Origin of the sequence: Gluconobacter cerevisiae (assembly GCF_015244675.1) — a bacterium.
In the GTDB taxonomy this organism is placed as follows: Bacteria; Pseudomonadota; Alphaproteobacteria; order Acetobacterales; family Acetobacteraceae; genus Gluconobacter; species Gluconobacter cerevisiae.
On record NZ_JABCQO010000001.1, the window covers coordinates 57,672 to 173,014 of the forward strand.

Consider the following 115,343-nt stretch of genomic DNA (forward strand, 5'->3'; position numbering starts at 1 on the left):
GCGCAATGACGAAACGCTTGTTCTCGAAGCTCAGGGAGCGGCCCAGATTCAGGACCAGCTTGGAACGACGGTACAGTTCCACAAGCTGCGACTTCTCAATCCGGGCATCGGAAAACCCGATCCCCAGTTCGCCCCAGCCCGGCCCAACGATCTTGATGTTCAGATCCCGCAGCGCTGGCAGAAGATTGCGAACGATATCCTTGCGGTTGGTAAACGCGACACCACAGAACAGAACATCAATTGTCTTTTCCGCGTGATCTTCGATTTCGCCGTAATGCAGCTTGGGGCAGGCTGCCAGCGGCAGATGGAACACCCTCTCGCGCTGGTAAAAATTATGGCCCCAGCGATCACAGGAGAAAATTACATCGAAATCGTCGGCAATGCGATAATTCGCATCCTGCTCGTAGGGGTCTTCCGTCGCCCAGAAGACCGTCACGGCGCCAATCTTCTTCGCCTCACGGCAGACCTCACCGAAGTACGTGCTTTCGGGAAGATAGGAGCCAATGGCAAAGACGATCGTCGGCTTCAGAACCCGGATGGAGCTGGCCGCAGCCGAAATATGAACGGCCGTGACGTTCTCTTCACCGAAACATTCCGCCCAGCCATCCATGATGGACTCACGGATCTGGGTGTTGGCCTGGCTTTCATACCGCCCCCCACTACAGACAAGCACGCGGCCGGTCATCCCGGCTGTTGCGCTGTCCAGCACACTGGCGTTTTCGATATCCACGACCGCGTCATTCACTGCGTCCATAACCTTCCCGCTCTCCCCAAACTTTTAAAACCGGTCGTATCCGGTCCGTCATGCCATGCAGCTCTGAACAATCTCTGACAATGTCTGTCGGAAATCGACCGGAGAACAGTCCCGCTCAACCGCCGCGAGGGCGCCGTTGCGGAGAGTCTCCCACAGTTCTTCGTCTCGATAAAGCTGCTCTACAGCCGCCGCGAAAGCCTGCGGATCGTTCGCCGGGGCCGCCAGAATTTCGACACCCTCAACCCAGCCGACCTGCTCCTGAAGCAGTGTCGTCACGACCTGCGGCAGACCATACGACGCCGCTTCGTGGACCTTGAAGGGAATTCCACCCGCAAAGCGCGTCGGCGCAACAAAAACCCTGTGCCGGTCGAACAGCTCTCTCGTGTCCCCGACAGGCCCCACGATCTCGACCCGCCTGTTCGTCGAAAAGACCGTCATGTCCACATCCGGCCCGACAAACCCCGCGATCGTAAAATGGACCTCCGGCGGCAGAACATTGTCCAGCAAGGGCAGAACACTGTCCACGAACCAGACAAGACTGTCATGGTTAGGGGCGCCCTCATCATGGATCGCACCGAAGAAAAGAATATTGTGGCGGCTCTCGAAGGGGGCAGGCGTCGGCTGGGGGTTCAGCTCATGCCCGAGTACCGAGACATTCACACAGCCTGCACGACGCGCCAGTTCAGCATCATGATCCGTGACCGTGATGACCTTCTGGCAGAATCGGGCACAGTCCAGTTCCTGCTGGAGCATCTCGTCAAAACTGATTTGCGGCGCCGGAAGCTCCAGAACCCGTATCCGTTCCAACGTCCGGGGCGTTGCGATCACTTCCGTATCGAGAATCGGTCCTGCAGCAGGCAGGTAGCGGCTCGACTCATTGAGCAGCGGCAGGAGGCGTTCCAGATTATGCGTACGGCCAATCCAGACCAGATCGTAATATCCGACCCGCTCCTGAATGAAGTCGGCAAAGCTGGAGAAATTCCGGTCAACGATCAGTTCTACCGTTTCAGGAAAATCTCCGAACAGATCAATGGATGTCTGATCCCGCGCCAGAACAGGAAAAACCGTAACCTGATAGCCCAGAGCCGTCATACCGCGGATGATGTCATTGGAGCGAACATAGCCCGATCCCAGACGACGCAGGGGCAAACGGTCCTCAATAAAAAGGATTTTCTTGCGCTGGCTAATGCGATGTTCGCGGCCAAGCACGGCATTGCGGATATGGGCTGGCTGCTGATGCCGCAGAAAATCCTGTTGCAGACGCGCGAAGGTTTTGAGGTTACCCCGGATCAGAGCGTGAGAGCCAGCCGCACCGGAACTTCCGAATTCCAGATGTTCGATGACCACGCTCGGATCATAGACGATCCGCATCCCGGCCTTGAGAATACGCACACACAGGTCGGCATCCTCGAAATAGGCTGGCATGTAACGCGGATCATATCCCCCAAGACGACGCAGCAGCGCCGTCCGCACCATCAGGAAAGCGGCTGAGCAGTAATCAACATCCCGGACGAAATTGGCACTCGTCAGGTTCGGATCGTCTTCACGCAGATAGCCGTAAGTCGCACCGTCCCGCCAGATGATGGACCCTGCTTCCTGAAGGAGCATGTTCGTGCGGATCAACTTGGCGCCGACAGCCCCAATATCCGTTTCCGCATGCAGACGCTTCAGAGCATGGAGAATGGCGTCAGGATACAGACGAACATCGTTGTTCAGATACAGGGTAAGCGGCGCTTCCGCTTTTTCCAGCGCAAGATTGCAGCCCTGAAGATATCCGATGTTATGCCGATACCGGAGGATCGTGGCACCACGCACCATCCGGCCAATATGGCGCGTCTGATCATGAGACCCGGAGTCCACAAGAATAAGCTGGATGCCCCCGCCATAATTGGCACGCAACGACGCCAGTGCCTGCGCCGTCAGGGCAACCCGGTCATATACCACCATCAGCACGCTGACTTCGGGCACACCATGAACCGTGAAATCCAGCGGATGCCGCACCAGCGATGGCAGAATAGCCTCGGCTTCCCGCTCGAACAGAATGCGGGATTGCTCCTCCGGAATTTTGGGGACGGCCGCAAGCGCCGCCATCCGCCCTTCGCCAAGCCCCGTCCGCCCTGCCACAAGATGAGCAAAGGCGCTGTCATACAGGCGATTACGCACATCATTGCGGACTTGCGCCTGCGACATATGAGCTGCAAGATCTACATCGGTCTGCGGAGTACGACCTTCCTGCGCACCATAACGGACGAAATGATCGTAACCGTTGCGAAAAAATCCATGCTCCAGGGAAGGAACAATGTCGGGGTGGGCCGTCCCGTACACCTGTTCTGAAAAAAATTCCTGGGGATCGAAAAGTCGTGGCGTTTCGTTCGTCAGGTAATGATGCAGGGCGCTCGAATAATGCCCGGCAGCGATATCCTGACGGACTTCGGGATATCGCGTCAGGTACCAGACTGGATCAAAATACCAGGAAACGCGGCCAGAATCGGCAACATGAGCAGGCAGACCAAGCCAGGACCCGAACAAGCCGATACGACTGTCGAAATGATCTGGAAATGTCAGCGCGAGATCTCGGCAAAGCTCATCGTCGAAAAAATGATGGCCCCGATAATAATGGCTTTCACCAATTTCAAGGAAATGGTCGTAACCGTTGCGAAATCCGTTTTCAGTCATGAAACGTTGCGTCAGTTCCGGATAACGACGGCGATAACCGGGCTCATCAAATAACCAGTGCGGCGAATGGGTTTTGTAACCCGTCGCGATATAATGCTCAAAACCCGAAGCCCATTCTTCCCGAATCAGGCCCTGACGCACATCCTTGTACGCATCGCGATACCATATCTCGTCAAAATACCGATTGGGAGAATGCCCGTAACGCTGACCGGTCTGCTGATAGAATACATACGGATCTTCCTGCCCTTCCTCCCGCATCCAGTCCCGAACCTCAGGATAGCGCAACAGATACCATTGCGTATCAAAGCGGGACCATCTGGGATCCCGCAGATCTGATAACGGAACTGAAATACTCTCGGCCATGGCGACAAGCCTCCCGCTCGCAGATCAGGAAACGATTTTTTCTGCGAGAAGACGTTCAGCCCGTTCGACATCATGCGAATGTACTTCGACATGTTCGACCGCCAAGACTGCCCCGTTGTCAAAAGTGACGGCAATATTCGTCATTCTTGATCCGTAAACATCCCCAACGACATTCACAAGAATGAAGCGATAGACACCGTCAAGCGGGAGCGCATAGCCTTCGCGCGGCATGAACGCCCCTCTGAACCCAACGAAAAGAGGCGCGTCACGGTGAATCTTGCCGACATCGGCACGAGCCACACGTTCCGTCGCAAAGAATGTGATCTCTTCCCGGCTTTCCGAAACCAATCCGCCATAGACCTGCCCTGCACGGGACAAATTACGGAAAAACACCCAGCCCTGAACCATAAGAGGGCTTGCCGGGTCAGAATCAATCGGGAGATCGCCAATCAGCCCACTGAACTGGTCAACAAAGTAATCCAGAACGCCGCCTGTGTACGGATGCATCTGGTGTTTGCCGACACCGGACAGCTTTACTCCCCGCATCAGACCATCACTATGAGAGACGCGACGGAAATCAGACAGGATAAGATCGTTGGACGGTGCGCTGCGGACGATGCTCTGAATCTGGCCCCCTTCAACCTCAATCTGGATCGGGGTTAACTGGAACGCTCCCTGACCATTGATCACATTGATCAGGCCAACCCGGAAACGCCCCTCACACCATTTCCCACGCAGGGCCACCTTCCCGGAAAAACCGGAACGGCGAGGTGCATCGACGAAGAGCTCCGCAATATCGCTTCTGATTTCGCGCTGACATTCCAGAAAGATCATTGGGCTGTCGGGATCTTCACCCACGAGAACCGTGAACATCTGCCCGGCAGAGCTCACGCCAGGAAGGATCATCCACCCCCGGATATGAAACTCAGGTGCGCCCTGAAAAGACTGCTCATCCAGATTGGAGAAGACATGATGGCAGATGTCGTCAATGTAGCATTCAGCACCCTGCACCGAAAACCAGTCCAAAATCATGACCGGCAATTCTACAGACAGATCACGAACAGTCGGTGGATCGAAAATGTGACGCGGCGGAGCCTGATGCCGCCAGGTGGCGTGAGGCAGCAAATGAACCTGCCCGACATCCAGACGCAGTTCCGATACGCCCATTTCGCGTCGAGGAGCCGTGTCATGATAAAGCGCCAGCAGTTCGTCGGCGTAGTCACGCGCATGCGTCCAAAGCGCAGGAGTAATATTCTGCATGATCTGGCGACGCAGAGGCTCGGAAGAGCGCAGTAACTCCAGACGTTCAAGAACCATGCTTGGGCGACTGATGGGAACTTTGAAGCCGTTGACGCCATCTTCAACACGATCGTGCAGAGCGCCAACATCCGTCACAATGGGGATAAGGCCGTTCTGCCAGGCTTCGGACAGGGAAATGCAATATGTTTCGGGCCAGATGGAAAGGTTCAAAGCAACATCCGCAACCTTCAGCGCCTCGATGTCCCCCATTTCATAACGGCCGTAAACCTTAACATTTGCACGAGGCACCGACGTCAGAACAGCTTCATATTCCGGGCTCAGATATCCGAAAATATGGAAAACGAAGTGGTCCGGATGAGCAATCTCAATCAGACTTAAAATCGTATCTGCACCCTTGGTCCGCAGGAAATTTCCTACGATGGCCACCCCAAGCGGGCGCTCCCCAAGAGGCTGATACGCTTTTCTCAGAACCGGAACCGTATTGTCAGGGCTGGGAATACCCATCACCAGACTACGCTTGCTATCGAGAACCGGATAAATCTCGTGCGTCAGATCCCGTGAATGAACCGTCCCGAACAGGATGGCATCGACTGAGTGCAACATCTTTGCCACGAAAGCACGACGGGTCTGTTCTCCACCATGATCCACATTCTCCGACGCCTTGAGCACGATATCGGCAGCAAGAACTGAACGGACCTCATCTTCCACATACCGCAATTCATGATTGAGCAGATTGTAGCGTGCGGACAGCAGCCAGAAATCATGGGCAGAGAAAATCACGCCCGTCCCGTTTGCCTTGGCAATGATTGGCAACGAGAGGGCATGGTGGCCCAGATGCTGGAAATGGACGAGATCAATATTGTACTGGCTGAGTACGCTGGAAAACGCCATTTCTTCCGGCGCATCACAAAGCGCGTCCTGCCAGCCTACTTCTGGAACATCAAAACGCTCCAGTTCATGACCATTGGCCGTCGTCAGGCGGCAAAAATTTCCACGACGCAGCCAATAGAAATACTCTACATCACGCGCCAGAAGCGTACAAAGCCCCTGCTGATAAACCTCAACACCACCCCAAGCCTGCTCGTGAATAGTGGAATGTGTGCACATCAGCACACGAAGGCGCCTGCGCCGCGGCATAGGAGCAATCGCATGGGTGCGGCGTCCAAAGTCAGCACCGGTAATGCTCCGGATCTTCTCAAGACGATGTTCGTACAGATGCTGCGACAGAACTGACTGCTGGGCAGCCATTGCAGCATCACGACGCGCCTCTGCCTGCTGAAGCAATATAGCAATCGCATCCACAACCTGATTGGCGTCTCTGGCCAGCGAGATGCCGTTCACCGTTTCAAAATGCGCCGCGTCCATGCTCTCCGGGGCTTCCACGACCTGTGCCGCACCGGCGAGGGCGAGCTCAAAGAAACGCGGACCAGGCGCCGTAGCCTGACTGACTTCGCCGTGACTTGCATAGTCACGGAACATGGTCAGGGTAACAGCGCTGACATTCGCAAAATCAATGAAAGCTTCATGACTGATGGGGCGCTGGATGGCAAGGGACGCCAGATCGCTCGGCAAAGGCGGCAGAAACTCGTTGGTGGGACAGACCAGCTTGAGCCGGGCATCGGGGAACGCTGCAATAACCTTGCGCAATGTGTGGACACGATTGGGCCACATCGTTCCTGCGAAGAAAATATCGTATTCCAGTTCGTCAGCGGAAAGAACGCTGCGTTCATGGATCGACGGACTGGCAGCCAGAGGAAGGTAATGACCCTTGCCATGATAGTGGTCTGCGCAGGACGGATCATTCGTGAAGACGAAGTCAAAAAGCTCGGCATTCTCGACATTGAAGTCCCGCATAAAAGGGTCTTCGAACGTCCAGAGGATCATGGTCTTGAAAGCCGGACGAACCCGGCGGATGAGCGGAAGATTGATACGTTGGGCATCAAGGCAGATCAGAACATCATGCTCACCAGAAGCAGCGATCCCTGCCAAACTCATATTGTCAGCAACGACAACCTGATCTTTGCCGAAGAGCACCTCTGCCGCCCGCTGTACGGCCAATGTCAAATAGGAATTGGGATTGTGGGTGTAATTCGTGTTGTAAATGACCGCCATCAATCTCCTGGGCGCTAACGCCCACCCCCATATTCAATATTGGCCAGTCGCCCGGATTTTAGCAGGGCATGCTCTCCGTTTACGACATTTTTGTCTCGACGCACCTTCTTGTGTAGCGGATGGCACGGCCAAGAAAAAGCCCACCAGAAAAGAATGAATTTTTAATAAAAAAAGGGCCGCCGAAGCGACCCTTTCTTATCCGACCGAAAGAGGAAACCCTCTCCGGTTCGCCAGAGCAGAGGCTCAGGCGTCCGTGTTACGACGACGGATGGCAGCACCCAGGATATCACCCAGGGACGCGCCGGAGTCAGAAGACCCGTACTCGTTGATGGCAGCCTTGTCTTCCTCGACCTCACGACCACGGATCGTCAGGGCCAGCTTGCGCGACGCACGGTCAACGGAGACGACCTTGGCGTCAACCTTCTCACCGACTGCGAAACGCTCCGGACGCTGCTCGGCCTTGTCACGGGCCAGTTCAGCGCGACGGATGAAGCCCTGCAGGACGTCATCGACCTTCACTTCGATCCCGTTGCTCTGAACAGCGGTCACGACGCAGGTCACGACAGCACCCTTCTGAACGCGGGACAGGGTGTCAGCTGCCGGATCTTCCTGAAGCTGCTTGATGCCCAGGGAGATACGCTCTTTCTCTGGGTCCACATCGAGAACCTTGGCCTTGACGATCTGGCCCTTCTCGTAGTGCGCCATAGCGGCTTCGCCGGCTTCGTCCCAGGAAAGATCGGACATGTGAACCATGCCGTCGATGTCTGCGGAAAGACCAACGAACAGACCGAATTCGGTGATGTTGCGGATCTCGCCTTCGATGATCGAACCGACCTTGTGCTCTTCCTCGAACTGCTCCCACGGGTTGCGCTGAACCTGCTTGAGACCGAGGGAGATGCGGCGCTTGGAGCTGTCCACATCCAGAACCATGACGTCGACTTCCTGCGAAGTGGCGACGATCTTGCCCGGATGGACGTTCTTCTTCGTCCAGGACATTTCGGAAACGTGCACCAGACCTTCGACGCCCGGCTCCAGCTCCACGAATGCACCGTAATCGGTGATGTTCGTGACGCGGCCCGTGAAGCGTGCTCCAGCCGGATACTTGATGGCGACGTTTTCCCACGGATCAGCTTCAAGCTGCTTCATGCCCAGGGAGATACGCTGCGTATCGGAGTTGAAGCGGATGACCTGCACGCGAACCGGCTGACCGATCTGCAGAGCTTCGGACGGGTGGTTGATACGCTTCCAGGCGATGTCCGTGACATGCAGGAGGCCATCAACGCCGCCGAGGTCAACGAACGCACCGTAATCGGTGATGTTCTTGACGACGCCGTCGAGAATCATGCCTTCCTTCAGGCCCTGGATCAGCTCGGAGCGCTGTTCCGCACGGGTCTCTTCGAGAACGGCACGACGCGAGACAACGATGTTGCCACGGGCGCGGTCCATCTTCAGGATCTGGAACGGCTGCGGCTGGCCCATCAGGGGTCCGACGTCACGAACCGGGCGGATGTCGACCTGGCTGCCCGGAAGGAACGCCATGGCGCCACCGAGGTCAACCGTGAAGCCGCCCTTGACGCGACCGTAGATCGTGCCGTTGACGCGCTGGTTGTTGCCGAATGCACGCTCCAGAGCGGTCCATGCCTCTTCGCGACGAGCCTTCTCGCGCGACAGGACGATGGAGCCGTCACGGTCTTCGTAACGCTCGACATAAAGTTCGACAACGTCGCCCGGCTTTACGTCCGGAGCTACGCCGGTCGGACCGAATTCCTTAAGGGAAACGCGGCCTTCGCTCTTGAGGCCGACATCAACGATGGCGAATTCGTCGGTCAGGCGGACAACGCGACCGGTGACGACGGAGCCGTCAAAGCCCGTGTCGCGGCCCAGGGTCTCGTCGAGGAGAGCTGCGAAATCTTCTTGAGCGCGCTCTGTCGTGTGGGTCTGAGTGGCTGAAGCCATGTAGATACGATATTCCCGGACGCCCGTTCCATTAGCGGAACGGATGTCCACGTCTGCGCCAGATCCAGCAACGGACCGGACGTCTCCCCGCCGCCGATGAACGGTCAGATCGGGTTAATTGGCTGTTGGACCTGCCCGCCAGACGCGGGACAGACCATCCCCCTCCCCTTCGGGGTGAGCGATACGGTGCACCAACACCCTGCGAGGGCGCGGTGTCAATAAAAAAAGCCGTTTTCCGGCTACCGTCGCGTCAGTTCAGCGGCGCGTGTGATGCAGGGCCACGATTTCGCCAGCCTTATCAAGAACCTCGGCAGCAGAAAGCCCGTCCGTCTCGATCAGGACAGCATCCGCAGCCTGAACCAGCGGCGCCGTCTCCCGCGATGAATCGCGCGCGTCCCGCGCCACAATCTCGGACACGGCCGCGTCGAGTGCGGAGCCTTCCAACGGAGTCTCGCCCGCAACCTGCCGGTGCCGACGCAGTGCGCGGGTGCGCGGAGACGCGGTGATGAAGAATTTCACGTCCGCATCCGGGAAAACGACAGTTCCGATATCGCGTCCGTCCACGACCGCTCCGGTTTCGGACGCGAAAACGCGCTGGCGGTCCAGCAAGGCAGCGCGAACGGCAGGCTGTGCCGCCACGAGAGACGCCCCACGATCGATCTCAGGAACACGCAGATCACTCCGGGCCAGATCCTGCTGTTGCAGAGCCTGCGCTTCAACCGATGCGTCCCCCGCCGGGTCCAGCCCGGCATTCACCATCCGGCGTGCGACGGCACGATACAACAGACCGGTGTCCAGATATGGCAGGCCCAGTTTTGCGGCCAGAGCCTTGGCGAGCGTGCCTTTGCCCGCAGCCGCAGGACCGTCAACAGCGATGACCAGCGGACGAGCCGTCACGCCGTCAGCCCTGCGCCAAGAGCGTTCATCAGGTCCACGAAACCCGGGAAGCTGGTTTCGATGAACGCCGTATCGTCCACGTTCACAGGCTTCTGTGCGGCAAGGCCAAGCACAACGGCGCTCATGGCCAAGCGATGATCCATATGGGTCTGGACCGTACCACCGCCGAGAAGGCCGTGATGGCCCTTCACAATGAGATCGTCGCCGATCACTTCGGTCTCGGCACCGTTCACGTTCAGCAGGGCGACGGTGGAAGCCAGACGGTCGCTTTCCTTTACGCGCAACTCTTCCAGCCCCCGCAAACGGGATGCCCCTTCCGCGAAAGCGCAGGCCACGGCAAGAACCGGGTATTCGTCGATCATGGATGGCGCACGCTCGGGCGGAACGTCCACACCTTTAAGCTGGCTGTGACGGATATGCAGATCGCCAACCGGCTCTCCACCCTCCACACGCTCGTTCTCGATGGAGAGGGACGCCCCCATCTCGATCAGCGTCGTGAACAGCCCTGTCCGCAGCGGGTTGAGACCCACGCCTTCGATCCAGATATCCGAACCCGGCACCAGCAGAGCCGCGACAATCGGGAAAGCTGCCGAAGACGGATCTCCCGGAACAGTCACATCCCGTGCAGTCATAACGACCGGCCCCGTCAGGGCGATTCGACGCCCCCCCGCCTCAAGACGAGAAACATCCACCTCAACCCCGAAATGCCGAAGCATGTTTTCCGTATGATCGCGCGTCGCGACGGGCTCTTCCACAACTGTGGTGCCATGCGCGTTCAGACCCGCCAGCAGAATGGCGGACTTGACCTGCGCAGATGCAACCGGAAGGCGGTATTCGATCGGTTTCGCCTCTCCTGTCCCGCGAACGGCCATCGGCAGGCGACCGCCTTCACGTGTCAGAAACTCCGCGCCATTGGCCGCCAGAGGCGCAGTTACGCGGCGCATGGGACGAGACCGCAGCGAGGCATCGCCGGTCATGACACTGTTGAACGCATGGGACGACAGAATCCCGGACAACAGGCGGGCCGCCGTGCCGGAATTGCCCATGTCCAGAACATCTGCCGGTTCCGTCAGGGCCCCCACGCCCCGGCCATCAATGATCCAGTCCGCGCCCTCACGCGTGATGGCCGCACCGAGCGCGCGCATGGCGTCAGCCGTCCGCAGCACATCCTCACCTTCGAGCAGGCCGGTGACACGGGTGCGGCCGGTGGCGAGGGCGGCGAGCATCAGCGAACGATGGCTGATGGATTTGTCACCCGGAACACGGGTGCGGCCGGAAAGTCCCTTAAGGGACGCGGAGACGGTCAGGGGGCGCGAGACTTGCATGAAGATGTTCTTGCTGGGGTGCCCCATACCTGTCAATCGCATCTTGAAGGTGCAGTCATGCGCCTGAAAACTGTCAGGAATCATGCGATGGGATTTGACAGGACGCGCACAAGCTGGCATGGCCGCGTTCCTTATTCGAGGCATCAGCAGGTTCCCGCACAATGGCAAAACCCGAACTCGGTCTGAAACGGACATGCGTTGAATGCAACGCCCGCTTCTATGACCTGAACCGCGTCCCCGCGGTGTGCCCGAAATGCGGCACGACCCAGCCGGACGATTCCCGTCTCAAGCGTAGCGAAATTCCGCTGCCGGAAGAGAAAGATCCGAAACCCCAGGCCAATGAGCATGAGGACGACGTGGATCTGGAAGTCGCCGATGACGAAGATGAGGACGATGTGATCGCCCCGGACGACGATCTGGACGATGACGACGACGATCTCAGCAACGACATCGAAGTTCCGAATGACAAGGACGACCGCGACGACAACTAAAGTTGTTGCAAAGCTCCTCTGTGCTGCTCTTCTGGCGGCACTGATGAACGGCTGCTCTGATCCGGAAGGCGTCTTCGCCCCGGATAGCGCAGCCGTTCGCGCATTCAGGGCCCGGCTCGACAGCCATCCCAGCGCAACAGCGGTGCTTCAGGCCCGCTGCCCGTCGCCGATCCGCGTGCTGCGCCTGAGCGTGGACCGGCCCGTGACGGAAGACATCCTGACACTGCTACAGGTTACGGAAACCCATCAGGTCAACACGCGACATGTCCGGCTGCTCTGTGGTGAGACCGTACTCTCGGATGCCTGGAACTGGTATGTGCCGGAACGGCTTTCCCCAGCCATGAACACACTGCTGGAACAGACCGACACACCGTTCGGACGCGTTGTGCAGCAGACAGCATTCCGGCGCGAGAGACTTGAAACACGTTTCCCGGGGGAAGCCTCAGGCATCATTCTGGAAAACCGGGCACTTCTTCGTCGGGGTACCGATGACGCACCGATTTCCCTCGTGGTGGAAGATTATCTTCCCGCAGCCCTCGGCCCCTGAACGTCAGGACGCCGGGAACCAGTTCAGATGCTGTCCGCCATCAAGCGCCAGCATCTGCCCGGTCACAGAAGGAAGCGCAAACAGCGCAAGTGCGGCCTGAGCGATTTCTTCCGGGGACGAGCCATGTTGCAGCGGCGTTCGGGCGCACATACTGTCAAAATGTTCCTGCGTCTGCCGCACAACAGGAAGGACTGGGCCGGGCCCGATGGCGTTCACCCGGACCCGGGGTGCGAGCGCCAGCGCCATGGTCTGCGTCAGGGTCCATAATCCCGTACGGGAAAGAGTATAGCTGACGAAATGCGGCGTCAGGTTCCACACACGCTGATCCAACATGTTCAGGATCAGGCCCTCGGCGCCTTCTGGAAGCGCCTGCGCCATAGCCTGAGACAGCACGAACGGCGCACGAAGATTGGTTTCGAGGTGCAGATCCCAGCTTTCGCGGGTAACACTGCCCATCTCGTCCCGGATAAAAGCGGAGGCGTTGTTGATGAGGACTCCAACAGGACCAAGAGCCGACTGCGCGCTAGGCAACAGCCCCTCAACCTCGTCTTCACGATGTAGATCCGCCTTTAGAACGCAGCCTTTACCACCAATCCGCTCCAGCAATTCTTCGGCCTCATGGGAACTGTCGCGACAATGGATAGCGACCGCAAACCCCTGCCCGGCTAGCATTTCCACCAACGCGGCACCAATACGCCGGGCACTGCCCGTCACAAGAGCGACACGGGGAACACGCGCAGAAATCTGAAACGGTATCATACTCAGAGAGACCGCCGGGCCGTAAGCGCCGCAGCAAGGGTGCCATCATCCAGCACATCCAGCGCACCGCCCATGGGCACACCATGCCCCACACGCGTGACACTCACGCCTGTGGGGAGCAGACGCTCCTGAAGCCAATGGGCGGTGGTCGCCCCCTCAACAGTGGCGCTCAGGGCAAGAATGACTTCCCTCACCCCACCCTCTTCAATCCGCTCGAACAACGGACGGACATTCAGATCGTCCGGCCCCAGCCCGGCCAATGCGGACAGGGTCCCGCCCAGAACCTGATAGACCCCGCGATGCACACCCGCACGCTCCAGCGCCCAGAGATCGCCCACGGTCTCGACCACACAGATCAGCCCCTGATCGCGTGCCGTATCCGTGCAGATATGGCACGGATCAACCGTATCAAGATTGCCGCACAAAACGCAGGTCTTCACGCTCGTAGCCGCACGCTCCATCAGATGGGCGAGCGGCAGCATCCGGCTTTCCGGCTGCCGCAGAAGCGCCAGCGCGGCCCGACGGGCCGAGCGTGGCCCCAGCCCCGGCAGACGCGCGAGCATGGTAATCAGTTGATCGATATCACCGTGGCCCATCATGGGCGTAATATCCCTGTCCGGATCAGAACGGCAGCTTCAGACCTGCCGGAAGATCGAGACCACCCGTCACATCGCGCATGGCTTCGGAGCTTGCAGCTTCGGCCTTGGTCTTGGCGTCCGTATAGGCGGCAACGATCAGGTCCTGAAGCGTTTCGATATCCGTCGGATCAGCAAGCTGTGGATCAATTTTCAGATCGCGCATTTCGCCCTTTCCCGTCAGCGTGATCTTCACCAGCCCGGCGCCCGCGGAACCCTCGACCACAAGAGACGCCAGGTTGCTCTGGGCGGCTTCCATCTTGGCCTGCATCTGGCTGGCCTGCTTCATCAGTCCGGCAAGGTTCTTCATCGGTATGTCCTTCAGTTCAGGTTCAGGTCGTCTTCATCAAGGAAATCGGCATCCAGAGGCGCGAATTCCAGATCAGGCGGCTCATCATCGGTCAACGGCACGGTGATTTCGGGCGGCAGACCGTATTCATCAAGAGAGTGATCCTGAACTTCCCCGATTTTCGCACCGGGAAAAGCTTTCAGGATGGCCTGTACCAGCGGATGTTCCTCCACCGAGGCCTGATTGATCGCCACGACCTCGGCACCCTGCTCGTCCAGCGTCGGATCGCCCGGAGCGCTTGAGGCGCTGATCCGCCACTGACCGGGATAGACACGGTCGAGCAGTTTCTGGAGCTGGCGTTCAAGACGGGCTTGCGGCTCTTCAGCGCGGATCTGCACATCAGGCGGGGAAAAACGCACGAGATGGACGGCATTGCGGAGCATACCGTGCAGAACGGGCTCCCGCTCCCGCGCCACCATCGCCACCATCTCGCGCCATGTCCGGGGCGCTGGCGGAAGTTCAGGTTCGGGTTCAGGGTCCGGGACCGCTTCGGCATAGCCGATGCCGGGCTCGAGAATCGTTCCACCATTCGCGACCAGTCGGACATGCGCCCGAGGTGCGGGGCCGCCTGAGCCTTCGCTGACATTGGTCGAAGCGATACCGCTCACCGCACCCGATTGCGGAGCCGAAGGCGCCCCACCCGTTTGCAGGTGAGGCGATACCGGAAGGGACAGATCCTGGCCCCCTTCCGTCAACTGACGAATCAGCCGGTCCGGTGTGGGCAGCAGGCTGGCATGACACAGACGGATCAGCACCATCTCCGCCGCCTGACGACGATCCGGAGCCGTCTCGATTTCCTGCACACCCTTCAGGAGGATCTGCCATGCGCGACCCAGAACAGCATTGGACAGACGATCGGCCAGAGCACCGCCGCGTGTGCGTTCGGCTTCCGGCAGATCCCGGCCTTCCCGCAGAGACGGAATGGCCTTGAGACGCGAAATCAGATGCAACAGATCCAGCAGATCCGCCAGCAGCACGCCCAGATCAGCGCCGCGGGCATAGGCCTGATCGGTCAGGTCCAGCGCATCGGCAGGCTTGCCCGCCATGAGCGCGTCCAGCAGATCGAACACCAGACCACGATCCGCCAGACCCAGCATATCGGCCACGGCGTCCGCATCGCTGGCCCCCTGCGCGATGGCCTGATCTAGCAGCGAAAGCCCGTCACGCACGGAGCCGTCCGCCGCGCGGGCGATCAGGGCCAGCGCGTCTTCCGAAAGGGTCGCCCCTTCCTTCAACGCGATGTTGTGGAAATGCCCGGCCAGAAGAGACTGCGGAACACGGCGCAGATCGAAACGCTGACAGCGGGACAGGACCGTGACCGGAACCTTGCGCAGTTCGGTCGTGGCGAAAATGAACGTGACCTGCGGCGGCGGCTCTTCAAGCGTCTTGAGCAGCGCATTGAAGGCATTGCGCGACAGCATGTGGACTTCATCGATGATGAAGACCTTCATGCGGGCCTGCATCGGACGAAAGCGCGTGGCTTCGATGATTTCGCGCACATCATCCACGCCCGTGCGGGACGCAGCATCCATTTCCAGCACGTCAGGATGACGGTCCGCCAGAATGGCTGTGCAGTTGGCGCAGACACCGCAGGGATCGGCGGTCGGGCCACCATTGCCGTCCGGACCGATGCAGTTCAGGGCACGCGCGATGATGCGGGCAGTCGTCGTCTTGCCGACACCCCGCACGCCGGTCAGCATGAAGGCATGAGCCACACGCTTGAGCTCGAACGCGCGGCGCAGGATGCGGACGAGCGAATCCTGCCCGATCAGATCATCGAAAGTCTGCGGCCGGTACTTGCGGGCCAAAACGCGATAAGGCGTGGCCTCGGCAGGTGGTGGCGCAGGGATGTCCTGCGCTGGTGCGTCTCCAAAAAAACCGCCACCAGTATCGGGCGGCAGAGGGAGATCGTCGTTTTCGTCAGTCATGGAAATGTCGAACCCTCAACACGGAGGATGGGACCGTCAGGAAACGGTCGGGACGCTGCACGAAACAGAGCGTCCGGTAACTGTGTGAGGTAGGAGGCCGGACATTCAACCCGGATAAAACTCACTGCGGCTGCTTCCTTCCGGACCTGACCGGGTTGGCAAGGTATCCGTCCAAAGCCGACCTCCCGGCGCTCTCCTAACACGGAGACAGGGGTATCTGACAACCCCCAATCATCAGAGAGCACCCTCATTTTCGCATCTTATTCGCCGACAGCCGCACCGCCCATGTGCCGCGGGTCAGCCGCGCCATAGATCAGGCCGTTTTTCGGAGCCGACAGGCTCGGATGCTCGGCCAGGATACCTTCAGCCGCACCCCAGGGCCGATGAGGTGACAGGGCGTAACCTTCAGCTTTGAGGGTTTGCATGGTCTCATCGGACAGCGCGCCTGGCTCAAGCTCAACAGCAGAAGGCTCCCACTGCTCATGAATTCGCGGCAGATCCACAGCCTGACGAATATCCAGACCGTAATCAATCACACCAATAATGGCGGACAGCGTGATCGTCGGGATACGTGAACCACCGGGACTCCCGATTACCATGACAGTCTTTCCATCACGCGATACGATTGTCGGCGACATTGAAGACAGCGGCGTCTTGCCCGGTGCAATCGCATTCGCTTCCGAACCGACAATACCAAACATGTTCGGCGCACCAGGCTTGGACGAGAAATCGTCCATCTCGTCGTTCATCCAGATACCGGTATGACCACCCATCACACCTGCACCAAACCAGCCGTTGAGCGTATAGGTTGCCGAAACGGCCGTTCCTTCGTGGTCGAGCACAGAAAACTGTGTCGTCTCGTGCTTTTCCTGCGTGTCAGGGGCAGCCTGTGCCACGGGAGCGGGAAGCGGTTCCCCTGCCCTGAGCGTGCTGGACGACAGGGCGTGATCCGTCGGAATACCCTGCCGGATCTGATAGGCGTAAGCCGGGTCGATCAGATGTTCGACAGGATTGTGGACGAAATCCGGATCGCCCAGATCGCGCCGGTCGGAATAGGCATGCCGCATGGCCTCGACCTCGCGCTGTACGGCAGGCGCCGTATGCAGGCCAAGGGCGTGCATGTCATAGCCGGAGAGAATGTTCAGGATTTCGCAAAGCGCAACGCCACCACCGCTCGGCGGCGGAGCCGTGTCGATCGTATAGCCCCGATACGTGCAGCGGATCGGGTCAAGATGACGGATATGATAGTTCTGGAAATCGGAAAGCTGAAGAATCCCGCCGCCTTCGGTACTGGCACGCACAATCTCTTTCGCGATCGGACCGTCATAGAACGCCTTCGGCCCCTCTTTCGCGATCAGTTCCAGCGAGGACGCCAGATCCTTCTGCACCAGACGGTCGCCCGTCTGAAGCGGCGTACCATCAGGGCGCAGATAGAACGCGCGGGCATAGGGATCATGCTGGAAATAGCGCGTCGAGGTGTGCAGAAGATCCGCATCGCCCTGATTCAGAACGAAGCCATCCCGGGCCAGTGCAATCGCTGGTGCCATAACCTGGGCGCGCGGCAGATGTCCCCATTTCTGCAGAATGGAATCCAGCCCGGCGACCGTGCCCGGAATGGCAACGGCTTTCCAACCTTCGGTGGACAGATTCGGAATGACTTTGCCTGAAGCGTCCTGATACATCGTAGCCGTAGCAGCAGCCGGTGCATGTTCACGGAAATCGACAAAAACCGTCTGGCCGGTTTTCAGGCGCAGGGTCATGAACCCGCCACCCCCGATATTTCCCGCTGCGGGATAGACCACCGCCAGAGCATAGCCTACGGCCACGGCCGCATCGACGGCATTACCACCCTGTGCGAGGATTTTCGCACCGGCATCGGACGCGAGATGCTGGGCCGAGACCACCATGCCATGACGACCCGAAGTCAGCACTCCGGCGCTCACCTGATCCGGCCCGAAGGCTAGCGGATCATGCGCCGAACTCAGCGCCTGCGGAGCCGCATTCGCGAGCGTCGTGCCGCTGATCAGGGCCGTAGCGAGAAGAAGCGAAAACGCTCTCATGCGGTCTCTCCATAAGGAGGCTTGGTGTAGCCTTTGGGGGACAGGGTGAAAATTTCGCAACCATCAGCCGTCACGCCGACCTGATGCTCGAACTGGGCAGACAGGGTGCGGTCACGGGTCACGGCTGTCCAGCCGTCATCAAGAATTTTCACGTCTGGACGACCGATATTCAGCATGGGCTCGATCGTGAAGACCATGCCCTCCACGAGCTTCACACCCTCACCGGGACGCCCATAATGGAGGACATTCGGCTCAGCATGAAAGTCGCGGCCAATGCCGTGACCGCAGAAATCACGCACAATGGAGAAGCGGTTGGCTTCCGCATATTCCTGAATGGCATGTCCGATATCGCCAAGCGTCTTACCGGGGCGCACCTGTGCGATGCCGCGCATCAGGGCCTCATAGGTCACATCGACCAGATTTTCGGCCTTCTTTGGCGCCTTGCCAACGACATACATGCGTGAACTGTCGCCGTACCAGCCGTCCAGAATGGAGGTGACGTCGATATTAACGATGTCACCGTTGGACAGCTTCTTCGGACCGGGAATACCATGACACACAACATGGTTGATCGAAATACAGCAGGATTTCGGATAGCCGCGATAATTCAACGGAGCCGGAGTGGCACCGTGAGCAAGCGTGAAATCATGGATAAGCTGGTTCAGCTCTTCCGTGGTCACGCCTGGCTGCACATGGGGAGTGATCATGTCCAGCGCCTCTGCCGTCAGACGGCCGACGCGATGCAGATGTTTGAAATCGTCCTGATCGTAAAGAACGATGCCCCGTGCGTTATCCATACCTGCTGCCCGATCCTTCAATCTTCAAAAAGCCCGGACAAAATGCGTCTGTCCGGGCTGGATCGCAAGGCGGCAGGTCAGATTTTCAGAATCAGCTGTGCCGGGAACGCTTTTTGCGAGCGACAACATGGCGCACGCTGACCATGTGTACGGCCGCCCCATGATGGGAAATCCGTCCATAACGGCGCGGAGACGTCGGCGCGTCAGCAACCTCCATAGGTCGCGAGGATGCCAGCAGGAAACCGCGATGGAAGCGACCACGACGGCTGGCAGAGGCCATCAGGATGCCAGACGGTGCAGCAGGATGGAGCAGTGGCTGGGGTGCAACGCCTTCATCCGCAAAGCCTTTATCCAGCAGTGCCACCATTTCCATGGAACGGCGCGCATTGCTCGAAGAGCCCATGACTACGCCGATCAGACGTACATTGCCGCGCTGGGCAGAGGTGATGAGATTGTGGCCAGCCAGATCGGTATAGCCCGTCTTGAGACCATCTGCTCCCGCATAGATTTTCAGCATCGGGTCATGATTCGGAACCATGCGCCGATGGAAATAGAAGGAAGGAACGTTGAAATAGTGATAATATTGCGGGAAATCCGCGATCAGGTGCTGCGAGAGCAGGGCCAGATCATGCGCTGTCGTGACCTGATCGGGATCAGGAAGACCGGACGCATTGCGGAAGGTCGTGTTAACCATTCCCAGAGCCCGAGCCTGCTGCGTCATAAGCTGGGCGAAGCGAACTTCATCCCCACCGCCAAGAAATTCGCCCAGAGCGCAGGCGGCGTCATTGGCAGATTTCGTCACCAGTCCAAGAATGCCCTGCTCCACCGTCAGCTTCGTTCCCGGAACGAGACCAAGCTTAGACGGCGCCTGAATGGAGGCGTGGATGGAGACCGGAACCTGTTCGTCCATCGTGATCTGATGGGCTTCAAGGGCGCGGAATGTCAGATAAAGCGTCATAAGTTTGGTCAGAGACGCCGGGTAACGTTGCAGCTCGGCGTCTGTCGCTGAAAGAACTGCACCGGTGCGAGCGTCCATTACAAAGCTTGAGACGTGCCCGGCATACTGTGCCTTGGCCGATCCCAGCCCCATGGCCGTCATAGCGCACAACAGAAAAGCTTTCTGGAACGGGAAACGCATTTACTGACAGCCTCTGAACGGAACGTCGTCTCGGGAAGAATTTCGGGCTCTGGAGCCACCTGTATGACAGGCAGTCTAGGCGCATTGAAAACTCCCCGTCCACCAGCTTTGGAGGACTTTCCTTAATTTTTCGTAAGCAGGGCGAAAAGAAGGCAGCATCGTGGCACCTGGCGCATAAAAACCTTATTTCAGGGGCTTGCAGCCCTTCTCAAGACCGAAATTCGCACCATATCATACCAGTCATGTCTTCTTGTGATCTTATCCCCTGTCTGAACGACCTCTCCGGTGTCGCTTTGTCGCGACCCCCATCTCGTATGGGGCCGGAGTCTCCCGAGTCCATTCCGCCTCACAGGCCGGACCAGAGAGACGGGGATCAGGACCTTGATGTCAGCGTAGTGGTGCGCCCCAGAACCCGGACGCGTAAACCCTCCATGTACAAGGTTCTGATGCTCAACGACGACTACACGCCCATGGAGTTCGTGGTGCATGTGCTGGAGCGTTTCTTCGCCAAAACCAGGGATGAGGCGACCTCCGTCATGCTTCAGGTTCATCAGCGCGGCGTCGGAGTCTGTGGGGTGTTCACCTATGAAGTGGCTGAAAGCAAGGTGACACAGGTGATGGATCTGGCACGCCAGAACCAGCACCCCCTTCAGTGCACGATCGAGAAAGACTGATCCGTCTGACAGGCAGAAAAGCCCGGGCGCAAGATAATTTCTTGTTTCCCTCTGCGTTTCTGACTGGCGTTACACGTTACTCCGCGACAAGATACCTTTCCTACGAGAGGTCGAGAGGAGCGCCATCACATGCTGTCCCGTACGCTCGAACAGACACTCCACCGCGCCCTGACATTCGCAGGTGACCGGCGTCACGAATATGCAACCCTCGAACATCTTCTGCTCGCGCTGACAGAAGACGATGATGCGCTGACGGTTTTCCGGGCCTGCGGCATCGATCTCGACAAGCTGCGTTCCGATCTGACGGACTTTCTGGACAAGGACCTGGCAGGACTGGCCGCGGAACGTCCAACGGAACCCAAGCCGACCGCAGCTTTCCAGCGCGTGATCCAGCGTGCGGCGATCCATGTTCAGAGCACGGGCCGCGACGAGGTCACGGGCGCGAACGTGCTTGTGGCTCTGTTCGCCGAGCGCGAAAGCCATGCCGTCTATTTCCTGCAATTGCAGGACATGACGCGGCTTGATGCGGTCAATTTCATTTCGCACGGCATTGCCAAAGCACCCGATCGTGGCGCTGGGCGTCGTCCGGCTGCGGCTTCCAAAGACACATCCGAACGTGAGGAGCGTAAGGAAACAGCCAAGGAAGGCGCACTCGCGACCTATTGCGTCGATCTGAACGAACGTGCGCGTGAAGGGCGGATCGATCCGCTCATCGGCCGTGATCAGGAGATCGAACGCACCATCCAGATCCTGTGCCGCCGCACGAAAAACAATCCGCTTTATGTGGGCGATCCGGGCGTCGGCAAGACGGCGATTGCCGAAGGTCTGGCCAAACGGATCGTGGAAGGCGAAGTACCGGACGTTCTGCTGAACAGCACGATCTACTCGCTGGACATGGGCTCTCTTCTGGCCGGAACGCGCTATCGCGGAGATTTCGAAGAGCGGCTGAAGGCCGTGGTGACGGAAATGGACCAGACCCCTGGCGCCATCCTTTTTATTGACGAAATCCACACCGTGATTGGCGCAGGTGCGACTTCGGGTGGGGCAATGGATGCGTCCAACCTGCTCAAGCCTGCTCTGGCTGCGGGGACGCTGCGCTGCATCGGCTCGACAACCTATAAAGAGTTCCGTCAGCATTTCGAGAAAGACCGGGCACTCGTCCGCCGCTTTCAGAAAATCGATGTGCCAGAGCCCTCGGTTGAAGACGCGATCAAAATTCTCCGCGGCTTGAAGGGCACATACGAAAAGCACCATAAGGTCCGCTACACGGAAGAAGCGCTTCGTGGTGCAGTCGAACTAGCGGCCAAGTACGTCCATGACCGCAAGCTGCCAGACAAGGCGATCGACGTGATCGACGAAGTTGGTGCTGCACGGATGCTTATCCCCGAGAACAAGCGCCGTAAAACCGTGACGCTGAAGGACGTGGAAGAGGCCATCGCCAAGATCGCCCGTATCCCGCCCAAGAGCGTTTCGGCCGATGACCGCGAGACCCTGCGCCATCTGGAGCGGGATCTGCGGAACATGGTCTTCGGGCAGGACAAGGCGATCGACGCACTGGCTGCGGCCATCAAGCTGTCGCGTGCCGGGCTGCGCGATGCGGAAAAGCCGATCGGTAACTATCTGTTCTCCGGCCCCACCGGCGTCGGCAAGACGGAAGTCGCCAAGCAGCTTTCCAACTCGCTCGGGATCGAACTGATCCGCTTTGACATGTCCGAATACATGGAGCGTCATTCGATCTCACGTCTGATCGGTGCGCCTCCGGGCTATGTCGGGTTCGATCAGGGCGGCCTGCTGACAGATGCGATCGACCAGCATCCGCACGCGGTTCTGTTGCTGGACGAAATCGAGAAAGCTCATCCGGACCTGTTCAATGTTCTGCTTCAGGTCATGGATCATGGTCGCCTGACGGATCATAACGGCAAGGTTGTCGATTTCCGCAATATGATCCTGATCATGACCACGAATGCGGGTGCAGCGGACCTGTCCAAGGAAGCGATCGGATTTGGACGGACGGTGCGGAGCGGCGAGGACGAAGAGGCTGTCAAACGCCTGTTCACGCCAGAATTCCGTAACCGTCTGGACGCGATCATTCCCTTCGCCAATCTGACGCCGGAGACCGTTGGGCGCGTGGTCGAGAAGTTCGTGCTTCAGCTCGAAGCCCAGCTTGCCGACCGCCATGTGACGATCGAGATTTCCTCGAGCGCCAAAGAATGGCTTGCGGAGCGTGGGTATGACCGGCTGTACGGCGCGCGCCCACTGGGACGCGTTATTCAGGAGTACATCAAGAAGCCTCTGGCCGAAGAACTGCTCTTCGGAAGACTGGCTCAGGGCGGTGCCGTCCGGATTGGTATGAAGAACGGCGCACTCGACTTCGATATTCTCGAAGGCGGAGAGGACGCCAAGGGCGAGGATGGCGCTTCGAAGAAAGACGAAGCGACAAGCTGAAGCCTTGCACTCAGGAGAAAGGCCCGGGAGACACTGTCTCGCCGGGCCTTTTTTGTTACTGGTAGCGGGTACCGTTCACCACGACATAGCCGGGCCAGGGCCATTTGCGGCCTGTGCCATGATGCGTCCAGTCCACGCCCTGACGACGCAGGCTGTCATAATAGTAGCGACCCTGCACCTCGACCTTATCGCCCTTGCTGACCCAGGGCCATTGTGGCGCATTCATCTGGTCCAGATCGGAGACGATCCGGATGGAGATCCCCTGCCCGACCGACAGATAGAAATAGCCGTGCCAGCCGCTGCGGGTGCGTTTTGCTCTGGGGGAGACCGCCAGCACCTGTCCGCACAGATGCGCGGGCAGGTCGATGCCAGTCGGGCCGCTCTGTTCCAGCCCCTGCTGGTCGGCGAGAAATCGGGCATTATCACACTGTGCTGGCATGCCATGCGTGTTGTGGGAGGCAACATTCTGGCCGAAAAAGCCCTGAGCGGACGCAGCCAACGGCGTGCACAGCAATGCCGCACCAAGCATGGAGAGCAGACGGGATGTCATGAAGGGATTTTCTCCTGTCGGGGTGGCCCTGTCTGTAGCTTGGCCGCCGTAAGGTCTGGGCCAGACACAAAAAAGCCCGTCCCGAAGAGGGGACGGGCCTTTATGCTGCTCCGCAATAACGGATCAGGGTGCTTCGCTGGGGCCTTCACCAGCCGCAGCCTCGGCCTTGGCGGCTTCGCTGACGGCCGGGCGTGCCGGTGCGCCATCCGTGATCATTTCGAGCTGGCCCGTGATCTGACCACCATCCTCGACCTGAAGACGACGGCACTTGACCTTGCCAATAAGGCGACCGGTCGCACGGATCGTGAGGCTGCCATTGACGGTCAGGGTGCCGTCGATCGTGCCCGCCAGTTCCGCGTCCTCAACCTCGACACCGCCCCGGAAAACACCGCCATGCGTGACTTGAAGCTCGGCAGCATGGATCATGCTGGACTCGACCGTGCCTTCAACGACGAGGCGCTCGGCGTCCTGCACGGAGCCCTGAACGCTGATGCCACGGCCTACAACCAGCGTACGACGCTCGGGACCGGTCTGGCGCGGTGCGCCCGGAACGGCGGCCACACCGGGGCGCGGTGCCCCTGCCGGCGTTACGCCCGTCGGAGAATTGGAAGACGGCGGTGCCGGGAAAGGGGTACGACCCATGGGCGCGGGGTCCTTCTGCTGGTTGGGCTGCTGGGCAGGTGGGGGACTGGAGGGCGATCCGGATCCTGACGCGGGAGCCGTCTGGCTGGGAGCGTCCGGCCGGTTGGGGAAAATGGGCTGACCTGCAAGTTTGCCGTTCTCGACAGGCTTGGAGTCATCTTCCGGTTTGCGTCTTCTGAACAAGGAAACCCCGCTGCGGATCTGGAAAAGAACACTCTAATTCTGTCTCGGACGTCTCCCCGACGATCCTTTGCGAGAGCAGGGCGCTCGCAGACAGAACATTCGGGAGCCGGTCTTTCGACAAGGCTACACGCTCACGACCCGGCGGGACAAGACGCGCATTTCCATAAATGTGACGAAATCTCACGGATGAAAACGGCATCGGGTGAACCGGGAGTTGGCGTGAACCCAGAGGGGACCTATGATCGTGTTGATTTAATGGCGCAGTCTGCCCGTTAAATGTTTTTTTCTGAAGTTTTCAGCGACCTGACCGGAGTTCCAATGTCTGCACCCCAGCATGACCTTCTGTGTATCGGCAATGCCATCGTCGACGTTCTCGCCCCAGTGGGCCAGGACCTGATCGACGGGCTTGGCGCTGCTGCCGGGAGCATGACCCTGATCGACGCTGCCACGGCGCATGCCATCGAAAGCCGCGTGGATATCGAAAACGTGACAGGCGGCGGGTCCGGCGCCAACACGGCCGTCGTGGCGGCCCGCATGGGCGCAAAAGTGGCCTATCTCGGCAAGGTGACGGCTGACGAAGCTGGCGACCATTTCACGCGCGATATGCGCGAGCAGGGTATTACTTTCCCGTCCGAGCCGCTTCCGGCCGCTGACGGTGTACCGACCGCACGCTGCATCGTTCTGGTGACGCCCGAAGGCCAGCGCACCATGTTTACCTATCTCGGCGCCTGCACGGAGTTCACGCCCGAGGACGTGCATGAATCCGTCGTGGCGGATGCGGCCATCACCTATCTGGAAGGTTATCTGTACGACAAGCCGCAAGCTCAGGAAGCGTTCGAACACGCTGCCCGCCTGGCCCGCAAGGCAGGCCGTCAGGTCGCTCTGACGCTGTCCGACACGTTCTGCGTGGAACGCCATCGCGCAGCCTTCCACGAGCTTGTAGCCGGCCATGTGGACATCCTGTTCGCCAACGAGGCCGAGCTTCTGGCCCTGTACGAAGTCACGGATTTCGAAGAAGCCATCACGCAGGTCTCCGCCGAAACAAAGCTGGCCGTCATCACACGTAGCGAAAAGGGTGCGGTCGTGATCGGCGAAGGTGAGCGCCATGACGTCCCGACCACGGAAGTGAAGGTCGTGGACACCACAGGCGCAGGCGATGCGTTCGCGGCTGGCTTCCTCGCCGGGCTGAGCAAGAAGCACGACCTCGTCACCTGTGCAAAGCTGGGCAATCAGGCTGCCGGTGAGATCATCACCCGTTACGGTGCCCGCCCGACCGAGACGTTCACGCTGACGGCCTGAAACGTGTCTCTGGGCTAGTCTTACAGATCGGCCCAGCCAATGCGGGTGACCCCAGACTCGTCGAATGTCTCCCGCACAGCCGGGTCCAGAAGCGCGGCCAGTTCGCCCTCCTGCTCATAACCCGGCATGAAGCGCTTCATCATGGCGTCCTGAGCCGTGGCGGGGTGAAAATAGATTTCGCTCGTGCCCACCGGCAGACGCGGAATGAGTCCGCGGATATGGTCCGGCGTCATATGGCCGGACCAGCGCAGCCCGAAACACCAGTCATTGGTTTTCAGCCCCGCCTTGCGGATCTGGTGACGCAGCACGCCGATCCAGTGACGCAGAGCGCGGTCTCCCAACGTATCGTTGGCTTCAACAGGCTCCGGCGGTTCAAAGGGGGAGCGGACAGCCCGCACCCCATGTTTCAGACCGGACTCGATCAAAAAGCGCCCCACCGTCGGATGCAGATGCATGTGTTTGTGAGCATTGGCATGATCGAGCGTCAGCCCACTTGCCGCAAAGGCCCGAAACTGGGCTTCGATTTCGCGACGCAGGGCGCTCCGGGCCTGCGGACTGAAGAAATACTCCACACCCAAACGCGGCTGGTTCCGTCCAAACCACCCCTGCTCGTCCGTAATGGCGGGCAGATCGAGCACGGACTTGCCCTCGATCGCCACAACATGCAGCCCGACCCTCAGAGCCGGCATCGTCTTCGCCCGGCGGATGGCATCTTCGGCGGCATCCCCGGCGACCATCAGACTGGCCGTGGACAGGATGCCGTTGCGATGGGCCTGTTCGATAGCCTCGTTGACTTCGAGACTCATACCGAAATCATCGGCGGAGACGATGGCGCGGCGCAGGGAGTTGGATGTCATGGCGGATCTCACAAAAAAGGGGCCATGACATGCGCCATGACCCCTGAAAAATAATACGTCAGGCGCGCGCCGTTCAGGCGGCGTGACGGTCCTTGAGGAACTGGAAGAACTCCACGCCTTCGCGCAGACGACGCTTCATCATCTGCGGGCTGCGGATCATCTCGTTGACGATGGAGGCGATCTTGGAGCCGCGGAAGTAGAACTTGCGGTAGAATTCCTCGACGCTCTCAAAGATTTCCGTATGCGACAGATGCGGATAATGCAGCGGTGCGATCTGCACGCCACTCTCATCGATCAGTTCGGCTTCCGCCTCGTTCAGCCAGCCGTTTTCCGTAGCCTGCTTGTGCAGGAACGTGCCGGGATACGGTGCGGCCAGAGAAACCTGCAGGGTGTGCGGGTTGATCTCTTTGGCGAACTGGATCGTCTCCTGAATGGTCTCCTTTGTCTCGCCCGGCAGGCCGACGATGAAGGTTCCGTGGATCTTGATGCCCAGTTTGTGGCAGTTGCGCGTGAATTCCTTGGCCGTCTCGACCAGCATGCCCTTCTTGATGTTGTGAAGGATCTGCTGGTTGCCGCTCTCGTAACCAACCAGCAGCAGGCGCAGGCCGTTTTCCTTGAGAACCTTCAAGGTGTCGTAAGGGACATTCGCCTTGGCATTGCAGGACCATGTCACGCCGAGCTTGCCCATTTCACGGGCAATGGCTTCGGCGCGGGGCAGGTCGTCCGTGAAGGTGTCATCATCGAACATGAATTCCTGCACTTCAGGGAAGTACTGCTTGGCCAGACGCACTTCGGCAGCCACGTGCTCTGGGCTGCGGGTCCGGTAGCGATGTCCGCCGACTGTCTGCGGCCACAGGCAGAACGTGCAGCGCGACTTGCAGCCACGGCCCGTATAGATCGAGATGTAGGGGTGTTTCAGATAGCCGATGAAGTAGTCGTTGATGTTGAGGTCACGCTTGTAGACCTCGGTCACGAACGGCAGGCTGTCCATGTCCTCGATCATCGCGCGCTCTTTGTTCGCGACGATCTCGCCCTTCTCGTTACGCCAGGTGATACCGTCCACTTCCGCGAGCGGCTTGCCTTCGGCGATTTCCTTGATGGTGAAATCGAATTCGTTGCGGGCCACGAAGTCGATCGGGGCGCCCTTCTCCATGCTTTCATTCGGCTGGACAGCAACCTTCGCGCCGACCATGCCGATCATGATCTTGGGATTGGCATCCTTGATCATCTGCGCAACGCGAACGTCGGAAGCGAAGGATGGCGTGGACGTATGGATGACGACGAGGTCGCGATTCTTCACGTCTTCGAGGATGGGGTCCATGCCCATCTTGGCCGGCGGGGCGTCAATCAGGCGCGATCCGGGAACGAGAGCAGCCGGCTGGGCCAGCCACGTCGGAAACCAGAAAGACTTGATCTCGCGCTTCGCCTGGTAGCGGGAGCCCGCGCCACCGTCGAAGCCGTCAAAGGAGGGAGGCTGGAGAAAAAGGGTTCTCATCATGATCGGACACTCTTTCGGGTGGCGCCGGCCTGGAGCGAGGGGGCGCAGGACACGGAATTACGTTTTCTTCGGGCGATATGGACCGTTCTGCCCCGCCATGCAACGCGCGATCCGCGGGCACTTCCCACCATAATGGCCGCAGAAAGCCAGTCACGAATGACCAGAAGCGGGATTACACTTGGAAGCGGACAGTTCGTGGCACGGTCCATGATGCGGCTTCCAATGGCGCGTAACAGCCATGTTAGAAGCAGCAGGAGCCATGTCCACCAGGCATTCGGGCGGAACAGTACGGCCGTTACCGCCCAGAACAGGGGAAGCTGGATGGACGACAGGCCATAGCCGACCGGAGCGACATTCTTGACGGTGCGTCCCCAACGCAGCTCATGAGCCAGCAGCTCACCAAGCGAATGTTCACCCACGGTCGTATGAGTCAGCGTGGGCGCAATGACGATGTTTTCGCCTCGCGCCCGGATGAGCTGTCCCAGCTCTGCGTCATCAGCCACATGATCGACCAGCGCCTCAAGGCCACCGATCTCTTCAAGGGTTTTACGCCGCAGGGCCATTGTGGCCCCCAGACAGTCCTGACGCCCCAGAAAACGGGACATCATCACGCCGGGCAGGAAATTATGATTGATCTGGCAGGCACCGAGTTGCTGAACAAGCGTCCCGACAGCAGGACGACCAGCATATAAAGTAGTGACCAGACCAGTCCCCTGCTCTTCCAGACTCGTCACGACATGACGAAGATAGCCGGGGCTCGCATGAATATCGGAGTCGGAAATCACGATAATGTCATGACGGACCTTCCCGTACATGTTCATCAAATTCCCGACCTTGCGGTTCGGACCATATTCGCGCGGATCGATCACCACGCTGACCGGAACCTGCGGATGACGCACCCGGAGTCGTTCGATAACGGCCAGTGCAGTGTCTTCCGCGTCCTGCACGCCAAAGACGATCTGGAAGTCTGGATAATCCTGCGTAAAGACGCTTTCCAGCGCATCTTCCAGCAACGGCTCATTACCGTGCAGGGGCTTCATGACCGTGACAAAAGGCCACGTCCGATCCGACAGACACAGCGCCTCATCGGCATGACGCTCCGTGCGACGGAACCGGGCGAGCAGGAGGGCGCCCGTCAGCGCCTGTAGATTTCCAGCGGCTGAAACAAGGGCACAGACGCTGGCTGCGATGGTAAGAGGTAAGGGCACGACGGTGTTCTAGCCTTCCCGAACGCTTTTGGGAAAGACTGCCGTCGCAGGACCGGACTCAGTCATGCAGGAAATGGGCAGTCTTGCTGTCCAGATGATCCGCCAGACCGTTGGCGCCGCCCTGACTCAGAGCCCCTCCGAAATCGGAACGCTGCGCAGCGACCTGACTGATATGAGCGTTCAGCAGAACGTCCGTAATCCGCCAACCCGATGCACTGTTCGTCATGATGTAGTCGATGGGCACGGCATTGCCCCCATCAGTGCCGCCGATCGTCGTATCGACAATCACGCCACCAGTCGGGTTCTGGCGCGTCTGTGGGGAAACGGTGAAGGCCGCCTGCGCCTGAGGCTTAAAGGACGCGGCATAGTGCGCGATCGTGAACTGACGGAACGAACCCAGCAGACGCGCACGGTCCGAGGGGCTCAGACTATTGTAACGCACGCCGACCGAACGGCGGAGAATCGCTTCCAGATCAAAGGCATGATCCACGGCAGGAGCGATCATCGCTGCACGCTGCTGGGCGGTTTTCCCGGTCTTCTGGGCAGCCTTCAGAGCGTCATACAGAGCTGCGACAGGCGCCACGGCAGCGGCGGAATCCGCTGGCATCTCCACATCCGTTGCATCAGCCAACGCTGCCGGGGAGAGAGCCGTCAATGCAACAGGCCCCGTCAGGAGGCAGGCAGACAGAAGAGGCAGAGTCATTTTCGGGGAAAAACGGCAAATCATGATCGTACTTTCGTCCTGGTAGACAATTCCGGGCATAGAGATCAGGTTCATGACACATTGTATCAAGTTCCCTGTATCAGGTTCTGGCATCCATAAAGCCATCTGTGCTCGATTAGCCACAGGGCCGGTACGAATTATGCCGTCTGACATTGAGGCGAACACGACAATGGGTCTATAGGCAGTCAATCTAATGCCCGATGGTTCTTCACGTTTTCCGGTTTTCAGAACCGGGACAGAAAATGAAGGCCACGGGCCATCCACGATGTGCAAGGCCCCGGGCGCCCTGATGGACGCATTTTCCGGAGGCTAGAACCAGAGGATTATAATGGCCGTTCCTTTGATGCAGGCTGTCCGAGTCGGACGGTACGTTGTCAAGCAGCACCTCACGGGCCGCAAGCGATATCCGCTGGTCCTGATGCTCGAACCGCTGTTCCGTTGCAATCTGGCATGCGCCGGTTGCGGCAAGATCGACTATCCCGCGCAGATCCTGAACCAGCGTCTCAGCCTTCAGGAATGCCTGGATGCCGACACGGAAGCCGGTGCCCCTGTCATTGCAATCGCCGGTGGTGAACCCCTCCTGCACAAGGAAATGCCCCAGATCGTCAAAGGTTTGATCGGGCGGAAAAAATACGTCTACCTGTGCACGAACGGCCTGCTGCTGGAGAAGAAACTCGACGATTACGAGCCCTCCCCGTTCTTCTCCTGGGACGTGCATCTTGATGGCGATCAGGTGATGCATGACTCGTCAGTATGTCAGGACGGCGTATACGACCGTGCCGTAGCAGCCATCCGCCTTGCGAAATCCCGCGGCTTCCGCGTCTCGATCAACTGCACTGTTTTTGACGGAGCCGTTCCCGAGCGTCTCGCAGCCTTCTTTGATGAAGTCATGGCTCTGGGCGTTGACGGCATCATGACGGCGCCGGGCTACGCCTATGAACGCGCCCCGGATCAGGAGCACTTCCTGAACCGACAGAAGACGAAGCAGCTTTTCCGCGACGTTTTCCGCCTCGGAAAAGGCAAGAAGTGGCGCTTCACGCAGTCCCCGCTGTTCCTGAACTTTCTGGCGGGCAATGAGAACTACCATTGCACGCCCTGGGGCAAGCCGCTGCGCACGGTCTTTGGTTGGCAGCGTCCCTGCTATCTGCTGGGCGAAGGCTATGCCAAGACCTTCAAGGAGCTGATGGACGACACGGCATGGGAGCAGTACGGCACAGGCGCATACGAGAAATGCGCCGACTGCATGGTGCATTCCGGTTACGAGTCCACCGCCGTCATGGATGCTGTCGCGCGTCCCTGGCATATCGCCAAGGTGGCTCTGTTCGGACCGGAAACCGAAAAGCCGATGGTTCCGGAGATCTCACTCGCCAACCAGCGCCCTGCCGAATACGGTTACGAAGAGCAGGTTCAGCAGCAGATGGAACGCATCTCAACAGGTGCCAAGCCAGCCCGTGGCCCGCGCGTCCGCGTTAATGGCCGCCCCGCAGCCAATACAGTTTCAGAAGCTGCCGACGCAGCAGACTGAGAACGGATCTTCTTTAAATCCGCATGAAAACCGGCTCCCTGTGAGCCGGTTTTTTTGTAACCACAGCTTCGCATCTACCGTGGCCGAATGAAGGGCATGGTATCCGTCAGTCGTCCTGTTATGATCGGGCTATTCATTATTCCGGCCGGACCATGCTGACCCCTATTCTTGTTATCTGCCTGCTCATTTTCCTCAATGCCGTGTTTGCCATGGGAGAAATGGCACTCATTTCAGCAAAACGGCCACGGCTTGAGGTTCTTGCCAAGCAGGGAGTCCGGGGCGCTACAACCGCTATCCGGCTGGCAGAAGATCCACACAGCTTTCTACCGACCGTCCAGGTCGGCATGACGCTTGTTTCGATTCTTGAAGGTACGTTTGGCGGCAGCCAGATGGAAGGTACCGTCACTCCCTGGATTGCGGACATTCCTTCGCTGCGTCCGATTGCCAGCGAAATCTCGATGGTTCTCGTCGTCGCAATCATCACCTTTGCCATGTTGGTTTTCGGTGAACTGATCCCCAAACAGATTGCACTGCAACGCCCGGAAGCCATTGCCTCACGTCTGGCGTGGCTTCTGGTCGGCGTCGCGCGTGTCGCACAGCCAATCGTCTGGCTGCTAAGCGGCACATCCTCGCTGGTGCTCCGCATGCTCCGGATCGGCCCTCTGACGCGCGCGGCTGTCACGGAAGAAGAGCTGAAAGCTGTTCTGGCCGAAGGCGCACGGGCTGGCGTGCTCGAAACCGACGAACAGGCCATGATCGAACGCCTCCTGCGTCTGGCGGACCGCCCGGTGAGAGCGATCATGACGCCGCGCAATGAGCTCTTCTGGATCGACAGGCATGCAGATCAGGAAACACTGGTCCGCAAATTGCGCCAGACTTCCTACGCCCGGATCGTGGTTTGTGAGGGAGATGTCGACCACCCTGTCGGCGTTATTCTCGCCAAAGACATCATGGATCGGCTGCTCCTGAAACTACCGGTTTCCGTGGATGCTGTCCTGCGTGAGCCTCCCGTTATTCCGGACAGCCTCAGCGCACAGGACATGATCGAGCGTATGCGCGGGGTCAATCTGGGGATTACGTTCGTTCTGGACGAATACGGTTCGTTTGAAGGAATCGTCACGCCGTCGGACGTTCTGGAAGCAATCGTTGGCGAAGAAAAAACGGAGTCGTCTTCGTCTGAACTACAGGCGGCCGAAGGCGAAGACGATTATGTCTTTGAAGGCTTCATGCCTGCGGATGAATTACGCTCGCGCCTCAACCTTCCGGAGCTTCCCGGCGCTGGAGGATACCACACCCTTGGCGGTGTTATGCTGGCGCTTCTCAGGCGCGTTCCTGCGCGGGGAGACAAGGTCGCGTTCGGCGGATGGCTGTTCGAAGTTCTGGAAATGGACCGCCGACGCGTTGGAAAGGTTAAGGTCAGCCGACAAATTCTTGCCGAGGACTGACCTGGCGGTTTTCAGGCCCGGCTTGTGAAAAGGGCCTGTCTTTCACTGACAGGCGCGTAGGTTCCCTGATTGCCGTAATTGTGCGGCAAAGTCGCCGCCGGAGTTGATGTTAACAGTTCGATCACACGCTTCTGTGCCGTAATCGCCCTTTGCAGAAGTTCACCGTTGCGATTGCCCAGTTCCGTCATCTGCTCCAGCAGATCGCGATAGGGAAATGCGGGCGGCTCTTGCTGAGCTGTATCTTCTTCATCATCCGGGCAGCAGGGGCAAAGATCCTTTTTACGGTCGTTGGCGACCGCAACTTCCTGTTCCAGCATCCTGGAAGCACTCTGCTTGTCGGGCAGGAGCGCCAGAGCATCGGGGATACGCGCTTCTTCCAATGCAGAGTTTTCAGCTTCCAGAATGGCAATCAGACGCTGCATGGCTGGAATAATGGATGCGCTCATTTCTGCTCCTGCATGGCCAGCATCTGGCGATTGATCGCATCCGTCATGCCGATACCACCATTGTTTTCCATCTGCTTGGCGATCTGCTCCACCAGCATGGGCCGGAACTGCTTTTCTCCTGCTCCCCCGCTGAACATGTTGTCGCTGTCGTCATCCGTTGCGAACATAGGCTGAAGCATCTGATTGATGGCCATGGATTCGAAATCCTGAGCAGACTTCAAGGTTTTGGCCGGGTCTGCCTTCTGCCCGTGTAACGGGAATCCCTGTGATATCGTGCTGCTGGTTGAGGATATGGTCATCAACGCATCTCCAGTTCTGCCTGCAGGGCACCATCAGCCTTGATGGCCTGCAGAATGCTGATCATGTCTCTTGGCCCCACACCCAGCGCATTCAGGCCCGCAACAAGCTCCCTGAGCGTTGTCCCTCCCGGCACAACCGCCAGATGCTGGTTCTTGCCCGTATCCACCTTGACGTTCGTACGCGGCACAACAGCCGTTTGACCATTGGAGAATGGACCAGGTTGAGAGACTTCGGGCGTTTCGGTCACCTGTACAGTCAAATTTCCCTGCGCCACAGCAACCGTGCTGATCCGGACATCCGCCCCCATGATGATGGTTCCACTGGCTTCATCCACCACCACCTTGGCAGGCGTATCGGGCGTCACCAGCAGATCACCGATCCGCGAAAGGGTTGGAACGGGATCGTGGCTGCTCAGATCCAGCAGGACCGTGCGCGGATCCTGAACATTCGCAATCGGCCCGAAGGTCCGATTGATGATCGCGGCAATCCGACTCGCTGTCGTGAAATCAGGATTCCGCAGACTCAAATGCAGATTGGCGCGATGGCTCAAGTCGAAAGGAACCTCCCTTTCGACAATGCCGCCATTCGCAATATGTCCGCTCGTTGGAACGTTGCGCGTGATGGATGCGGCCGCGCCTCGCGCAGAAAAAGCGTTTGTGGCAAGTGATCCCTGAGCCACGGCATAAACTTCCCCATCCGCCGCCATCAGGGGGGTGACCAGCAGTGTGCCGCCCGTGAGAGAAGATGCATCACCCGCAGCAGAGACCGTCACGTCAATGCGGTTCCCGCCATGCGCAAAAGCGGGGAGATCCGCTGTCACCATAACTGCAGCGACGTCATGCGTCTGAAGCTGCGTTTCCTGATCGCGAATGTTGACGCCCAAGCGATTCAGCATGGAAATCAGCGTTTCACGGGTGAAAATCGTATTCGTCAACCGGTCCCCGGTACCGTTCAACCCTACAACAAGGCCATAACCGATTAACTGGTTGCTCCGTACGCCTTCCATGTCGGTAATATCTTTGATGCGAACACTGGCTGCCAGGGTGAAACCAGGCAGGAGCAGCAGTCCGACGCAGACAAGCGCAACAAGCCGCTGCATCAGGACGCGAAAAGATAACGGAGATCGCTGAATAAAACGCATGGGCGACGGGGGGTATCCTGATGCCTGCAAGACAGGTCTGGGGGTCTCAGATGCTGAGGATGGCCTTACAGAGTAAAGAAACCCCTAACAGACACGCAGATTTCCGCGCTTTCCGACAGACCGTCAAAGCATGTTCGGGGTTGGCGGATGCCGCTGGGGTAGCTATAAGCCGCGCGTTATCGCCTGCGGCTGTTGGAAGCGGACGTCGGCGGATCAGCCAAGGATTGGATGCGCATGATTACGCTGCCGCCGGATTATAAGCCTTCCGACAACGAAGAATTCATGAGCCCGCTTCAGGTCGAGTACTTCAGGCAGAAACTTCTGCGCTGGCGTGTCGATCTTCTGAAAGAGGCCGATGGAACGCTTGCGAGTCTCTCGGAAGGGGGAATCCATGAATCCGACATCACTGATCGCGCCAGCGTGGAAACGGATCGGGCTTTCGAGCTTCGGACCCGTGATCGGGCGCGCAAACTGATCACCAAGATCAATATGGCGCTCGAACGTATCGAGGATGGGAGCTACGGCTTCTGCGAGGAAACGGAAGAACCGATCGGCTTGAAGCGGCTCGAAGCGCGCCCGATCGCTACCCTGTCCATTGACGCACAGGAGCGTCATGAAAAGATGGAAAAAGTCCACCGCGACGATTAGGACTTGCACTTGGCGCGCTGAACCGTTACCAAGCGCGCCAAGGCAACGGTATGCTGCTGTAGCTCAGTGGTAGAGCACTCCCTTGGTAAGGGAGAGGTCGACAGTTCAATCCTGTCCAGCAGCACCAGTATAACAGCCAATAATCGAAAATAACGTAGTTATTCTCTGTATCAGAATGGATCGAATATCCATTCTGGACATCAGCATATGCTGATGGGCTCACGAAGCCATCTGAGCTCTAATCTCTGTACCATGCTCGATGGTTATGGTTCTTCTCCCCGGCAAAATTAATGCGGTCTCGCAAGACCATGCCCAGTCTTCCGTTAAATCATGACGCTTTGATCCTACCGCATTATCAGGTCGAATGGCTCCTTCTGGACGAGGACCGATTCTATCCTGCTAAAAGCCTGCATTATGGACAGATCTGTACATGACTAGCGGCTTCGAACGCCCGCTCTTTTTTACTTTCGACCGTATTTCCAGATTCTCATCATAAAAAAAAGCCGCCCCTTCTTGTGAAAGGGCGGCTTTTTTACGTTTATACACCTCAAAAATCAGTCACGACGATCGCGTATTTTCACATAAGCAATCGCGGCATGTTCGGCACAATATGGCTTTCCAGACAGCGGGGTTGCTCCACAGAAATGAAAACCCGGAGTTCCGGGGTCGCCGATCGGCCAGCAGCAGGAGGGGCCACGCCGGGTGGGACGGTCAATTCCGGCTGTCGAAAAACGTGGTGGCAGGGCCGGACGCGATACAGGAGCGACACGGGGTTCCTGTTTAGGAGGCGTAACGGCGGCAGGCTCGCGATGGAGCGCAGCGGTCTCCTTCTGAGCCGCAGGTACGGCGCGCGCAGCAGCAGCAGCAGCAGCAGCAGCAGCAGCAGCAGGCTGAGGGGCCTTTGGAGCCTCAGGGGCAACAGACGGGACCTTACGAACGACTGCGGCAGGCTTTTCAGAAATCTTTTCTACACCGTCTGACACGGCCTTTACCGGAGACGCGTCTTTACCGTCGGCAAACAGGTCCGATCCGGCAGTCTCGGTAGCCTTTGCCTTTGAGGGGCTTTTGCGACGGGGTGCGGCTTCCGTTGTTCCTGTTTCACCGTCCGTAGTCTTACGATTACGGATAGGGGACGGACGGGGAGGCAGGCCCAGACGATGGGCCTTGCCGACAACGGCATTCTTGGTGATGGAGAGCTGGCGGCCGATTTCGGCGGTCGAAAGTCCCTGACTCCACAGATCGCGAAGTCTGGCGATCGTCTCGTCCGTCCACTCCATATGTTCGTTTCCCTGTTCCGCTTCGGTGCCTGACGTGGCCCGATATGCTGTTGATTTGCAGTCCCGGCCCACCGGACCCGAAACATCTTCGGGAGGCTTCTTACCAGAAACTCCCCGCCGCGTCGAAGGCGGTTCTTATGCGACTGTTTCCGCCACGTGCTGAAGCTCCACAAGACCATTCACGACTGCCAGCGCGATCTCGCCGCGCACCAGCGCCTGAGCATCCAGACCGAAGAGTTCGCGACGCCAGCCGCGCAGTGCGCCGACATCGGTTTCTCCAAGAGCAATCAGATCAAGATCTTCCGAAGAGGCGACCAGACGGGGCGCCACCTTGTGCTCTTCGCATTTGGCAGCCAGCAGCACCCGCAAAAGCGCCACCAGAGCGGCAGAAGGGCGCGCCCGTTCGGATTTCGACGGTGCTTTCGGGAGTTCGGATTCCGGGCATTCCTGAGCGGTGCAGATGGCCTCAAGAAGACCTTTGCCCATCTTGCCTTCAGCAAAACCACGGGTCACACCACGGATACGGGAAAGCGCCTCAACTGTATCCGGATGAACGGCTGCGATTTCAAGCAGGCTTTCATCGCGGATGACACGCTGCCGGGGAATATCGGCATTCTGCGCTTCCTGTTCGCGCCAGGCCGCCACTTCCCGCAGAATACCCAGCATCCGGCGGTTGCTGGTCCGGGCTTTCAGCTTTTCCCAGAGTCGACGCGGATCGGGGCGGAACGTTTTTTCTTCCGTCAGGACCGCTTGCTCGGAGTCGGCCCAGTGCAACCGGTCCTGCTCGGCGAGTTGTTTGCGCAGAGCGTCATAGACCGTACGCAGATGGGTCACATCAGCTGCAGCATAGGCAATCTGGGCGTTACTCAGCGGACGGGCCGACCAGTCGCTAAAGCGATGCGCCTTGTCGATGCTGCGCCCCGTAATTGCGCCCACAAGACTGTCATATCCAACCTGATCGCCGAAACCGGCCACCATGGCGGCAACCTGCGTATCGAAAACCGAGACCGGAAGACGGTCAAAAATATGAAGGAAGATTTCCAGATCCTGCCGGGCGGCATGGAAAACCTTGATACAATCCGGCTTGGCCAGAAGGTCGCCCAGCGGCGCAAGATCAATCCCGGGAGCGAGCGTGTCGATCAGGACAACGTCTTCGGTTCCGGCCAGCTGAACGAGGCAGAGCTCCGGCCAGTAGGTCTTTTCCCGGACGAACTCCGTATCGATGGTGACGAAAGGCTCGTGCTGCAGTTTTTCGCAGATACGGGCCACCTCCTCGCTGGAGGTCAGGAGAACAGGGGTCGGGAAGGTCGGAGCTTTCGAGCGCATGACACGATCCTACACAAAGCGCAGGATCGTGACCACGCCCCTCACGTCCTTCCCTCACCCGTTTTCCGGGCTGCTCAGGGGGAAAACGATCAGAGAGACTGGTCGATCCATGCCTTGAGCTGGCTCTTAGGCAGAGCGCCCATCTGCTGCGCGACCGGCTTGCCGTCCTTGAAGACGATCAGCGTCGGGATGCTGCGGACGCCATACTTCGTGGGCGCTTCAGGGTTGGAGTCGATGTTGACCTTCGCAACCTTCAGACGGCCTTGATACTCAGCACCGATTTCTTCAAGCGCCGGTGCGATCATCTTGCACGGGCCGCACCATTCCGCCCAGAAATCAACCAGAACCGGGCCTTCGGATTTCAGGACGTCTGCGTCGAAGCTGCTGTCGCTGACGGCAACGGTGTTTGCGCTCATGGGTCTATTCCTTGTGACGAATGAAGTTTCTGAAAAATGATATCGGCTGCCGTGCCCCTCACTGCAAGGGGGCTTTTGATCTGCATCAAACTCCAGACCGCACCTGATCCAGCAGAGTGGCCGGGAGTGTGACAACGGCTGGCCCTTCCGTCCAGACCAGCGAACAGTGAATGTCGTAGCCCGGATGAAGTTGCGCCAGCACGGCACGATAGGCCGCCATCTGACGCAGATAGATGACGGGCGTCCGATCAGCGCGAAGCTGCGGATTGCGGTTCGTCTTGTAGTCGCAGATCCAGATTTCTCCGTCTCCGATCCGCAGACGATCGACCTGCCCGAGCACCACGCGCCCGTCACTGACGCCCGAAATCGGCTGCTCGGCACGACTGCCGGGCGCAAAGAGCGGTGCGAGATCCGGATGGGAGAGAACGCCCAGAACCTGTCCGGCCAGACGTTGGATCTCCGTTTCCGTCAGACCCAGCGCCCGGCGGGACAGCCAGCGCAAGGCCACGGCCTCGCGCTCTGCCACCGGGGTTTCGGGCAAAAGCTGGAGCAGACGATGGATCATGGTGCCGCGCCGCATGGCCTGCTCGCGGACCGGCGTGGAACGACCGGCCAGAAGCTCCAGCGGGGAACGGGCAGCGGGGAGTTCACCAAACTCGGCCCCATCCGGACGGCTAGGCGCGAGCGGACGCGTCATGGCATCTTCGCGCTGGGCAATGAAGGGCTTCCAGTCCGGAGCGCGCCCCATCCAGTCTGGCAGCGTCGCACAGGGCGGTTCGGCATCTTCGGCCCGGAAAGCGACGGGCGCGAGTGTGCGCTCCTCTTCCAGCACAAGCCGTTCGCCTTCCCAACCGAGGTCCAGAGATTCGGAACGGGCATTGGCCAGTTGACGGAACCCGGCCTCACACTGTCGGTACCAGCTTGTCTCGACAGGCTCGCGCTTGCCCGCCGCGCCACAGATCACCAGCCAGTCACTGGCGCGGGTGAGTGCGACATAAAGCAGGCGGTTGCTTTCAGCACGCGCCTTCTCAGCATCCCGTTCGGACAGAGTAGCCGTGATATCCGTGCCCATGTCCTTTTTCGGGACCCAGAGCGGAAGCTCTAACGCGCCTGCTTCTTCCCACAGAAAATCGCTGCCGGGTGGCGGCTTGGACAACGTATCCGGCATGACGACCAGACGCGCCTGAAGCCCCTTGGAGCCATGCACGGTCATGACCCGGACGGCTCCCAGATCGCTCTCGGCCTCGCGCTTGCTGGTGATCTCGCTGGCTTCGAGCCAGTGCAGGAAGCCCTGAAGTGACGGCGGATGCAGCCCTTCATAACGCAGGGCCGCCGTCAGCAGTTCGTCCACCGGTTCAGCCGCTTCCGGCCCCAGACGGCGCAGCAGCCGCGTGCGGCCACCATGCTGGCCCAGCGTTTCCGCCAACAGACGATAAGGAGAGGCATAATCGACGCGCGCATAAAGCGTGGACAGCATTTCCCACGCCGCCCGCCAGTCGGCGCGTTCCCGATGCCGTTCGCGCAAAACGGTCCAGAGCGGCTGACCTTTCGGGCCGAGGGCATGGGTCGTGCCATTGCGGGTCGCGAGCGCCATCAGCGAGTCGTCCGTCAGGCCGCCGAGCGGGGATGTGAGAACGGACGCGAGCGTCAGGTCATCCTGTGGCAGAAGCAGCGCCGCACAGAGCGTCATAAGATCGCGGACCGCGACCTGCTGCGTCAGCCCGACCCGCACCAGCGTCGCGACCGGCACATTGCGCGATTTCAGCGCCCGGATGAGCGAGCGCAGGAATGGCGAGCGTCGGGGCACGAGGATCAGCACGTCCCCTGCCGTCAGAGGCGCTTGCCCCGGCTGCGGGGGACGCCCGATCTGCTGATCAATCCATTCTGCAAGAGCTTCGGCAAGACGCTGCGGTGCGCTGCGCTGCCCGGTATTGGCAGAAGGCGCACGCCAGGGCGTCAAACCCTCGTCATCGTCCTCGCCCTGAACGACGGGAACGAGCGGCCACAGTTCCACACGTCCCCCCTGCCCCGGACGGGCCGAGACATGCGGGCGGAGCGTCTTTTCGCCTTCCTGCAACAGGCCATGCGCGGCAAGAGGCTGGGAAAACACCGCGTCCACGAACGACAGGACAGGCGGGACCGAACGGAAAGACACGTTCAATTCCGGATCACGCCACAGCAGCCCGGCATTGCGGACCCTGTCCGCGAACTCGTTCCGCCAGTGATGGAACTCTTCCGGCTGGGCACCCTGAAACCCGTAAATCGACTGTTTGTAGTCGCCAACCGCAAAGATCGTGCGCGGACGCGGCCCCATCTCCCAAGCCCCCTCGCCCGCAAAGAACTCGGAGGTCAGCGCACCGGCGATTTCCCATTGCAGGCCGGAATTGTCCTGCACCTCGTCCAGCAGCAGATGGTCGATGCCGCCATCGAGTTTGTAGAGCACCCAGGCCGCACCCGGATCGCGCAGAAGGTTGCGGGTTTCCTGAATGAGATCATTGTAATCCACCAGACCACGGGCGGACTTGCCCTCCTGAAACGACGTCAGCATCGGCGCGGCCAGACCGAGAAGGGCACGGTTCAGAAGCACCAGACGCAGGCTTTTGAGGCGCGTCTGAAGATCAAGAAGGCGCTGCGCCTCATCTTCCAGAAGCGCTGCAATCCACGGGACAGCGGCCTGCGAGGCCTTGCCGACGATGCCGTTCACCTTGCGCGGGCCACCATCTTTCGTCAGCAGGCATTGCGTCCACAGTGTCAGCAAGCGCTCGGCTGGTTCCGTCCCAAGCCATGCCAACATCTGTTCAATGAAAACGCGACCGGACACCGTCGCGCTCCCAAGCGCATCGCGCAGACCGGCCCGCAGATCGTCTTCCTTCGGCGGACGACAGGCGAGGTTTTCAAGATCCTCAATGCCCTCCTGCCCCGCTTTCAGAGCCTTGCGATAGGCGCTGACCACACTGTCCGGCAAAATCCCCCAGCGTTCCAGCAGCGGCCGGGCGCGACTTTCCTCCATGTTCAGTGTGCGGATGCGCTTGAAGAAATCGTCCAGCCCTACCGTTCCGGCCACATTGGCCGCAAGCTCCGGCGCACGGGCCAAACCATCTTCCATCGCCTCGCGCAGGGCCAGCGTCGTATCCGTCTCTTCCATCAGCGTGAAATGCGGATCGACCGACGCCTCCAGCGGAAAACGCCGCAAGAGCGACTGACAGAACGCATGGATCGTCTCGATCCGCAGCCCACCCGGCAGATCCAGCACGCACAGGAACAGGGCGCGCGCCCGGGCCCGGGTCTCGTCCGTGTTCGGAACGTCAAGACTTTCGAGTTCCGCGCCCAGCGTCGCATCCGGCAGCGAGACCCAGCTTCCCAGCTTCTGCTGAAGGCGGTTGGCCATCTCGGCAGCGGCGGCCTTGGTGTAGGTCAGACACAGGATACGCGACGGATGCGCGCCATCGGCCAGAATGGTGTCGCCGTCTTCGGTCTGGACGTAAAGCGGCAGCATGAGCCGCAGCAGACGGTCGATCAGCAGCTTGGTCTTGCCCGACCCCGCCGAGGCCGAGACGAACACCGAAGCGCGCGGATCAGACGCCTGACGCTGTGTGCGGTCGGCGGCGGCAATGACTTCGTCGCGAGTGATGGGACGGAAAACGGGAGGCATGTCGTTCATTCGCCCTCTCCTTCCGCATAGGCCGCACGCCATTCATCCACGCGGGCAAGCTGCGCGTAATCCGTATAGCGCGGCACATGTCCGGCCCAGGGCTGGGAACGGTAGGGCTGATCGGGGTTATCGTATTCGTCTACGAGGGCCCGGAGTTTGTCCATCGCCCCGGCAATCAGGGTCGGCGCATCCGTGTAAGAGCGTGCACCCGGCACTTCGCTTTCCTTACCCGCCTCATCGCCACCGGTCAGATGCCAATAGAGCAGTTTCTTCGTATCCACCGCCGGAACATCCCTGAACGCACCTTTCGCCAACAACGCACCTTCGAGCACAAGCTGGACGGACCAGCCTTCCGCGACATTTTTGCCGCTTGGCGGCTGGCCGGTTTTGTAATCGAAGACCGTCGCCAGACCATCGGGCCCGATATCGATCCGGTCCGCACGCCCCCGCAGCTCGAATGGCGCGAAAGCGGCTTCAAGACGGAAAGACGCCGTCACTTCCACAAACCGCCCCTGCGACAGACCACTGTCTTCCATGTCCCGCCGGTAAGCGGCTTCCTTCTCCGCCACCCAGTCCGCAATCCGGGCCAGACGCGGCCCCCACCAGTTCACGAGGGCCGGACGCATATTGGCCTTGCCCAGTTCCTCGGCAAACACACGTCGCAGAATAATGCTCGCATTGGCGGGCCAGCGCTCCGGGAAATCGCGCAGAACGCGTTCCATCGCCTCATGCACGATCATGCCGAAATCGGCGTGTTCCGCGCCTTCCTCCAGCGGCTTGAGCGCCCGGAGTTTCAGGACGTGCTTGGCATAGATCGCGTACGGGTCCTGCATCCACGTCTCGATTTCGGTAATGCTGAGCCCCCGTGGCCGCAGAGCAACGGGCGGCCGGGGTTCGGGCGGCGCAACCGCTTCGGCACCTGCCAGCGGCTGATCCAGACAGCGCTGCCAGTCCAAGGCGGGATGCACCGGCAGGCTCTGCGACCGGCCGCCGAGAAACGCCTCCATCCGCACCATCCAGCGTGCCGGAACGCCTGGTGCACCCTCACGTCGGGCCGAACTCGCGAACACGGCCTCCTTCGACGCCAGAATGGTCGAGACGAAATCATGCGCGCTCACACCCGTCTGCCGCTCCGGCGAAGGCAGACCAACCCGCACCCGCATCGGGCGACTCAGCCACGGTCCCGGATCGGTCGCAGGCGGCCAGACGCCCTCGTTCAGCCCTCCCAGCACTACGACATCGAACGCCAGAAGCCGCGCTTCCAACACGCCGAGAATCGAGACGCGCGGATGCGCCAGTTCCACACCGCCGCGATGCGCGCGCAGACCCGTCAGCATCTGCCCGGCCATGGACGTGTTGAGAAACGAATCCAGATGCGTCAGACGCTGCGGCGGCAGAATGCCGGTATTGACGATCAGCGCCGCCAAATGCCGCGACAGCGCCTCACCATCCTCACCAAGCCACAAACGCGCGCCCGGATGACGTGGCTCCTCCTCCTCCGGAGCGTCCAGTTCTTCCGCCGTGGCCGCCAGAGCCTCCGCCGTGTGGATCAGGCATTCGAGCAGTTCCGGCAGCGGAATGGCCCCCTCAATAGACAAAAGCGGATCAAAGGCCCGCTCGATCCGCGCGATGAAGGCGGCAGGGCCTTCCGGCTCGTCCGGGGCATCCGCGCTGGCGCCGTGGTCGGGGGCGTGTTTCTTCTGCGTATAGTCGTGCAGCGCGGCTTTCAGTCCGGCGATACCGGGCGCAGGAGCAGGTCCACGCAACAGGAGCCGTTCCAGCCGCCGGGCGGAAGCGTGACAATCCCCCGGCGTGCGCCCCAGAGCGGCGAGCGGATGTTTCAGAACGGAAAGCAGCGCAACGGGAGAAAGCTGCGCTTCGGCAGCGGTCGCGATCAGACGCAGAAACACAGCCGCTGGCGTCTGGGACAGGGACTCGCCCGCGCTGTCATCAGCATGGATGCCGAAACGCAGAAGCTCGGTCCCCACACGCTGCGCCAGCGCCCGATCCGGCGTGACGAGGGCGCAGGTCTTCCCGGCTTCGGACACGACATCGCGCAGGATCAGCGCAATAGCCTGCGCCTCCTGCTGCTGGTCCTGCGCGGGAAGGATGGACAGCCTGTCGATATCGCGCGGGCGGCTGTCCTGCCCCCAATGCGCGATCCCCTGCTCCGGCAGCAGCACTTCGCGTAACATCAGTTCACGCCCGCGATCCCGGCCGCCATCCCAGTCCGTCAGTTCTTCCCGGGCCAGCCCCAGATCCGTCAGGATTTCCTTCAGACCCGCCTGTGGGTGCGACGGCGGCAAAGCAGCCCAGATGTCGTCCGCCATGCCCAGATCCACGCCCGGCAGGATCACAAGCCCGGCAGGAAGCCGCGCCACCACGGCCAGCACATCCGATACCGCCGCAGACCCGTCCGCAAATCCCACGCCCCAGACGGGCGTGAGCGGCGGCTTTTCTTCCCAGGCGCGGGCCTGCGCCTTTAGCCGTGCGATCTGCCGCGCCACCGGGTTGCACAACCCTTCCTCTTCCAGCCATTTCGGCCAGACGGCTGTGACGATTTCCAGAAATTTCAGCGTCTGCTGCCAGTGGTCGGAAAACCGCTCCTCCACCGCATCCGGGAGACTCTCGGCCAGATCGACACCGCTGCGCTCGGCCTCGTCCATCAGGTCCGCCAGCGCCTTGGCAAGCGGCCAGGCCCGGTCGATCCCCTTGGTGCTGTCCACACCGACACTCACGAGCGGCGTCTGAAGGATCAGCATCGACAGCACGGCCAGACGCCGCTGCGGCTCCACGGCCGGAGGCAACAGGACGTCGATCCCGATAGAGGCCAGAGCGTCCTCATCCACGTCATTGATGGCGACGATACGCGGCAGAAGTGCCGCCTGCGTGTCCAGAACCCGCAGGAAGGCTTCCATCAGCGCACGGCCCGCGCGACGGCTGGGAACGAGGATCAGGCCCGGACCATCTGTTCCAGCAGCCGGATCACGCTCCAGCCATTCCTGCGCCACACGATCCAGAAACGGCTCCGTGCCCGCAATGGTGACGACGCCGCTCATGGGTTCAGTCCTGTCAGACGGTCAGCAGGCCAGCCCGTCAGTTCCACGAGGCGGGAGTCCTCGGTATTTCCGGGAGAAAATGTGAGATGCAGCGCCCCTTCCGGCAGCAGGTCTTCCGCCCGCTCCGGCCATTCGACCAGCATGATCCCTTCGCACGCCTCGTCCCACGCCAGTTCATGCAACGCATCCGGCCCGTTCAGTCGCCACAGGTCATAATGATGAACCGTTCCTTTGGGCGTCTCGTAAGGCTGAACAAGCGCGAAACTGGGGCTCGGCACCTCCATCTGTGGGTCCTGCGCCAGATGGCGCAGGAAGGCGCGGGAGAACGTGCTTTTCCCGGCCCCGAGACCGCCTGAAAGGGCAAGGCAGTCTCCGGGGCCACAACGGTCGGCAATCAGGGCCGCCAGAGTTTCGGTCGCAAGCTGGTCATCGAGGCGTATCTGCATGGCGCCAATGTGGACCCGACGCCCCTGTGCCAGCAAGAGCGTTCGAGAGCCGGTCAGCGACTGCCGTTCTGGAGAAGCTCCATCCAGCGTGCCATGACGGGACCTTCCTGAAACGCCGCGGCCCGCAGCCGGGCCGCCTCCGACATGGCCTGACGTCGTTCGGGTGCGCGCATCAGCTCCAGCAGGGCAACGGCCAAAGCTTCCGGCTCTTCCGGCGGGACCAGCAACCCGGTCTCGCCGTCGCGCACGATCTCCGCAGGCCCCGTCTCACAATCGAACGCCACGACCGGCACCCCCGCCGACAGGGCCTCAAGCAGGACCATCGGCAACCCTTCATAACGCGAAGAGGCCACGAACAGGGCAGCGCGGGCATAATCGGCGTCGATGCCTCCGATAGCTGGCGCAATCGTCACGCGATGCAATCCTTCCGCCTGTTGCAGCAGGGCATCACGATCCGGCCCATCCCCCCGGATCAGAAGATCCCAGCCCATGCTCGCCGGGTCCTGCTCCACGATCCGCCAGGCCCGCAGCAGCAGGTCATAGCCCTTCTGCTCCGTCAGACGTCCCGCCGCCAGCACCAGCCGGGACTCTGATGGATAGAGGCGCTCCGTCACAGGAGGCGCCATGTTCGGAATGGCGGTCAGCCGGGCACGGACCGTCGTCCCCTCGCGCCACAACGCTATGTCCCGCTGCGTCAGGACAACCACATCATCGGCCCAACGCGCGGCGATCTGCCGCCCCCAGACCCGTTTGCGACGATCAAGCGTCACGTTGAAATTGAAATGCTCCCACACCACGCAGCGCACACCCGCCAGCTTCGCGGCCGCCACGCCATAGAGCGCATGGGTGGACTCCACGACCACCAGCGTGTCGATCTTCTCCCGTTTCAGGAAACGCGACAAACGCCAGACGATGCGAAACCACGAATTGAAAATCTTTACCGGCTGGTCGAACAGCGCGGTCAGGGGAATGTCAGGCGACAGGGGAAAGGCCGGAGCGCCCGCGCCGACCAGTTCCACGAGCCGCACGTCGCAGCCCTGGCGCACCAGCCCGTTCATGACAGCACAGGCCGAACGTTCCGTCCCGCCGAGGCCCTTCAGGTCCTGAATTACAAACGTATATCGTACGTTCAATGCCCTACCCCAAGCCCTTCAAACCGATTATGAAACAGATCATGACGACTGCACCCCACACCCTCAACACCGATGTCGCAATTGTCGGCGCCGGTCCGACCGCCCTCTTCGCCGCGTTCGAATGTGGCATGCTCAAACTGTCCTGCGTCCTGATCGACGCCCTCGACAGTGTCGGCGGACAATGTGCGGCGCTCTATCCGGAAAAACCGATCTACGACATTCCGGCCCATCCCGCCATCGAAGGCGGCGCGCTGATCGAGGCCCTCGAACAGCAAATCGCCCCGTTCGACGTGCCCCGTCTGCTGGGCTCGCGGGTCGAGACGCTGGAAGGCCATCGCGGGGATTTCACGCTGAAAACCGCGCGCGGCGACATCATCCGCGCCAAGGCCGTCATCATCGCCGCCGGTGCCGGTGCGTTCGGCCCGAACCGCCCACCGCTCGACGGGCTCGAAGCCTATGAACGCACGGGCGCGGTGCAGTATTACGTCAAGAAGCGCGCCGACTTTACCGGCAAGCGCGTCGTGGTCGCGGGCGGCGGCGATTCTGCGCTGGACTGGGCGCTGTCCCTCTCCGATGTCGCCGAGAAAATCTATCTGCTGCATCGCCGGGACCGCTTCCGTGGCGCGCCCGAGACGCTGTCTCGTATCGAACAGCAGATTGAGGCCGGGAAGATCGAGAAGGTCGTGCCCTATCAACTCCATGCCCTGCACGGCACGGAGGGCGTCCTTTCCACCGTGGAAGTCACGACCCTTGAAGGCGCATCGCGGCATATCGAAGCCGATGCGCTTCTGCCGTTCTACGGACTGTCCACCGATCTGGGGCCGATCGCGCTCTGGGGGCTGGACACGCATCGCAACACCGTCCCCGTCACCCCGGCCACGCTGGAAAGCAGCACGCCGGGCATTTTCGCGATCGGGGACGTGGCGACCTATCCGGGCAAGCTGAAGCTGATCCTTCAGGGCTTCTCCGAAGGCGCCATGGCAGCTCATGCCATCCATGCCATCGTTCATCCCGACACGGCCCTGCATTTCGAATATTCCACCAGCAAGGGCGTTCCGGGCTAACGGCGCAGGACACAGTTTCTCGTGGCGCTGAGCCGATTACGGTCAGTTCAGGGCGGTTCTACAGACGACAACACAGCAGGACAGATATGAAAGTCATCGTCATGGGCGCCGGAGTGATCGGCGTTACAACGGCCTGGTATCTCGCTCAGGAAGGCCATGAAGTCGAAGTCATCGACCGCCAGCCGGGTGTGGGTCTGGAGACGTCTTTCGCGAATGCAGGACAGGTTTCTCCCGGCTATTCGACCCCTTGGGCCATGCCGGGCCTGCCGCTCAAGGCCGCGAAATGGATGTTCGAAAAGCATAGCCCGCTCGTCGTGCGCCCGCGCTTCGATACGGCCATGTTCCGCTTCATGGGCGAACTGCTCATGAACTGCACGGAAAAAGCCTACGACATCAACAAGGGCCGGATGCTGCGGATTGCGGAATATGCCCGCGACCGTCTCGACGCCCTGCGCGCCGAGACCGGCATCACCTATGACGGTGCCCAGAAGGGCCTGATCCAGCTTTTCCGCACGGACAGTCAGGTCGAATATGCCGCCGAAGACATGCGCCTGCTGGCGGAAAGCGGCGTCGAACACAAGCTGCTGACCGTGGACGAAATCCTCGCCCGCGAGCCCGGCCTCGCCCATGCGCGACACCTGCTCAAGGCCGGTCTGCTGCTCCCCGGCGACCAGACGGGCGATGCCCATCTCTTCACGCGTCGTCTGGCCAAAATGGCCGAGGAAAAGGGCGTGAAGTTCCATCTCGGCGTTACGATCGAGGCTCTTGAAGCCGCCAGCGACGCCATCGTCAGCATCCGCACCAGCGCAGGACGCATGACGGCGGACCGCTATGTTCTGGCACTCGGCAGCTATTCTCCGCGCTTCCTCAAGCCGCTGGAACTGCGTCTGCCGATCTATCCGGTCAAGGGCTACTCCCTGACCATGCCGATCACGGACGAAAGCCGCGCCCCGGTTTCGACCGTCAATGACGAGACCTACAAGGTCGCCATCACGCGTCTGGGCGATCGCATCCGCATCGGCGGGACGGCGGAGCTGAACGGCTTCAATCTGCGCCTCAGCCCGGATCGTCGCGAGACGCTGGAACTGTCCTTCAGCGAAATGTATGGCGGCGGGGACCTGTCCTCCGCGAAATACTGGACCGGCCTGCGCCCCTGCACGCCGGACGGTACACCGATCGTCGGGCCTTCCCCGCGTTACGGCAATCTGTGGCTCAACACCGGTCACGGCACGCTGGGCTGGACCATGACCGCAGGCTCCGGCCAGATCGTCGCTGACCAGATCTCCGGTCGCCAGACGGCCATTCCGTCGCTCGACCTGTCGCTCGACCGCTACTGATACAGTCCGTCCGTAAGCCAGCACGGTTTACGGACGCTCCAGAGCACAAAAAAGGGGGTCTGCCATGAGCAGACCCCCTTTTTGCTTTCCGCAGGTCTTCAGAAGAACCGGCGAAAATACCTCAGTTGGACGGCGCAGCGTCTTCAGTCGGCGCGGCATCCGTCGCAGCGGACGTCTTCTTGTGATGCTTGTGCTTGTGATGATGCTTCTTGCCGGAATGCTTCTTCTTGGGCGTCTCGGCTTCAGCAGCCGGAGCGGCTTCTGCAGGAGCGGCCGGAGCTGCGGCTGCAGGGGCCGGAGCTTCAGCGGCCGGTGCAGCAGGAGCCGCCGTCGTAGCAGGATCGGCGAATGCCGGAGCGGCCGTCAGAGCCAGAGCAGAAACGGCGGCGATCAGGGACAGATTGAAAAGACGCATCTGGAAACGAGGCTCCATAACAGAATAAAGACCGATCACATTCAGACGGTCTGAAGTGGTCTCGTCCATGACGTTATCATTCCCGCTTCGTACGGTCGCGCATTAACTTTATGAAATTTCAGTCTCTTACGCGTGCAGTGTGCGAATACGCCTCAATTCAGACAAAGTCCCTCATCGCCCATAGAAAAAGGCGTGTCCCGAACGAACGGAACACGCCTTTTCTTGAAATCCACCCTGAAATGGACGGCTTAGTGTGAGCGGGTCTTCGTAGCACGCTTGCGCTCATTCGGGTCCAGATACAGCTTCCGGATACGAATGGCGGACGGCGTCACTTCAACCAGCTCATCGTCTTCAATGTAAGCAATGGCCTGCTCAAGGCTCATGCGGCGCGGCGGCGTCAGAAGCAGGGCTTCGTCCTTGCCGGAGGCACGCATGTTGGTCAGCTTCTTTTCGCGGACCGCATTGATGTCGAGGTCGTTCTCGCGGGAATGCTCACCCAGGATCATGCCTGTGTAGATCTTCTCGCCAGCATCGACGAACATCGTGCCACGATCCTGCAGGGCGAAGAGCGCGTACTGCGTCGTCTGACCGTCTTCGGACGAGATCAGCGAGCCGTTACGACGGCCTTCGATCGTGCCGACATACGGCAGATACCCGTGGAACAGACGGTTCATGAGGCCCGTACCGCGCGTATCGGTCAGGAACTCGCCATGATAGCCGATCAGGCCGCGCGACGGGATCAGGAACGTCAGACGCACCTTTCCACCACCGGACGGACGCATGTCCTGCATGACGCCCTTACGGAGCGACATTTTCTCGACGACAACGCCCGAATACGGCTCGTCCACGTCCACCAGAACTTCTTCGAACGGCTCTTCGCGCTCGCCGGTCTCTTCGTTTTCACGGAACAGAACGCGCGGACGGCCGATCGTCAGCTCGAAGCCTTCGCGACGCATCGTTTCAATCAGAACGCCGAGCTGAAGTTCGCCACGACCAGCAACTTCGAAGGCTTCGCTTTCCGGGCTTTCCGTAACCTTAATGGCCACGTTGCCTTCGGTTTCCTTGAAGAGACGGTCACGGATCTGGCGCGACGTCACCTTCTTGCCTTCACGACCACCCAGCGGGCCATCGTTGATGCGGAACGTCATGGACAGTGTCGGCGGATCAACCGGACGGGACGGCAGCGGCTCGTTGATGGACGGATCAGCGATGGTGTCAGGAATCGTCGCATCGGACAGACCGGCAACGGCGACAATGTCACCGGCTTCGGCTTCATCCACAGGCACGCGGTCGAGGCCACGGAAGGACAGCAGCTTCGTCAGACGGCCGGTTTCGACAATCGTGCCATCCGGACGCAGCACGCGGACCGGCATGTTCACCTTCGCACGGCCCTGATCGATACGACCCGTCAGGATACGGCCAAGGAAGTTGTCGCTCTCAAGGATGGTCGCAACCATTCCGAAGGGCGCATCCTTGTCCACGTTCGGCTGCGGCACATGGCGCAGCACGAGGTCGAACAGCGGAGCGAGGTCCTTCTTCGGTCCATCCAGCTCCAGATCGGCCCAGCCCTGACGGCCCGAAGCGTAGAGCATCGGGAAGTCGAGCTGGTGCTCGTCGGCGCCGAGGGACGCGAACAGATCGAAGATCTCTTCGTGCACTTCGTCCGGACGGGCGTCGGAACGGTCGATCTTGTTGACGACGACGATCGGGCGGATGCCACGGGCCAGTGCCTTGCCAAGCACGAACTTGGTCTGCGGCAGCGCGCCTTCAGCGGCATCGACGAGGATGATCGCGCCATCCACCATGCTCAGGATACGCTCGACCTCACCGCCGAAATCGGCGTGGCCCGGGGTATCGATGATGTTGATGCGGGTTTCTTTCCACACAACGGACGTGCACTTGGCGAGAATGGTGATGCCACGCTCGCGTTCGAGGTCGTTGCTGTCCATCGCACGATCAGCAACATGCTGATTGTCGCGGAAAGAGCCGGACTGTTTGAGAAGCGCGTCAACCAGCGTGGTTTTGCCATGATCGACGTGCGCGATGATGGCGATATTACGGAGTTCCATGTGGTCTTCCAGACGGGAGGCATCGAAGAGAGGATTTGCGCCGTCTTCTGCACCGAATCCCGCCAATATGCAAACTCTGTCACTGTCTTTTCGTCCTGAAGATGTCTTGAGCCTGCGGGAAAGCTGGGCCACATCTCACAAAACACCGTCCCTTTGAGGAACTCAGACCATGTCCAACCACCAGCCCACTGGTCCCTCCGCCCCCGGCACCGACGCTCTTAGCCAGCTCGGCCGCGCCACCACAACGCCGCAGAGTCCCGAGGAAGCCGTTCTCGAACGCGTCCCCTCCCCGCATCAGGGGCGGCAGTATGTCGTGCGATTCACGGCCCCGGAATTCACTTCGCTCTGCCCGGTAACCGGGCAGCCGGATTTCGCGCATATCGTCATCGACTATATTCCCGGCGAATGGATTGTGGAAAGCAAGTCCCTCAAGCTCTTCCTGACCAGCTTCCGCAATCATGGCGCCTTCCATGAAGACTGCTCCATCGCCATTGCCGAACGTCTGGTCGCTCTGCTCGATCCGCAGTGGCTGCGGATCGGGGCATACTGGTATCCGCGCGGCGGCATCCCGATCGACGTCTTCTGGCAGACGGGCGAGCCGCCAAAAGGCGTGTGGATTCCGGCACAGGATGTCCCCGGCTATCGTGGTCGCGGCTGAACCGTGACGGAAGCCGCCGCCATCGCCCGCTCCAGCGGCCCTGTCACGCAGGCGCGGCTAGTGGTGGATCTGCAACGTCTCGGCGTCACACCCGGCATGACGCTGCTGGTCCATACGTCTTTGAGTCGAATTGGCTGGGTCTGTGGCGGAGCACGTACCGTGATCGAGAGCCTGCTTCAGGCTGTCGGCGCGGACGGCACGATCGTCATGCCCGCGCAATCCTCCGAACTTAGCGACCCGTCAGGCTGGTGCAATCCGCCCGTGCCGGAAAGCTGGTGGGGGACGATCCGCACCACCATGCCGCCATATGATCCGCATCTGACGCCGACGCGCGGCATGGGGCAGATTGCCGAGTTTTTCCGGACGTGGCCCGGCGTGCAGCGCAGCGCCCATCCGCAGGTTTCGTTCACGGCTTTAGGGCCGCTGGCGGCGGATATTCTGGCGAATCAGCCGATAGACGATCCGTTTGGCACCGGTTCCCCGCTTGCTGCCATGTCGGGCCATAATGCACAGGTTTTGATGATCGGGACGGGCTGGGACACCTGCACGGGGTTACATCTAGCCGAGCGGCTCGCTGATCCTGACGGGCCCAGATTTCAGGACGGAACCTGCATCACGACAGATGGGGAGCGCCGCTGGATCAGCATCAGCCTCCCTGAGACGCAGACGGAGCGTTTCGAGCCTTTTGGCGCAAAGCTTGATGGAAACGCGCTACTCCGCCACGGGCATATCGGTTCGGCAGCCTCACGCCTGTTCCCGCTGGCCCCGGCCATTCACATGGCCGCACAGCACTGGAACAGACAGGAACAGCCGCCGCAAAGTGATCAGTAAGACGCGCTGATTTCGCCAAGGAACATGCGTCCAGCAGACGGCGTGGCGCGGTTGGAGAACAGGCTCTGGTAATTCAGGCGGTTCGCCAGATTGTAGCCGTTCATCGACACTTTCCAGTGCTGGTTGAAGCGGTGTGAAATCATGGCGCTGAAGTCCAGATTCGCCGGGGCGCGGAACTTGTTGGCAGCATCCAGCCACACATGCTCACGCCAGGTCAGACCGCCGCCAAACGTCACGTTGTAAGGCTTGCCCGCGAAGGCGTTATAGGCCGACCAGAGCGTTGCCTGATTATGCGGCACATACTGCACGTTCTTTCCACGATTGGCCTTCGTGGCGGAAGAGGTGGTGCTGCTGTCATACAGGGCGTAGGTGGCGGACACGTTCCAGCCCGGCAGAATGATGCCGCCAACGGACAGTTCAAGCCCCTGATTGCGCTGCCGGTCAGACGATCCTGTGATTTCACCGGTCACCGGATCGGCATTCAGCGCATTACCCTTGTCCAGCCGGAACAGCGACGCTGTTACACCCAAACGGTCGTGCAGAATGCTGTACTTGGCCCCAAGTTCATAAAGCTGCGCTTTTTCCGGGCTGGCGAACGAGTTGGTGCCGGGACGGATGGGTACGGAGCCGTTGGTCACATACATGCCCATCGGCGTCGTGGAATTGGCCCATGTAAAATAGTAGGTCTGATGCGAATCCGGCGTCAGAACGAGGCTGGCATTCGGGTTGAACACCCCGCTCACATCATGGAAATGCTGGTCGGGGTTCTTCGCAACATTTCCACCCGTCATGTTGTAGCTCGTCTGCCAGCGATCCCAGCGGAACCCACCCTTGAGAGACAGCCAGTTCGTGAACCATATCTGATCGAACAGGAACAATCCCGTATCGAACCCATATCCGTTGCTGTGTGATTTCGCACCCAGCGACCCCAGCGAGACAAGCCCACCCGGATTCATATCGCCCGGCACCAGATCCAGATTGCCGACATGCGGATTCGGATTGACGAGGTTCGCATAGGGCTTGGGCTTCAGATAGGTCGACTGCGAGCGCACGTCATTGACGCGCTCGATATCGAAGCCTGCGACGACCTGATGACGCAGGAACCCCGTATGGAAATCCGCAACCATTGACCCCACATTCTGCACGGACCAGCTCGTCTGCTGATACGGCAGCGGTGCCATATACGTCCCGGCACCCGTACCCGCCCCTGCACCGACCGGCCCCGAGCGTGCCACGAGCGCCTTGGATGGATCGGCGCTGAAATAGTTGTTCACGCAGGTCGTATCGCAGGTCGCTTTGGAGGCCGCAAACGTGCGGTAATACTCGCCGCCGCGCAGATCATCATAGAACGTGATGTGTTTGTTCAGCTTGAAGCTAAAACGGGCCGTTTCCATGTTGGCGTTCGTTGCGTTCTGGTCATTATCCGTCCCGTACCAGTTGTTGCGGCGGATGCCATATTCCGTGATGGGCTGACCATAAGCCGCACCCGGCTTTGTCACGACCGGCACACCGAAATCCGGAACCGAATTTTCCTGCTGGTGCATATATTGCAGAACCAGCGTCGTTCTCTTGCCGATACCGAAAGCCAGCGACGGCGCGACACCCCAGCGATGGGAATAGAGATTGTCACGCCCGACGATATTGTGCTCGTCGCCCATGCCCGTGATGCGGAAGGCCGTTGAATCGTTGATCTTCTGATTGACGTCCAGCGTGCCGCGATAATAGCTGCCAGATCCGCCGGAAAACTCTGCATTATAATGGTTTTTCAGACCGGGCGTTTTGGTGACCATGTTGATGGCGCCGCCCGTCGTTCCATTACCGAACACCTCGGAAGACGGCCCCTTGATGACCGAAACGGTTTCGAAATTGAACGCATCGCGCGAATAGACGCCGAAGTCCCGCAGGCCATCTTCATAAATGTCGTTCTGGGCCTGAAAACCACGGATCAGGAACTGATCGCCGTTCATGCCGCCCGCGCCCTCACCGATGGAGGTCGTGACACCCGGAACGTTCCGCAGTGCCTCATCGAGGGATTTCACATTCTGCTGCTGCATCAGGGCCTGCGGCACCACGTTGATGTTCTGCGGCGTGTGCATCACGTCCTGCGGCATCCGGGACAGTCCGGTGGAGTCATGCATGGTGTTAAAACCATGTCCCTGCACCGTCAGATATTCCGCATCCGCGCCCTCAACGCTTTGCGTGCTGTTCAGGGATTTTGCCGCAGGAGGCGCCTTGGGGTTCGGTTTTTCGTCTTTTTTGACGAGGTCCGCCGCGTAGCCCTGTGAAGACATCAGCAGCGTTCCCGCAACTGATAGCGAAGTAATATGCGCGCGCAGCGAACCGGTCATTGAAGGCCTCTTGGTTACGGACATGTCTTGTTATGTTGCAGAGGCAAATATTAGAAATAAGAATCATTCGCAACAAATTTCTGAAGGAATGGCTTTCCTTTCGCCAAAAAAACACTTCGCCGGATTAAAAATTGTCCCAAAACACATCAGGCTCCCCACCCTGCACACAGAGGATGGAGAGCCTGTCAGATCTCTTCAGAATTTTGCAGACGTCAGAGCGTAATGCCGAGCTGTCCCTGAAAATACAGCAAAGGCGCGCGGTTTTCGTCGAGTTCAAGCGAAACAGGACGCGCCATGAACAGCGCATGCGTGCCGCCCTGGAATGTTTCGACCAGTTCGCAGTGCATCTTCACCAGCGAATCCCGGACAAACGCCGTGCCATCCGCCGAGCGTTCGATCACGTCCGAGCCGAACTTGTCGCCTGTGCGGCTGGCGAACAGCATCGCCACGTCCTTGTGGTCGTTGCCCAGAATGCTGAGGCCGAACGTGCCGGCTTCCGCAATCGCACGATAGGTCGCGCTGGCACGGTTGAGACAGATCAGCAGCAGGAGCGGATCAAGGGACACGGAGGTCAGAGCGCTGATGGTCGCGCCCTGTTCGCCTTCGCTACCTTTGGCCGTCACCACAGCCACACCCGTGGCGAAATGGGACATGGCCTTGCGGAAATCGGTGTCGTTCGGAGTCGTCATGCAGACTCCTTGCCATAATCCGGCGGCCAGCGCACCTCCTTCCCGCAACGAACAAGGTGCAGGGATCAAGATCCCTGCCGGGTCCGGGCAGAGCCCGGATTTTCTTTTCAGAACCCCAAAGTCATGTCCGCTCCAAACAGGATACGACCCATATGGTGCTGGTCATCAAACGGACGCGTGCCGTTGAGAGAACGATCAAAACGCAACTCCGGCCTGAGCTGGAGCAGCTTGATATGATGCCCCACATCCGGCCGCCACACGGTGTTGAGCGTCAACGCGCCATAGGTCGTAGCGGGGGCGGAGACAGAGCGCGTCGGGTTGCCAAGCAAAGCCTGTGCATAGCCTTCATTCTCGGCAAAACTCGCAACGAAACTGCCCGTATTGTCCCGATACAGCTCGGCCCGCGCATTGACGGTCAGGTTCGGGTGGATATGCCATCCACCCCACACAACCGCGCTCCACGTATCGGCGCGCAGTCCCTCGTCATGAAGCTGGTTCACCTCCACGGTGGCGCTCCATTTTTTCGAGAATGTCCACGTCCCGTTCAGATCGTTCCAGTACCGCATGGCCCCGTTGGCCCTCGGCCCCAGAGCGCGCACGGCGTCTTCCGGCCCAACCCGCAGCAGATAGGTGAAGGACAGATGCCCGTCCGCCAGATCATTGCCCGTCACGCCGAGATACCCGGCAGGCCGGTCATTGTTATCCCCCCGCCCGAAGGAGGTCTGGTTGCCGGTATCCGCGCCGAACTGAAGATCAAAATGCTCGTCCAGATGAAGCTGGAACATGCCCCCCACATGCTCGAAGGGCGTGGAATATTCGGTCGTATACGCCAGCGTGTAGAAAGCGCGTGTCGAAGGATCGAGCGTCTCCACACCCATCGGCGACGTCAGAATCCCGATCTGTCCATCCAGCCCCCTGCTTGTGAACCACGGCATATGCAGCGCAATATTGGCGAAGACCGGCATGGCCTGATAACGGCCATTGATCCAGCGATCGGAGACGCCTGCGATCGTATAGCTCCGGGCATCGGAGCCATAGAGCATCCGCAGGTTCATCCCCAGCCCATACCCGCCCCCGATCGGATCGACGGGTTTTGTAAGGGTGAAAGTCAGCTGGTTCAGCGTGGCCTGATCGGCATAGGGCGAGAGAAGCTGGCCGAAATTGAGATTACTCGCGGGATGGCTTGAACTGCCCATGACACCGCCTTCGATCTGCGCACCGAAAGACACATCGGAAAACCACTGATCCGTCCAAGCCTTGTCATGCGTCCCAGCTGCACGCGCCTGCGCACCTGCCAGCAGAACCACAAAAACCACTCTCAGACCCAGACCGAAACGCTGCCTCATGCCATCCACCTTCCGGTTGCATGAGACATGCCCATAGCACAGGCCCGGTTTTTACTTAATGTTGCTAAAGAGAGCTATTTCTCAGAATTTCGCCGTTTTCGGGTCTGCACCCATCCGGCCATCCGCACGATCCATCCCTCCGATGGCCTGCATGTCGTCGCCGTCCAGCACAAAGCCGAACACATCCAGATTTTCCGCCAGACGCTTCGGATTGACGGATTTTGGAATCACGATCAGCCCGTTCTGAAGATGCCAGCGGATCACAACCTGTGCCGGAGTCCGACCGTGTTTTTCAGCAATCGCCCCGATCCGCTCATCACTCAGCACACGTCCCTTGCCCAACGGACGCCAGGCTTCGGTACGGATATTGTGCTTTTCGTGAAATTCCTGCAGAGCGCGCTGCTGGAAATCGGGATGCAATTCAATCTGGTTGACGACCGGCACCACGCCCGTCGCATCGATGATCCGCTCCAGATGCTCCGGCTCAAAATTGGACACACCAATGGACTTCACGCGGCCGGATTTCTTCAACTCGACCAGCGCCTTCCACGTCTCGACATACTGCCCCTGATCCGGCATCGGCCAGTGGATCAGATACAGATCCAGCACCGGACGACGCAGCAGACGCGCGCTTTCTTCATAGGCACGCAGCGCATTGTCGTAACCCTGCTCGTCATTCCATACCTTGGTCGTAAGGAAGATTTCCGGATGGTCTTCCAGACCCTCACCGACCCCGGCTTCGTTCTTGTAAAGCCGCGCGGTATCGACGGAGCGATACCCGAGTTTCACGGCTTCCCTAACGATCTCCGCCGTCTCGTTCGGAGGCGTCTGCCAGACACCCAGACCGATCTGCGGCATGGTGTTACCATCGTGAAAGGAAATCTCTGTCTGGGCGTCGGCGGATGGAACCTGTGACGACATATCTGCCTCCTTGCAGGATTTAAAAGAAAACTCATCAGCGCGTGAGGTGCTGGATTTTCAACGCAGGCCCCGGACGAGAGGTTCAGTCGTCGTTAAGCAGAAGGGCCAGTTTGCGATTGAATGTCTCGACTGTGAAGGGTTTGACCAGAAGGGCGCAACCGGGTGCAAGAGCCTGATTCCCAAGGATATTCTGCTCGGCATATCCCGTGATGAACAGCACTTTGAGCAATGGCCAGCGCGCCAGCATCTGCTCGCCCAGTTCGCGCCCGTTCATGCCGCCGGGCATCCCGATATCGCTGATGAGAAGCGCAGGGGGCTCCCCCTCCGCCACAAGCGCCTTCGCGGACGGCCCATCGCACGCGCCCTGCACGATCCCGCCCAGATCCGCCACCATATCCATCACGATCATCCGCACCGCCTCCTCGTCATCCACGACGAGAACACGCAGCCCTTCCAGAAGACGGGGCTGTGGCCCCTCAGGCAGCGGAGGAGGTTCGGGGCGCAGTGTTTCCTGCCCTTCATAGCGCGGCAGCCAGAGCGATACGACGGTCCCCTGCCCAGGAGTGGAGCGGATGTCCACCTGGCCCCCCGACTGCTGGGTAAAGCCGTAAATCATGCTCAACCCCAACCCGGTGCCCGCACCCAGTGGTTTGGTCGTAAAAAACGGATCAAAAACCCGTTGAACAATCTCGGGCGGCATCCCGCAGCCCTCGTCCTGCACCGTCAGAACAACATAATCGCCCGGTGGAATGGACATTTCAGCGGCATTCGCGCGACCCAAAATCCAGTTGGCACTCTTCAGCCGCAACATGCTGCCCTGCTCATGCATGGCATCGCGGGCATTGATGCACAGATTCAGAACCGCATTTTCGAGCTGATTGGCGTCCACCCGCGTCCGCCACAGATCCGGCTGAAGATCAAGAACAAGGTCTATGCCCGGCCCGACCGTCCCCCGCAGCAGGCTTTCCAACCCGCGAACCAGCATATTCATATCCGTGAGGCTCGGATCGAGGGTCTGCCGCCGCGAGAACGCCAGCAGACGATGGGTCAGGGACGCCGCCCGGCGCACCGCTTCCTGCGACGCCGTGATGTACCGCCCCAGACCGTCCGTCCGACCCTGCGCAATCCGCAGCCCGAGAAGTTCAAGCCCCCCGCCGATTCCGGCCAGAAGATTGTTGAAATCATGCGCCAGACCGCCCGTAAGCTGCCCGACAGCTTCCATCTTCTGGGCCTGACGGAGCTGTTCCTCCAGTTCGTTGCGTTCGGTCAGATCCCGCCCGATCGCATAGATCGCATCGCCCTCGTCATTACAACTCCAGTTATAGGTCCGCCAGGAGCCGTCATGCCGCCGCATCCGCACATCCAGCCCCGCAGCCGGCCAGGGCGTACCCTTCATAAGACGCGCAAAGGTGTCACGGACTGTCCGCTTGTCATCGGGATGGCACAACGCATCCAGTCTCAGACCAGCAAGCTCGTCCATCCTGTAGCCCTGCATCTCTTCCCAACTCGGGCTGACCGCAACGTAATAGCCGTGACGGTCGATGATGACGAACAGGTCCTTCGCGATATTCCACAGCCGGTCGCGCTCGCGGGTCCGTTGCAGAATCCGCTCTTCGAGCATGACATTCAGGTCGCGGATCTGCTGCTGGGTCCGTGCCTGACGCATAGAGGCATGAGTGCGGTCAGCCACGGCGCGGGTGAAGACGATTTCTTCATTGGTCCAGACATGCGGAGCATCGTGACAAACAAACATCAGCCCCACGAAACGTCCGAATTTGAAAATCGGAATAGCAAGAAACGCGACAATCCCTTCTGCTTCGTAACGCGCGTCATATCCCGCCGTCAGGGCATCGGTGCGGACATCCGCAATGGCCACAGGCTCGCCACCCCCAAGAAGCGACCTGAACTCACCGTAATCGGCGAACATCCGCATTCCCAGAAGCGGGCGCCCGGCCTCGGCCACTCCGCCAACGGTCATGCCGGTGCCGTCGTCATTGATCACACCGTAACCCGCACCGCTGGCATCCAGCTCCCGGCAGATGATCCGGGCCGCAACTTCTTCCATCATGCCGGTATCGTCGAGGGCGCGAAGCTGGTCTCCGAGTTCGACCAGCGCAGCCTGTCGCAGCGCCTGACGCTTGCTCCGGTTAATATCGAAAACAATGCCGGGGAAACGGGCCACGCGCCCTTCGTCCCCCAGATCGCAGCGACCATTGCCCTCAAACCAGCGCAGTCCCGCCGGGGTCTCTACCCGGAATTCAAAACGGCATTTTCCTCCCCGCCGCGTCGCTGCAGTGACGGCCTGCACGACGGCGAACCTGTCCCGCGGGTCCACGGCATCGTAAATAATGTTCGGCATGACGCCTTCACGCAGCCGGGCCGGGTCCAGCCCCAGCGTCATGGCCAGCCGGGCATCCCCCGTCATACGCGAAGTACTGTCGTCCCACATCCACGTCCCGGCAATCGCACCGGCATCAAGCGCGAGCTGAAGCCGCTCGGCAGACTGGTTTGCGTCTGTCAGATCACGTCCGATGGCCAGCAGACGCTGTACGTCACCGTCCTCTCCGAAAACAGGCGTAACCACCACGTCCCAGAAGCGGCGGGTGCCCTTCATGGTCATGGAATACCCCTGAAACCGCGCCGTCTCCCCTTCAAGGGCGCTCTGCACTGCCAGAGCCGCCCGCCGACGCGGCTGCCCACGCCACAGGTCCACCCAGGGCAGTCCGTGCATAATGATCGGACTGTCCATTTCCATGGACCGAACGCCCCCTTCGTTGACGAAGCGGATACAGCCATCGCAGTCGAGAATATGGATGCAGTCCGGTAGGCTCGACAGCAGCAGCCGGGTAAAGGATTCACTGGAGCGCAGGGTTTCCGCCGTCAGAGACGCAGAAGAAACGTCCATTGCCAGACCGACACTACGGCGGCCGTCAGGTCGGCTTTCATCCTCGCGCCAACCCCGTAGCAGCACATGCCGGAGCATGGGGGTGCCTTGCGAAGCATGTTTTCCGGACGGATACGCAGATCGCGAAGGGACCAGAATTCGGAAACGAAGCTCGTAACAGCCTTCGTCCCGCAGGTCGTCCTCGATGCTGCCATCATAGAGCAGCTGGTCTTCCGGGTGCAGAAATGCCAGAAGTTCGTCGATGGGCACTCCCACCGCCAGACGCTCAGGCGGCAACCCCCACAGCCCAGCGAAACGCGCGTCTCCCGTCACCATTCGCATCGCGAAATCACAGCGATAGAACGCAACATCCACCGTGTCGGCGACACGCTGCATCCGGAGCTCCATCCGCTCCACGATCGCATGTTCCTGACTGACGCCCTCCTCTTGCGAGGAAGAAACAGCATGTTCGCGCAGCAGATCATCAACCTGCAACCCACACAGGGCACGGACATGCTCCAGCGCCGGAGCGTTCTGCCGCACACACAGCCAGACTTCCACGGCACCCGAGCGCACCGGCAGAAGACAGACCGTACACGCACCGAGGGACTGGCCATCCATGAGACAGGCCGCGCCCTCGGCAGCAATCGCACTCCCCCTGCCCCCAAGAATGCGCACGCCCTGAACGTCACGCACCAGCAGCGCTGCCTCTCCCCCGCCTTCCGCCGCCGCAAGAGCCAGAAGATGACTGCACAGAATGGACGCACGCCCACCGGAAGGAGAAGGATGCAGCACCAGCGCGTCCATATCTCCATCCGTCTCCTGCATGCGATTCACCATTCCGCCTCCTCAGCCCTGCCCGTCCGAATACATTCCCACTCGGAACTGCGTCCCCTCCATAGCAGATCCGGTGTTTACCGTATCCTGTCAGAAACCTCCGCAGAATGATGCGCCACTTTTTCGCGCGCCCTACGTTTGTATCGGAACGTGATCACATTTTCAGGAGTCTTCCATGCTGAACCTCGATCTGAGCGGCCGCACCGCCCTCGTCACTGGCTCAACCAGCGGGATCGGTCTGGCCATCGCCCGACGTTTGGGCGAAACGGGAGCCACCGTCATTATCAATGGCCGCAAGCAGGACAGCGTGGACGGCGCGCTTGAGAAGCTGTCCAAGGCTGTTCCGGGCGGGACTTTTCGTAGCGTCGTTGCTGATGTCGGCACAGCCGAAGGGTGCAAGACACTGTTCGGGGCTGAAGGCAGCGTCGATATTCTCGTCAACAATGCGGGGATCTTCGGGCCGAACGATTTCTTCCAGACAACGGATGAAAGCTGGGCGCATCTGTTCGAGGTTAACCTGTTCTCCGGTGTTCGCCTGTCCAAGGCCTATCTGCCGGGGATGAAAGAACGCAACTGGGGGCGTGTTTTGTTCATCTCCTCGGAATCCGCGCTGAATATTCCTGTCGAGATGGTGGATTACGGCGTCAGCAAAACCGCCATGCTGGGGCTTTCCCGCGGACTGGCGAAGCTGATGGCGGGTACGAATGTGACGGTCAACGCGATCCTCCCCGGCCCCACTCTGTCCGAAGGCGTTGAAGACATGCTGAAAGCCCAGAACCCCGACAGCACCCGCCCGGTCGCGGAACTGGCAGCGGAGTTCGTTCAGAAACACCGGCCAAGCAACATCCTGCGCCGCATGGCCACGGTGGACGAAGTGGCCAATCTCGTCGCCTATACCGCCTCTCCGCTGGCCTCCGCCACCACAGGCGCCGCCCTGCGCGTCGACGGCGGAACTGTTGACACCATTTAATCACGCAACTGGCGGAACATCCTCTGCCAGTCCCCGCAAAGCGCCCTGGATGTCGGACGTGACATCCGGGCTTTTGTGAAGGGAGCACAGAACCGTTCGCGCAAGAGGCCTCGCAGCGTCGCCCTGACGAAACCAGGCCCGCAAAAAGACCTGTAACCGTTTGCGCACAGTGACAGACGTGACATTCAGCGCAGCAGCATCGCGCAGTTCGATCACCCAGACCCCAAGAGTCATCGCGTGAAGATGCCGAGCCATATAAGCCAGCATCATGTCGCGCGGCACCCCCTGACAGTTACGGACGGCACGCACCATGCTCGCAGCGTTGATTGCGAGCCACTGGTGAACGGTTTGACCATTGCCGCCCAGCCCACCGCGTGCGGTCAGACGGAGCTGCTTTTCGACCCACGCCGAGGTCCGTTTGAGATGACTGTCAGCCCTGAACGGAAACACCACACCAAACGTGACACGCGTGAAAAGAACCGCCCCGAGAAACGCACTCGCGCCATTAAGAAACGAAACCTCATCATAGCGCATGAGGTTCGACGGCCCGATCAGGACAGGCAGGAACATGTTGAACGAAAATGCATGGTTCACGAGCTTTGGCGCGCGCGCGGCCAATCCTCCGACCACCATCGGGATCAGCAGAAGCAGCGCCAGATATTCCGGCACAGTGACGGCAGGTACCACAAGAAACGCATAAATCCCCGCAACACCCGCGCACCAGACGGCCCCGCGATAAAAACCTGAAGATGCCAGAGCAGGGATTTCGCGGGTTGCCAGCAGCCCATAAACGAGCGCCACGAAGGAGACGAACGCCGGACCGGACGGCCAGGCGGTGACTTCCCATAAAAGCCACGCCCCGATGATACCGGTCGCGGCCCGCAACCCGTTAAGGACCGCTTCCAGCATATGCCGTGGGGAACGCGTCCGAAACGTAAAACCGTCATGACGCGGCGGATCAATAATCGCCTCGATATGGCGATGCGCGGCCTCAAGATCCCGATCGACGCCACTCCCGCTTGTCCCACCCTGCGCCCGGGCCAGAACAGCGAGAAGACGCGCCAGAACCGCCCGTGCATGATCCGCGCTTCGCCGGGTGCCTGAGCCCATCTCAAGCACATCGAATTCAATGCGCGCATTCGCATCGACCAGTTCGGTCAGCAGACGGCTTTCGGCTTCCGGGTCGGAACCTCCCTTCCGCACTCCCTCCGCATGGGTCGCGACTTTCGACGTGATCTGTTTCAGACGCGTCAACAGCCTTGCCTTGGCCTCCTTCTGCACATTCGGCAAAAAAAGAGCCGCCAGAACCGCTTCACACAGCGTCCCGAGCATGATGTAGGTTCCGCGCGCCATAGCCACATTAAACACATCATCAGGCTGGCTGATCGCCCCGGTCGCCACGATGGCAGACGTGAAACTGATGACGAGAAGCCCATAGCGGCGATAACCGTCAAGGAACGTTGCCCAGCCGCAGCAAAGTCCGATCCATACAGCGAGCGCGATGAAGAACAGTCCGGCCTGCTGGGGAAAGGCCGCGATCAGGGCCACCCCCATGCAGCCACCGATAATGGTGCCCACAAAGCGCCACCGCGCCTTGGACAGGCTCTCACCACGGGAGGCCGTCGCCACGACCCAGACAGTCAGGGGCGCCCATTGCGGACTACCCAGTTCCATCCACATGGCGATCAGCAAAGACAGGATCGCCGCAACGGAAGTCCGGACCGCAAAGCCCAGATCTTTCGCAGAAGGCGCAAACAGCCATCCCCAACGCTGGATCAGGACATCCCGCAATTCCGACCAGAATGGTGTCCCCGATGCCGCGAGACCGGCTGCTCTCCCACCCAAGCCTGACATTTTCCCGCCCGAAAAGCCGCGATTTTCGGAGCGCTGCACAATACTGTCCAAGACATTATCGTGATCGCGTCATAAACAGAGCTTATGAAAAGCCTCAGACAGTCAGCGCATCGTCCAGAACAAGCTGAGTGACGATTTCCCAACTGCGGGACATCAGCGCTGTCTGCACAGGCTGTTTAAGGCGCACCAGACCGACCTGATAAGACGGACAGGACGCAAGACGGCGGATCTGGAGCGGATTGGCCGGATCCCGCTGGGCAGGCAACGCGGCAACCGGCAGGATCGTCGCCAGACGTCCGGCCAGAAGCTCGGCATAGAGCAGCTCGAGCGAGTTCGTTTGAAGCAGGACATTGGGTTTAACATCCGCTTTCGCAAAACGCTCATCCACAATCTGCCGGGTTCGCATGGCATGCCCCAGAAGAGCGAGGGGATATTCAGCCGCATCAGCCCAGCTGAAGGTTTTGCGTGACGGCAGCTCCATTCGCGAACCGGCCACAAAAACATATTGCTCCGAATAAAGCAGATGCGTCTCGAAACCCCCATCAGCGGGAACCTGATCCAGATAGATCAGCCCCATCTGGAGGCGCTGCTCGGTCAGATCATGCAGGATATCGGCGTTGGCTGCGACCGTCAGTTCGATCTGAAGTGCTGGCACGGCAGCCCGCAGACTTTCCATCAGCGACGGCATGACCTGAATGGCAGGCGGAATTGTCCCGATCGACAATGTGCCACCCGCGACTTCATGCGCAAAATCGGCTTCCTGACGCAGGCCGTCCAGCGCGGCAACCGTCTGCCGCGCCCAGGCCAGAACGCGCTCTCCTTCGGGCGTCAGGCCCAGAACACGACGGTTACGCCTAACGATGGGAACGCCAAGCTCATGTTCAAGCTGACGGATCGCCATCGACAGCGCAGGCTGTGAGACGTTGCAGTGCTCCGCCGCACGAGAAAAATGCCGGTACTGATCCAGAGCGATAAGATATGTCAGCTGACGCAGAAACACAGGGCTTGTCCATAAACACAGGAAGGCCAAGAGTGTGACCCAACTGCATCAGAATGGAAAATCCAGTCAATTATCACATATGATTTTGAATATTTTCCCAATTATGTGTTATGGTTTAAGGCTAAAGATGGCGAATCATGGTGCCTGTCACAGAATAGCCCTCTCGCTCGATCTCCGGTTCAGGCTGCCTGCCCGGTTTTTTCTGCTTTTCCCTGACAGGCCCGCCCTGCGGGTCGCCGGAGTTTCCCCGTCATGAGCGACACAGTGCTCACTCCTTCCGCCACCGCCACCAGACCGCCGATGGTCGGACGTATGATGTTCGCCGTCATTCTGGCCGCAATTGCCGGTCTGATGTTCGGGCTGGACGTAGGCGTCATTTCCGGTGCGCTCGGCTTCATCCGCGACGAGTTCCACGCTTCCGATTTCGAACAGTCCTGGATCGTGTCATCCATGATGTTCGGCGCAGCTCTGGGTGCGCTGGGGGCGGGTCGGATGTCCTACGCGTTCGGACGCCGCCGCGCACTGATCTTCAGTGCGTTCCTGTTCGTGGCAGGCGGGCTGGTCTGTGCGCTGGCTGCCTCCGTTTCCGCACTGATCCTCGGGCGAGCAATGCTCGGACTGGCCATCGGCATCGGAAGTTTCGTAGCACCGCTCTACATCTCCGAGGTTTCAGACGAAAGCCGCCGCGGCAGCCTCGTTTCGATGTATCAGCTCATGATCACATTCGGCATCCTGCTGGCCTTCGTGTCCAACGCCATCCTGTCCTACAGCGGCTCATGGCGCTGGATGCTGGGGATCATGGCCATTCCGGGCGTTTTCTTCCTGATCGGCTCGTTCTTCCTGCCGGACAGCCCGCGCTGGCTGATGCTGCGGGGGCGCCATGAGGAAGCCTTGTCCATCATGAAGGAACTGCGCCACGACCCTGAACACGCCCATCAGGAAATCCGCGACATCCGCGCACAGATTCATGACCGTCAGCGCGGTCTGGCCATGTTCCTCGAAAACCCGAATTTCCGCCGGGCCGTCATGCTGGGCATCTGCCTTCAGGTCGCGCAGCAGCTCACGGGCATCAACGTCGTAATGTACTATGCCCCGCGTATCTTTCAGGAGGTCGGCTTCGGCTCCAGCGGACAGATGTGGGGCACGGCGATCGTCGGTGTGGTCAACTGGCTTGCGACCTTCATCGCCATTGCTTTCGCGGATAGCTGGGGCCGTCGCCAGATGCTGATCACCGGCTTTGCCATCATGGCAACCGGACTGGCCATGCTCGCCGCCATCATGTCAGGAATCGTCGGAACGTCAGACCTGTCTCATTACCTCGCGATTGCGGTCCTGCTGTGCTTCATCGCAGGCTTCGCGTTCTCGGCCGGTCCGCTGGTCTGGGTGCTGTGCTCGGAAGTCATGCCGCTTCAGGGACGCGACTTCGGCATCACCTGCTCGACGGTCACAAACTGGGTTACGAACATGGTTGTCGGTGCGACGTTCCTCGGACTGCTGAGTTCGCTGGGATCGGCTAACACCTTCTGGCTCTATGCCGGACTGAATGCGCTGTTCATTTTCCTGGTGCTGTTCTTCGTCCCCGAGACCAAAGGCGTCTCTCTGGAGTCCATCGAGATCCGCCTCAACAAGGGTATCAAACTGCGCGATATCGGCCGCTAAGGCCCGCGCTGGAAGCATAAAAAAGCCCCCGCTCCAACCGGAACGGGGGCTTTTTTTACACTCGGAATTTCAGCCGCGGGATGAGGCGATCTTGCGATCGGTTTTGTACTGGCTGAGCGCATAAACCGACCAGATGGCAGCCGGAATCCAGCCAATGATCGTCACCTGAAGCAGCAGGCACACCAGACCGGCAAACGGACGGCCAATGGTGAAGAACTGGAGCCAGGGCAGAAGCAGGGCAAGAATGAGACGCATGGGGCTCTCCTTTCACAAAGATGCTTTATCAGCAGTGATCGGGGAGAAACGCGCCAGATGCAACTCCAGATCCCTCAGACGATCAGAGAGACGTTCCGGCAGACTTGGAAGACGCTGTTTTGGTGTGCATCCACCCGCCTTCAAATCCCGCCCGTTCCAGACCGGCCCGCAGATACGGATTCTTCTTCATGGTGTTCCAGACCAGCCCGCTGCGCCAGTTTTCCAGCATCAGCAGGATCGGCCCCTGATCGATCCCAAGCTGCTGACCATCCACCCAGTAGGATTTCTGGTCGGCGAAGGACGGATTGAACGCATCAAGAAAGCCGTACTTGTTATAAATCCGGTCCCCGTAGCGGGCGCGCATTTCCTTGAGCGCCGGCAAAGCGATTTCGGGCGCAAAGGCGATGGACCCGCCCACAGCCGTCGGCGCGATCGTGCCGTCATCCAGAATATAGTCCCGCCCGGCGCCGCGCGCGCTATAGGCCAGATAATGACGCTTTTTGCCGTCATAAACCTGCTGCGCATCTCCCGGACCGTCACAGGCCGTCAGACCCCAGATATTGGGACCATAATCCTTCCAGTCTCCCGGATTGGCCTGCGCGTAGGCCCGCTGGGCATAGGCGGCTTCACGGCCGTTCTGGAAATAATCGACGTTATGGGCGCGGTCCCAAGAATCCTGCACGCCGCGGAAATCGATCCAGGATTCACTATACTGATGGCCGAACATCGGCGCGAAATTCAGCATCTTGTGGCCCTGAAAATCGCCCCACTGGCCTTCATAGGTCGCAGTCCAGGTCTTCCATGTCTCGGCCGGAAGCGGATGCGTCGGCGAACCCAGCGCCTGAAGATAGATGATGAGGCCCTCGTTATAGCCTTTCCAGTCGCTCGGCAGGAACGTGTGCGGCGGCATCCAGCCCATGCTGAGCCAAGGGCCATGGGCCTTCATCCACGTCCAGTCGATCCGGCGATACAGATGATCCGCAATGTCGCGGATTTCCTTTTCCTGCGGCGTATCATGGTCGAAATAGGACTGCGAGAACAGCACGCCCCCCATCAGAAGCGCGGTGTCGATGCTGGACAGTTCGGACCAGTCCGCAACACGCAGGCCGGTATTGGGATCAAGGAAATGATAGAAGAAACCCTTATAGCCCGCAGCGCCTGCAACATGATCGTTCTGCGGCAGGCTGGCTAAAAAGCGCAGCGTCGTCAGCGTGCGGTCCACGGCCTGCTGACGGGTGATATAGTTGCGCTCCACGCCAATGCCATAAGCCGTCAGCCCGAAACCAACGCTGGCAATACTGGCTGCGCCATTGGGCAGCGGCGCACGGTCCGGCACCAGACCGTTCTTCGGGTTACCCGTTTCCCAGAACCAGTTGAACGTGCGCTTTTCCAGATCATCGACAAAAGCAGCATCCGCAGCCGGAAGGCTGGTCGGCTGAAGGGCTGTCGAAAGCGCCGTACTGGCCGTCGGCGCCGCCTGAGCGGTCTGAAGAGTCAGGCTCAATGCACCCAGTGCAAATCCTGCCTGGCAGAAACGGGAAATCCGGGATTTCCACCTCTGCCCTGACGGGACGGCTGGAGAGAAAAACGGGACTTCAGAAGTCCGCTGCGTCCGGTTCTGCATGCTCATGCGGGGGAGGATAAACAGAAGGACCGCCTGCAACGCACCCACCGTTACATCAATTTTCTGTGATACCTAAAAAGTGTTGAAACTCCGCCCTTGTTCCGCAAAGCCTTACGACAGGATCACGGGTAGATGTAACATTATTGGTATCTGAAATAGCACTCTCCGAAACCTGCGGCGAATCTGCCTCGCACAACATGCGGGCGGCGATCTCAGCCGTCACGAACGTGGCGATCATCTCCGGACGCTTGTCCCGCACCCCGAAATCACCGATCGGACAGACCAGACGATCAATCCGCTCCTGCGGAATGTCGATCTGCCGGAAGGCGCTCTCGAACCGTTTGCGTTTGGTGCGCGACCCGATCATCCCGACATAGCGCAGATCGCCCCGCTCCAGCGCCGTCCCCGTGATGAGTGCATCCAGCGTATGGCTCTGCGTCAGAACCAGAACGCCCGATCTGGAAGGAGCGGCCTGCACAAGCGACTCCCATTGCTCTGTCACCAATGCCTCCACGCCCGGCGGTACGGTCCCGAACTCTTCCTGCCGCGCATCGACCCAGACCAGCCGCAGCGGCAGAAGCGAGAGAGCCCGAGCGAGCGCACGACCCACATGTCCGGCCCCGAACAGCAGCAGTTGCGGCAGTTTTTCCCGGTCAGCGCGGAGTTCAGCCTCAAGAGCGTCAGCATCACCCATCCGCTCCATGCGGATGGTAACAGCCCCGCCACAGCACTGATTGATAGCCGGACCGAGGGAAATATGACGCTCGACCGCCCCTCCGCCTGATGCCAGAAGCGCGCGTGCCTCCGCCATGCAGTCCCATTCCAGCCGACCGCCGCCGATCGTACCGCTTTGTTCGGTGCGGGTCAGGAGCATGAACGCGCCCTCCTCGCGAGGTGTCGAGCCTTTCGCGCGAATGACGGTCAGGCGCACCATCTCCTGCCCTTCCGTCCGCCAGCGCAGAACATCCGCGAGCATGTCAGCCAGCCTTTTCCCGCAGTGCCATCAGAGTTTTCAGAACCCGCTCCGGCGTGGCGGGCGCATCCAGTTTCGGACAGGTCCGGTAGTCGTCCAGACTGGCGATGGCGTCCGAAATGGCCTGCAAAACTGCAACCCCATGCACGAAAGGCGGCTCTCCGACGGCCTTGGAACGAAAAATCGTCTCCTCCCGATTGGGCGCGTTTTCCAACAGCTCCACATTGAAAATCCGGGGCCGATCCGAACAGGCCGGGATCTTGTAAGTGCTGGGCGCATGAGTCCGCAGACGCCCAGCTCCGTCCCAGACCAGCTCCTCCGTCGTCAGCCAGCCCGCGCCCTGCACAAAGCCGCCTTCAATCTGCCCGATATCAATGGCCGGGTTCAGGGACTGCCCGGCATCATGCAGGATATCCACGCGATCAATGCTGTGCTCTCCCGTCAGCAAATCAACCGACACTTCCGCACAGGCCGCGCCATAGGCGAAATAAAAGAACGGTCGCCCGCGCCCGGTCTCGGGATTCCAGGAAATCTTCGGCGTCTTATAAAACCCGTTCGAAGACAGCGAGACCCGCGCGAAATAGGCCTGCCAGGCAAGCTGCTGGAAGGTCATGGCCTCCGCGCCGACATGAACACCATCAGGCCGGAAATGGATGTCTTCCGCCGCCACGCCCCACTTCTCAGTGGCGAACGTGATCATCCGGCCCTTGATCTTCCGCACCGCATCCAGCACCGCCATGCCGTTCAGATCCGCCCCCGAAGACGCTGCCGTGGCGGACGTGTTCGGCACTTTCCCGGTCGTCGTCGCCGTGATGCGGACGCGATCCGCCGTCAAACCGAACTCACGCAGGACAATCTGCACCATTTTGGTGTGCAGCCCCTGCCCCATTTCCGTCCCGCCGTGGTTCACCTGAACCGAGCCGTCCGTATAGACATGCACCAGCGCACCGGCCTGATTGTAATGCGTGGCCGTGAACGAAATTCCGAACTTCACCGGCGTCAGCGCAATGCCGCGACGGATGATGCGGCTGGTAAGATTGAACGCCCTGATCTCGGCTTTGCGCGCCTGATAATCACAGCGCCCAACCAGCTTTGTCAGGATCTCGGCCGTAATCGAGTCCTCGACCGTCATGTGATACGGCGTGAGATTGCGCGTCCCGGTCCCATAAACGTTCCGCAGCCGGACCGCCACGGGATCAAGCCCGGTCGCAAACGCGACTTCCTCAATCACGCGCTCCGCCGCGACAATGCCCTGCGGCCCGCCAAACCCACGATAGGCCGTGTTGGACTGCGTATTGGTCCGCAACGGCTCGGATTTCAGCCGCACATCGGGATAGAAATAGGCGTTGTCAGCGTGAAACAGCGCCCGGTCCGTCACCGGCCCGGACAGATCCGCCGCCCAGCCGCACCGCGCGGCCAGAACCATATCCACGGCCAGAATATCACCCTCATCGGTGAAGCCGACGTCATAGTCGATCAAGAAGTCATGCCGCTTTCCGGTCGCCATCATGTCATCATCACGGTCCAGACGTGCCTTGACCGCCTGTCCCGTCCGGTCAGCCGCTATAGCGGCCAGACAGGCCCAGGCATTAGCCTGCGTCTCCTTGCCGCCGAACGCTCCGCCCATACGGCGCACTTCCGTCGTAACCAGATGATGCGGACGACCCAGCACAGCAGCCACCAGATGCTGCGTTTCGGACGGATGCTGCGTGGACGACCAGACGCGCATTTCTCCGGCCTCTCCGGGTTGGGCAAGCGCGGCCTGCCCTTCCAGATAGAAATGCTCCTGCCCGCCAATCTCAATCTGCCCCGACAGACGACGCGGCGCGGCTTTCAAACCACGTTCCACATCCCCGCGCTGCATGGTCAGGGAGCGCCAGACCATCGGGCTGCCATTTTCCCGCGCCTGCGCAATGTTCAGGATCGCAGGCTTTTCCTCATAATCAATCTTCGCCAGCCGCACGGCCTGACGCGCTGCCTGACGCGACGTCGCCACCACGGCAAACATCGTCTGCCCCCAGAAATGGACACGATCCGTCGCCAGAAGCGGCTCGTCTTCCCGATGAACCGGGCTGATCTGATTCTCGCCCGGCACATCCGCCGCCGTCAGCACACACACGACACCCGGCGCGGGGCGCACCGCGTCCAGATCCATCGAGACGATCCGCGCATGAGCCTTCGTGCTCAGCCCCGGCACGAGATGCAGCGTTCCGCGCGGCTCCGGCAGATCATCAATATACGCTGCCCGCCCCGTCACATGCAGCAGTGCGCTTTCATGCTTCATGCTGGTGGACGCGGCGCCGGGAACGAGATCAGACATGCGCCAACCCTCCCGTCCGGGCGAGACGCGCCTGACCGCCCCCTGTCGTTTCTTCGAAAAACCGTGTCAGCAGATTGGCCGCAACGGTCTGCCGATACCACGCACTCGCCCGCATATCCGTCAGCGGCGCGAAATCCTCCAGAATGGCCGCTCGTGCTGCCGCCAGCGCGTCCTTGTCCCAGACACGCCCCATCAGCGCCGCTTCCGCGCCCGACGCGCGCTTCGGCGTGGCTGCCATGCCACCATAAGCCAGCCGGACCACAGTAATCCGGTTCTGATCGTCCGTCTCGATCATGAAAGCGCCCAGAACGGCGGAAATATCCTGATCGAAGCGCTTGGAGATCTTGTAAGCGCGAAACTGCGCACCCGGCTCAGGCTCAGGAACGGTCAGAGCCTCCACGAACTCGCCAGGCTGCCGGTCCTGCTTTCCGTAAGCGATGAAATAGTCTTCCAGCGCGATGGACCGACGCTCCGCCCCGCGCCGCAGATGCAGTGTCGCATTGGCTGCAATGAACATCGGCGGTCCATCGCCGATCGGGGAGCCATTCGCGATATTTCCACACACCGTCGCACTGTTCCGAACCTGCGTGGAGCCCAGACGCCGGATCATTTCCCCCGCATCCGGAAGCAGTTCCGCAATGGCCGGGCGCGCGTCCTGATACGTCACCGCAGCCCCGATCCGCAGCCCCTTCGACGTTCTGCTCAAAGCCCGCAGTCCCGGAACGCGCCCGATCGGCACGACATGCTTCAGACGGCGCATCCCCTTCGTCACCCACAGCCCCACATCCGTGGCACCCGCAACAATGGTCGCCTCCGGGTCGGCCAGCAAAATCTTCGCCAGATCGTCCGCGGACGCCGGGATACTGAGCGTACCCTCCGGCCCTTCAAGCCGCACGCTCTCGCCGTCCCGCAACGCCGTCAGACGTCCGGCGATCACCTCCACCTGCGCATCGAAACGGTCCGGCCCAGCCGCCATCGCCTGTTTCATGGCGCGCACAATCGGCGCATAACCGGTGCAGCGACACAGATTGCCGGCCAGTGCATCATCAATGGCCTGATCGTTCGCCGTAGCGCCTTCGGTCTTGCGATAGGCCGCCATCGACATAACGAAACCCGGCGTGCAGAACCCGCATTGCGAACCATGCTGCTCGACCATAGCCGTCTGCACAGGATGCGGCTCATCAGCCGTTCCCAAGTCTTCGATTGTAAAGACCTGAGCACCATCCAGCATACTGACGAACTGAATACACGCATTGACCGCCCGCCAGTTCAGCCGCCCGTCCTCAAGCCGGACGACCAGCACTGTACAGGCCCCGCAATCGCCCTCATTGCAGCCTTCCTTGGTGCCGGTCCGCCCACGATCCCGCAGCCAGTCCAGCAGGGTCAGCGTCGGGGACAGATCCCTGAACGTGCAGAGGTCTTCCCCCAGATAAAAGCGGATGGTCTGGCGCATTGGGCGGGATCTCGGGCAAGAAAAACAAAGAAGCGTATGGTTTTCTGTGCCGCAGCGCAGGCGTTGCCGTCTATATCCAAGATCGGAACGGAGCGTTGCTTTTTCTAGAGCAGGGGGTAATGACAGGCGACTGTCCGGCCTTCCGCGATCCTGTGGAGTTCCGGGCGCTCCTGCGAACAGCGCGGCTGGGTCAATGGGCAGCGTGTGTGAAACGCACAGCCCTGCGGCGGATGGATCGGGCTCGGCACGTCGCCTTTGAGCGGCGGCGGCAACGGCCGGTCCGGACGGGGCACAGCGTTCAGCAATGCCCGCGTATAAGGATGGGCCGGGGCCTCCAGAACCGCCAGCACGTCCCCTTCCTCCACAATCCGCCCCAGATACATAACGGCAATCCGGTCCGCCATTTGCCGCACGACTGCCAGATCATGGGAAATGAACACGCACGCCACACCCAGTGAATTGCGCAATTCCCGCAGCAGATTCACGATCTGCGCTTGTACCGACACGTCCAGCGCGGATGTCGGTTCATCCGCCACCAACAGCTCCGGCCCCAGCATCAACGCGCGTGCAATGTTCAGACGCTGCCGCTGCCCACCCGAAAACTCATGGGGATACCGGGACAGAACGGACGACGACAACCCGACCTGCTCCAGCAGCGTCCCGATCCGCTCGGCAATGCCGGTCCGCCCATGAATACGCATCGGTTCTGCCAACGTGTCGCCAATGGTGCGGCGCGGATTGAACGTCGAGGACGAATCCTGAAACACCATCTGCATCCGCGGTCGCCAGCGCCTTAGCGCGCGGTCCGACAGGCCGGAAATCCGCTCGCCCTCAAAGAACACCTCCCCCGAACTCGGCGCACCCAGCCCGATTAGCGTCCGGCCCAGCGTGGACTTGCCACAACCGGACTCTCCGACAAGCGCAAGCGCCTCCCCGCGATGCACGGCCAGCGACACATCGCTCACGGCACGCAGGGTTTCGCCACGCGCGAGACGGTAGTGTTTGCTTAGGTTTTTCGCCTCAAGAAGAATGGTCATGCGTCGTACAGCACGCAGGCCACGTGCCGCCCTTCTTCCGGTTCCCGCAACGCAGGACGCACGGCACAGTCCGGTCGCACAAAGCGGCAGCGCGGCGCGAAAACACAGCCTTCTGGCCGCGCATCCGGAGCCGGCGGACGCCCCGGAATGGTGGGCAGCGCCTCCGGCCTCGGTCCATCCAGCGGCGGGATCGCCTCCAGCAAAGCCTGCGTATAAGGATGCAGCGGTCGCGCCATCACCGCCGCAACCGGCCCCTGCTCTACCACAAGCCCGGAATAGACAACCGCCACATGCGTACACGTCTGCGCCACGACGCCCATGTCATGCGTAATCAGCATCACACCGGCCCCACTGTCGCGGATTTCGCACAACAATGTCAGGATCTGCGCCTGCACCGTGACATCAAGCGCGGTAGTCGGCTCATCCGCGATCAGAAGCGACGGACCACAGGACAGCGCCATCGCGATCATGGCGCGCTGACGCAGACCGCCGGAAAGCTGGTGCGGATAGCGTTTCGCCGCAGCTTCCGGATCAGGCACCCCCATCCGCCCCAGCAGAGCCACGGTCCGCGCGCGAGCCTCACGACGGCTGACACGATCATGCAGCCGGATCTGCTCGTCGATCTGCGCCCCGATGGAGCGGACCGGAAGGAACGCTGTCATCGGGTCCTGAAAAATCATGGCCATGCCCGCACCGCGCAGACGCCGCCACTCCCGATCCTTCATCCCCAGAAGTTCACGCCCTTCAAAGCAAATGGAGCCCGAAGCCTTTAGACCCGGCAGCAGCCCCATGACGCTCATAGCGGTCAGGCTCTTTCCCGATCCGGATTCCCCCACCACGCCCAACGCGTCCCCGCGCCGCACGTTCAGGGAGACATCTTCAAGCAGTGCCGTTCCGTTCGGCAATTCCAGATGCAGGTGATGCAGCTTCAGAAGCATTTCAGCGCCCATGCCGCCCCTCCCTGATCCGCGGGTCCAGCAGCGCATAGAGCCCGTCCACCAGCGCATTGGCGATGACGACAAAAACAGCGGCATACATGACAGTCGCCATAATGAGCGGCAGGTCGAGCGTCGCCAGCGCCTGATAAGTCAACCGCCCAACGCCCGGCAGGGCGAACACGACTTCCGTCAGAAGCGCGCCGCCCCCCAGGAGCTGCGCGAAATCCAGCCCGAACAGCGACACATAACTCAGCCAGGACAGGCGCAAACCATGCCACAGCCATACCCGCACCGGCCCTGCCCCCTTGGCCCGCGCCGTACGGATGGAATCCTCGCCCATCGCCGTTAAAAGTTCGGACCGCAGAACCCGCGCATAAAGGCCGATAAAACAGACTGCCAGCGTCAGAGACGGCAGGAACAGCGCCTTCGCCCAGCCCCACGGGCTCTGCGAAAACGGCACATATCCCAGCGGCGGCACCCAACGGAACAGAAACGTGTCATGCCAGCGGCTCTGCGTCACGAGATTGACGACCTCGCCCAGCCAGAACACTGGCATGGATAGCCCAATCAGCCCCAAAACCATCAACAACCGATCCACCCAGCTATCGCGCAAGACCGCCGAAGCAATCCCGAAAACCAGCGACCCGCTGACCCAGAAAAATGCCGCCCACAGCACGAGCGAAAGCGTCACCGGGGCCGCCTGCAACACTTCAGGCACAACGCGCTGACCGTGATTGACGAAGGACGTCAGGTCCCGGCTCACGAACAGCTTTTGCATCATCGTCACATACTGCACCGGCAGCGGACGATCGAAACCATACTCCGCCCGGATGCGCGCCACGACCTGCGGACTGGCTCCGCGCCCTGCAATACGCGCCGTTGGGTCCGCACCCGGTGTCGCAAAGAAAATGCAGAACACCAGAACCGAAATCCCGAAAATGACCAGCAGCATCTGCCCGGTCCGGGAGGCGAAACTCCGGATCATCGGGCCGTACCTTTCGGATCAATCTGATCCCGCAGCGCATTGCCCAGAACATTCAGGGCCAAAACGGTCAGGACGATCGCAACACCCGGAGCAATCGCCACCGCAGGGCGCGTATAGAGCAGTCCTTCGCCGTCCTGAATGATCGTCCCCCACGATGCCGCCGGAGCCTGCACGCCGAGCGACAGGAACGACAGCGCGGACTCCGCGAGCATGCACAACGCCATCACCAGAGGCGCGAGCACGGCCATGGTCGGCATCAGTCCCGGCAGGATCTCCCGCCACAGAATACGGAAATCCGACGCTCCCATCCCTCGGGCCGCCATCACAAACCCCGCCTGAGACAGGCTCAGTGCCCGCGCCCGGAAAGGCCGAGCCGCATAGGGCACATAAACCAGCGCAATAATCCCGATTGGAATCAGCAGGTTATCCGCGCCGATGGTGATGAAACCAAGCCGGATGCCATGCCCAACCGTGACGACGGAGAGCGAAATCGCAAACAGATAAACCGGGATCGCCCAGAGCATGTCCAGAATGCGCGACAGAATCAGGTCGATCCAGCCCCCGAAATATCCCGCGCAAATCCCCAGACACGCCGCCAGACACAGACAGAACACAGCGGAGGACGATGCAATCAGAAGCGAATTGCGCCCCCCATAAAGCACACGCGCCGCGACATCCCGCCCTTGCGAATCCGCACCCAGCACATAAGGCCCCGACCGCCAGTCCGGCCCAATCGGGCTGAGACCCAGATGCAGCGGATTGTCGTTCGGCTGCATGAGATCGACGCGCTGTCCATTGCGCATGGTCGTGCCCGCGATATCGGACGAGAACGGATCGACACCGTTCAGCGTGGCGTAGAGAGGAGCAGACAGGCAGGCGACAATGATGAAAGCCAGAAGCAGGGCCGCAAAAGCACCGTCACGACGTGTCAGAACAGCGCGGGCAATCCGCCGGTAACTTCCTTCCACGCCTGCTCCCATTCGTTCCGGTTTGTATTGTTTCCTGTTCTACAGCACGAAACCACCCGGACAGAAGAGACTCTTCGCAATCAGGCGAGATCGAGGGCCGGTTTGCGCACATGCAGACGAATGCGCTGCTGGAGCGTCCCCAGATCTGGAAGGAGTTCATTATGGAGCGCGCGCACGCTGTCATGCGCGGCATAAAAGCGCCGCTTTCCGCTGCTGCTGACCAGAATGGCCGCGCCGAGAAAAACACCGTTGATTTCGATGATGGTTGAACCAAGCATGATGCCGGACCCTGAAGAAAGAGCCCGACAATCCTGTGTCGGGCGTTATGACATGCCGGAGGCAAATGCCTCCGGACCTGAAAAGAGGCAGCGCGATTGCTGCGAGCTACACATTCGACACATCATCGACCGACCGGCCCTGTTGTTGTGGACGTCACTTTAGAATGTCGCATAGGACATCCGGACAGACATCGTCAATATATAACGCATGAATATGATGTGATATCAATAAATACGTTTTAATTAAGTTATTTATATGTTGTCATAGCCCCCTTCATTTACCGTCTGCCCTTCCCCCCGTTTTCCATGTTAAGTGGGAATCATGAGCAAGAAGGTTCCGTTGTCCCCCGCCCCGTTCGAAGGTTATGCAGCCCCCCGGGGACGCGTTTTCAACTCTTTCCTGGAAACGGTAGGAGGCACCCCGCTGGTGGCGCTACCGCACCTGACCCAGCGTGAGCATCTCAACGGGCGATTGCTCCTCAAACTGGAATTCTTCAATCCGCTCGGCTCCGTCAAAGACCGCATCGGCGTGGCCATGCTGCGGGATGCCGAAACGCGCGGCCTGATCACGCCGGGCCGTACGGTCCTGATCGAACCAACTTCCGGCAATACCGGTATTTCGCTGGCTTTCGCAGCCGTGGCGCTGGGCTACCGGCTGATCGTAACCATGCCGGAAAATGCCTCGACCGAACGCCGCAAGATGCTGCGCCTGATGGGCGCGGAAACCGAACTGACCTCTGCATCCCGCGGCATGGCCGGTGCGATCGAACGCGCCGAGCAGCTCAACAGCACCCTTCCCGACGCCTGGATGCCGAGCCAGTTCGAAAACGACGCTAATCCCGCCGTGCATGAACAGACGACAGCGCAGGAAATCTGGGAAGATACGGCGGGCAAGGTCGATATGGTCGTGGCCGGTCTGGGAACGGGCGGCACGGCCTCCGGCATTGCCCACGGTCTGAAAAAACATCGCAAATCCATCAAGATTTACGGCGTGGAACCACGCGAAAGCGCAGTCCTTCACGGGGACGAGCCGGGACCACACGGCATTCAGGGCATTGGACCGGGCTTCGAACCCGATACGCTGGACCTCAAGGCGCTGGACGGCGTGTTCGAAGTCTCCGAGCAGGAAGCCGTCGCAACCGCCCGCCTTTGCGCCGCCGTCGAAGGTATTCCCATCGGGATTTCGTCAGGCGCAGCGCTGTTTGCCGGAATGGAATTGGCCCGCAAACCATCCAGTCGCGGTAAAACAATCGTGGCCATCGTGCCGTCTTTCGCGGAACGCTATCTCTCCACACAGCTTTTCGACGGGCTCTCCTAAAGCCCATAAAATAACTTTTTAATAAAGTTATTTTATTTAATATCCATATATGTTCGTTATTAAACCAAATCCTGTTCCGGCCTCGTGTAAAAGAGTCGGGAGGGCTGAGAGGAGATAACGCCATGAACCTGTTTTCCGGCCGTCCCACATCTTTCGATCCTGCCTGGGCCACACATAACCTCTCCGAAACGGCACAGCCCCGCATCGCCAGAGCATTCCGCACTCTCGGACAACAGGTCGATCTGCTTCTGGTGCCGGGCCTGTTCGGCTCGGGCCAGGATCACTGGCAATCGCATTGGGAACAGACTTATGGCCTGCGCCGCCTGCGCCAGAAGGACTGGGAAACACCCAATCCAGCAGACTGGGAAGCCGCGCTGACGGAAGCTATCGAAGCCTCAACACGCCCGACTTTCCTGATCGCGCACAGTCTCGGCTCGGTGCTGACTGCAAAATGGCTGACAAGACATGGAGGACGGCGCGTTGCCGGAGCCTTTCTGGTCGCCCCGGCCGATATCGACCAGACGACCCACCCGGATGTTGCACTCATCCGGGCGTTTGGCCCCCTTCCCGGAACGCCCCTTCCCGCCGCCACAGCCATCATGGCCAGCAGCAACGATCCCTGGCTGTCCCTGCCCCGCGCGCGCGAACTGGCCAGACACTGGCAATCGGATTTTCTGGAAGCGGGCGCCGTGGGCCATATCGGCAGCAGCGAGCCACTGGGCCTGTGGGAACATGGCGCAACAGCCATGCTCGATTTCGCCAGAAGGCGGCTGCCGCTCCGGGTCCAGTAACTCCGGAGCAGAGGGCCTCAAACCTGACGGCCGAAAGGTCTCCAGCGGTTGAGCAGCAGAGAATTGCTGACTACCGAGACGGAACTCATGGCCATGGCCGCCCCCGCCACGATTGGGTTCAACATGCCGAACGCCGCCAGCGGCAGACCCAGAATGTTGTAAATAAAGGCGAAAAACAGGTTCTGCCGGATCTTGGACAGAGTGGCGCTGGATAGGGAGATTGCATCCAGCACCCCGGTCATTTCGCTTTTCATCAACACGACATCCGCCGTATCGAGTGCCACGGCAGACCCCGCACCGATGGCAAACCCAACATCAGCCGCCGCCAGTGCAGGCGCATCGTTGATACCATCGCCCACCATGCCGACCAGATCGCCCTGCGCGCGGTATTTCGCCACGCCTTCGGCCTTGTGCTCCGGGAGAACCCCCGCCAGATACTCATCCACACCGACCTGCCGGGCCACCACAGACGCCGCGCGTTCATTATCTCCCGTCAGCATCACCACGCGGATGCCCCGCGCTTTCAGAGCCTTCACTGTCGCCACGGCATCCGACCGCAGTTCATCCGCCAAGGCGATGACCCCAAGAACCTGCCCGGCGCACGCCACGGCAATAACGGTGTTACCTTCGCTTTCCAACGCGGCAACCGGTAGGGACAACAGGTCCAGACCGCTTTCCCGCATGAATGCTGGTGAGCCCAGCCGGGCTTCCTGACCGTCGATCCGGCCAATCACGCCCTTGCCGGGAACAGCCTCAAAATCTTCTGCTGCAACAGACGCGCTTACACCATTACTCTGCGTGTAATCCACGATGGCGCGTGCCAGCGGGTGCTCCGAGTTATACTCCAGCGCCTGCGCAACGCCCAGAAGCCTATCCAACAAAACCCCATTCGCCGGATGAATGGCGGCAACAGCGGGACGCCCCTGCGTCAGGGTGCCGGTCTTGTCGACAATGATGGTTTTCAGCTTCTCGGCCCGCTCCAGCGCATCAGCGTTGCGAAACAGAATGCCGGATTGTGCGCCACGCCCCGTCCCCACCATGATGGCCGTGGGTGTGGCAAGACCGAGCGAACATGGGCAGGCAATAACCAGAACAGACACCGCCGAAACAAGGCTCCAGACCGCAGACCCGGTAACGGCCCAACCGATCAGGAATGTCAGAACCGCAATCCCGATCACGGCCGGGACGAAAATACCCGACACACGATCGGCCAGACGCTGCACATTCGCCTTGGAACCCTGCGCCTGCTCGACCATTTTTACGATCCGCGCCAATGCGGTATCCGCGCCAACCCCTGTGGCTCTGACACGCAGCGCCCCATTCGCGTTCATGGTGCCGCCGAACACATCCTGCCCGACTTCTTTCAGAACCGGGACGCTCTCGCCCGTCAGCATGGACTCGTTGACTTCGGACGCCCCTTCAAGGACCTTCCCGTCCACCGGCACACTCTCACCGGGCCGCACGACGAAAATATCACCGACATGCATGTCCGCGACGGCCCGGTCCACGATCGCGCCGTCACGCTCGACATGCGCAATCTGCGGCTGAAGCTGAAGCAGGCTCTCGATCCCGGCGCTGGTCCGGTTCTTGGCCCGCGTTTCCATGAGCTTGCCGAGCGAAATCAGCGTGATGATGGAGGCGCTGGCTTCGAAATAAACATGCTGATGCAGCCCGAACACCACAACAACCGCACTGAACAGCCACGCGATGGACGTGCCCAGCACGACCAGCACATCCATATTGGCCGAACCGCCACGCACCGCATTCCACGCCCTGCGATACAGATGCGCCCCGCAGACGAACTGCACGATTGTGGCGAACACGAACTGCACCAGAACCGGCACGATCATACGTCCGAAGAACATGCCGATCATCTCGGCAAAAAGCGGCAGCGAGAGAACAAGCGTCAGGATGAACCGGTTGCGCTCCCGCTTCCAGATCGCCGCACGTTTGGCCTTCGGATCTTCGCGCTCCCCCTCGTCCAGCCGCGTTGCGCCAAATCCGGCCTTCTCGATCTTCCCGATCAGATCAGCCGGTTCGACCACGCCCGGGATATAATTGATATGCGCCCGCTCGGCCGCAAAATTTACACTGGCCTGCACGGAAGGCTGCCGGTTCAGGATCTTTTCGATCCGCGCCGCACAGGCCGCACAGGTCATGCCTGACAGCGACAGATCAAGGCTCTGTTCGTCCACGGAAAAGCCCGCACGCCGCACGGCAGCCACAACGCTTTCGATGGAAGACGCCGTATTTTCGAAAGCGACCTGCGCGCGCTCGGAGGCAAAATTGACGGTCGCGTTGACGCCCTCCTGACGGTTGAGGACTTTTTCGATCCGCGCGGCACAGGCTGCGCAGGTCATGCCACCGACGGGGAAACTGATCGTTTCTGACATCTGCAAAGGGTCCTGTCAGCTAGGGACGCGGAAGGGAAGCTCCGCAAGAAATATACCCCATACCCCTATTTTTCAAGCATGGAAAAAACAGCTTTCCCACTTTCGAGAACAATTTCACGATCATGAAAAACACGCAGCGCATCATGATGCGCCACACTGACGCATGTGGTGTGAGGCAGAAAGAAAAGAAGGGCCTCGTAAAGACGGCGCTCATTGGCATCATCCAGCGCGGACGTCGCTTCGTCCAGAAACAGGATCGCAGGCCGGAACAGCAACGCCCGCGCCACGGCCAGACGCTGCTGTTCCCCCGGAGACAGAACAGCACCCCAATCTGCAATTTCTTCCAGTCGATGGCCGTATCCCGCCAGATTGACGGCTTCCAGAGCCTGCTGGCAGGAGGCGGTGTCATAGTGGTCGGATGTTGCAGGATAGCTCAGCGCCTGACGCAGTGTCCCGGACGGAACATAGCTGCTCTGGGGCAGGAACATGGCCTGTCTCATATTGAAAGAGACCTCCCCCCGCCCGTGCCGCCACAAGCCGGCCAGCGCCCGCAGGAACGTGCTTTTCCCCGAACCGGACGCTCCGCGAACCAGCCAGCGTTCGCCGCCCTGCATCGTCAGATCGCCAATTTGCACAATCGGTTTTCCATCCGGCAGGTTTAGAACCAGATCCCGGATCTGCACCGAAGGCGCGTCCGATGGAAAACGCACAATCCCGCTTTGAGAGGGTTGGCTGACAACCCGCTCGAACTCGCCCAGACGCTGAAGCACCGAACGCAGGGTCGCCAGATCAGCATAGTTGAAAATGAACCATTCCAGACTGATCCGCACCTGCGTGTAGGCCGAATTGATCTGCGAATAGAGCCCGAAACTCAAAGCATGAGCCATGGCTTTAGGCGCCAGCATGAGCCAGAGCGGTATCGTTGCGACCCCGGTATAGAACTCGCTGATAAAATTGACCCGCCATGTGTAGCGCACAACGCTGCGCCAGTTCGTGGCAATATACGTCAGATAGCCGGACAGCCGTAACTGCTCGGCATTTTCACCTCCATAAAAGGCAATCTGTTCGGAATTACGACGGACATCCATCAGCCCGGCACGCAGATCGGCATCAAAATGCTGCTGCCGGTAATTCGCACCGATCAGCGAAGCGCCAAACCGCTCCAGTATCCCGGAAGCCACCAGCGACGTGAGAACCGCGCCCAGAAAAAGATAGCCGGGGATCTGGAAATGACGGCCATGCCAGTCAAAAGACAATACCCCCCCGATGTTCCACAGAACCACCGCGAAAGACAGCAGCGTGGTCACCGCATCAATAGCGTCCAGACCCAGTTTGAGCGTCTGGACCGTCATCTGGGACAGATCGTCCGCAATACGCTGGTCCGGGTTGTCCGCCCGGTTCGGGCCATGCTCAAGCCGGTAATACGCCTCGTCCGACAGATACTGCCGCAGATAAACCTTCGTGTTCCACAGACGCCAGCGCATCGAAAGAACCTGCGTCAGATAGGTCTGTGTCGCATGCACCCCGACGGAGCCGAGCGTCACCAGAAGGTAAAACGGCAGCATCCCCAGACAGCGCCCGACCTCTCCTGCAAAGAACGCATCGAAAAACCGGTGATACCAGGCCCCGAACCAGACGGCGGACTGGACGTAAAGCACGGACAGCCCGATGGTCCCGCCCAGAAGGGACCAGGCCCACAACTTCTCTTCGGATTTCCAGTAAGGAAGAAGAACTTTCCAGTCCGCCAGAGAATGTGGCGGAGTTACTGCGTCGTCAGTAGTTTGCACGAAGTGTCGCCATGAAACTGCGCGGGGCGGCGGGGAAGTTGAACTGCCACTGACCGCTGGCACGCTCGTAATAATACCGGTTGGTCAGGTTCGTTGCATTCAACTGAAGCCGCAGATGACGGTTGAAGCGATACCCAGCCATGGCATCCACAGTCATGTAACCGCCCTGAATGGTCGTGGCATAACTGCCGCGCAGATTGCTGTTCGCATCAATCCCCGCCCCCACGTTCAGACCTTTAAGAAAGCCGTCCTGCACATTGTAATGCACCCAGGATTTGAACATGTGGTGCGGAGAGAAAACCCCTCCGAAATCGCTGACCTTCGCGTTCGAGACCTTCGTATCCAGATAGGTATATCCGATGGATACGTCGAGCCCCGGCAGGATCTGGCCATCAACCTGCGCCTCCCAGCCCTGACGGCGGATCGGGCCAGTCGTGACATAGAACTGCGAATGATACGGGTCCTGCACCGGCTGGTTAATGCTTTCCATCCGAAAAAGCGCGGATGAGAGGTTCAGGCGTCCATGAAAATATTCAGCCTTGAACCCGGTTTCGACCTGATTGCCTTCCTGTGGCGCAAGACCGCCACCCCCATAGGTCTGCCTGCCGACGGCGGGCGTGAAAATACTGGCATAGCTGGCGTACCAGGAGATGTTCGGCGTGATCTGGTAAACCGTTCCCAGATAGGGCGTGAGCTGCCCGCGCAGATCAGCCTGATTGATCCACTCCCCTTTCGGAGCAGGGGAAATTTTCTGAAGCTTCTCGTAATAACGCGAGACACGACCGCCCAAAATCAGGGACAAATGCCGGATTAACTCCAGCCGGAGTTGACCATAAAAACCCCACTGATAGGCATAGTCGTCCGTCCCGTATCCGTTCTTGTTCTGTATGTAGTCAAAGCAGCTTGCCGGAGGCTGGGGAACGGCATTGGTATTTTCGAGGCTGATATTATTGTAAATATTGTTGCAGTTCACGTTCGCATACTGCGTGATCTGCTCGTAGGAATTGTAGTTGAACCCGAACAGCGCGTGATGCGTCCTGTTGAGCAGTTTGAAACTGCCCTGCGCATAAACATCGGCGGAACGGGACGTGTTGGAACCTTTATATTTGGAGATACCCTGATCCCGGTACTGAAGCGTTCCGGTCGCAGGATTCATTTTGTTCCAAGGCTCGTTGTAGAAAGTATTGTAGTCCTGATCATAGAACGTGGCGCGCGCCGTCGCCGTCCAATCGCCCCAGAGCTTCTGGGTGATGGACGCAATCGTCTGCTGCGTCATGTAGTTCGAATACCCCCAGCTCTGGCTCGGGTTCGCATCCCGGTTGCCAGACCACAGGGTATTGGTCGTAGTCAGAGGCAAACCGTAATAAGGCGCCGTAATATCCTGCTGCTGGGCAGCATGAGAGACCATGAACGTCGTCGTGGGCGTGATGTCCCATTCCAGCGCGCCATAGGCCTGCCATTTGCGCGAATGGGAATATTTGTAGAAAAAATGATTGTCCTGATACAGATCCGCTGTCCGGAAACGCACGGTTTTTGAGCGGTTCAACGGGATGGTGATATCCGTGTCCACCCGATAATCGTCGAAACTGCCCACGCTGGCCGATCCACCAGCGGCGAAGTCCATGCCGGGTTTCTTCGTCACCTGATTAACCACCCCGCCCGCGGCTCCCCCGCCCTGCAATAAGCCGGAGGAGCCGCGAAGCACCTCGATCCTGTCATACATCGACAGGTCGAAGGCCGCATTATTCAGCGTCCCGGCAGCGTTGGGCGTGCCATCAATGGACGTCGTGAGCTGGTATCCGCGTGAATAATAATTGGCATTGGCCGTCGAGCCGGGAAGCACGCGGATGCCGTTAATCTGACGCATCGCATCTGCCATCGTCAGCATGTTGGAATCTTCCATGCGCTGCTGCGTGATGACCGAAATGGATTGCGGCACATCCTTGAGCGCCACGGGGCTTTTCCCCCAAACTTCAACGGCGGGTGCCGTATAGGTGTGATTGCTGCCCAGAACCTGAATGTTTTCCTCTGCCGCAGCCTCCAGATCCTCGGAAGAGCGAGACGCGGCTGCGGCAGACGTTGGAGCAGTGGCCGAAATGGGAGCCTTCGCAGACTGCGTGACAGGATTGTCCGAGTGGCGGGATACTGCGCAAGGCACAGGACGCGCCGCCTTGTGGGTAGCATGGCAAACAGACGGATGGTTTCTGGCACGCTCTACAACCGTATCAGCCAGCGCCGCAGGGCATGCGCCCGCCATCAGGCTGCCCCAGATCAGGGCGTGGTGGGAAATGGCGGGAAAGCCGAGCCGACGGCGAACTGAAATGCCATGCTGTGTCATAATGTCTGTCCTAAAGAGACATACCAGCCTCATGCAACAGCCCGTTCCACGAAAAACATCGTGTCACGACATGAGACTGGCAATGAGACGCTCCTGCGCAGGAGGAAGCGTGCTCCGGCTTCAGGAAACGACGTCAAATCCCGTGTCTTCGACGACGTCCCTGAACGCTGCGGGCGAAACATGCGTGGGGTCATAAGAGACCGTCACCTTGCCGCCATCCAGCACGATATCGACGCCCGTCACGCCGTTTACCGCTTCAAGAGCGCGGTGAAGCTTACCCGAACACCCGTTGCAGGACATACCCTCGACCGTCATGTGCGCTGTTTCTGGCATGTCACGAAATCCTTGAAAGAGAGATATCCCCCCGGCAATGACATATTCACATACGATGCGGGGGTATGGTTTATATCACTATTAATTATAAAACGATTCTGGCAATAGTTTTTATTTAACTAATTTAATATGTTATATATACCGCGCTGGGGTATGTGGTTTCATATTGATTTCGAAACATATCTGACAAACCCTTTTTCAGGCACGGAAAAATAATCTTTTCCTATTCCCCGGCTGGGTATAGGATTAGATCAGATTCGAACGATGAATCGCTCCGTTTCTTCCCCTTCTGTGGTGATTTCTGATGGTCAGGACACATGCCCGGATCTGGATCGGCCTGCTGGCCTGCCTGCTCATGCAGGTGGGGCTGCTGCTCGGCGCATCCACCGCGCAGGCCAGATCTGAAGCTCCCCATATGGCCATGACGATGCATCACATGGCCCATCACCAGAAGCCGGATGCCACTGATTGCTGCAAAACCTCAGCATTCCATGCGATCCCTCATCCGCAGCAATCTTCCGAAGGCTGCTGCCACACGCATGTGGTTTCAGCCGACCCCATGCTGACAATGGCGTCCGTCCACCCGTCCGGCCCAGCCCATACGGCCGCGCGCATCTTTGCCTCCGGGCTGCAAAACCGCTTCAGCGGCACGGACTGGATCCCCGCCTCACCGCCTCCAAAACCCCGCGCAATCTGACACACGCCTGACCGGCGTGGACCCGTCCTGCTGCCCGAAATGGGCATTCAGGGCCTGACCTTCTGTCATTTTCGCGGATTTATCCTCATGACCTCTCCGTCCCGCTCCCGGGACGGCCTGACACGACGGCGTTTCGTGACGGGGTTCGGCTCAGGCGGCCTGCTGGCAGCCCTGCCCCGAACCTCACATGCGCTCTCCTCAACGGCCGTTCCCATCAGGGCCTCTTCGGGCATCATACCCCCCCACCCTTCTGACCGGTGGGATCTGAAGGTCGGCCACACGCGCATTTCGCTCGATGGCAAAACCATGCACGCCCCGACTGTCGGCGGCACGGTGCCCGGACCGATCCTGCGCTTCAAACAGGGCGATACCGTCAGCATCAACGTAACCAATACGCTGGATGAACCGACCTCAATCCACTGGCACGGCATCCGCACACCCGCGAACATGGACGGCGTCCCGGGACTGAGCTTTGGCGGCATCGCCCCCGGCGAGACCTTCACCTATCGCTTCAAACTCCATCAAAGCGGCACCTACTGGTATCACAGCCATTCAGGAATGCAGGAAGCGATGGGCCTGTATGGCGCGATGGTGATCGACCCGCGCCGCCCGGACCCGAACACCTGCGACCGCGATTACGTCATTTTCCTCGCCGAATGGACGGATGTCATGCCCCATGACATCGTCAGCAACCTCAAGATGCAGGACGATTATTACGTCTTCCGGCAGCGCACGGCGGCGTCCTTCCCGAAAGAAGCGCGCGAAGCCGGAAGTGCGGGTGCGGCCCTCGCGGACCGTCTGGCCTGGTCGAAAATGCGCATGGCCGCGACCGACATCGCAGACGTCTCAGGCGCGATTTACACCTACACGCTGAACGGCCACGCCCCGGACATGAACTGGAGCGGCCTGTTCCGGCCCGGCGAAAAAGTGCGCCTGCGCTTCATCAACGGCTCGACCATGACGTTCTTCGACATCCGGATTCCGGGCCTCGAAATGCTGGTCGTACAGGCGGACGGCAACGATATCGAACCCGTTCCGGTGGACGAATTCCGCATCGGCGTGGCAGAAAGCTATGACGTCATTGTCCAACCGAAGGACGAGCGCGCCTATGCCATTTTCGCCCAGAGCGAAGACCGCACCGGTTACGCAAGCGGCACGCTCGCCCCCCGCGAAGGCATGATCGCTCCCTTGCCGCCGATGGACCCGCGCCCGGTCCGCACCATGGTGGACATGGGCATGGGGAACATGAAGCCCGGTGAAAGCATGAAGGACATGGAGATGTCCGAAGACATGTCGGGCATGAAAATGGATGGCGACATGGCCGGAATGGGCATCCCCGGCATGAACATGAAAGGCATGGATATGAGCCACATGGCCATGCCGAAGATGGAAGTGGACGATCCCGGCCCGCCGCCCATCAATGTCGAAAACCAGATGCGCGCTATGATGCCCATCGACCGAACCGGCAGCCCCGGCGACGGACTGGAAAACAACGGCCGCCGCGTCCTGAACTACAGACAGCTCCGCGCCACACGTCCCGGAGCGGACCTGCGACCGCCAACTCGGGAAATCATCCTGCATCTGACCGGCAACATGGAGCGCTATATCTGGGGCTTCAACGGTCGGAAGTTCTCGGAATCCGGGCCGATCCGCCTCAAACTTGGCGAGCGCGTGCGTTTTACGCTCATCAACGACACCATGATGGAACACCCGATCCATCTGCACGGTCTGTGGAGCGAACTTGAAAACGGTCAGGGCGATTACCGCCCCTACAAGCACACCATCATTTCCCAGCCGGGCTCGAAACTGAGCTATCTCGTGACGGCCGATACCCCCGGCATGTGGGCGTATCACTGCCACCTGATATATCACATGGATCTGGGCATGTTCCGCACGGTGATCGTGGCATGAAACACGCCCTTTCTCTCGTGCTTCTGTCCATTCTCGCCCTATCCGGCACGGCCCGCGCCGACCAGCCGGTCTATCACGCTGCCGATGCGCCGGAAGCGACCCCTGTCGTCTATATCGGCAACATCAAGCCCGCCATGGATCAGGGCACTTGGCTGCATGGCATCTTCAACCAGCTTGAAGGCCGCTATGCCCCCGGCGAGACCGATTTCCGCTGGGATGGGGAAGCGTGGTTCGGGGGCGACTACAACAAGATCTGGCTCAAATCCGAAGGCACGCTGGAAAAAGGCCGCCTGAGCGATGGCGACCACGAACTGCTCTATACACGCTCGATTTCGTCCTACTGGAACCTACAGGGCGGCGTGCGCATGGACCTTGATGACGGTCCAACCCGCACCTGGGGCGCGTTCGGCATTGAAGGTCTGGCGCTGTACGAATTCGAGTTCGAAGCCACAGCCTATGTCAGCGACCGCGGACGTTTCGCCGCTCGCGTGGAGGGGTCTTACGACTTCCTGCTGACCAACCGCCTGATCCTTCAGCCACAGGCCGAGTTCAATTTCTACACGAAACCCGACACAGGACGGCAGGCTGGCGCCGGATTGTCTGACGTCGATGCAGGTCTGCGCCTGCGATACGAACTCTGGCGGAAATTCGCGCCCTATGTGGCCGTAACCTACTCCGGATATCTCACACAGGCCCGCCGGATCGCCCGTGACCAGCACGACGATACCGGCTCCGTCCGCTTCAGCCTCGGCGTCCGAAGCTGGTTCTGATCCCCACACATTCAGGAAAGTCCCTTATCATGCGCAAGATCCTCCTCGCATTGGCCGCCCTTCTCGCAACCAGCACGGCCTCTGCCGATCCCTCCATGCCGGACATGGACATGAGCGGCAAAAACGCCATGACCATGCCATCCCCCAGAACGCAGGACCCGATGGCTGGCCTCAGCATGGATCAGCAGATGGTCCTGTGCGCGCATCTGGAGGCGCTCAGCAAACAGAACAGTCCGCTGACGCCGAAAATGAAGCAGCAGCGTGCCGCCTGTCAGAAAATGGATATGGGCATGGCAAATCAATCCGCCCCCAGCGAAACACTGGACCGCTGATTCTTCAGCGGATCATCCGGCGAACGACCTGGAGAAGCTCGTCAATGGCGTCTTCTCCACCGTCTTCCTGTACCGCACGGCGCACGCAACCATTGGCGTGGGACGACAGGATCTGGATAGACACCCCGTCCAGCGCCGATTTGATGGCAGAGATCTGGGTCAGGATATCTACGCAATAACGATCGTTCTCGATCATGTTGAGAACACCGCCGACCTGTCCTTCGATCCGGCGGACGCGGTTTGTCAGGGCTTTCTTGCGCGGCTGCTCAACACGACGGCCGTCATCATCCAGCGGTGTGCAGTTCTCGCAGACATCCACTGCGTGTTCATTTCGGGATAGTGCCATTACTGGATCCGCCCTTTAGTCAGACATCCGAACATCACTTATGGGTCCATGTCCGCCCATCCGGGCGCGCCTTTCGAACGCCCCCATCGCGCGTGTATATGCCCCGCTGCATCGGGAATTGCCAGTGCACAGACACCGGTCCGCCTTTTCCTGATCGAAAAAAAACCGAGTCTCCCGCAGGAAAGCAGGCTTCCTCTTACGTCAGTAAGGTGCGGATATTCCCTTCCAATGCCGGATGTTACTCCGACATACGTCTCGTCATCGGGGTTTTTCGTAAAATTTATTATAAAATCCGGCGATTTCTCCAGTCTCGCACCGCCCCTGGGACTGCACTTGATGCAAATCATTCTCACTCCCCTTCCCGGACGGGCCGGATGCGCCTATCTAGAACAGAGGACGGAGCCTGTGAGCGTCCGCCACACCACCGGGGTACGGAACTGATGTTGTATCTGGATACACTGCCCAAGGGCGGACATGCCGTGATCGAGAAGGTCGAACAGCGTGCGCCTCTGGACCCGATCGCCACACGCCTCGGCGAACTGGGCTTCGTGCCCGGAGAAGCCGTACAGGTCGTCGCGACCGGCCCGATGGGCAAGGATCCGATTGCAGTGCGTCTGGGCACATCACGTTTTGCCCTGCGCCGTGGCGAAGCTGCCCGCGTGGGCCTGCGGACCGTTTCCTGACACCCCATGAGTGCAACCACGTCCCCGCAGACACCCGCGTCCCCTCTGCATATCGCCCTCGTCGGAAATCCGAACTGCGGCAAGACCTCCCTGTTCAACCAGCTGACGGGCAGCCGTCAGAAAGTCGCCAACTACGCAGGCGTCACGGTGGAGCGAAAGGAAGGGTTCTTCACGACACCCAACGGCCGCGCCATCCGCGTGCTCGACCTGCCGGGCGCCTATAGTCTTGATTCGACCAGCCCGGACGAGGACGTCACACGCGATGTCTGTCTCGGATGCCATCGGACCGAACCCCGCCCGGAAATGCTGGTGGCCGTCATTTCGGCGACCAATCTGCGGCTGCATCTGCGCTTTCTGCTGGAGCTGAAGCAGCTCGGCCTGCCCGTCATTGTCGCACTGAACATGATGGACGAAGCCCGCCGCCACGGCCTTCAGATCGACGCCGCCGGATTGCAGGCCGATCTGGGCATGCCCATCGTCCCCGTCGTCAGCCTCAACCGCGCGGGCGTGATGCCGCTGCTTCAGAGGCTGGATCTCTCCCTGCCGGCCCCGCCTGTGCCTCTGCCCGCCGGGCTGGACCCACACATGGAAGTCCGGCGGCTGCTCGCGACCTATGTCGTCGATCCCGCCGCAGGAACGGATCGCCTGACGGACCGGCTGGACCGCGTGTTCCTGCATCCCGTCTGGGGGCCGATCATTCTTCTGATCGTGCTGTTCGTCATGTTCCAGACCGTCTTCGCCTGGGCGCAACCGCTCATGGACGGACTGGGAAGCGGTATTTCGATCTTCGGGGAAATCGTTCTCAAGCCGGTTCCGGGCGGCGTTCTGCACAGTCTGCTGGCGGATGGCGTATTGGCGGGCGCGGGCACAGTGATCGTGTTCCTGCCGCAGATCCTCATTCTGTTCCTGTGGATTCTGGCGCTCGAGGAGTCCGGCTATCTGCCCCGCGCCGCCTTCCTGCTGGACCGGCTAATGGCGCTGGCCGGACTGAGCGGACGATCCTTCATCCCCCTGCTGTCGAGCTTCGCCTGCGCCATTCCCGGCATCATGGCCGCCCGCACCATCCAGAACCCGCGGGACCGTCTGGTCACGATCCTGATCGCACCGCTCATGACCTGCTCGGCGCGGCTGCCGGTCTATACGCTGTTGATCGGTGCGTTCGTGCCACACCGGAGTGTGCTCGGGATCTTCGGACTTCAGGGACTGGTACTGTTCGGGCTTTATGCGGTCGCCATCGTCAGTGGCGTAATCGCCGCGCGGATCATGACGCGGGGCGTGAAGTCCGAGGAACATCCGCTGCTGCTCGAACTGCCGTCCTATCGCCGCCCGAACCTCCGCAGCCTCGCGCTCGGACTGTGGCAGCGCGCGGTAATGTTCCTCTCCCGCGTCGGCACGATCATCGTCTCGCTGAACGTGCTGCTCTGGGCCCTGTCGAGCTTCCCGCTCCCGCCCGCAGGCGCACCGGGGCCCGCCATTGATTACAGTCTGGCAGGGCGGATCGGCCATCTGATGCAGTGGGTTTTCGCGCCTATCGGCTTCAACTGGCAGATCTGCGTTTCGCTCATCCCCGGACTTGCGGCGCGCGAAGTGGCGGTCAGTTCCCTCGCCACTGTCTATGCCATCGGCGCCACGGATGAGGGCGCTGCCGACAGGCTCCTGCCCCTGCTCTCGACGCAGTGGAGCATGGCCACGGCATTTTCGCTGCTGGCCTGGTATGTTTATGCGCCGCAATGCATTTCGACGCTGGCTGTCATGCGTCGGGAAACCGGGTCCATCAAAACCGTTCTATGGGCTGCGGCGTATCTGTTCGGTCTGGCCTATCTGGCCGCGTTCCTGACCTATCACATCACCCGCGTCCTTACGGGAGCTGCCTGATGCTTGAACTTTCTGTTGCCGTTCTGATCGTCTGCGCGGCCGCCATTTATTGGTATGCCCGCCTGTTTCCCGCCAGATGGGGCAAAGTGCGGACGGCCGTTGGCCTGTCCGCCCCGCAACCCACGATCGGCAAGGGCTGCGGCGGCTGTTCGGGCTGTGACCGCTCGGGTAAGGGTGGTTGCCACTAAGGCAACCACCCACTCTTTTCAGGCTTTTTGAAGTCCCGGATTGCCACGCTCAACCGCAAAGCTGGCATACGTGGACAGCTTGCCCCCCGGCACCATAACCCGATCGATAATCTTCAGGTCAGCGTGCCACACTTCCGGGCCCACATCGCACAGAACATAACCGCGCTTGTCGGTCGTGGCCTTCAGATGCGGGTTCTCGCTGCGAGCGATGCGGCTGAAATGATCGTCGTCGCCCAGACCATCTGCGCCCGATGAAATGGACGTCGCGAGGAACTCCACCGAAACCGGCTTCCCCCGTCCCGGCTCGATCAGCAGATCCCCGGCAAAGTGTCGATGCGCGTCCCCCGTCACATTGACCACGTTTCCGGGGCAATGCGTATCGATGAAGTCCAGCAGGCGCTTGCGGCTGTAAAGATAGCCGGACCACTGATCCATGCTGTAGGTCAGTTCGGAATGCGCAGACTTGCGGTGCGCCAGATCCATGATCATGACCTGATGTGCCAGCAGGTTCCACTTTGCATCCGACCGCCCCAGACCATCAAACAGCCATTGCTCCTGCTGCGTCCCCATCATGGTACGTTCGGGAGACCACACGTCTTTCCCCTGCGCGGCATTCGTGTCGCCATAAGCCTGATCACTGCGATACTGACGCGTATCCAGCACGAACATGTTCATCAGATCGCCGAAGCTGAAGCTGCGATAGAGCTGCATATGGTTGCCATCGGGAATGGACGTCGCCCGCAGCGGCATGTTCTCGTAATACGCCTGTAGCCCGACAGCCCGGCGCAGACGGAAAATCTCCGGCGGCGTCCCATCCTGATCGGTATCTCCGGCCCAGTTGTTGTCGATCTCGTGATCATCAAAACTGACGATCCACGATGTCGCGGCATGGGCGGCCTGAAGGTCAGGGTCTAGTTTGTACTGGGCATAGCGGCGGCGATATTCATCCAGCGAATAACATTCCGGCCCAACATGACGCCGCAGAACATGTGCCTTGCGTCCGTCGATATCGCGCAGATGATCGCCGCTATCCGCGCCTTCGTAAATATAGTCGCCGTAATGGAATACGAAGTCGATCGGCTCATTCGCGATGGCGCGCCAGGCGGTGTAATAGCCATATTCGTAATGCTGGCAGCCTGCTGCGGCAAAGCGCACGCGCGACAGCGGCGCACCCGGCGTCGGCAGCGTACGCCCCCGGCCAACAGGGCTTGCATAACCTGCGATATGGAAACGATACCAGTACGGTCGGTCCGGCTTCAGCCCGGCGACCTCGACATGCACCGAATGACCAAGCTCCGGATGGGCAAGGGCCTGCCCGCTCTGCACGGGTTTTGAGAACGTTTCGTCCTCGCTGACCTCCCATCTTACCAGAACTGGCTTGAGAACTTCCATGCCGCCTGCCTCTTCCAGCGGGTCGGGCGCGAGGCGCGTCCACAGCACCAGACCGTCCGAAGCCGGATCGCCGGAGGCTACGCCAAGCTGGAACGGAGAGGCCGTAAAAGTCGGGTTTTTCTCCAGATCGCGCGGGACAGCAGCCCGCAGCGCACGCACGCGCGTCGAGAGGAGGAGACCCGCACCAAGGCCGGTCAGCAGGCTTCTACGTTTCATGAACACCATGCAGCAGTTCTTTCTTACGAAGCCCGGTTCCATGCGGAACCGGGCTCCCAGAGGTCTTTGGACACACGCCCTCCGTTCTGTGGACACATGAAATGGAGATTTGCCCACTCCTCGAAATGTCATTTCATGAAACTGTCATGAATGAGGTCGTGCGAATTCCCTAAACGCTGTTGCGCCGCAGCCCAGACGGGCTTTCAGGGCGCGGTGATTCGGAAACATTCAGAAACGGGAACATGGATGCGCTGTCAGCAGGAATGGTTGCGCCTTTATCGCAGGGTGCGTTCCCGGACCCGTCGGGAGGATGCGGACGACCACCTTCAGAACGCCCTCATGAGCTATTTCGAGCGCCCCGAAGGCAGCGTGCAGCATCAGGACGCCTATATCACCCGAAGCGCCGTGAATTCCTCGCTCAACGCGATCCGCCGCGAACGGCAGGGATATGTGCAGGCGGCGGACGACTTCGAAACGCTCGTCAATGTCCCCGACCCTGCGCCCTCGCAGGAGGATATTTACGAATCAACGCAAAAACTGGCGCATTTCCACGAAGGCTGCGAACAGCTTCCGGACCGGACCCGACAGATCTTCCTGATGAACCGTGTGGAAAAAATGAAGTACAGCCATATTGCGCAATCGCTGGCGATCAGTGAAAGCAGCGTTGAAAAACATATCGCAAAGGCGCTGATCTTCCTTTCAACATGGATGGATCACTGAAATACCGATCTGATGGACGTCATCAAACTCCGCGCGGCAGAATGGATTGCACGCCTCCATGCCGAGGACTGCACACCGCTCGACCATGACATGTTCCGCGACTGGCTGGCGAGCGATCCCCGCAATGGGCCGGTTTTCGAACATCTGACGGAACTGTGGGAACTCTCCGGAGGCGCCCGGCCGCCGCTTTTTGTTCCGAATACAAAACCTGCTCCAGCCATGCGTCGCCCGCTCCTCAGCCGAAGGCACGCGCTGGCGGGACTGGTTGCAGCGGTTTTTCTGGCCGTTCCGCCATGGGAAGGCGCACATGCCAGCCGGATCGAGGAAACCGGGATCGGGAGCATCCGCGATGTCCACCTCACACCCCGGACGGATTGCCGCCTCGACACCCAGACACGCCTCGTGGTGGGGCCGAACGGGCGGCAGGCGCGGCTGTGTCACGGGCAGATCCTGCTCTCGGTGGCCGGACCGGACCCTTTCCATCTTTCCGCCGACGGCATGACGGTACAGCTTCATGACAAGACCTCTGCCGATATCCGCATCAATCGCGGCAATACGGAAGTCACGGCCATCCGGGGGAAGGTGTTCCTGACCGCCGCAGCCCTGCGTGAGGCCGGACGATGGGTGATGCCCGGACAGCGCCTGCGGATGGATCGCAACGGCGGCTGGAACATCGATTATCCCGATCTGGAAACATTGCTCTCCTGGCAGAGCGGCGAACTGGTGTTCCGCAATCAGCCGCTGGCGGAGGTAATTCAGGAAATCAACCGTTACGCCTCCCGCCAGATCGTCCTGTCCGCGCCGCGTCTGGCCTCGCAGCGCCTGAGCGGCGTGTACCATGTGCGTCAGGGGGATGCGTTTTTGCAGATGCTCCCGCATCTGCTGCCCCTGCGGATCCGCCCGGCCCATAACGCTTACGAAATCGTCGCTTTGTGACGTTTCGATGAAAACCGCTGCATCGCGCTGAGGTTTTCATTTTCTCATCTGTCTTCCTGTCGAGACCGCTTTCAGGCCCGACGACAGGAAACGAGCCCCATGACCCCGCCCTCCCGTTACCCCCGCCGCACCGTTCTGCTTCTGTCGGCAGGCGCGACCATTCTGACGCACTCTCTGTCCAGCGCCTTCGCAGCCCCGAGCGCTCCGGTGCATATCGCGCCACAGCCCATGGCACAGGCCCTCGTGACGCTCGGGCATCAGACAGGCCGCAATATCATTTTCACCTCCGATGCCGTAGCCCATCTGCGCGCCCCTGCCGTGGACGGCACGCTGTCGCCCGACGATGCGGTCAAACGCCTACTGCGCGGGAGCGGACTGAAGGCAGAGGCCATGCCGGATGGCGGCGTCATCATCCGCAAGGACCCCTCCGCGCGCCCAAAGCCCCAGCGCCTGCGTGAAGCGCAGGCGCATGACATCGAACAGATCGTCGCCACCGGCCACCGCACACGCTCGGTCATGAGCGTCAGCGGCGACGAAATGCAGACGCTCATGCCGGGTCAGAGCCCGATGCAGGCACTCGATCTACTACCGGGTGTGACGTTCACCAACGTCGATCCGTGGGGCAATAACGAGCAGAATTCCAGCATTTACGTTCATGGCTTCAACCAGAACCAGCTCGGTTACACGATGGACGGCGTCCCACTCGGAGCCGGGGCTTACGGCAACTATAACGGCCTGTCCCCGCAGCGCGCGGCCATCAGCGAAGACATCGGTTCGACCTCCCTGTCGTCAGGTGCCGGTGCGCTCGGCACCGCCTCGACCAGCAATCTGGGCGGGACCATCGAATTCACCACGCGTGACCCGAAAAAGAAGGCCGGCGCCACAATCAACCAGACCTTCGGCAGCTATTCCACGTTCAGAACATTCGCACGCATTGATACCGGCAATTTCGGCAACGGCAATTCCGCCTATATGGCGTTTGCCCGTCAGGACGCCCGTCCCTGGAATCTCGGCAACGCCAACCGGCAGGGCGGCTATCAGGTGAACGGGAAATTCGTCCACAAGGGCGAAAACACCACCATCACCGCCTATTTCGACTGGCAGAACAAGGCCGAGCCCAACACGCAGGGCCTGACGGCCCCCACCGACCTGTATGCCCGCGGGGCCTTCTTCCCGGACCTAAACGCCGCCATGGCGGGGTATCCGGCTGAAAGCTCGACCAAAGCCGGACCGGCGACGCCCAACAACAAATATTACTTCTCCGCCGCCCAGCGGACCGACTACCTGACCTATCTGAAAATTTCCCACCGGTTCTCCCCGAACCTGAACTGGGACAACCAGCTTTATTTCCATTACGACGATGGCGCAGGCGTGGTGGCGACGTCCATCCGCACGAATGCGATCCTGACGATCCTCGGCTCCTATCTCGATCCGACCGGCACGAAATACATCAAGAACGGACAGTTCACTTACAGCGTCGCAGGCATCGATCCGAAGGTCTGGAACGCCACGGGTGGCACGGGTTTCGCCGTCCGCACCACGGAATACAGCGACTATCGCGGCGGTCTGATCAGCGCGCTGCATTACCGCCTTGGCCATCACAATATCGAACTGGGCGGCTGGTATGAGCGCAACAACAACGAACAGGGCCGCTACTGGTATCCGCTGACCAAGAACGACACGCTGACGCCCTATTTGCGCCCCACCAACCCGTTGTTCACGCAGTGGAACAACGCGTTCTACACCAACACCTTCGTCACGCATCTTCAGGATAGCTGGAAAGTCACCTCCCGCCTGACGCTGACGGCAGGCTTCAAGTCCGAGATGGTCTATACCAACGGCACCCTCCCGGTGGCCGCCCTGCCGCAGTCGCTCGCCTCTTCGGTGAAGGGGGCGAAAAAGATCGTCGATACCAGCACCAATACTGTCGCGGGTGGCACTATTCCGTCCTACAAACCATTCCTGCCCGCCTTCGGTGCGCTCTGGAATGTCACACGGCACGAACAGCTTTTTGCCAACATTCAGGAGAACATGAACTCCTTCGCCGCCACTGGATACGGATCGACCTCACCCTGGGCGGTGTCGGACCAGGCGGATTTCGAGAAGTTCAAGCGCAGCGGTAAGCCGGAAACATCCTGGACGTATGAAACCGGCATCCGCACCAGCCATCCGATCGACACGCGTATCCTGACCGGGATCAGCGGGCAGCTCGAATATTATCACGTTGATTTCTACAACCGCCTCGGCACCATTTCACCGCCGGGTCAGGGCATTTCCGGCGTCGGCAATACGGTGGCAAACCTTGGCAGCGTTTCCACGAACGGCATGGACATGTCGTTCACCCTGCGCTTCGGATCACATTTCTCGATCTATAACGCCGTGTCCTATGTCAGCAGCATTTACGGCAACGACTTCATGGATGGCGCGACGCTCTATGCCACCAAGGACAAGAAGGTCCCCGCCATTCCAGCATGGTCCGACAAGTTCGCCGTCAACTACAATCAGGGCGGCTTCAATGCCCAGTTCAGCGGCAGCTATATGGGCGTCCGTCCGGGGACCATTACCAACAGCGTCATGGTGCCGCCGCGCGTGCAGCTTGCTTTCAGCTCCAGCTATACGTTCCACCAGATCCCGCACATGAACAGCCTCAAGCTCCAGTTCAACGCGAGCAATCTGACGAATGCACGTTCCTGGTCCACGATCTCCGCCGGAGATGCCAACACCTATACTGGCTACCCCACAGCCCCGCGTATGTTCTTCGGAACGGTCTCCGCAGCCTTCTGAACACAGAACACCCATTCCCCCGACAAATCAGGGAATGGGTCTCAGGAACGTGCCGCTAACGGACTGAACTGCCAGACATTTTCGGAGGCCGGACACCGCCCTTTCAGGCCTCCCTCGACCTCCCGGCTTTGCAGACATCTGACGTCGTAAACCTTGTCGTAAGCAGTACGCACAAAGTTTTCGTCGACGGAAAACGGCGGTCCCTTCAGACAGGACTGATCATAGGTCAGCGTTACGAGCAGTTCGGGCACAGGACCGGTCAGGGCCAGAAGATGGGCGACATAAGCCCGTCGCAGATCTTCCGGCAGGGCAATCAGCGCAGCACGGTCATAAATACCTTCCACCGGACCAACGACATCCTGCGTCAGGTCGAAAATATTGCCTGCAAAAATGCTGATGTCTGATGCCGAAAAACGCCGCAGCGTCCCGACCTGAATGACCTCCGGCGTGACACCGAGATCGCTGAAGAATCGCTCCACCGCGATCTCGCTGAGTTCACATCCGATCACCTGATATCCCTGCCCGGCCAGCCAGACCATGTCCTGACTCATCCCGCACAGAGGCACGAAAATCCGCGCTCCAGCCGGCAGATCCAGCGCGCCGAAATAGCGGGTCAGAAGCGGATTGGCGCGCGCTTCATGAAAGCCCGTCTCCCCACGTTCCCATTTTTCCTGCCAGAAAACGGCATTCGACGCTGCGTCCATCACTTCGGCGATCCTCATTCCCTATTGGGCCGATCCTGTGCCCTCCTGTCCCGATGAGGCAATGGCCTCCCCGCAGAAAATATGAGAAAAGCCGCTCATGGTCATGCTCACCCCCTCCCAGCGGCAGGCGCTCGACGAAATCATTGCCGCCCATGCCGCAGGACGGCCGACACATCTGCTGACGGGATATGCGGGCAGCGGCAAAACGACGCTGATGCAGGCCGTCGCCCGGCATTTCATGAGCAAGAAAAAAGTCGTAGTCATCACGGCCCCGACCCATAAAGCCACGGCTGTTCTGCGCTCCAAAGTGGACCGGGACGTCGACTGCCGCACGATCCAGAGCCTGCTGAGCCTCCAGCCCTCCTCGCAGGGCACGACCACGACCCTCGTCCGCTCCAAACGACCCCAGACGATCGCTGATGGCATCGTCATCGTCGATGAATGTTCGATGCTCTCGGCGGAGCTGATGAACTGGATCCGCGATCTGCTGCGTTACTGCTTCGTACTGTTTGTAGGCGATCCGGCACAGCTTCCGCCTGTCGGGGAAGCCGCCTCCCCTTCGTTTTCCGTGCCCTCACGCTCCCATCTCGACACCGTCGTACGACAGGCCGCAGGCAATCCGATCCTCGAAGCCGCAACCCTCATCCGCCAGAGCCAGGGCGGTGAAGCGGACTGGAGCTGGGTCCGCGATGCCCGTCAGGAACAGACCGGCCTGTTCCTGCCCAAGGATGTGGAAAGCTGGGTCCGCAAGGCCTTCCTGTCCGACGCCTTCGACGCCGATAACGACTGGTGCCGCTATCTGTGCTGGACGAACGCGCGGGTGCATCAGATCAACCGGATGGTCCGCCTCTGGCGTTATGGCGGCGAAACACCGACACCTTTCATGCCCGGCGAGCGTGTCGTGTCCCGTGCACCGTTTTCCATCCAGCAGGAAGAAAGCGGCCCGCGGCAGGCCATCGCCACAAACGAGGAAGTCCTCGTCATGGACATCAAGCCCGGTCGGCTGTCTTACAAATTCGAGCTGTGCAAGGACGTTCCGGCATGGGTGGCCGATCTGGCCTCATGGGAGGTCACGCTGCTGACCATGGCAGGCGAGGAAATCACCGGCCATATCGTACAGAACCCGAAGGATCTGGAAGCCGTGGACCGGCGTCTGGTACAGGAAGCTAAGCAACAGCACCGCCGCTGGAGCCACCGTTTCGCGTTTCAGAATGCCCTGCTCCAGCTTCAGGCGGTCTATGCCATGACGGTTCATACCGCGCAGGGCAGCACGTTCAAAAACGTGTTCGTGGATCTCGGTGATATCGGCCGCCGCGCCCGCCAGAGCCCGCTGGAGACGCAGCAGCTCTGCTATGTGGCGGTGACGCGCGCGACGGACATGGTATTCCTTGTCAACACGGCGAGTCTTTCCGTTTGATGGGCCGCGATGCCCAGAGCGACGCCAGAATGGACCCCGAAACATTGTGCCAGACGGAGAAAACAGCGCCCGGCAACGCAGCCAGCGGGGAAAAATAAAGCCGTCCCAGTGTCGCGGCGAGGCCGGAATTCTGCATCCCGACTTCCAGTGCCAGCGTCCGGCACACACTCTCGTCAAACCCAAGCAGTCGCCCGCCCCAGTAGCCACCCAGAAGCCCGATCCCGTTATGCAGAATCACGGCCAGCAGCATGATCGGACCAGCCTCTCTCAAAGACGGCCCCACACCAGCGACAATCGCCCCGATGATAAGCAGGATCGACACCATCGCCACCAGCGGAAGCGCAGGTTCGACCCGCCGCACTGCGCGATGCCAGAATGTATTGATCACAACGCCCGCCAGAACGGGCAGCGCCACCATCGTCACGATGCTGCGAAATAGCGCCCAGCTATCCACCGCCACCCCTGCCGAAACATAGAAGCGCACCAAAAGCGGCGTCGCCACGATTCCGACGAGTGTGGAAAACGCACTGATGCTGACCGACAGTGCCACATCTCCGCGCGACAGATAGATCATGACGTTGGACGCCGTTCCGCTCGACACGCACCCTACCAGAACCATACCCGTCATCAGTGCAGGCGACAGCCCCAGCAGATGCGCGATCCCCCAGGCTGCAAGCGGCATGACAAGATAATGCAGCCCCACCCCGGCCAGAACGGGCGCGGGCCGACGGAGGATACGCCCGAAATCGGCTGGGGTGAGGGACACGCCCATCGTGAACATGACGAACGCCAGCAGTGGCGTAATAACGGGAACGAGTGTCAGGAACGCTTGAGGCAGGAGAAGGGCAAGCCCGGACACCACAATGGCCCAAAGCGGGAAAAGACGCATCACCACCGCAGCAGGACCGTTTCGTAGAAACATTCTTCAGGTGGCATATGGCCCATCGTAATGAAGATAACAAAAACGTTCTTATGCCGGGAGGCAGCAGTTCCGTCATCTTTTTCCGACATGCACCCGGAGGAATGCCCAACCTGAAAAATGCCATTAACCTTAAGGTAAGATCGAGCTGTCTTTATTATTTTCATGAGGAATCGAAGATTGCCTCTCAGCTTTTTCGGGAGTGGCCTGCACGGCCTGATCAATAACCCATGCAGTATTCATGACACCTGATCCGCCCACTTTGCTTGGGTACAGCACGGTTATTTTCCTGCTTCTGGGCATTCATTTCATCCTGTCCGAATTTTCCGGCAGACGGTGGTCCCGAATGGCGTGGTACGCAGCCCCCTTCTTTCTGGGCGCAGTCTCCGGCCTGTTCTCTACTGTCCAGACCATTCTGCCGGGACAGTGGGGGCTCCGGATGAGCTCCATGTTCATGATCATGGCTTACGGAGCCGCATGGCAGGCCATGCGAATCATACTCGGTTATCGTCCGCGGGTTTTGCCGGTTCTGCTGGTCTGCATCGTCTTTTTTGTCCTTTCTGCACTCTCTGGTCGGACAGGACTGTTTCATGTCCTCAGCACGGCCTTTCGTCTGGCCGCGCTTGCAATGCTCCACCTTCTGGGGATCTGGAATCTGCGGAATGCAGACCAGATCACAACCCCCGCACGGCGCAATCTGCAAAGACTTCTGACCCTCTATGCAGGGTTTTATCTCCTTCTGGTGGCTCTCGTCCTGTGGTTGCCTGCCCCTCTGGGCGCCGCTCCCGCGACAATCTGGGCCGTTGCGACCTACAATTTTCTAACCGTAGTCGAAGTGACGTTGTTCGCTCTGGGTATGATTGCAATCCCGTGGGAGCAACTGGCGTTCAAGCAGAAGGAACTGATCCTTCAGGATCCCCTTTCGGGAGGAGGCAACCGCCGGGCCTTTCAGGAATGGCTGGAGAATGACGGAAAAAGCTGCGCCCACGAAGCGCTTCTCATGGTTGATATCGACCATTTCAAAAACATCAATGACGTTCATGGCCATGCAATCGGGGACCAGATCATCATCGCCATGGGCCACGTCTGCAAGGACCTCCTTTACCCGACGACAACGCTGTTCCGCATCGGTGGAGACGAATTCGTCGTCGTCTTCCAGTGCGGCAGTGTCGACGAAATGCTCGCAACGGCCCAGCGCCTCCGCAACACGTTCTCAACCGAAACCCGTCTGATCGGGGAAGAAGGTATCACGGCGACACTCAGTATTGGCGCAGCCCTCTGTCCGGGGACAGGAATCAGTCGGACAGATCTTCTGGCGCGGGCCGACAATGCTCTTTATGCCGCCAAACAGACAGGCCGTGACCGCGTGGTCCACTTCGCGCAGGAAGAGTACAGTTCATCGCCTGACATATCCCGTATTTCCGAACCACATCTCTGAAAGCCCGGACCTTCACTCTTTCCCAAGTCCGACTGTTCGGACGTCCGCGGCCGTGATCAGAAGCTCCCTGTATCGCGCCAGCCCAGCCCAGCCCAACGCGACGAGCAACGCTGCAATGGAAAATGTCGCAACCCACACTGGGATTGCCGTGGACGCACGCTCCGCAAAACACAGCACCAGCGCCACAAGTGGCAATACAAACCTGCCTCCCGCTGCCCTTTGCAGCCACGCAGGTTTCTGAATGCGCGCAAAACGCAGCATTTTCGGCTCATGGCAAGCCTGCAGAAGCAGGAACAGGCTCCATAAAAACGTGCAGAGAATGATCGTCACAGCCGACGCGCCATCTGGAACGAGACGAGCGCCAGAAAGAACGCCACCAGATCCGTCGCGGCAAAAACCGTTGGGACATGAAAAAACGTAACCCCCGGTCGTGTCGCAACGTCCAGCGGAGTCAGAAAAAGGCCAAGCCCCGCCAGACAGAAAAGCTGGATTTTCCACCCCTGAAACGGGCGACCAAGAAGGCTCCATACCATTCCCGAAACGGCGCTAAGCACCCAGACAGCCAGAAAGACATGCCCCTCCGCCAAAGGACGGTCGTGCAAGGCGACGGGCAAGAGACGATTGGCCCAGAAAAAAGCTAGCGTCCCCAGCGGCAGGCCCACAATACTGCCGATGGCCAGCCCCTCGGCAATCCGGAACATGAGCCTCTCCCCTGACTGACGACGGCGTTTCATCAGGAAAATGATAGACCCGCTCGCGAACATGACGGCACCCATTGCTCCTGAAATGAAATACAGCCAGCGCATGCCCACCCCCGTCCAGCGTGCGTAATGCAGCCCTTTCAGAACCTGTTCCGTGTGGGTGATGGCGCCGGGCAGCAGGACATGCCGCAGAACATGACCATCCTCCGCGCTGAAATCGACATGCTCGCGTGTCAGTAACGGACCTGAGGCATCGGTCCGGGATATGAGGATATTCTGCGGCTGGAACAGGATATATCCGGTCTGGCCCGCCCCAATCGTACGCTCGGCCTCCGCCACGAGGGGAGCCAGCGGCGGGAAAGATGGGGGAATTGAAACGGCGGATTTTTCGGGTCTGCGGGGTGTGGACGGCACAGAGGTCCGGAAAGCGTTTTCAATAGATGCGAGATAGGACACAGGCGGAAAAAGCGTCCGCGCGCGGATGAAGGTGCCGCTATAGGCCATCAGCAGTATGAACGGCAGGAACACAACAGCGGCCACCACATGTACGTCCAGCCATGCCCGCAATCTGGCCGCAAAAGGACGCAGGAGCATCAGGTCGGAGACAAGTCCCTTCAGATGGATGATGATGCCCGAGCCGATTGTCAGCAGAAGCGCCAGCCCGACAAACGCAACAAGCGTTTCTCCATAGACGCCGGAACGCATCGTGTAATGCAGATCGTAAAAGAATGTTCCCCCTGCGGTAGCCCGAACGGTCAGGCGTTCTCCGGTCTTTGGATTGTATGGGACAGTCAGGAACTCGTGCCCGTCATGATGCTCCAGACGCAGATAGGGATCACGCCTGGAAGGCAGGGTTATGAACGGCTTTTCACCCTGCACAAGCAGGTCATGCACGGCAGGGAGCACATGATCCAGAGATTGCGGAGAAAACGCCTCTGTCTGCGGCGAGGCCTCCGGCTGGAGCCAGCGCGTGAGTTCGGTGTCGAACACGGCAAGGCAGCCTGAAGCAAAAACGCAGAACAGCAGGAGCCCAGCGGCAAAACCGACCCAGGCGTGCAGCCATCCCATCCGGGTGCGGAGCGTATCCTGCATCAGGAATGCAACAGGACGGCCAGAAGGGCCACGACGCCGACCACCCCGGCAATGATCCCGCCCCGCAACGGATTGCGTGTTCCGAAAGCGAGCAGAAACAGTAGCGGAAACGCAGCGACCGCAATCATCTGCCCCAGAACCGTCGCGTCATGCCGTACAGGAGGCCCCCATTTCAGGGCACCCAGCGTGATGAAATGCGCCGCCATCCAGACCAGCGCAAACACGAACACCGCACGCCAGATCCACCGGCGCGCAGGTGATGACACGATGGCCCCGGAACGACGGGAGCGTGCGGCTGAGGAAATTTCGAAGGTCATCAGAAATTCGAGCGCAAGGTAAACATGAAGTTCCGGGGCTCACCGTAATAGTTGTAATAATAAAAATTGCCGAGACGCTGATAATAGCGCGTATTGGAAATATTGTTGAGGTTCATGGTCAGCGCCAGATAGCGGTTCCACTGATATCCGATCTGCGCCGAAGCGGTGATGTAACCGGACTGCGTGACAAGGCGATTGGTGCCGAACGTCCCGCTCTGCGCATTGATACCGCCCCCGATGCTCCAGATGTTTTTCTGCGCGCCCCGATAGGGTTCGAACCGATAATGCGTCCAGAGTTTCCACAGGTGCCGCGGCGAATTCCCGGCATAGGCAAGACCTGCATTCGAGGGCGTGCCGTTATCAACGATGCGGTTGTCATTATAGGTGTAGCTTGCATTGATGTCCCATCCCGGCAGGGGACGACCAATCACTTCGGCTTCCGCACCCTGACTGCGCGTTTTACCCGCCGCGACGTAACAGGTGGCGGTATGGCTCGGCCCACAGGTCGGGTCCAGATCGCTGTTAGCGATTGCATCGTTACGCTGCACGATCTTGTATCCCGCCATCGTGAAGCTCAGCATCTGGTTGAACAGCGCGCCTTTCATGCCGCCTTCAAGCTGTCCGCCCCGTACCGGCTGAAGCTGGCGTCCATCCACGCCATAAGCGGACTGGGGGCTGAACGTGTCCGTATAGCTGGCATAGAACGTGATGTGCGGCAGAACGTGATAGACCAGCGCGGCATAGGGCGTGAGAATACCCTGCTGGTCGATGGACGTGCTGGTCACAGCACCCGGCACCAGATCGCGTGATTTCTGCACGTATCCGCTGATGCGCCCACCCAGCGTCAGGAAAATACTCGGCATGAGCTGAAAGCGCCCCTGCCCGTACACGCCCCACTGTTCGGTCGGCTGCCAGCTCCGGCTTTTGATGGAGGGGAGAATGGCGCCTGAAATCGCGCCATAATCGCTGATCGGCAGACCGGCCAGAGCCGCGTTCGTGCGGGAATTCACGCTCGCCCCGCCGCCTTCATAGACATAGCGGTTATAATTCGCGCCAATCATAAGCGTATGCGTCCGGTTCAGAAGATGCAGCGGTCCGGTCAGATACCCGTCCACACTGTCGTTGGTCTCGCTGTAAAGAGAGCGGGCCGCCACGTAATTCGCTGTCTGGGTCTTGGCATTATAGGCGTTGATATAGCTGTATTGCAGATTGGTGTCGGCCGTCCTGTGCCGCCCTGTGACACGTCCGACCCAGCCCGCACCAAAGCGCCGTTCAAGTTGTGCCATGACTTCGGTCGTGGGCACCTGCCCCTTGTTCCAGTCCGATCCAATGAACGTATTGCGCGGCAGATTGAGGTCTGCCCCCGTCCCGCTCATGCGCGGCAGGCCCATATAGCGTGTCGTGTCATTGGACTGCGACGTGACGGAAACGGTCAGGGTGGTGCGCCGATCGATATGGACGTCCGTTACGCCATAGATCGTCCAGCGACGGTCGTAGGCATTCTTATAGAAGAAATCGCGATCGGTGCCGGCCATGACCAGACGGGCAGATACGATTTTCGAGTTTCCGATCGGCCCATCCACATCGACTGTGACGTGATAGTTGTTCCATGAACCGGCACTGAAAGATGCATTGCCCTGAAATGTTTCGGTTGGGCGTTTATGGACGAAATTGATGCTGCCGCCTGGTGTGCTCGAACCCTGCAACACCCCATCAGGGCCGCGCAGGACCTCGATCCGGTCATAAATCGCAAGATCGAACTGCTGGGCAAGCTGAAGGCCGCCTGTCGCGGGCGATCCATCATACTGGGCCGCGAGCTGGAAACCACGGGACGAAAACCCCGCCGTACCATCGCCATACAGATTGACGTTGACGCCCGCGACCTGTTTGAGCGCGTTATCGACCGTGAAAAGATTCTGGTCCTTCATCTGCTGCGTGCTCAGAACAGAAATCGACTGCGGTACGTCTTCGGGCCGTAACAACATGCGCGTCGTGGACACTGCGCGCACGGTATAGGTCCCGGTGCCGTCCGTAGAAGCGGTTGTGCGATGTCCATGAACCAGAAGCTGCTCGACGCTGCCGGGTACGTCTGCATCCGTTGTCACAACAGAAGAGGTTTTTCTCTTCGTGGAGACCTTGCCCTGTTCATATTCCGTCGCAGAAAGATCCACAGGAGCCGTCTGCGCCATCGCCTCTTCCCATCCGCCGGATAGCAGCGCAATGGCATACAGGGTTTTTCTGAACCTCGTTCCCGGGCGGGAACCGAAAGCCGGATTATTCCCTGTCTGCATCATACGCGCTTTCGAGTGGTCGTGTTTGTCAGTGCCTTCCGACAGAAGGAATAATGCATCTCTATATGAGAATAGTTCTTATTAACATAGAGGCATTCAGCTTTTGTCGACAAAAAAGCCTTTCTGAAAACATACGAAACGCTTTCAGTCCCGAATACGGGGCCCGGGTAGGGAAGTGACGTTCACAGAGGAAGCCTGAAGCGATCCGTCGAATCCTGAATATCGGGCCGGAAAAACGAAACCCGCAATATTCATAAACTCCTGACAAAACAGCCGCGCGCAAACCATTTTGCCAACCTCCAGACAATCAGGAGCTCACCCTGAATTTTTGGGTTTCCGTGATGCGCTCAAAGTGCCAAAAGCCCTCGCGTTCGGGACGCTCAGGTCACCGTTCCAGTCAGGACGTCCACCGTGTTCAAAACGCTCTCCGGCCCGGCCATTGCCGGTCTCTGCGCCCTGTTCGCATCGACTTTCATTGCCGTAACGACCGAAGTTGCTCCGGTTGGCCTGCTGATAGACATGGCCAAGTCCTTCAACATTACCGAAGGCCATGCCGGATTGGCCGTAAGCGCCTATGCAATGCTCGTCGCGTTCGGAGCCGTCCCCATTACGATCGCCACGAGCCGCATGGACCGCAAGATGCTCATGCTGATCTGTCTTGGCGGTTATGTCGTCTCCAATCTCGTTTCCGCGATGGCGCCGAGCTTTGGCATTCTCTGCGTCGGTCGAGCTTTGGGCGGCCTGTCACATGCGCTGCTGATGTCTATTGCCGCCGCTTATGCTGCCCATCTTGTTCCCGAGCGCATGACAGGACGCGCCATTTCATTTGTTTTTGGAGGGACGTCTCTGGGGTCGGTACTGGGCGTCCCAGGAGCAGCCGCGATCAGCCAGTTCACAAGCTGGCGTGTGGCGCTGTACGTCATCGCAGCTCTTGCCGCGATGCTGACAATCTTCATTGCGCTTTATCTGCCGTCCGTGCGCGGGGCGGATACCAAAGCTCTCAAAGTTCCGACCATCCGCTCCCCACATGCTGCACGAATTTTTGGCATCGTGATCTGCGTCAACGCTATTTTCTTCTTCGCGCATAACCTGCTGTATACCTACGTCTCCCCGCTGCTTCTGGCGCATGGTCTGCCCGAGCATCTGCTCAGCATTGCGCTGCTCATCACAGGACTTGTCAGCATTTTTGGTCTGTGGGCGGCGGGACAGGTCGTGGATCGTTGGCCTGCGGGCGGACTGTTCGGCGGTGGCATCGCCATGCTCACAGGCATGATCCTTGTTTACGGACATCTGGTTTCCGCATGGCCGAGCGTCGCGGCCGTGGGCCTGTGGTGCATGGGCTATGCTGCCATCATTCCTTTCGTCATGTCCGGTGCCATCCGTGCCCGTGCGACCAGTGCGGATGTCGCGGGCGCTGCCGTCAACAGCAGCAGCAATATGGGCATTCTGCTGGGTTCAGCGATAGGCGGCCATCTTCTCAATACACTGGGATTTGCCGTGCTCTGCCCTGCTTCCATCGTCATCGCACTGGGCGGCATCCTGCTCGCAGCTTTCAATCCGGCCGCTTTCCCGCGCAAACTCCAGCACGACTGACCCACAATATTCAGGCGTTGCGAAAACGCTCTTCAATTCCATAACGCGCAGCCCGGATGGCTTCGGGCAGATCTTTCCCATTGGCCAGTTCCGCCGCCAGAGCACTGGCAAGCTGACAGCCCGTTCCCCTCAACTCGAATGAAAAACGCGGGGAACGGAAGGCCAAGGGAGAAGACCCTGTTTCATACAGAATATCCTCAGAAACCGAAGACGGCAGATCATGGCCGCCCTTCAGCAGAACGCTCCGACAGCCCCGAGACAACAGCGCGTCAACAACTGCCTCGCGTCCCGCCACCGGAGCCATTCCCAACGCAGCAGCCAAGGCCGCCAGCTCTGGCAGATTAGGGGTAAGAATAGTGGTTCGGGGCAGAAGCAGCGCGATCAGAGCCTGCACGCCTTCCGGGTCCAGCAGAGCATGACCGGAACTTGAACAGAGCACCGGGTCCAGCACCACGGGCACATCTGGCAGAAACGACGCAACAACACGGATCAGAGATGCGTTAAACAGGGCACCGATCTTAACGGCCGAGATCCCCGTTTCCAGCGCCGCTTCGATCTGCGTGGCCAGTAGGGCTGGAGCAACGGGCTCCACTGCCAGAACGCGATGGTCGGTCTGGGCCGTGACAGCGGTGACAGCAAGGCGGGCGGTCTGCCCGCCCCCCTGAACCGCCAGCAGATCCCGTGCAAGACCAGCGCCCCCGCTGGAATCCAGTCCACCGATTAGCAGAACAGGCAGTGTCATCGTCCTGTCGTCGCAATGAACGCGGGAACACCAGCCTGTGCGGAAAAGCGTTTTGCGGCCCGCCAGGCCCGCAGACCACTGGCACAGACAAAGACGGTCCTGCCCGTATCCTTCGTCAGCGTTTCCGGGTGCTCGATCGGCCCGCGAACGGCCCAGGACACGGAGGGCGGCCCCTGCTCTTCCAGCCCCCGCAGGTCGAAAACGCGGTCTTCCGCGCGAATCTCCTCAAGCCCGAGGATGAAGGGGCCCTCATTTTCGGCAGAAACCGCTGTATCGAACCGGAAAGACGAACTTCTCCAGCGTTCCAGATCCAGCGTCATCATCTGCCCCAGCGGAGAGGGCTGCGTCTCAAGCAGAACGGAGAGCACCATCTGCGCCTGTATGGCCCCGAGTGCCGCAACAGCAGGCCCCATCACACCGGCTTCCGCACAATTCGGCAGAATAGCGGGAAGATCCGGGAAAACAGCCCGGTAATCCGGGGCCGTGGCGCAGAACCCGCCCGCATATCCCGACCGTCCAAGCGCCGAAGCACTCACGAGAGGCAAACCCGCTTCAACACACAGATCGGAAAGCAGATAGGTGACGGCCACGCTGTCCGCCGCATCCACGACCACGGACACGTCCGTCAGGAGGCTTCGCGCCAGCACCGGCTCCAGACGTTGCGCCACGGGTATGATCTGACAGTTCGGATTCAGGTCCGACAGCCGATCGGCCACGCAAAGCGCTTTGAGGCTGCCGATATCGTCCATGCGAAAGAGCGTCTGGCGATGCAGGTTGCTCTCGTCCACACGGTCATGATCGACCACCGTGATCCGCCCGCATCCAGCACCGACAAGCGCGGGCAGAACAGTCGCGCCCAGACCACCTGCACCCACGACCAGAACATGGGCTTCCAAAAGGCGTTTCTGATCCGCCACACCCTGCGGGAAAAGCCCGGTCTGTCGCGAATAACGACTCATTGTCTGTAGGCCTGCGTCGCGGCGACCCATTCCCGACAGCGCGCCACCGGGTCTTCCGCCTGCTGGATGTCCGTCACAACCGCCGCACTGTCCGCCCCCGCCGCAAAAACCCCTTCAAGACGCTCCGGCGTGAGACCTCCAATGGCGACAAGCGGCGTATCCCCAGCGCGGGTTTTCCAGTCCCGGACGCGCTCCAGCCCCTGCGGTCCCCATTTCATTTTCTTCAGAAGCGTCGGATAGACCGGGCCGAGAGCGACATAGGCCGGTTCGAAAGACAGAGCGCGTTCAAGCTCCGCCGGATCATGGGTGGACAGCCCGAACCGGATGCCCGCACGCCGCAGAGCGTCAAAATCGGCGGTCTCCATGTCTTCCTGGCCGAGATGGACGAAATCGCATCCCAGTTCCAGCGCAAGTTGCCAGTAATCGTTGATGACAAGCTGCGCGCCATGTGTCTCGCAAAGTATCCGCGCATGACGGATCTGACGGCGGAGCTCTGCGTTCGGCTTGTCTTTCAACCGAAGCTGGACCAGACGCACGCCACAGGGCAGCAGCGTTTCAAGGAGCGAAACGTCCCCCACCAGAAGGTAAAAGGGATCAAGCACAGTCATCATACCAGTTCCGCCAGACCGAAAACCGGCGTCGAGGCGCAGGCCATGTCCCGTCTGGGCATCAGCCCGGCCTCGAACGCTTCCCGCCCTGCCTGAATGGCGCGACCGAACGCCCGCGCCATGGCCGCCGGGTCCACGGCCTTGGCCACCGCCGTATTGAGCAATATCGCGTCAAGCCCCATCTCCATGGCCTGTGCCGCCTGACTGGGCGCACCGATCCCCGCATCCACAACCAGCGGAATACCGGTGAAATGCGCCCGCATGGTCCGCAGACCTTCAGGATTGCGCAGCCCCTGCCCCGATCCGATCGGCGCGCCCCACGGCATCAGAACCTTGCATCCGGCCTCAAGGAGTTTTTCCCCCACGATCAGGTCTTCGGTCGTGTAGGGAAACACCTCGAACCCCTCTGCGCACAGCACGCGTGCGGCTTCGACGAGCGCGAACGGGTCCGGCTGAAGTGTGTCGGCATGGCCGATGACTTCCAGCTTGATCCATGATGTTCCGAACACTTCGCGCGCCATGCGGGCCGTGGTGACGGCTTCGCGGGTCGTATGACATCCTGCCGTGTTCGGCAGCAGGCGACAGCGACTTTCGGACAGGATATTCCGGAATGCCGCACCCGCAGCGCCTTCCCGCCGCAGCGAGACCGTGATGATCTCTGCGCCGGACGCCTCGATCGCTTCCAGCAGAACCGCGGGCGACGGATACTGCGCCGTCCCAAGCATCAGCCGCGACGTCAGATCAACACCATAAAACATGTCAGCCTCCCTGCATCGGAGACAGGACTTCGACCTTCATGCCCTCGTCCAGACGGGTTGCGTCACGCATGGAACGGGCAATGAAATCACCGTTCAGGGCCGTGGCCACGCAGGGCGCATCGAAACCCTGCTCGCTCAGCAGGTCGGCCAGCGTCAGGGCCTGTGTCCTGATGACCTCGCCATTCAGATCAATCCGCATGCGTATAAATCTCCGCAAGTTCTGCCGCCAGTTGCTCGGCGCAGACAGGCGCCATGAGGAAACCGTGGCGGTACATCCCGTTGACGTAACTCCGCCCCCCGACATGGCGGACGGCCGGGATATTGTCAGGAAAAGACGGACGCAGCCCCGCACCCAGTTCGAGAATTTCGGCCTCAGCAAAGCCGGGATGCAGCGTGTAGGCCGCCGAAAGCAGCTCCATCGCCGCTCGCGCCGTCACCGGCCCGGGACGGGCACTTTCCACCATGGTCGCCCCGATCATGTACCGATCCCCGTCCCTTGGAACGACGTAACAGGGGAAACGCGGATGCAGCAGCCGGACCGGCCGCGTCAGCGCTACGTCCGGGGCATGCACGATCAACATTTCCCCCCGCACACCGCGCAGATCGGCGAGATTGTCCCGCGACGCCAGCCCGCGACAGTCAACGACATGACCGCGCGGCGTCCCGGAACGGAAGGTCACGCCTTTCGCAAGCAGGCTGTCACGCAGACTGGCAAGCGCTTTGCGCGGGTCCAGATGCGCTTCGGTCGGGAAGAACAGTCCGCGCGCAAACCGCCCCTCCAGATCCGGCTCCAGATCGCCGGGGACGACCCAGTCGTGCTGTTGCGTGGCACGCGCAAAACGATCCAGTTCGGCGCCATCACGCGGCGGGGCAACGACGAGCGTGCCACGCCGTGTGACGTCCGGAACGTGGGCCGCCCACCAGTCCACCGCCGCCTGCCCCTGCGCCACGATCAGGTCGGGCGCGCTTTCCCCCTCGCAGAACGGGGCCAGCATCCCCCCCGCAAACCGTGATGCCGCCTCTGGACTGCCCTCCGGGACGATGACTTCCACGTCAAGACCCCGGTCGGAAAGAGCCGTGGCGCAACACAGCGCCGCAACCCCCTCCCCCAGGACGGAATGGATCATTCTGCCGGTTCCGTCACGGGAACATAAAGTTCACCGCCTTCCCGGAATTTCCCGGCCATTTCTTCCATCCCGGCCTGCTTTTCCGCTTCTGCCCGAATGTCATGGGAGATTTTCATCGAGCAGAATTTCGGACCGCACATCGAACAGAAATGCGAGACTTTGTGCGCTTCTTTGGGGAGGGTCTCATCATGCATGGCCCGCGCCGTATCGGGG

At 60.1% G+C, this 115,343-nt stretch carries 96 protein-coding genes, 1 tRNA gene and 1 other RNA gene (2 of these 98 cut by a window edge); 30 read left to right on the plus strand and 68 right to left on the minus strand.

Features of this window, described 5'->3' with window-relative positions:
• From HKD21_RS00240 to aroA, 6 genes are all read right to left on the minus strand, one after another.
• A protein-coding gene (locus HKD21_RS00240; RefSeq protein ID WP_194254050.1) for a CgeB family protein crosses the window boundary here: on the minus strand, positions 1–685 show its 5' portion. The gene continues 284 nt to the left of window position 1, outside the view; 685 of the gene's 969 nt are visible here — the first part of the coding sequence; the start codon lies at positions 683–685; the stop codon falls past the left edge of the window.
• A gap of 117 nt (positions 686–802) precedes the next feature.
• The gene (locus tag HKD21_RS00245; RefSeq protein WP_194253695.1) at positions 803–3,793 is read right to left on the minus strand and encodes a glycosyltransferase; all 2,991 of its coding nucleotides are present in this window, start codon (positions 3,791–3,793) and stop codon (positions 803–805) included.
• A 24-nt stretch (positions 3,794–3,817) separates the two neighbouring features.
• Positions 3,818–7,165 carry a glycosyltransferase family protein gene (locus HKD21_RS00250; RefSeq protein WP_194253696.1) on the minus strand — a complete coding sequence of 1,116 codons (3,348 nt, stop codon included), beginning with the start codon at positions 7,163–7,165 and terminating at the stop codon, positions 3,818–3,820.
• A gap of 243 nt (positions 7,166–7,408) precedes the next feature.
• Positions 7,409–9,121: a 30S ribosomal protein S1 gene (gene rpsA, locus HKD21_RS00255; protein WP_194254051.1), complete on the minus strand. Its 1,713-nt coding sequence runs from the start codon at positions 9,119–9,121 to the stop codon at positions 7,409–7,411.
• Positions 9,122–9,376: 255 nt separating this feature from the next.
• Complete coding sequence (gene cmk, locus HKD21_RS00260; protein ID WP_194253697.1) at positions 9,377–10,018, minus strand: (d)CMP kinase; 642 nt, start codon at positions 10,016–10,018, stop codon at positions 9,377–9,379.
• Positions 10,015–11,343, minus strand: coding sequence for a 3-phosphoshikimate 1-carboxyvinyltransferase (gene aroA, locus HKD21_RS00265; protein ID WP_194254052.1), 1,329 nt, complete (start codon positions 11,341–11,343; stop codon positions 10,015–10,017). Before aroA ends, cmk begins: the two co-directional genes overlap by 4 nt.
• Positions 11,344–11,504: 161 nt before the next feature.
• Here aroA and HKD21_RS00270 point away from each other — a divergent pair, with 161 nt between their 5' ends.
• On the plus strand, positions 11,505–11,834 hold the full coding sequence (locus HKD21_RS00270; RefSeq protein WP_194253698.1) for a TIGR02300 family protein: 330 nt from the start codon (positions 11,505–11,507) through the stop codon (positions 11,832–11,834).
• A complete protein-coding gene (locus HKD21_RS00275; RefSeq protein WP_228120637.1) occupies positions 11,806–12,381 on the plus strand; it encodes a chorismate--pyruvate lyase family protein in 576 nt (191 codons plus the stop codon). The genes HKD21_RS00270 and HKD21_RS00275 overlap by 29 nt, the downstream gene beginning before the upstream one ends.
• 3 nt (positions 12,382–12,384) lie before the next feature.
• On the opposite strand, the gene HKD21_RS00280 is transcribed toward HKD21_RS00275, so the two are convergent.
• The 8 genes from HKD21_RS00280 to HKD21_RS00315 all read right to left on the minus strand — a co-directional run bounded on the left by HKD21_RS00280 (position 12,385) and on the right by HKD21_RS00315 (position 20,047).
• Positions 12,385–13,140: an SDR family oxidoreductase gene (locus HKD21_RS00280; protein ID WP_194253699.1), complete on the minus strand. Its 756-nt coding sequence runs from the start codon at positions 13,138–13,140 to the stop codon at positions 12,385–12,387.
• Between the two features lie 2 nt (positions 13,141–13,142).
• Positions 13,143–13,739, minus strand: coding sequence for a recombination mediator RecR (recR, locus tag HKD21_RS00285; protein WP_194253700.1), 597 nt, complete (start codon positions 13,737–13,739; stop codon positions 13,143–13,145).
• 22 nt (positions 13,740–13,761) lie between these two features.
• Positions 13,762–14,085 (minus strand): YbaB/EbfC family nucleoid-associated protein, encoded by a 324-nt coding sequence (locus HKD21_RS00290; RefSeq protein WP_194253701.1) that lies wholly within the window; start codon positions 14,083–14,085, stop codon positions 13,762–13,764.
• Between the two features lie 11 nt (positions 14,086–14,096).
• Entirely contained in the window at positions 14,097–16,052 is a 1,956-nt protein-coding gene (locus tag HKD21_RS00295) for a DNA polymerase III subunit gamma/tau (protein ID WP_194253702.1), read from the minus strand.
• An 89-nt stretch (positions 16,053–16,141) separates the two neighbouring features.
• An RNA gene (gene ffs, locus HKD21_RS00300) (signal recognition particle sRNA small type) lies at positions 16,142–16,238 on the minus strand.
• Positions 16,239–16,312: 74 nt separating this feature from the next.
• The gene (gene ggt / locus HKD21_RS00305) at positions 16,313–18,112 is read right to left on the minus strand and encodes a gamma-glutamyltransferase (protein WP_194253703.1); all 1,800 of its coding nucleotides are present in this window, start codon (positions 18,110–18,112) and stop codon (positions 16,313–16,315) included.
• Complete coding sequence (gene map, locus HKD21_RS00310) at positions 18,109–18,909, minus strand: type I methionyl aminopeptidase (protein WP_194253704.1); 801 nt, start codon at positions 18,907–18,909, stop codon at positions 18,109–18,111. The genes ggt and map overlap by 4 nt, the downstream gene beginning before the upstream one ends.
• Before the next feature lie 91 nt (positions 18,910–19,000).
• Positions 19,001–20,047, minus strand: coding sequence for a D-alanyl-D-alanine carboxypeptidase family protein (locus tag HKD21_RS00315; RefSeq protein WP_194253705.1), 1,047 nt, complete (start codon positions 20,045–20,047; stop codon positions 19,001–19,003).
• A gap of 314 nt (positions 20,048–20,361) precedes the next feature.
• Between HKD21_RS00315 and clpS the strand changes: the two genes are divergently transcribed.
• Positions 20,362–20,721 carry an ATP-dependent Clp protease adapter ClpS gene (clpS, locus tag HKD21_RS00320; RefSeq protein ID WP_194254054.1) on the plus strand — a complete coding sequence of 120 codons (360 nt, stop codon included), beginning with the start codon at positions 20,362–20,364 and terminating at the stop codon, positions 20,719–20,721.
• Positions 20,722–20,850: 129 nt separating this feature from the next.
• Positions 20,851–23,166: an ATP-dependent Clp protease ATP-binding subunit ClpA gene (gene clpA, locus HKD21_RS00325; RefSeq protein WP_194253706.1), complete on the plus strand. Its 2,316-nt coding sequence runs from the start codon at positions 20,851–20,853 to the stop codon at positions 23,164–23,166.
• A gap of 55 nt (positions 23,167–23,221) precedes the next feature.
• Here the strand turns inward: clpA and HKD21_RS00330 are convergent, their stop codons facing one another.
• Positions 23,222–23,716 carry a DUF3465 domain-containing protein gene (locus tag HKD21_RS00330; RefSeq protein ID WP_194253707.1) on the minus strand — a complete coding sequence of 165 codons (495 nt, stop codon included), beginning with the start codon at positions 23,714–23,716 and terminating at the stop codon, positions 23,222–23,224.
• Positions 23,717–23,839: 123 nt separating this feature from the next.
• Entirely contained in the window at positions 23,840–24,541 is a 702-nt protein-coding gene (locus HKD21_RS00335; protein WP_228120641.1) for a bactofilin family protein, read from the minus strand.
• Between the two features lie 318 nt (positions 24,542–24,859).
• Between HKD21_RS00335 and HKD21_RS00340 the strand changes: the two genes are divergently transcribed.
• On the plus strand, positions 24,860–25,840 hold the full coding sequence (locus HKD21_RS00340; RefSeq protein ID WP_194253709.1) for an adenosine kinase: 981 nt from the start codon (positions 24,860–24,862) through the stop codon (positions 25,838–25,840).
• Between the two features lie 20 nt (positions 25,841–25,860).
• Here HKD21_RS00340 and hpnK read toward each other — a convergent pair whose 3' ends face one another.
• The 4 genes from hpnK to HKD21_RS00360 all read right to left on the minus strand — a co-directional run bounded on the left by hpnK (position 25,861) and on the right by HKD21_RS00360 (position 30,181).
• The gene (gene hpnK, locus HKD21_RS00345; protein WP_194253710.1) at positions 25,861–26,697 is read right to left on the minus strand and encodes a hopanoid biosynthesis-associated protein HpnK; all 837 of its coding nucleotides are present in this window, start codon (positions 26,695–26,697) and stop codon (positions 25,861–25,863) included.
• A gap of 73 nt (positions 26,698–26,770) precedes the next feature.
• Positions 26,771–28,195, minus strand: a complete 1,425-nt coding sequence (gene hpnJ, locus HKD21_RS00350) for a hopanoid biosynthesis associated radical SAM protein HpnJ (RefSeq protein WP_194253711.1) — start codon at positions 28,193–28,195, stop codon at positions 26,771–26,773.
• Positions 28,192–29,403: a bacteriohopanetetrol glucosamine biosynthesis glycosyltransferase HpnI gene (gene hpnI, locus HKD21_RS00355; RefSeq protein ID WP_194253712.1), complete on the minus strand. Its 1,212-nt coding sequence runs from the start codon at positions 29,401–29,403 to the stop codon at positions 28,192–28,194. The genes hpnJ and hpnI overlap by 4 nt, the downstream gene beginning before the upstream one ends.
• Before the next feature lie 58 nt (positions 29,404–29,461).
• Positions 29,462–30,181: an ABC transporter substrate-binding protein gene (locus HKD21_RS00360; protein ID WP_228120644.1), complete on the minus strand. Its 720-nt coding sequence runs from the start codon at positions 30,179–30,181 to the stop codon at positions 29,462–29,464.
• Positions 30,182–30,455: 274 nt separating this feature from the next.
• Between HKD21_RS00360 and hpnH the strand changes: the two genes are divergently transcribed.
• Together hpnH and HKD21_RS00370 are read left to right on the plus strand one after the other, a co-directional pair.
• Positions 30,456–31,652 carry an adenosyl-hopene transferase HpnH gene (hpnH, locus tag HKD21_RS00365; RefSeq protein WP_194253713.1) on the plus strand — a complete coding sequence of 399 codons (1,197 nt, stop codon included), beginning with the start codon at positions 30,456–30,458 and terminating at the stop codon, positions 31,650–31,652.
• A gap of 152 nt (positions 31,653–31,804) precedes the next feature.
• Positions 31,805–33,097, plus strand: a complete 1,293-nt coding sequence (locus tag HKD21_RS00370) for a hemolysin family protein (protein ID WP_194253714.1) — start codon at positions 31,805–31,807, stop codon at positions 33,095–33,097.
• Positions 33,098–33,108: 11 nt separating this feature from the next.
• On the opposite strand, the gene HKD21_RS00375 is transcribed toward HKD21_RS00370, so the two are convergent.
• The 3 genes from HKD21_RS00375 to HKD21_RS00385 are packed head-to-tail and all read right to left on the minus strand — an operon-like array spanning position 33,109 to position 34,984.
• Positions 33,109–33,543: a flagellar protein FlgN gene (locus tag HKD21_RS00375; RefSeq protein WP_194253715.1), complete on the minus strand. Its 435-nt coding sequence runs from the start codon at positions 33,541–33,543 to the stop codon at positions 33,109–33,111.
• The gene (locus HKD21_RS00380; RefSeq protein WP_194253716.1) at positions 33,540–33,842 is read right to left on the minus strand and encodes a rod-binding protein; all 303 of its coding nucleotides are present in this window, start codon (positions 33,840–33,842) and stop codon (positions 33,540–33,542) included. The genes HKD21_RS00375 and HKD21_RS00380 overlap by 4 nt, the downstream gene beginning before the upstream one ends.
• Positions 33,842–34,984 carry a flagellar basal body P-ring protein FlgI gene (locus HKD21_RS00385; RefSeq protein ID WP_407646495.1) on the minus strand — a complete coding sequence of 381 codons (1,143 nt, stop codon included), beginning with the start codon at positions 34,982–34,984 and terminating at the stop codon, positions 33,842–33,844. The genes HKD21_RS00380 and HKD21_RS00385 overlap by 1 nt, the downstream gene beginning before the upstream one ends.
• Before the next feature lie 234 nt (positions 34,985–35,218).
• Here HKD21_RS00385 and dksA point away from each other — a divergent pair, with 234 nt between their 5' ends.
• Both dksA and HKD21_RS00395 read left to right on the plus strand, forming a co-directional pair.
• Positions 35,219–35,632 carry an RNA polymerase-binding protein DksA gene (gene dksA / locus HKD21_RS00390; RefSeq protein ID WP_194253717.1) on the plus strand — a complete coding sequence of 138 codons (414 nt, stop codon included), beginning with the start codon at positions 35,219–35,221 and terminating at the stop codon, positions 35,630–35,632.
• Between the two features lie 52 nt (positions 35,633–35,684).
• Positions 35,685–35,759: transfer RNA gene (locus HKD21_RS00395), tRNA-Thr, on the plus strand.
• Between the two features lie 427 nt (positions 35,760–36,186).
• Here the strand turns inward: HKD21_RS00395 and HKD21_RS00400 are convergent.
• From HKD21_RS00400 to HKD21_RS00430, 7 genes are all read right to left on the minus strand, one after another.
• Positions 36,187–36,909, minus strand: coding sequence for a GcrA family cell cycle regulator (locus HKD21_RS00400; RefSeq protein ID WP_194253718.1), 723 nt, complete (start codon positions 36,907–36,909; stop codon positions 36,187–36,189).
• A gap of 135 nt (positions 36,910–37,044) precedes the next feature.
• On the minus strand, positions 37,045–38,235 hold the full coding sequence (gene rnd / locus HKD21_RS00405) for a ribonuclease D (RefSeq protein WP_194253719.1): 1,191 nt from the start codon (positions 38,233–38,235) through the stop codon (positions 37,045–37,047).
• An 89-nt stretch (positions 38,236–38,324) separates the two neighbouring features.
• Positions 38,325–38,651 carry a thioredoxin TrxA gene (trxA, locus tag HKD21_RS00410; RefSeq protein ID WP_062029874.1) on the minus strand — a complete coding sequence of 109 codons (327 nt, stop codon included), beginning with the start codon at positions 38,649–38,651 and terminating at the stop codon, positions 38,325–38,327.
• An 85-nt stretch (positions 38,652–38,736) separates the two neighbouring features.
• Positions 38,737–42,312, minus strand: a complete 3,576-nt coding sequence (gene addA, locus HKD21_RS00415; RefSeq protein ID WP_194253720.1) for a double-strand break repair helicase AddA — start codon at positions 42,310–42,312, stop codon at positions 38,737–38,739.
• Positions 42,309–45,362 (minus strand): double-strand break repair protein AddB, encoded by a 3,054-nt coding sequence (gene addB, locus HKD21_RS00420; RefSeq protein WP_194253721.1) that lies wholly within the window; start codon positions 45,360–45,362, stop codon positions 42,309–42,311. Before addB ends, addA begins: the two co-directional genes overlap by 4 nt.
• Positions 45,359–45,808, minus strand: coding sequence for a tRNA (adenosine(37)-N6)-threonylcarbamoyltransferase complex ATPase subunit type 1 TsaE (gene tsaE / locus HKD21_RS00425; protein WP_194253722.1), 450 nt, complete (start codon positions 45,806–45,808; stop codon positions 45,359–45,361). The genes addB and tsaE overlap by 4 nt, the downstream gene beginning before the upstream one ends.
• A gap of 53 nt (positions 45,809–45,861) precedes the next feature.
• Positions 45,862–46,941 (minus strand): glycosyltransferase family 4 protein, encoded by a 1,080-nt coding sequence (locus tag HKD21_RS00430; protein ID WP_194253723.1) that lies wholly within the window; start codon positions 46,939–46,941, stop codon positions 45,862–45,864.
• A 41-nt stretch (positions 46,942–46,982) separates the two neighbouring features.
• Here HKD21_RS00430 and HKD21_RS00435 point away from each other — a divergent pair, with 41 nt between their 5' ends.
• Both HKD21_RS00435 and HKD21_RS00440 read left to right on the plus strand, forming a co-directional pair.
• Positions 46,983–48,005 (plus strand): NAD(P)/FAD-dependent oxidoreductase, encoded by a 1,023-nt coding sequence (locus HKD21_RS00435; protein ID WP_194253724.1) that lies wholly within the window; start codon positions 46,983–46,985, stop codon positions 48,003–48,005.
• An 86-nt stretch (positions 48,006–48,091) separates the two neighbouring features.
• Positions 48,092–49,342: a D-amino acid dehydrogenase gene (locus tag HKD21_RS00440; RefSeq protein WP_099286258.1), complete on the plus strand. Its 1,251-nt coding sequence runs from the start codon at positions 48,092–48,094 to the stop codon at positions 49,340–49,342.
• 121 nt (positions 49,343–49,463) lie between these two features.
• Here the strand turns inward: HKD21_RS00440 and HKD21_RS00445 are convergent, their stop codons facing one another.
• Together HKD21_RS00445 and typA are read right to left on the minus strand one after the other, a co-directional pair.
• Positions 49,464–49,826 (minus strand): hypothetical protein, encoded by a 363-nt coding sequence (locus HKD21_RS00445; RefSeq protein ID WP_194253725.1) that lies wholly within the window; start codon positions 49,824–49,826, stop codon positions 49,464–49,466.
• A 179-nt stretch (positions 49,827–50,005) separates the two neighbouring features.
• Positions 50,006–51,826, minus strand: a complete 1,821-nt coding sequence (gene typA / locus HKD21_RS00450; RefSeq protein ID WP_194253726.1) for a translational GTPase TypA — start codon at positions 51,824–51,826, stop codon at positions 50,006–50,008.
• 169 nt (positions 51,827–51,995) lie between these two features.
• Here typA and queF point away from each other — a divergent pair, with 169 nt between their 5' ends.
• Together queF and HKD21_RS00460 are read left to right on the plus strand one after the other, a co-directional pair.
• The gene (queF, locus tag HKD21_RS00455; RefSeq protein WP_099286259.1) at positions 51,996–52,484 is read left to right on the plus strand and encodes a preQ(1) synthase; all 489 of its coding nucleotides are present in this window, start codon (positions 51,996–51,998) and stop codon (positions 52,482–52,484) included.
• Between the two features lie 3 nt (positions 52,485–52,487).
• Positions 52,488–53,315, plus strand: a complete 828-nt coding sequence (locus HKD21_RS00460; RefSeq protein ID WP_194253727.1) for an aminoglycoside N(3)-acetyltransferase — start codon at positions 52,488–52,490, stop codon at positions 53,313–53,315.
• Here the strand turns inward: HKD21_RS00460 and HKD21_RS00465 are convergent.
• The 5 genes from HKD21_RS00465 to HKD21_RS00485 form a co-directional block, all read right to left on the minus strand.
• Positions 53,309–55,663, minus strand: a complete 2,355-nt coding sequence (locus HKD21_RS00465; RefSeq protein ID WP_228120647.1) for a TonB-dependent receptor — start codon at positions 55,661–55,663, stop codon at positions 53,309–53,311. The two genes, HKD21_RS00460 and HKD21_RS00465, sit on opposite strands and share 7 nt — an antisense overlap.
• 212 nt (positions 55,664–55,875) lie before the next feature.
• Positions 55,876–56,352, minus strand: coding sequence for a flavin reductase family protein (locus HKD21_RS00470; RefSeq protein ID WP_099286261.1), 477 nt, complete (start codon positions 56,350–56,352; stop codon positions 55,876–55,878).
• A gap of 107 nt (positions 56,353–56,459) precedes the next feature.
• Entirely contained in the window at positions 56,460–57,698 is a 1,239-nt protein-coding gene (locus HKD21_RS00475; protein ID WP_194253728.1) for an outer membrane beta-barrel protein, read from the minus strand.
• Between the two features lie 81 nt (positions 57,699–57,779).
• The gene (locus HKD21_RS00480; protein WP_194253729.1) at positions 57,780–58,619 is read right to left on the minus strand and encodes an aldo/keto reductase; all 840 of its coding nucleotides are present in this window, start codon (positions 58,617–58,619) and stop codon (positions 57,780–57,782) included.
• Between the two features lie 82 nt (positions 58,620–58,701).
• A complete protein-coding gene (locus tag HKD21_RS00485) occupies positions 58,702–62,343 on the minus strand; it encodes a PAS domain-containing protein (protein ID WP_228120650.1) in 3,642 nt (1,213 codons plus the stop codon).
• A gap of 172 nt (positions 62,344–62,515) precedes the next feature.
• Here HKD21_RS00485 and HKD21_RS00490 point away from each other — a divergent pair, with 172 nt between their 5' ends.
• Positions 62,516–63,310, plus strand: coding sequence for an SDR family NAD(P)-dependent oxidoreductase (locus HKD21_RS00490; protein ID WP_194253730.1), 795 nt, complete (start codon positions 62,516–62,518; stop codon positions 63,308–63,310).
• On the opposite strand, the gene HKD21_RS00495 is transcribed toward HKD21_RS00490, so the two are convergent.
• On the minus strand, positions 63,311–65,203 hold the full coding sequence (locus tag HKD21_RS00495; protein WP_322782881.1) for an FUSC family protein: 1,893 nt from the start codon (positions 65,201–65,203) through the stop codon (positions 63,311–63,313).
• Between the two features lie 55 nt (positions 65,204–65,258).
• Positions 65,259–66,164, minus strand: coding sequence for a LysR substrate-binding domain-containing protein (locus HKD21_RS00500; protein WP_194253731.1), 906 nt, complete (start codon positions 66,162–66,164; stop codon positions 65,259–65,261).
• A gap of 252 nt (positions 66,165–66,416) precedes the next feature.
• On the opposite strand from HKD21_RS00500, the gene HKD21_RS00505 reads away from it, so the two are divergent.
• Positions 66,417–67,823: a sugar porter family MFS transporter gene (locus tag HKD21_RS00505; RefSeq protein WP_194253732.1), complete on the plus strand. Its 1,407-nt coding sequence runs from the start codon at positions 66,417–66,419 to the stop codon at positions 67,821–67,823.
• Between the two features lie 69 nt (positions 67,824–67,892).
• On the opposite strand, the gene HKD21_RS00510 is transcribed toward HKD21_RS00505, so the two are convergent.
• The 10 genes from HKD21_RS00510 to HKD21_RS00555 form a co-directional block, all read right to left on the minus strand.
• Positions 67,893–68,078 carry a YqaE/Pmp3 family membrane protein gene (locus HKD21_RS00510; protein ID WP_062029897.1) on the minus strand — a complete coding sequence of 62 codons (186 nt, stop codon included), beginning with the start codon at positions 68,076–68,078 and terminating at the stop codon, positions 67,893–67,895.
• A gap of 82 nt (positions 68,079–68,160) precedes the next feature.
• Positions 68,161–69,708: a glucoamylase family protein gene (locus HKD21_RS00515; RefSeq protein WP_194253733.1), complete on the minus strand. Its 1,548-nt coding sequence runs from the start codon at positions 69,706–69,708 to the stop codon at positions 68,161–68,163.
• A 49-nt stretch (positions 69,709–69,757) separates the two neighbouring features.
• On the minus strand, positions 69,758–70,678 hold the full coding sequence (gene xdhC, locus HKD21_RS00520; RefSeq protein WP_194253734.1) for a xanthine dehydrogenase accessory protein XdhC: 921 nt from the start codon (positions 70,676–70,678) through the stop codon (positions 69,758–69,760).
• Position 70,679: 1 nt separating this feature from the next.
• A complete protein-coding gene (gene xdhB, locus HKD21_RS00525; protein ID WP_194253735.1) occupies positions 70,680–72,995 on the minus strand; it encodes a xanthine dehydrogenase molybdopterin binding subunit in 2,316 nt (771 codons plus the stop codon).
• On the minus strand, positions 72,988–74,448 hold the full coding sequence (xdhA, locus tag HKD21_RS00530) for a xanthine dehydrogenase small subunit (protein WP_194253736.1): 1,461 nt from the start codon (positions 74,446–74,448) through the stop codon (positions 72,988–72,990). Before xdhA ends, xdhB begins: the two co-directional genes overlap by 8 nt.
• A 104-nt stretch (positions 74,449–74,552) precedes the next feature.
• Positions 74,553–75,485 (minus strand): ABC transporter ATP-binding protein, encoded by a 933-nt coding sequence (locus HKD21_RS00535; RefSeq protein ID WP_194253737.1) that lies wholly within the window; start codon positions 75,483–75,485, stop codon positions 74,553–74,555.
• Positions 75,482–76,435 carry an ABC transporter ATP-binding protein gene (locus tag HKD21_RS00540; protein ID WP_194253738.1) on the minus strand — a complete coding sequence of 318 codons (954 nt, stop codon included), beginning with the start codon at positions 76,433–76,435 and terminating at the stop codon, positions 75,482–75,484. Before HKD21_RS00540 ends, HKD21_RS00535 begins: the two co-directional genes overlap by 4 nt.
• Entirely contained in the window at positions 76,425–77,408 is a 984-nt protein-coding gene (locus HKD21_RS00545; protein WP_194253739.1) for an ABC transporter permease, read from the minus strand. The genes HKD21_RS00540 and HKD21_RS00545 overlap by 11 nt, the downstream gene beginning before the upstream one ends.
• Positions 77,405–78,388 (minus strand): ABC transporter permease, encoded by a 984-nt coding sequence (locus HKD21_RS00550; RefSeq protein ID WP_228120653.1) that lies wholly within the window; start codon positions 78,386–78,388, stop codon positions 77,405–77,407. The genes HKD21_RS00545 and HKD21_RS00550 overlap by 4 nt, the downstream gene beginning before the upstream one ends.
• Positions 78,389–78,456: 68 nt before the next feature.
• On the minus strand, positions 78,457–78,654 hold the full coding sequence (locus HKD21_RS00555; protein ID WP_062029912.1) for a hypothetical protein: 198 nt from the start codon (positions 78,652–78,654) through the stop codon (positions 78,457–78,459).
• 322 nt (positions 78,655–78,976) lie between these two features.
• Here HKD21_RS00555 and cysK point away from each other — a divergent pair, with 322 nt between their 5' ends.
• Positions 78,977–79,972, plus strand: coding sequence for a cysteine synthase A (gene cysK, locus HKD21_RS00560; RefSeq protein ID WP_194253740.1), 996 nt, complete (start codon positions 78,977–78,979; stop codon positions 79,970–79,972).
• A 122-nt stretch (positions 79,973–80,094) separates the two neighbouring features.
• Complete coding sequence (locus HKD21_RS00565) at positions 80,095–80,763, plus strand: RBBP9/YdeN family alpha/beta hydrolase (RefSeq protein WP_194253741.1); 669 nt, start codon at positions 80,095–80,097, stop codon at positions 80,761–80,763.
• 17 nt (positions 80,764–80,780) lie between these two features.
• Here HKD21_RS00565 and HKD21_RS00570 read toward each other — a convergent pair whose 3' ends face one another.
• The 4 genes from HKD21_RS00570 to HKD21_RS00585 all read right to left on the minus strand — a co-directional run bounded on the left by HKD21_RS00570 (position 80,781) and on the right by HKD21_RS00585 (position 87,614).
• Positions 80,781–83,156 (minus strand): heavy metal translocating P-type ATPase, encoded by a 2,376-nt coding sequence (locus HKD21_RS00570; RefSeq protein ID WP_194253742.1) that lies wholly within the window; start codon positions 83,154–83,156, stop codon positions 80,781–80,783.
• Between the two features lie 65 nt (positions 83,157–83,221).
• The gene (locus HKD21_RS00575; RefSeq protein ID WP_194253743.1) at positions 83,222–84,943 is read right to left on the minus strand and encodes an ABC transporter ATP-binding protein/permease; all 1,722 of its coding nucleotides are present in this window, start codon (positions 84,941–84,943) and stop codon (positions 83,222–83,224) included.
• A complete protein-coding gene (locus HKD21_RS00580) occupies positions 84,930–87,281 on the minus strand; it encodes a TonB-dependent siderophore receptor (protein ID WP_228120655.1) in 2,352 nt (783 codons plus the stop codon). The genes HKD21_RS00575 and HKD21_RS00580 overlap by 14 nt, the downstream gene beginning before the upstream one ends.
• A 120-nt stretch (positions 87,282–87,401) precedes the next feature.
• Positions 87,402–87,614, minus strand: coding sequence for a heavy-metal-associated domain-containing protein (locus HKD21_RS00585; protein ID WP_194253745.1), 213 nt, complete (start codon positions 87,612–87,614; stop codon positions 87,402–87,404).
• A 304-nt stretch (positions 87,615–87,918) separates the two neighbouring features.
• Between HKD21_RS00585 and HKD21_RS00590 the strand changes: the two genes are divergently transcribed.
• From HKD21_RS00590 to HKD21_RS00605, 4 genes are all read left to right on the plus strand, one after another.
• Positions 87,919–88,311, plus strand: coding sequence for a hypothetical protein (locus HKD21_RS00590; RefSeq protein ID WP_194253746.1), 393 nt, complete (start codon positions 87,919–87,921; stop codon positions 88,309–88,311).
• 87 nt (positions 88,312–88,398) lie between these two features.
• The gene (locus tag HKD21_RS00595; protein WP_194253747.1) at positions 88,399–90,222 is read left to right on the plus strand and encodes a copper resistance system multicopper oxidase; all 1,824 of its coding nucleotides are present in this window, start codon (positions 88,399–88,401) and stop codon (positions 90,220–90,222) included.
• Entirely contained in the window at positions 90,219–90,992 is a 774-nt protein-coding gene (locus HKD21_RS00600; RefSeq protein ID WP_194253748.1) for a copper resistance protein B, read from the plus strand. The genes HKD21_RS00595 and HKD21_RS00600 overlap by 4 nt, the downstream gene beginning before the upstream one ends.
• 29 nt (positions 90,993–91,021) lie before the next feature.
• The gene (locus tag HKD21_RS00605) at positions 91,022–91,324 is read left to right on the plus strand and encodes a hypothetical protein (RefSeq protein WP_194253749.1); all 303 of its coding nucleotides are present in this window, start codon (positions 91,022–91,024) and stop codon (positions 91,322–91,324) included.
• 4 nt (positions 91,325–91,328) lie between these two features.
• On the opposite strand, the gene HKD21_RS00610 is transcribed toward HKD21_RS00605, so the two are convergent.
• Positions 91,329–91,670 carry a metal-sensitive transcriptional regulator gene (locus tag HKD21_RS00610; protein WP_228120658.1) on the minus strand — a complete coding sequence of 114 codons (342 nt, stop codon included), beginning with the start codon at positions 91,668–91,670 and terminating at the stop codon, positions 91,329–91,331.
• 440 nt (positions 91,671–92,110) lie between these two features.
• On the opposite strand from HKD21_RS00610, the gene HKD21_RS00615 reads away from it, so the two are divergent.
• The 3 genes from HKD21_RS00615 to HKD21_RS00625 are packed head-to-tail and all read left to right on the plus strand — an operon-like array spanning position 92,111 to position 94,416.
• The gene (locus HKD21_RS00615) at positions 92,111–92,353 is read left to right on the plus strand and encodes a FeoA family protein (RefSeq protein ID WP_194254062.1); all 243 of its coding nucleotides are present in this window, start codon (positions 92,111–92,113) and stop codon (positions 92,351–92,353) included.
• 6 nt (positions 92,354–92,359) lie between these two features.
• Positions 92,360–94,228 carry a ferrous iron transporter B gene (gene feoB, locus HKD21_RS00620; protein WP_194253750.1) on the plus strand — a complete coding sequence of 623 codons (1,869 nt, stop codon included), beginning with the start codon at positions 92,360–92,362 and terminating at the stop codon, positions 94,226–94,228.
• Positions 94,228–94,416, plus strand: a complete 189-nt coding sequence (locus HKD21_RS00625; RefSeq protein ID WP_194253751.1) for a hypothetical protein — start codon at positions 94,228–94,230, stop codon at positions 94,414–94,416. The genes feoB and HKD21_RS00625 overlap by 1 nt, the downstream gene beginning before the upstream one ends.
• A gap of 18 nt (positions 94,417–94,434) precedes the next feature.
• Here HKD21_RS00625 and HKD21_RS00630 read toward each other — a convergent pair whose 3' ends face one another.
• Positions 94,435–96,033, minus strand: coding sequence for an alkaline phosphatase D family protein (locus tag HKD21_RS00630; RefSeq protein ID WP_194253752.1), 1,599 nt, complete (start codon positions 96,031–96,033; stop codon positions 94,435–94,437).
• A 237-nt stretch (positions 96,034–96,270) separates the two neighbouring features.
• Between HKD21_RS00630 and HKD21_RS00635 the strand changes: the two genes are divergently transcribed.
• From HKD21_RS00635 to HKD21_RS00645, 3 genes are all read left to right on the plus strand, one after another.
• Positions 96,271–96,744 (plus strand): RNA polymerase sigma factor, encoded by a 474-nt coding sequence (locus HKD21_RS00635; protein WP_194253753.1) that lies wholly within the window; start codon positions 96,271–96,273, stop codon positions 96,742–96,744.
• A 12-nt stretch (positions 96,745–96,756) separates the two neighbouring features.
• Complete coding sequence (locus HKD21_RS00640; RefSeq protein ID WP_194253754.1) at positions 96,757–97,680, plus strand: FecR family protein; 924 nt, start codon at positions 96,757–96,759, stop codon at positions 97,678–97,680.
• A 99-nt stretch (positions 97,681–97,779) separates the two neighbouring features.
• Positions 97,780–100,464: a TonB-dependent receptor plug domain-containing protein gene (locus HKD21_RS00645; RefSeq protein WP_194253755.1), complete on the plus strand. Its 2,685-nt coding sequence runs from the start codon at positions 97,780–97,782 to the stop codon at positions 100,462–100,464.
• Positions 100,465–100,505: 41 nt separating this feature from the next.
• Here the strand turns inward: HKD21_RS00645 and tmpT are convergent, their stop codons facing one another.
• Positions 100,506–101,186, minus strand: coding sequence for a thiopurine S-methyltransferase (gene tmpT, locus HKD21_RS00650; RefSeq protein ID WP_228120661.1), 681 nt, complete (start codon positions 101,184–101,186; stop codon positions 100,506–100,508).
• Between the two features lie 79 nt (positions 101,187–101,265).
• Between tmpT and HKD21_RS00655 the strand changes: the two genes are divergently transcribed.
• Positions 101,266–102,585 carry an ATP-dependent DNA helicase gene (locus HKD21_RS00655; protein ID WP_194253756.1) on the plus strand — a complete coding sequence of 440 codons (1,320 nt, stop codon included), beginning with the start codon at positions 101,266–101,268 and terminating at the stop codon, positions 102,583–102,585.
• Here HKD21_RS00655 and panS read toward each other — a convergent pair.
• Entirely contained in the window at positions 102,560–103,507 is a 948-nt protein-coding gene (gene panS, locus HKD21_RS00660) for a ketopantoate/pantoate/pantothenate transporter PanS (RefSeq protein ID WP_194253757.1), read from the minus strand. The two genes, HKD21_RS00655 and panS, sit on opposite strands and share 26 nt — an antisense overlap.
• Before the next feature lie 238 nt (positions 103,508–103,745).
• On the opposite strand from panS, the gene HKD21_RS00665 reads away from it, so the two are divergent.
• On the plus strand, positions 103,746–104,942 hold the full coding sequence (locus HKD21_RS00665) for a GGDEF domain-containing protein (protein ID WP_194253758.1): 1,197 nt from the start codon (positions 103,746–103,748) through the stop codon (positions 104,940–104,942).
• A 12-nt stretch (positions 104,943–104,954) separates the two neighbouring features.
• On the opposite strand, the gene HKD21_RS00670 is transcribed toward HKD21_RS00665, so the two are convergent.
• From HKD21_RS00670 to HKD21_RS00685, 4 genes are all read right to left on the minus strand, one after another.
• Complete coding sequence (locus HKD21_RS00670; protein WP_228120668.1) at positions 104,955–105,203, minus strand: hypothetical protein; 249 nt, start codon at positions 105,201–105,203, stop codon at positions 104,955–104,957.
• A gap of 65 nt (positions 105,204–105,268) precedes the next feature.
• Positions 105,269–106,735: a PepSY-associated TM helix domain-containing protein gene (locus HKD21_RS00675; RefSeq protein WP_194253759.1), complete on the minus strand. Its 1,467-nt coding sequence runs from the start codon at positions 106,733–106,735 to the stop codon at positions 105,269–105,271.
• On the minus strand, positions 106,735–107,052 hold the full coding sequence (locus tag HKD21_RS00680; RefSeq protein WP_228120670.1) for a hypothetical protein: 318 nt from the start codon (positions 107,050–107,052) through the stop codon (positions 106,735–106,737). Before HKD21_RS00680 ends, HKD21_RS00675 begins: the two co-directional genes overlap by 1 nt.
• The gene (locus HKD21_RS00685; protein ID WP_228120672.1) at positions 107,052–109,346 is read right to left on the minus strand and encodes a TonB-dependent siderophore receptor; all 2,295 of its coding nucleotides are present in this window, start codon (positions 109,344–109,346) and stop codon (positions 107,052–107,054) included. Before HKD21_RS00685 ends, HKD21_RS00680 begins: the two co-directional genes overlap by 1 nt.
• Positions 109,347–109,754: 408 nt before the next feature.
• On the opposite strand from HKD21_RS00685, the gene HKD21_RS00690 reads away from it, so the two are divergent.
• Positions 109,755–110,936: an MFS transporter gene (locus tag HKD21_RS00690; RefSeq protein ID WP_194253760.1), complete on the plus strand. Its 1,182-nt coding sequence runs from the start codon at positions 109,755–109,757 to the stop codon at positions 110,934–110,936.
• A 10-nt stretch (positions 110,937–110,946) separates the two neighbouring features.
• On the opposite strand, the gene HKD21_RS00695 is transcribed toward HKD21_RS00690, so the two are convergent.
• The 7 genes in view from HKD21_RS00695 to thiC are tightly spaced (at most 1 nt apart) and all read right to left on the minus strand, a layout consistent with a single transcriptional unit that may run on beyond the window.
• Positions 110,947–111,678: a hydroxymethylpyrimidine/phosphomethylpyrimidine kinase gene (locus tag HKD21_RS00695; RefSeq protein ID WP_194253761.1), complete on the minus strand. Its 732-nt coding sequence runs from the start codon at positions 111,676–111,678 to the stop codon at positions 110,947–110,949.
• Positions 111,675–112,637, minus strand: a complete 963-nt coding sequence (locus tag HKD21_RS00700) for a HesA/MoeB/ThiF family protein (protein ID WP_228120673.1) — start codon at positions 112,635–112,637, stop codon at positions 111,675–111,677. Before HKD21_RS00700 ends, HKD21_RS00695 begins: the two co-directional genes overlap by 4 nt.
• Positions 112,634–113,248: a thiamine phosphate synthase gene (locus HKD21_RS00705; protein WP_228120676.1), complete on the minus strand. Its 615-nt coding sequence runs from the start codon at positions 113,246–113,248 to the stop codon at positions 112,634–112,636. Before HKD21_RS00705 ends, HKD21_RS00700 begins: the two co-directional genes overlap by 4 nt.
• Positions 113,245–114,003, minus strand: coding sequence for a thiazole synthase (locus tag HKD21_RS00710; protein WP_194253763.1), 759 nt, complete (start codon positions 114,001–114,003; stop codon positions 113,245–113,247). The genes HKD21_RS00705 and HKD21_RS00710 overlap by 4 nt, the downstream gene beginning before the upstream one ends.
• Before the next feature lies 1 nt (position 114,004).
• Positions 114,005–114,202, minus strand: a complete 198-nt coding sequence (thiS, locus tag HKD21_RS00715; RefSeq protein ID WP_194253764.1) for a sulfur carrier protein ThiS — start codon at positions 114,200–114,202, stop codon at positions 114,005–114,007.
• Positions 114,192–115,130 (minus strand): FAD-dependent oxidoreductase, encoded by a 939-nt coding sequence (locus tag HKD21_RS00720; protein ID WP_194253765.1) that lies wholly within the window; start codon positions 115,128–115,130, stop codon positions 114,192–114,194. The genes thiS and HKD21_RS00720 overlap by 11 nt, the downstream gene beginning before the upstream one ends.
• Positions 115,127–115,343, minus strand: partial view of a phosphomethylpyrimidine synthase ThiC gene (gene thiC / locus HKD21_RS00725; RefSeq protein ID WP_194253766.1) — the 3' end only. The gene runs 1,577 nt beyond the window's last position; only the last 217 of its 1,794 coding nucleotides appear in the window; the start codon falls outside the window, past its right edge; the stop codon is at positions 115,127–115,129. Before thiC ends, HKD21_RS00720 begins: the two co-directional genes overlap by 4 nt.

Excerpts from the sequence above, each read along its gene's own strand:
- HKD21_RS00245 (WP_194253695.1), bottom strand. The coding sequence starts at position 3,793 with ATGGCCGAGAGTATTTCAGTTCCGTTATCAGATCTGCGGGATCCCAGA.
- HKD21_RS00250 (WP_194253696.1), bottom strand. The coding sequence starts at position 7,165 with ATGGCGGTCATTTACAACACGAATTACACCCACAATCCCAATTCCTAT.
- rpsA (WP_194254051.1), bottom strand. The coding sequence starts at position 9,121 with ATGGCTTCAGCCACTCAGACCCACACGACAGAGCGCGCTCAAGAAGAT.
- aroA (WP_194254052.1), bottom strand. The coding sequence starts at position 11,343 with ATGCAAGTCTCGCGCCCCCTGACCGTCTCCGCGTCCCTTAAGGGACTT.
- HKD21_RS00270 (WP_194253698.1), top strand. The coding sequence starts at position 11,505 with ATGGCAAAACCCGAACTCGGTCTGAAACGGACATGCGTTGAATGCAAC.
- HKD21_RS00275 (WP_228120637.1), top strand. The coding sequence starts at position 11,806 with ATGACAAGGACGACCGCGACGACAACTAAAGTTGTTGCAAAGCTCCTC.
- HKD21_RS00280 (WP_194253699.1), bottom strand. The coding sequence starts at position 13,140 with ATGATACCGTTTCAGATTTCTGCGCGTGTTCCCCGTGTCGCTCTTGTG.
- recR (WP_194253700.1), bottom strand. The coding sequence starts at position 13,739 with ATGATGGGCCACGGTGATATCGATCAACTGATTACCATGCTCGCGCGT.
- HKD21_RS00290 (WP_194253701.1), bottom strand. The coding sequence starts at position 14,085 with ATGAAGAACCTTGCCGGACTGATGAAGCAGGCCAGCCAGATGCAGGCC.
- HKD21_RS00295 (WP_194253702.1), bottom strand. The coding sequence starts at position 16,052 with ATGACTGACGAAAACGACGATCTCCCTCTGCCGCCCGATACTGGTGGC.
- ggt (WP_194253703.1), bottom strand. The coding sequence starts at position 18,112 with ATGAGAGCGTTTTCGCTTCTTCTCGCTACGGCCCTGATCAGCGGCACG.
- map (WP_194253704.1), bottom strand. The coding sequence starts at position 18,909 with ATGGATAACGCACGGGGCATCGTTCTTTACGATCAGGACGATTTCAAA.
- HKD21_RS00315 (WP_194253705.1), bottom strand. The coding sequence starts at position 20,047 with ATGCGTTTCCCGTTCCAGAAAGCTTTTCTGTTGTGCGCTATGACGGCC.
- clpS (WP_194254054.1), top strand. The coding sequence starts at position 20,362 with ATGGGGCCGGAGTCTCCCGAGTCCATTCCGCCTCACAGGCCGGACCAG.
- clpA (WP_194253706.1), top strand. The coding sequence starts at position 20,851 with ATGCTGTCCCGTACGCTCGAACAGACACTCCACCGCGCCCTGACATTC.
- HKD21_RS00330 (WP_194253707.1), bottom strand. The coding sequence starts at position 23,716 with ATGACATCCCGTCTGCTCTCCATGCTTGGTGCGGCATTGCTGTGCACG.
- HKD21_RS00340 (WP_194253709.1), top strand. The coding sequence starts at position 24,860 with ATGTCTGCACCCCAGCATGACCTTCTGTGTATCGGCAATGCCATCGTC.
- hpnK (WP_194253710.1), bottom strand. The coding sequence starts at position 26,697 with ATGACATCCAACTCCCTGCGCCGCGCCATCGTCTCCGCCGATGATTTC.
- hpnJ (WP_194253711.1), bottom strand. The coding sequence starts at position 28,195 with ATGATGAGAACCCTTTTTCTCCAGCCTCCCTCCTTTGACGGCTTCGAC.
- HKD21_RS00360 (WP_228120644.1), bottom strand. The coding sequence starts at position 30,181 with ATGAACCTGATCTCTATGCCCGGAATTGTCTACCAGGACGAAAGTACG.
- hpnH (WP_194253713.1), top strand. The coding sequence starts at position 30,456 with ATGGCCGTTCCTTTGATGCAGGCTGTCCGAGTCGGACGGTACGTTGTC.
- HKD21_RS00370 (WP_194253714.1), top strand. The coding sequence starts at position 31,805 with ATGCTGACCCCTATTCTTGTTATCTGCCTGCTCATTTTCCTCAATGCC.
- HKD21_RS00375 (WP_194253715.1), bottom strand. The coding sequence starts at position 33,543 with ATGAGCGCATCCATTATTCCAGCCATGCAGCGTCTGATTGCCATTCTG.
- HKD21_RS00380 (WP_194253716.1), bottom strand. The coding sequence starts at position 33,842 with ATGACCATATCCTCAACCAGCAGCACGATATCACAGGGATTCCCGTTA.
- HKD21_RS00385 (WP_407646495.1), bottom strand. The coding sequence starts at position 34,984 with ATGCGTTTTATTCAGCGATCTCCGTTATCTTTTCGCGTCCTGATGCAG.
- dksA (WP_194253717.1), top strand. The coding sequence starts at position 35,219 with ATGATTACGCTGCCGCCGGATTATAAGCCTTCCGACAACGAAGAATTC.
- HKD21_RS00400 (WP_194253718.1), bottom strand. The coding sequence starts at position 36,909 with ATGGAGTGGACGGACGAGACGATCGCCAGACTTCGCGATCTGTGGAGT.
- rnd (WP_194253719.1), bottom strand. The coding sequence starts at position 38,235 with ATGCGCTCGAAAGCTCCGACCTTCCCGACCCCTGTTCTCCTGACCTCC.
- trxA (WP_062029874.1), bottom strand. The coding sequence starts at position 38,651 with ATGAGCGCAAACACCGTTGCCGTCAGCGACAGCAGCTTCGACGCAGAC.
- addA (WP_194253720.1), bottom strand. The coding sequence starts at position 42,312 with ATGAACGACATGCCTCCCGTTTTCCGTCCCATCACTCGCGACGAAGTC.
- addB (WP_194253721.1), bottom strand. The coding sequence starts at position 45,362 with ATGAGCGGCGTCGTCACCATTGCGGGCACGGAGCCGTTTCTGGATCGT.
- tsaE (WP_194253722.1), bottom strand. The coding sequence starts at position 45,808 with ATGCAGATACGCCTCGATGACCAGCTTGCGACCGAAACTCTGGCGGCC.
- HKD21_RS00435 (WP_194253724.1), top strand. The coding sequence starts at position 46,983 with ATGACGACTGCACCCCACACCCTCAACACCGATGTCGCAATTGTCGGC.
- HKD21_RS00440 (WP_099286258.1), top strand. The coding sequence starts at position 48,092 with ATGAAAGTCATCGTCATGGGCGCCGGAGTGATCGGCGTTACAACGGCC.
- HKD21_RS00445 (WP_194253725.1), bottom strand. The coding sequence starts at position 49,826 with ATGGACGAGACCACTTCAGACCGTCTGAATGTGATCGGTCTTTATTCT.
- typA (WP_194253726.1), bottom strand. The coding sequence starts at position 51,826 with ATGGAACTCCGTAATATCGCCATCATCGCGCACGTCGATCATGGCAAA.
- queF (WP_099286259.1), top strand. The coding sequence starts at position 51,996 with ATGTCCAACCACCAGCCCACTGGTCCCTCCGCCCCCGGCACCGACGCT.
- HKD21_RS00465 (WP_228120647.1), bottom strand. The coding sequence starts at position 55,663 with ATGACCGGTTCGCTGCGCGCGCATATTACTTCGCTATCAGTTGCGGGA.
- HKD21_RS00470 (WP_099286261.1), bottom strand. The coding sequence starts at position 56,352 with ATGACGACTCCGAACGACACCGATTTCCGCAAGGCCATGTCCCATTTC.
- HKD21_RS00475 (WP_194253728.1), bottom strand. The coding sequence starts at position 57,698 with ATGAGGCAGCGTTTCGGTCTGGGTCTGAGAGTGGTTTTTGTGGTTCTG.
- HKD21_RS00480 (WP_194253729.1), bottom strand. The coding sequence starts at position 58,619 with ATGTCGTCACAGGTTCCATCCGCCGACGCCCAGACAGAGATTTCCTTT.
- HKD21_RS00485 (WP_228120650.1), bottom strand. The coding sequence starts at position 62,343 with ATGGTGAATCGCATGCAGGAGACGGATGGAGATATGGACGCGCTGGTG.
- HKD21_RS00490 (WP_194253730.1), top strand. The coding sequence starts at position 62,516 with ATGCTGAACCTCGATCTGAGCGGCCGCACCGCCCTCGTCACTGGCTCA.
- HKD21_RS00505 (WP_194253732.1), top strand. The coding sequence starts at position 66,417 with ATGAGCGACACAGTGCTCACTCCTTCCGCCACCGCCACCAGACCGCCG.
- HKD21_RS00510 (WP_062029897.1), bottom strand. The coding sequence starts at position 68,078 with ATGCGTCTCATTCTTGCCCTGCTTCTGCCCTGGCTCCAGTTCTTCACC.
- HKD21_RS00515 (WP_194253733.1), bottom strand. The coding sequence starts at position 69,708 with ATGAGCATGCAGAACCGGACGCAGCGGACTTCTGAAGTCCCGTTTTTC.
- xdhC (WP_194253734.1), bottom strand. The coding sequence starts at position 70,678 with ATGCTCGCGGATGTTCTGCGCTGGCGGACGGAAGGGCAGGAGATGGTG.
- xdhB (WP_194253735.1), bottom strand. The coding sequence starts at position 72,995 with ATGTCTGATCTCGTTCCCGGCGCCGCGTCCACCAGCATGAAGCATGAA.
- xdhA (WP_194253736.1), bottom strand. The coding sequence starts at position 74,448 with ATGCGCCAGACCATCCGCTTTTATCTGGGGGAAGACCTCTGCACGTTC.
- HKD21_RS00535 (WP_194253737.1), bottom strand. The coding sequence starts at position 75,485 with ATGACCATTCTTCTTGAGGCGAAAAACCTAAGCAAACACTACCGTCTC.
- HKD21_RS00540 (WP_194253738.1), bottom strand. The coding sequence starts at position 76,435 with ATGGGCGCTGAAATGCTTCTGAAGCTGCATCACCTGCATCTGGAATTG.
- HKD21_RS00545 (WP_194253739.1), bottom strand. The coding sequence starts at position 77,408 with ATGATCCGGAGTTTCGCCTCCCGGACCGGGCAGATGCTGCTGGTCATT.
- HKD21_RS00550 (WP_228120653.1), bottom strand. The coding sequence starts at position 78,388 with ATGGGAGCAGGCGTGGAAGGAAGTTACCGGCGGATTGCCCGCGCTGTT.
- HKD21_RS00555 (WP_062029912.1), bottom strand. The coding sequence starts at position 78,654 with ATGCTTGGTTCAACCATCATCGAAATCAACGGTGTTTTTCTCGGCGCG.
- cysK (WP_194253740.1), top strand. The coding sequence starts at position 78,977 with ATGAGCAAGAAGGTTCCGTTGTCCCCCGCCCCGTTCGAAGGTTATGCA.
- HKD21_RS00565 (WP_194253741.1), top strand. The coding sequence starts at position 80,095 with ATGAACCTGTTTTCCGGCCGTCCCACATCTTTCGATCCTGCCTGGGCC.
- HKD21_RS00570 (WP_194253742.1), bottom strand. The coding sequence starts at position 83,156 with ATGTCAGAAACGATCAGTTTCCCCGTCGGTGGCATGACCTGCGCAGCC.
- HKD21_RS00580 (WP_228120655.1), bottom strand. The coding sequence starts at position 87,281 with ATGACACAGCATGGCATTTCAGTTCGCCGTCGGCTCGGCTTTCCCGCC.
- HKD21_RS00585 (WP_194253745.1), bottom strand. The coding sequence starts at position 87,614 with ATGCCAGAAACAGCGCACATGACGGTCGAGGGTATGTCCTGCAACGGG.
- HKD21_RS00590 (WP_194253746.1), top strand. The coding sequence starts at position 87,919 with ATGGTCAGGACACATGCCCGGATCTGGATCGGCCTGCTGGCCTGCCTG.
- HKD21_RS00595 (WP_194253747.1), top strand. The coding sequence starts at position 88,399 with ATGACCTCTCCGTCCCGCTCCCGGGACGGCCTGACACGACGGCGTTTC.
- HKD21_RS00600 (WP_194253748.1), top strand. The coding sequence starts at position 90,219 with ATGAAACACGCCCTTTCTCTCGTGCTTCTGTCCATTCTCGCCCTATCC.
- HKD21_RS00605 (WP_194253749.1), top strand. The coding sequence starts at position 91,022 with ATGCGCAAGATCCTCCTCGCATTGGCCGCCCTTCTCGCAACCAGCACG.
- HKD21_RS00610 (WP_228120658.1), bottom strand. The coding sequence starts at position 91,670 with ATGGCACTATCCCGAAATGAACACGCAGTGGATGTCTGCGAGAACTGC.
- HKD21_RS00615 (WP_194254062.1), top strand. The coding sequence starts at position 92,111 with ATGTTGTATCTGGATACACTGCCCAAGGGCGGACATGCCGTGATCGAG.
- feoB (WP_194253750.1), top strand. The coding sequence starts at position 92,360 with ATGAGTGCAACCACGTCCCCGCAGACACCCGCGTCCCCTCTGCATATC.
- HKD21_RS00625 (WP_194253751.1), top strand. The coding sequence starts at position 94,228 with ATGCTTGAACTTTCTGTTGCCGTTCTGATCGTCTGCGCGGCCGCCATT.
- HKD21_RS00630 (WP_194253752.1), bottom strand. The coding sequence starts at position 96,033 with ATGGTGTTCATGAAACGTAGAAGCCTGCTGACCGGCCTTGGTGCGGGT.
- HKD21_RS00635 (WP_194253753.1), top strand. The coding sequence starts at position 96,271 with ATGCGCTGTCAGCAGGAATGGTTGCGCCTTTATCGCAGGGTGCGTTCC.
- HKD21_RS00640 (WP_194253754.1), top strand. The coding sequence starts at position 96,757 with ATGGACGTCATCAAACTCCGCGCGGCAGAATGGATTGCACGCCTCCAT.
- HKD21_RS00645 (WP_194253755.1), top strand. The coding sequence starts at position 97,780 with ATGACCCCGCCCTCCCGTTACCCCCGCCGCACCGTTCTGCTTCTGTCG.
- tmpT (WP_228120661.1), bottom strand. The coding sequence starts at position 101,186 with ATGAGGATCGCCGAAGTGATGGACGCAGCGTCGAATGCCGTTTTCTGG.
- HKD21_RS00655 (WP_194253756.1), top strand. The coding sequence starts at position 101,266 with ATGGTCATGCTCACCCCCTCCCAGCGGCAGGCGCTCGACGAAATCATT.
- panS (WP_194253757.1), bottom strand. The coding sequence starts at position 103,507 with ATGTTTCTACGAAACGGTCCTGCTGCGGTGGTGATGCGTCTTTTCCCG.
- HKD21_RS00665 (WP_194253758.1), top strand. The coding sequence starts at position 103,746 with ATGACACCTGATCCGCCCACTTTGCTTGGGTACAGCACGGTTATTTTC.
- HKD21_RS00670 (WP_228120668.1), bottom strand. The coding sequence starts at position 105,203 with ATGCTGCGTTTTGCGCGCATTCAGAAACCTGCGTGGCTGCAAAGGGCA.
- HKD21_RS00675 (WP_194253759.1), bottom strand. The coding sequence starts at position 106,735 with ATGCAGGATACGCTCCGCACCCGGATGGGATGGCTGCACGCCTGGGTC.
- HKD21_RS00680 (WP_228120670.1), bottom strand. The coding sequence starts at position 107,052 with ATGACCTTCGAAATTTCCTCAGCCGCACGCTCCCGTCGTTCCGGGGCC.
- HKD21_RS00685 (WP_228120672.1), bottom strand. The coding sequence starts at position 109,346 with ATGATGCAGACAGGGAATAATCCGGCTTTCGGTTCCCGCCCGGGAACG.
- HKD21_RS00695 (WP_194253761.1), bottom strand. The coding sequence starts at position 111,678 with ATGACACTGCCTGTTCTGCTAATCGGTGGACTGGATTCCAGCGGGGGC.
- HKD21_RS00700 (WP_228120673.1), bottom strand. The coding sequence starts at position 112,637 with ATGAGTCGTTATTCGCGACAGACCGGGCTTTTCCCGCAGGGTGTGGCG.
- HKD21_RS00705 (WP_228120676.1), bottom strand. The coding sequence starts at position 113,248 with ATGATGACTGTGCTTGATCCCTTTTACCTTCTGGTGGGGGACGTTTCG.
- HKD21_RS00710 (WP_194253763.1), bottom strand. The coding sequence starts at position 114,003 with ATGTTTTATGGTGTTGATCTGACGTCGCGGCTGATGCTTGGGACGGCG.
- thiS (WP_194253764.1), bottom strand. The coding sequence starts at position 114,202 with ATGCGGATTGATCTGAATGGCGAGGTCATCAGGACACAGGCCCTGACG.
- HKD21_RS00720 (WP_194253765.1), bottom strand. The coding sequence starts at position 115,130 with ATGATCCATTCCGTCCTGGGGGAGGGGGTTGCGGCGCTGTGTTGCGCC.